Origin of the sequence: Kribbella sp. NPDC056861, assembly GCF_040687575.1 — a bacterium.
Lineage (GTDB): Bacteria > Actinomycetota > Actinomycetes > Propionibacteriales > Kribbellaceae > Kribbella.
This window is the reverse complement of record NZ_JBFBNQ010000008.1, coordinates 226,102-341,444: the sequence shown is the minus strand read 5'-3', so window position 1 is coordinate 341,444 and position 115,343 is coordinate 226,102. Positions and strand designations below refer to the sequence as shown.

Genomic DNA, 115,343 nt, shown 5'->3' with positions numbered 1-115,343 from the left:
GCCTTCACCGGTACTCCGGTGCGCCTGCTCCGCCTCGGCCAGCGCGTCCGCCTGATCACCACCGGCTCCGGCGCGGACCTGACGATCTCCGAGGTCCACTTCATCACCTTGCCCTAGGCAACCCGCCCCTGAGCAACGGCGAAGGCCGGTCGCCCCTGGAGTGGGGAGACCGGCCTTCGCGAGTACTGCGGTTACTGCGAAGCTGAGGAGATCAGCGTGCAGCGGCCTTCTTGGCCGGAGCCTTCTTGGCGGGGGCCTTCTTGGCCGGCGCCTTCTTGGCAACGGTCTTGACCGGAGCCGCCTTCTTGGCCGGGGCCTTCTTGGCTACGGTCTTGGTGGCGACGGCCTTGGCCGGGGCCTTCTTGGCCGGGGCCTTCTTCGCAACCGTCTTGGTGGCAGCGGCCTTGGCCGGCGCCTTCTTGGCGGCGGTCTTGGTCGCGGCGGCCTTGACCGGCGCGGCCTTCTTGGCCGGAGCTGCTGCCTTGGTGGCGGCGGCCGGCTTCGGCGCAACCAGCTTCGGCAGCTTCTTGGCGCCGGAGACGACGGCCTTCAGCTCCGCACCCGCGCGGAACTTCGGAACCACGGTCTTCTTGGCGCGCTTGGTCTCGCCGGTCCGCGGGTTGCGGACCATGCGGGCACCACGCTCGATGGCCTCGAAGGCACCGAACCCGGTGATGGCAACCTTGCCGCCCTTCTTGGTCAGCTCGCGCTGGACGGTGTCGATCACCGACTCCAGGGCGTGCTGGGCCGAACGGCGATTTCCGTCGAAGTGCACTGCGAGCGCTTCGACCAACTGGCTCTTGTTCACTGTCTTCCCTCCGTGAACTCCTGCGTCGAGCACAGCGCTCGATCTTCCGTGAACGTTATGGACTCTTCGGCGTGTTCACAAACACCAACGCGGCAATTCGCCCTTGTTTCAGGCGATTTGGGCGAAATTGACCCCGGTTTGGCCTCTGAACCGGTTCCTGAATCCCTTCAGAGCAACGAACCGGCGACCATCGGTGATGTCCGTCACCACCCCGAATCGACCTCCCGGAAGGGCTTCGGAGCCCCCTACAACCACCCGCGACGCTTGAAGATCAGGTGTAGACCACCACACACCATCGCCATCAGACCGATCGCGAACGGGTAGCCGAACTGCCAGTGCAACTCCGGCATCGAGTCGAAGTTCATCCCGTAGACGGTGCCGATCAGGGTCGGCGCGAACAGGATCGCCGCCCACGCGGAGATCCGCTTCACCTCTTCGTTCTGGTCGTTGCTGGCGACCGTGAGGCTCTTCATCTCCTCGTTCTGCTGCTGCGCCACCAGGGTCGCGTTCACCGTCAGGATGTCGCGCAGCAGTTCGCGGAACGCGTCCACCCGCTCGACCACCTGGGTGACGTGGTCGGCCACGTCGCGCAGCGAGCGCTGCAGTTCCTCGTCGACGCCGTACTTGTCGAAGCCCGCCCGCAACGAGTCGAGCATGCCGACCAGCGGCCGGGTCGCGCGCTGGAACTCGATCACCTCGCGGGACAGCTCGTAGATCCGTCGCGACACCTTCGGATCGCCGCGGAACACCTCGGTCTCGATCTCGTCGATGTCGTTCTCGAGCCCGGCAACGACCGGCGCATAGCCGTCGACGACCTTGTCCATGATCGCGTAGAGAACAGCCTCGGTACCGCGGCGCAGCAACTCGGGGTCGCGTTCGACCCGGCGCCGGACCGCGGCCAGGTTCGGCGCCTCGGCATGCCGGACCGTCACCACGAAGTCCGGGCCGACGAACAGGTGCACCTCGCCGAACTCGACCTCCTCGGTCGCGTCCCGGTAACGAGCGGCCTTCAGGACGACGAACAACGTGTCGCCGTAGCGCTCGAGCTTCGGCCGCTGATGGGCCTGGATGGCGTCCTCGATCGCCAGCTCGTGCAGGTCGAACTCCTGGGCCAGCGAGGTCAGTTCGCGCCGGTCAGGGCGGTACAGGCCGATCCAGGCCAGGCTTTTCGGCGACTCCCGCAGGACCTGGTAGGTGTCGGCCAGGGATTCCGGCGACGCGACCCGCGAACCGTCGCGGTAGATGGCGCTGTCGACAACGCTGTGGCCCTTGGGCTTGGCGGCGGTGGGCAGCGCGGTTTTCGGCTCGATCGGCAGCGGATCGGCGACGGCACCGGCGTACCGGCGGGCGGCGGCGCGAAGGGACGGAGTACGGCTGAACGCACGCAACGTGCGCAGGCGAAGGTCGGACATGACAAGTCCTCCAGCTACGAGGTGAGGGATCGGCGGACGACACCCCGCCCGGCCCCGCGCCGCAGCCCACCCCGCGCGGGCAGAGCCGCGCAGGGGTGAGCTGACCTAGTAGAGAAGACGCCTCAAGGCCGGACGAGATCCGTATGTCTGGAGGGTTCGCTGCTCATGGCGCCCCACCTCCAAGATCTCGTAGTGCCTCGTGCTGACAAACGTCATGAGGATAACACCGCAGTTATCGCTGCGGCTGTGCGATTCGTTACGCCCGGACCGGAAGCGTGGCCGGCTTGAAGGCCGGCCGGGTCGCCTCGTAGCTGGTGATGTCGGCCTCGTGGGACAAGGTGATGCCGACGTCGTCGAGGCCGTTCAGCAGCCGGTAGCGGGTGTAGTCGTCGATCTCGAACGGCGCGGACACGTCGCCGGCCGAGAGCGTCTTGTTCTCCAGGTCAACCGTCACCTTGGTGCCGGGATCCTGCTCGATCGCGGCCCACAGTTGGTCGACGACGTCCTGCTCGACCAGCGCCGCGAGCAGGCCCGCCTTGCCGGAGTTGCCGCGGAAGATGTCGCCGAACCGCGAGGCGACGACGACCCGGAACCCGTAGTCCATCAGGGCCCAGACGGCGTGCTCACGCGACGAGCCGGTGCCGAAGTCCGGTCCGGCGACGAGCACCGAGACGCCGTCGTACTCGGGCTGGTTGAGGACGAAGGCGGGATCGTTGCGCCAGGCAGCGAACAGCCCGTCCTCGAAGCCCGTGCGGGTGACCCGCTTCAGGTAGACGGCGGGGATGATCTGGTCGGTGTCGACGTTGCTGCGGCGCAACGGAGCCGCGGTGCCGATGTGCTGGGTGAAGGCTTCCATGATTCCTTTGTCCTCAGACGTTCTCGGGTACTGCGACTTCCAGCGGCTGCAGGTCTGCGGGCGCTGCGAGGGTTCCGGTGACGGCCGTGGCCGCGGCGACCAGCGGCGAGACCAGGTGCGTACGGCCACCCTTGCCCTGCCGGCCTTCGAAGTTGCGGTTCGAGGTGGAGGCGCTGCGCTCGCCCGGCGCCAGCTGGTCCGGGTTCATCCCCAGGCACATCGAGCAGCCCGCGCCACGCCACTCGGCGCCGGCGTCCTTGAAGATCTTGTCCAGACCCTCCGACTCGGCCTGCAGCCGGACCCGGCCGGAGCCCGGTACGACGAGCATCCGGGTGCCGTCGGCAACCTTCCGCCCGGCCAGCACACCGGCCGCGGCGCGCAGGTCCTCGATCCGGCCGTTGGTGCAGGAGCCGAGGAAGACGGTGTCGACCGACACCTCGCGCAGCGGCGTACCGGCGGTGAGGCCCATGTACTCCAGGGCGCGCTCGGCGGCGATCTTGTCGTTGGGCTCGTCGAAGTCGTCCGGTGACGGCACGTTCGCCGACAGCGGGGCGCCCTGGCCCGGGTTGGTTCCCCAGGTGACGAACGGCGCGATGTCCTCGGCCCGCAGTACGACCTCGCGGTCGAAGGCGGCGTCGTCGTCGGTGGACAGGCTGTTCCAGTACTCGACCGCGGCTTCCCAGTCGACGCCCTGCGGCGCGTGCGGCTTGTCCTTCAGGTACGCGTACGTCGTCTCGTCCGGCGCGATCATGCCGGCCTTCGCGCCCCACTCGATCGACATGTTGCAGATCGTCATCCGGGCTTCCATCGACAGCGCGCGGATCGCCTCGCCGCGGTACTCGACGATGTAGCCCTGGCCGCCGCCGGTACCGACCTGGGTGATCAGCGCGAGCACCAGGTCCTTGGCCGAGACGCCGTCGGGCAGCACACCGTCGACGGTGACCGCCATCGTCTTGGGCTTGGCCTGCATCAGCGTCTGGGTGGCCAGCACGTGCTCGACCTCGCTGGTGCCGATGCCGAAGGCAATCGCGCCGAACGCGCCGTGGGTGGAGGTGTGGCTGTCACCGCAGACCACGGTCATCCCGGGCTGGGTCAGGCCGAGCTGCGGGCCGATCACGTGCACGACACCCTGGTCGGGGTCGCCGAGGGTGTGGATCCGGACCCCGAACTCCGCCGCGTTCTTGCGCAGGGTGTCCACCTGGGTCCGCGAGGTCAGGTCGGCGATCGGCTTGTCCACGTCCAGCGTCGGGACGTTGTGGTCCTCGGTGGCGATGGTCAGATCCGGGCGGCGGACCGGCCGGCCCGCCAGCCGCAGACCGTCGAAGGCCTGCGGGCTGGTCACCTCGTGCACCAGGTGGAGGTCGATGTAAAGGAGGTCGGGCTCTCCGTCGGCATGGCGCACCACGTGCGCATCCCAGACCTTTTCCGACAACGTCCTACCCATCACACATCTCCCTCGAAGTTTGTGGTGTGCTGTTCTCTCGCTCACACTGCGCCGGAACCGGCTCCAGAAGCGACTTGCGTTCCACGATTCGAGACGGCAATATCGTCTCATGGACAACTCTAGCGGAGTCGGCGTTCTCGACAAAGCAGCTCTCGTTCTGTCCGCACTAGAGTCCGGACCGGCGACCCTGGCCGGACTCGTGGCGGCGACAGGACTGGCCCGACCGACGGCTCACCGGCTCGCCGTCGCGCTCGAGCACCACCGGCTGGTGGGGCGCGACATGCAGGGCCGCTTCGTGCTCGGGCCCCGGCTGAGCGAGTTGGCCTCCGCGGCCGGTGAGGACCGGCTGCTGGCGACCGCCGGTCCGGTGCTGGCGCGACTGCGCGACATCACCGGCGAATCGGCGCAGCTGTTCCGGCGCCAGGGCGAGTACCGCGTCTGCGTCGCGGCCGCCGAGCGCCCGTCCGGTCTGCGCGACACCGTGCCGGTTGGCAGCCAGCTGACGATGGCCGCCGGCTCGGCCGCTCAGATCCTGCTGGCCTGGGAGGACCCGGAGCGGATGCACCGCGGTCTCCACAACGCCACCTTCAACGCGGCTGCCCTGGCCGGCGTACGCCGCCGCGGCTGGGCCCACTCCGTCGGCGAACGCGAACAAGGCGTCGCCTCGGTCTCGGCCCCGGTCCGCTCCCCCTCCGGCAAGGTGATCGCCTCGGTCTCGGTCTCCGGCCCGATCGAGCGCCTCTCCCGCCAGCCCGGCCGGATGCACGCCCCCGCCGTGATGGCCGCCGCCGAGCGCCTCTCCGAAGCGCTCCGCAGAGCCTCCGAATAACCCCTGTACTACGAACAGCCCGTCGCACACCCAAGCGGCGGGCTGTTTCAGTTCTCCCGCAGTACCGCGACGGCGCTTGCCGGGCCCCGGTACCGCGCCCACGATGAGAGCCGGAGCTACTCACTGGGAGGTCTGCGATGGTGCGGGACTGGATGACCGTCGGCTGGAAGCTTCTGATCGTCCGTGGCGCGATCGGGATCGTGTTCGGGATCCTGGCGATCGTCTGGCCGATCTCGACGGCGATCGCGCTGGCTCTGCTGTGGGGCTTCTGGGCGTTGATGGACGGCATCGGCTCGTTGACTCAGGCGTTCCGGCCCGGCGCCCAGGGCCGGCTGTGGCTGATCGTGCTCGGCGTGATCGCGTTGATCGCTGCCTACTTCGCGATCTTCAGTCCGGCCGTCACCGCCGTGACGTTGACCTGGATCCTCGGCATCTGGCTGATCGTCCGTGGCGTCTTCGAGGCGGTCGGTGCCTTCACCACGGATCATCTGACGCCGCGGTGGTTCCTGGTGCTCAGCGCGGCGCTGTCGGTTCTGCTGGGCGTCCTGTTCGCGGCCAACCCCGGCAAGGCCGCGGTCGGCATTGCCGTCGTTCTCGGAGTGGTCGCCCTGCTGTGGGGCGCTGCTTTCCTGGTCGCGGGTCTCGCCGTACGACGACTGCTCGCGGATGCAGTCGGTACTTCGCAGATGCCCGCGCCACCCTCCGCCTCGCAGATGTGCCGCTCGCCTCACCACTCAGCACCGCTCATCCAACGCAACAAAAAGCGCCCCTCACCCGGAGGTGAGAGGCGCTTTACTCTGGTAGCCCCGACGGGATTCGAACCCGCGCTACCGCCTTGAGAGGGCGGCGTGCTAGGCCGCTACACAACGGGGCCAGAGTGCTGTTCCCCGGTCCTTGCGGGCCGGGCAACGAGGATGAACCTTACCGATTTTCACCGGTGAAATCCAATCGCTCGCTGGGGTACTAGGACTCGAACCTAGACTAACTGGACCAGAACCAGTCGGGCTGCCAATTACCCCATACCCCAAAGCTTTCTACTGCGATTGTGACTGCGTTTCCGCCCTCACAACCTGGCCCGCTGAGCCTATCGCAGCATGGCGTCAGAAACCAAAACGGGGTCCCTGTGCCCACCTGTCACTCGCGTCACAGCAGTCGCCGGCCCGGTCCACGGTCGGCCACCAGCAGCGTCGCGACCGGCAGTTCGCACCGCGTCGCCAGCCCCTGCTTGCGGGCCAGCAGCAACGCGATCGCCCCGAAGGCGGCGAACTTCACCACGTCGACCGCAACCAGCGACCAGGGCGCGTCAGAGGCTCCCAGGCTGTCGCCCACGGTGTTCGTCATCGCCGCATAGATGAAGGTGATCACGTTGTTCGCCGCATGCGCCGCGATCGACGCCTCCAGCCCGCCCGTCAGGATCACCAGCATCCCCGCGACCAGCCCGAACGCGAACCGGTCCAGGAACAACGCCGGGCTCTCCCACGGCCAGATCCCGTGCGCCATCGTGAACAGCACCGTCGTCACCAGTACTGCGACCAGCGAACTGCGCACCAGCGCACCGACCGCCTGCAGCAGATAGCCGCGGAAGAAGTACTCCTCCCCCGCCGCCTGGAACGTCGAGGTCAGCAACGTCACCGCGATCACCCCGGCCGCATCCGCCGCTCGACCACCAGGCCCATCGCCCAGTACGTCGACGCCGCCGAGCTGCACGATGCCCAGCATCAGCAGCTCGAGCACGACAGCTGCCGCGCCGAACACCGCGAGCGGCCGCCAGCGGATCTTGCCGATCACCGACGACAACAGTCCCGGCGTCTGCTTGTTCAGCAGCGTCGCGACGATCATCGTCAGCGGGATCAGCACGATCAGCGACAGGTTCGTGGCGAGCAGTCCGAGCCAGGAGACAGTGCCCTTGGGATCGGTCCGGATCGCCTGCTGCACCGACAGGATCAGCACGCTGAAGAACATCCACCCGACCAGTACGGCGAGCGCGCCGAGAAGCAGGAAGCCTCTCGGCGCCACGTCGTTGCGCAGCAGCCGGTGGTACGGCTGGGGGCCGGCGTCCCGGGGGTCGATCGCGCCCCCGGGGCCGGGCGTACCGGCGTACGACATCAGTCTGCCGCGAGGCCCGCGCGGGCCTGCTCGATCCGGTGCAGCGAGCGCTCCCGGCCGATCAGTTCCAGCGACTCGAACAGCGGCGGCGAGATCCGCCGGCCCGAGATCGCCACCCGGACCGGGCCGAACGCGTTCTTCGGCTTGAGTCCGAGACCCTCGATCAGCGAGGCACGCAACGCGGCCTCGATCGCCTCGGTGGTCCACTCGGTGACCTCGGTCAGCGCCTTGCCGGTCGCTTCCAGTACTGCGCCGGCGTCGCCGGTCAACACCTTGGCGGCCGAGTCGGGATCGATCGAGAACGCCGAGTCCGGGACGAACAGGAAGCTCAGCATGTCGACCGACTCGGACAGCGTGTTCATCCGCTCCTGGACCAGCGGCACGGCGGCGGCGAGCAACTCCAGCTGCTCCGCCGACGGCTCGGCCGGCAGCACGCCGGCCTTGGCCAGGAACGGCACCACCCGACGCCCGAACTCGGCGGCGTCCAGCATCCGCATGTGGGAGGCGTTGATCGCCTCGCACTTCTTCGGGTCGAAGCGGGCCGCGTTCGCGTTCACCTTGCGGATGTCGAACGCCTTGACCATCTCGTCCATGGTGAAGACGTCGCGGTCCTCGGCGATCGACCAGCCCAGCAGGGCCAGGTAGTTCAGCAGGCCCTCGGGCAGGAAGCCACGCTCCATGTACTCGCCCAGCCCGGCGCCCGGGTCGCGCTTGGACAGCTTCTTGTTGCCCTCGCCCATCACGAACGGCAGGTGCCCGAACCGCGGCGTCCGGCCGGAGCCGATGCCGATCTCGGCCAGCGCCTCGTAGAGCGCGATCTGCCGCGGCGTCGAGGAGAGCAGGTCCTCGCCACGCAGTACGTGGGAGATCTCCATCAGTGCGTCGTCGACCGGGTTCACCAGCGGGTAGAGCGGGTAGCCGTTGGCGCGGACCAGGACGTAGTCGCCCAGGTTCTCCGGCAGGAAGGTGATCTCGCCGCGAACCAGGTCGTCGAACGTGATCGGCCGGTCGGGCATCCGCAACCGGACGACCGGGCGGCGACCCTCGTCGAGGTACTCCTGGACCTGCTCGGGCGACAACGCCCGGCAGTGCCCGTCGTACCCGCTGTGCTGGCCGGCCGTACGAGCGGCCTCGCGGCGCTGGTCGAGCTCCTCCTGCGAGCAGTAGCAGTGGTACGCCTTGCCTGCGGCGAGCAGCTTCGCCACCACATCGGCGTACACGTCCATCCGCTCGGACTGCAGGTACGGGCCGAACTCGCCGCCGACCTCGGGGCCCTCGTCCCAGGTGAGGCCGAGCCAGCTGAGCGAGTCCAGCGTGTACTGCAGCGCCTCGGGGGTGTTGCGGGACTTGTCGGTGTCCTCGATCCGCAGGACCAGCTTGCCGCCGTAGTGGCGGGCGAAGGCCCAGTTGAACAAGGCGCTGCGGATGTTGCCGACCGTCAGCAGCCCGGTCGGCGACGGGGGGAACCGCACCCGTACCTGGTCGGGCTCCAAGCCACCGAGAACGCTGTCATCCGTCGGGGCGGGCTTGTCAGTCACGCACGATCACCTTGTTCGTCAGAGTTCCGAGTCCTTCGACGCTGACGGCGACCTCGTCACCGGGCAGCATCGGCCCGACACCCGCGGGGGTGCCGGTGAGTACCACGTCGCCGGGCAGCAGCGTGGTGAAAGAAGTGATGTAGGCCAGTACGTCGGGGATGTCGAAGATGAACTCCGAAGTCCGGCCGTCCTGCTTCGGCTCGCCGTTCAGCGTGGTGCTGACCCGCAGGTCGGAGACGTCCAGATCGGTCTGGATCCACGGGCCGAGCGGGCAGAAGGTGTCGTACCCCTTCGCCCGGGCCCACTGCCCGTCGGACTTCTGCAGGTCCCGCGCGGTCACGTCGTTGGCGATCGTGTAGCCGAAGATCACCTCTTCGGCCCGCTCCCTGGGCAGATCGCGGCAGATCCGGCCGATCACGATCGCCAGCTCGCCCTCGAAGTGCAGGTCGTTGGTCTGCTCGGGGTAGATGATGCCGTCCCGCGGGCCGACCACGCTGGTGTTCGGCTTCAGGAAGATCAGCGGCTCGACCGGCACCTCGTTGCCGAGCTCCTCGGCGTGCGCGCGGTAGTTGCGCCCGACGCAGACCACCTTGCTGCGCGGGATCACCGGGGCCAGCAGCCGGACGTCAGCCAGTTGCAGCTGCTCGCCGGTGAACTTGACCGGCATGTAGAGCGGGTCCGAGTCGAGCACCGCGACGGTGCCGACGAGCCCCTCGGGGTCATCGGTCTCGACAACGCCGTACTTCGGTTCGTCGTCGACGGAGAATCTGGCGATACGCACGTGCGGCCTTTGCTTCAGGTCGGAGATCAGGTCAGGGAATGGCCCCGAGCCTACCGCCGAGCCGGGGTGAGACAGTTACATGGTGACGACTGAGATCAGGCTGGCGCTGCCCTCGGAGTACGGCGAAGTGGGCGAGCTGACCGCCGAGGCCTACGCAGCGGACGGTTTCATCCCCGAAGGCTCCGACTACGGCCTGACGCTCCGCAACGCCGCGGACCGCGCCGCCAAGTCGGAGTTGTGGGTCGCCGTCGACGGTCCGCAGTTGCTCGGCACCGTGACTTTCTGTACCCCTGGCTCGGTCTACGCCGAGATCGGCCGGCCAGGTGAGGGCGAGTTCCGGATGCTCGGCGTCTCGGCCAAAGCCCGCGGCCTGGGCGTCGGTACCGCGCTCTCCCAGCACTGCATCGACCGCAGCCGCACCCTCGGCTACCACCGGGTCGTGCTGTCGAGCGCGTCCTACATGACCCCCGCCCACCGCATCTACGAGCGGCTCGGCTTCACCCGCCTGCCCGAACGCGACTGGTCTCCCCGCGCTGGTGTCGACCTGTACGCCTTCGCTCTCGACCTGTGACTGTCGTGCCGGAGCCCACGTCGCCGGTGCCTGCCTCTCCCGAGCCCGCCCCACCGGCGCAGCCTGCCTCCCCCGATCTCGTCTCGCCGGCGCAGCCTGCCTCCCCCGAGCCCGCCCCACCGGCGCAGCCTGCCTCCCCCGATCTCGTCGCACCGAACCCCGCGCCGCCGCGACCTGCCTTCCCCGCACTAGCCTCGCGGGCGCAGCCTGCCCTCCCCGGGTTCACCTCGCGGGCGCAGCCTGCCCTCCCCGGGTTCACCTCGCGGGCGCAGCCTGCCCTCCCCGGGTTCACCTCGCCGGAGCCTGTCTTTCTGGAGCCGGCCGACTGGCAGCCACTGCATGCGGCCCACGCACTCCGCGTGGACGCCCTCCTCGCCGACCACCTCGCCAGGCGCAGCCGCGGCGAGAAGCACCCCGTCGAGGACTTCCTCTTCACCTACTACCCAACCCGCCCGAAGCAACTACGCCTCTGGCACCCCGGCCCCGGCCTCGCACTCCGCGGCGCGACGCAGTACGAGGGAAAACGCGGCTACCTCTACTCCGAAGGCGCCGCCCGCCTCGACCCCACCGAGATCACCCGCCGCGCCGACTCCATCACCTGGATCGCCCAGTTGCTCAAGGCAACCTCCGGCAGGCAACCCCAGTTCGGCTGCTTCGGCCTGCACGAATGGGCGATGGTCTACCGCACCGAGGAGATCCGCCACGACTGGCCCCTCCGCCTAGGCTCCACCGGCACCGACCAGGTCGTCGAATCCCACAAAATCGCCTGCTCCCACTTCGACGCCTTCCGCTTCTTCACCACCCCCGCCCGCCCGCTCAACCTCCTCCAGCCAACCCGCGAATCCCAACCAGCACTGGAACAAGGCGGCTGCCTCCACGCCAACATGGACCTCTACAAATGGTCCACAAAGCTGATGCCGTTCACCCCCAGCTCCTTACTGTTGGACTGCTTCGAGCTGGCCCGCGACATCCGCACCCTCGACATGCGCGCTTCCCCATATGACTTCGCGGCCCTCGGCTACGAGCCGATCGAGATCGAAACGCCCACCGGCAAGGCCCAGTACGCCGCCGCGCAACGCACCTTCGCCGACCGCGCCCGACCACTCCGCCTTCAGTTGGCCGACCTCTGCGATCGCCTACTGCAAGAAGCCGCAGCACCTGTCACAAGCTGAACCCCGGTCCAGGTCGTCGGTGCCGTCCATCCCCCGCGATGACTGCCTGGGATCAGACCATGAAACGCATCGGTGCCGGCTCCGGCGTCGGGTTCCAGACCTCGTCGAGCGGGGTCGCGCGCCACTTCCAGGGCTGAACAGAAGGTCGCCCCGGCAGGTCGACTCGGCCGGTCACCCATTGCAGCGCCGTCCAGGAATCGGCACCTAGATCCGCCAGCTCGTCTGAACGATGGGCGAACATTCTGGTCAGGACCCTCAGGCACACCTCCGCCGAAGGCTCGTACCGCAAGGCCAAGCCGTCGGCGAGATCCTTGCCGTGCAGGAGCAGCTCGACACATCCCATCCCAGCGAAGCCGTCAGGATCGGCGATCCCCCAGGGATGGAACGCGCGAGTACCGGCCGGAGCGGCCTGCACGACCAGTCCGAGAATCCGGCCCGCCGCCTCGAGGAAGTCGATCATCCCGGCCGGCGGAGCGCCGTTCTGCACCTGGCTTCGCCACCGCACATACCCGGTCTCAGCATTGACGGCCAACTGTGTGGACCAGTGCAGCAACGCCTGTCCGACATGCTCGACGGTGAAGGCGCAAGACCACTCCAGATCTCCCGCGGGCACTGACCAGTCTCCGTCCACAGCCCCAGACAGCACCTCGGCGACATAACTGACGACGGAGTCCAACTCATCAACCATGGCCATCGACGAATCTCCTGGATGCAGAGTGGGGGAAGCAGCTTAGATCAGCGATATAGACTCGAGGCCTTGTTCAAGGTTAATCAATAAGCTTGAATATGAGAATGGCGCGCGTCGAGTTGAAGCGGTGGCCGGGGCACCCGGATGGGTTTACCCGGGCTGAGCGGCTGGGCGGATCGTACGATCTGTACTTTCCGGATCCGCTGGTGGGCCGGGAGTTCGATCTCAGCGATGAAGTGCTGGCTGCCTTAGAGGACGCTGCGGGGGATCTGGCTCGTCTTGATGCAACCGCCGCGGTGTTGACCAACAGCGAGGCGTTGGCCCGACTCTTGTTGCGGGCGGAGGCGGTTGGGTCTTCGCAGATCGAGGGGCTGGTGGTGGGAGCTCGGCGGTTGCTGAAGGCGGAGGCCTTGCGGGACGGGGGGCGGCACCATGACGTGACAGCCGAAGAGGTTCTCGGGGCGGTCGACGCGATGATGTGGGTGACGGAGTCCGTGCAGATCGGGGACAAGCTCGAGGTCGAGCATCTACTGGAGGCGCATCGACGACTGATGGCGCACTCCCCCACTCCGGAGTTCGGCGGCGAGGTTCGGTATCTGCAGAACTGGATCGGCGGACGATCCCCCGCCGAGGCGTACTACGTCCCGCCGCCGGCGCAAGTTGTGCCCGAGTTGCTCGCCGACCTGATGACCTTCATCCGCGAATCCCCACTCCCCGTGCTGGCCAAGGCCGGCATCGCGCATGCACAATTCGAGACCATCCATCCATTTGCCGACGGCAACGGTCGCACCGGGCGTGCGCTGATCCACCTCGTACTGCGAGCCGAGGGCCTCGTCGAGCGCAGCGTGCCGCCCGTCTCGCTCTCCCTTGCCACGCACGCGACGCAGTACGTCGAAGCGCTCACCGCTTTCCGGCATACCGGCAAGGCGACGAACCTGCGCGCTCGTCAGGCCGCCAACGAATGGCTGCTGATGTTTGCCACCGCTTGCAGCCATGCAACAGCCGAGGCTGCCCGATTCGAACGCACCGCCGCTGACCTCAAGGCTGCTTGGCGTGAGCGCGCGGCGCCCGTCCGCGCGGGCTCAGCCGTGGACCTCCTGATCGAGACCCTGCCGGCTGCACCCGTACTGACCCTGGCAGCGGCGGCCGAGTTGATCGGCAGATCGCAGCAGGCCGCCAACCAGGCCCTCACCCGCCTGACCGAGGCCGCCGTTCTCCGCGAGATCACGGACGGTCGCCGGAACCGTGTCTATGAAGCTCCTGAGCTGATCGATGCCTTCACCCTTCTCGAACGTCGGTTCGCCAGTCCGGCCGCCGATACGCGCGTCGAAGCGCCTAGCAGACCGGTTCCGTCAGTGCCGCGATCGACACGCTGAGCTGATTGACTTTCCTCGCTTTCTCGATGAACAATTCGAACATACGTTCGAGAGCTGGATCAAATCGGGGAGTGTGAGGATCTGTGATGCCGGAGCCGTTCGACTGGGAGATTTTGCAACGGCCATCAGCCATGGCGATGGTGCGCGGGCAGCTCGGCTTCAGCTGGATGGTGTTGTCGGGACGACTAGCTGCACTGACCGACGAGGAGTACTTCTGGCGCCCGAGCGCCGAGGCGCTGACCGTCGTCCGGCGGCAGTACGCGGGACGGTTCAGATCTTTGGGCTCGGGTGAGTGGGTGGCGCAATGGCCGGACGAGCCGGACCACCGCGGACCGCGCACGATCGCCTGGCTGATCGCGCACCTGACCGAGACGTTCTTCGAGCGCTGGGAGTGGACCTTCGGAGCCAGCCAACAGGGGCGCGCCGACATCACCCTGCACGGAAACGCTCAAGACGCAGTCGCCTGGCTGGCGCACTGGGTCGACGCCTGGCGAGAGTCGATCGCCGATCTCGACGAGGAGGAGGCGATGACGATCGGCTTGAGCCAAGCCACCGAGCTGGATGCGGCCGAGCCGTTCGGCCACGTGATCCTCCGACTCAACCGCGAACTCATCCACCACGGCTCGGAGATCATGACACTCCAAGACCTCCACGCCTTGGCGGCCTGACCCCATGCCGCCCCCACTCACTGGACAGCTGATCAGCAACCGACGGCAGGTCGCTGAACAGGCGACTGACAGCCTCCTGCGTGTCGCTGGACCCGTAGTTCGCAACCGCCTGCGTGTCGCTGAACCCGCGGTTCGCAACCGCCTGCAGGTCGGCGGACCAGCTGATCAGCAATCGACGGCAGGCCGCCAGACCGATTGCCGGCGGCAGGTCGCTTGACCAGTTGATCGCCGGCGAGCCCCAGATCGCCTGGCCGTCGAGGCGGAGGCCGTTCCCTCCACTGCGTAGGAGCGCGCCTCGGCGGCCAGGCCCACATCCAGTCCTACGCACGGAGCTTCAAGACCACCACGCATTGTCAGGCCTGACGTCGATGCAGCTCAGCTCGTAGGCCGGTTGATCCACAACTGAATGCAGACAACCGGACGACGGGCCGACGGCTGGCCACGTCGCTGGACCGGTCGATCGGAGCCAGTCGCGCCGTACCGGTCGATCGCGCCAGTCGCGCCGTACCGGTCGAACCACTGCGAACCCACATTCGCCTGGCCGCCAAGGCTATGCCTCCACCCGCCGCTCAGGAGAGGGCCTTGGCGGTCAGGTCTCACACTCGGTCGAGCGCGGAGGCCTCACAATCTCCGCTCACTGATGACTGACTCGACGACACAGAAGTCCCGGCCGAGGTGCAGCCCTGAGGTCGGCACGCACCCGGGGCGAGGCGGCGGCAGATGCTGATCGAGGCGTGCGAGCTCGAGGTCGCCTACGACCGCCTGGAGCTGCCGATCAAGCTCGCTCATACCAGCTCCACCCGGCAGACCAGCATCGCCTCGCTGGCCACCCTCAGTACTGGATTGGAGCCGCTGAGCCAAACTTGACATTGCGCCGAGATGCGTTTTTCACACAAGATGTGCGCCACTCGGCGAGTCGAGGCACTAGATGTGGGGGTTGGGGGGTTAAGGTCTCACCACTGGTCGTCAGGGGAATCCGGTGAGAATCCGGGGCTGCCCCGCAGCGGTAAGCGGACAAGTAAGCCCCGTGAGCCCGAATACCTGCGACCGGTGCGTGTGCCGCCGGCACGCGCTGTCCGAGACCTCGAGGGCGGGTCGCAGGGCGAGACAGCAGCAGACCGTCGGGTTGGCGCGCAGCAGCGTTGAACAGTGCTGCGTGGGCAGCCCACGGGTGGAGTCTGGGCTCCTCGACGATCTGCGTCGCGTGTCCCGTCATGCGCAACTCCCGGGGTCCCGGTCGTCAAAGACTCGCGTGGAGAGAGCGCTTGTGACCATCGTTTCTGCAGGTCAGTCGGCTACCGACCAGGCCGCACCCCCGAACCAGCTCACTGTCGTACGGCGTGATGGCAACAGCACCGCCTTCGACCCGAGCAAGATCTCGGTTGCCCTCAGCAAGGCGTTCCTCGCCGTCGAGGGCACCGACGCCGGCGGCAGCCACCGCGTGCGCGACCTGATCGCCGACCTCACGGCCAAGATCATCGAGGCGCTGACCAGCCGCGGTGACGCCCGCCGCAGCGTCCAGGTCGAGGACATCCAGGACCAGGTCGAGCTGGCCCTGATGCGCGCCGGTGAGCACCAGGTCGCCCGTGCCTACGTGCTGTACCGCGAAGAGCGCACCAAGGCCCGTACGCCGGAGAACGCCGCCGAGCTCAGCACCACCCCGGTCATCACCGTGAAGGCGGCCGACGGCAGCACCGCTCCCCTGGACGTCGACCGCCTGCGGGTCATCGTCGCCGAGGCAGCGGTGGGCCTCGACTCCGTCGACGCCGAGCTGATCCTCAACGAGACCCTCGGCTCCTGCTACGACGGCATCGCCCAGCACGAGGTCGAGCTGGCCCTGGTGATGGCTGCCCGTGGCTACGTGGAGACGGAGCCGGAGTACAGCTTCGCCGCCTCCCGCCTGCTGCTCGACCAGATCCGTCGCGAGACGCTCGGCCGGGTGCACGGGGAGCCGCGTCAGGCGAGTCAGGCCGACATGGCCACGGCGTACGTCGACTACTTCCCGCAGTACATCCAGACCGGGATCGAGGCCGGGCTGCTCGACCCCGAGCTGGCCACCTTCGACCTGGCCCGGCTGGCCGCGGCGATCAAGCCGGAGCGCGACCTGGACTTCGCGTTCCTCGGTCTGCAGACGCTCTACGACCGCTACCTGCTGCACATCGACAAGATCCGGTTCGAACTCCCCCAGGCCTTCTTCCTCCGGGTCGCGATGGGCATCTCGCTCCGTGAGGAGAACCGCGAAGAGCGCGCGATCGAGTTCTACGAGCTGCTCAGCTCGTTCCGGTTCATGTCCTCGACGCCGACCCTGTTCAACTCCGGTACGACGCGGCCGCAGCTGTCGTCCTGCTTCCTGACCACGGTCGACGACGACCTGTCCGGCATCTTCGCCGGCATCCGCAACAACGCGCTGCTGGCCAAGTACTCCGGTGGCCTCGGCAACGACTGGACTCCGGTCCGCGGGATCGGCGCCAAGATCCGTGGCACCAACGGCGAGTCGCAGGGCGTCGTGCCGTTCCTCAAGATCGCCAACGACACCGCCGTCGCGGTGAACCAGGGTGGCAAGCGCAAGGGCGCGGTCTGCGCGTACCTCGAGACCTGGCACATGGACATCGAGGAGTTCCTCGACCTGCGCAAGAACACCGGTGACGAGCGTCGCCGCACGCACGACATGAACACCGCCAACTGGGTGCCCGACCTGTTCCTGCAGCGGGTCGAGTCCGGTGGCGACTGGACGCTGTTCTCGCCCGACGAGGTCCCGGACCTGCACGACCTGTACGGCGCGGCCTTCAAGACGGCGTACGAGAACTACGAGCGCAAGGCCGACCAGGGCGAGATCCGGGTGTTCCGCCGGGTCAAGGCCGTCGACCTGTGGCGCCGGATGCTGACCGTGCTGTTCGAGACCGGTCACCCGTGGATCACCTTCAAGGACGCCTGCAACCTGCGTTCGCCGCAGCAGCACGACGGCGTCGTGCACTCGTCGAACCTGTGCACCGAGATCACCCTGAACACGACCGTCGACGAGACCGCGGTCTGCAACCTGGGCTCGGTCAACCTGGTCGCGCACCTGACCGAGACCGGTCTGGACGCCGAGCTGATCCGCGACACCGTCAAGACGGCCGTCCGGATGCTCGACAACGTGATCGACGTGAACTTCTACACCACGCCGGAGTCAGAGCGCGCCAACCAGCGGCACCGTCCGGTCGGCCTCGGCCTGATGGGCTTCGCGGACTCGCTGTTCAAGCTGCGGATCCCTTACTCCTCCGACGCCGCGGTCGCGTTCGCCGACAGCTCGATGGAGCAGATCAGCTACCACGCGATCGAGGCGTCCAGCGATCTGGCCGCCGAGCGCGGCCGCTACCAGACCTACGAGGGCTCGCTGTGGAGCCAGGGCATCCTGCCGATCGACTCGCTCGAGCTGCTCCGCGAGGCGCGCAACGGCGATCTGACCGTCGACACCGGCAAGCTGCTGGACTGGGACGCGCTGCGCGGCAAGGTCCTGCGCGACGGCATGCGCAACTCCAACGTGCTGGCGATCGCGCCGACCGCGACGATCTCCAACATCTGTGGCGTCAGCCAGTCGATCGAGCCGATCTACCGCAACCTGTTCGTCAAGTCGAACATGTCCGGTGAGTTCACCGTCGCCAACCCGTACCTGGTCGCCGACCTGAAGGCCCGCGGGTTGTGGGACCAGGTGATGGTCTCCGACCTGAAGTACCACGACGGCATCCTGTCCCAGATCGACCGGATCCCGGCCGACCTGCAGGAGCTGTACGCGACAGCGTTCGAGATGAACCCGCTGTGGCTGATCAAGGCCGCGTCGCGTCGGCAGAAGTGGCTCGACCAGGCGCAGTCGCTGAACCTCTACATGACGGCGCCGTCGGGCAAGGCGCTCGACGAGCTGTACCGGTCGGCTTGGCGCTACGGGCTGAAGACGACGTACTACCTGCGCTCGCAGTCGGCCACGCACGTGGAGAAGTCGACCATCCAGGGCACAGACGGCCGGCTCAACGCAGTACCGGTCGCGCCAGCTGCTGCTCCGGTTGCGCCTGCTGCCGCTCCGGTCGCGGCTGCTCCGGCTCCGGTGGCATCGCCGGTCGCGGCGGCGCCGGCGGCCGTGGTACCGGCTGTTGCTCCGGAGGTTCCGATGGACGACACGTTGCTCGACGCACCGAACGCCTGCCTGATCACCGACCCCGACTGCGAGGCCTGCCAGTGACCACCACCGATGCCAATGTGACCGGACTCGGGTCGATCGCCGTCGGCGCGTCCCGGATCCAGGTCGCCGACAAGGCGATGATCAACGCCCGCGCGGACGTGAACCAGCTGCTGCCGCTGAAGTACCAGTGGGCCTGGGACAAGTACCTTGCCGGGTGCAACAACCACTGGATGCCGACCGAGGTCTCGATGCAGGCCGACATCGCGTTGTGGAAGTCCAAGGACGGCCTGACCGATGACGAGCGGCTGATGCTGAAGCGCAACCTCGGCTTCTTCGCCACCGCGGAGTCGCTGGTCGCGAACAACATCGTGCTCGCGGTCTACCGCCAACTCACCAACCCCGAGTGCCGGCAGTACCTGCTCCGCCAGGCGTTCGAGGAGGCCGTGCACACGCACACCTTCCAGTACATCTGCACCTCGCTCGGGCTGGACGAGGGCGAGCTGTTCAACATGTACCGCGAGGTGCCGTCGATCTCCGACAAGGACGCCTGGGCGCTGAAGTACACCCAGCACCTGGAGGACCCGGACTTCAAGACCGGTACGCCGGAGACCGACACCGACTTCCTGCGCGACCTGATCGCGTTCTACGTGGTCTTCGAGGGGATGTGGTTCTACACCGGTTTCGCGCAGATCCTGTCGCTCGGCCGGCGCAACAAGATGGTCGGCATCGCCGAGCAGTACCAGTACATCCTGCGTGACGAGTCGATCCACCTGAACTTCGGCATCGACTGCATCAACCAGATCAAGCTGGAGAACCCGCACCTGTGGACCGAGAAGTTCCAGGCCGAGGTGCGGCAGATGCTGACCGAGGCGTGCGAACTCGAGGTCGCCTACAGCCGCGCGACGATGCCGAACGGCATGCTCGGCCTGACCGCCGAGCTGTGCGAGCAGTACATGCACTTCGTCACCGACCGGCGCGCGGAGCAGATCGGCATCAAGCCGATCTTCGGCGAGACCCGCAACCCGTTCGGCTGGATGTCGGAGCAGATGGACCTGCAGAAGGAGAAGAACTTCTTCGAGACCCGGGTGATCGAGTACCAGTCCGGCGGCGGCCTCAGCTGGGACTGATCAGTTCGTAACAACCGATGGCGTCGCTCCTCCACGGAGCGGCGCCATCGGCGCGTTCAGGCGTGCGTTTTAGCCAGCAGTTCCAGTACTTCGGCTGTGGTGCCGGATTCTCCGAGGCGGGGGAAGATCCAGTCCAGGCTGTTGTGGTGGGCGTCGGGGTTGAGGTCGGTCATCGCGTCGGTGGCGAGGGTTACGTGGTAGCCGTGCTCGTACGCCGCGCGGGCCGAGGACTCGACGCCGATGCTGGTGGCGACGCCGGTGAAGACGAGTTGGGTGATGCCGCGGCGGCGGAGGTGAAGGTCGAGGTCGGTGCCGTAGAAGGCGCCCCAGTTGCGTTTGACCACGACGATGTCTTCGGGGTGGCCGGCGAGTTCGTCGACGATGTCGGCGGCGCCCGGCGGGATTGTGCCGCCGGAGGGGCGGGGGCGTTCGGTGCGGCCGGGGAGGCTGTCGCCGGGGGTGGTGTCGACGCGGACCAGGATCACCGGGAGTTGGTGTTTGCGGAAGGCGTTGGCTAGCTCGACCGAGCGGGCGACTACGTCGGCGGTGGAGTACGGCGTACCGGGCAAGGCGACTACCGCGTTCTGCAGGTCGATGACGACCAGGGCGGTCTTGGGGTCGAGGGTGGTGAGTGCCACGAGGGGTGACCTTTCAGGTGGGTTGGGGTGAGCCGATGCGGCTCAGGGAGCGGTCGAGAAGTGTGATGATCAGCAGCAAGCTGGTGATGCCGATCAGAAACCAGGACAGGTGGTGGAGGCCGGTCGTGCTTGCCCCGGTCTTGAAGAAGGTCGCGTTGGCCGCGGCGGCGACGAGGGCACCGACGTACGTGGCGGTCCGGAGGAGACCGGCGGACGAACCCATTCGCGCCGGATCCGCCTGGTGGTACAGGGCGTTCTGATTGGCCAGGCCGTTGAGGCCTTGCGGGAAACCGGCGGCGATTCCGAGCGCGACCAGTAACCACAGGGCGCTGCCCTGCCCGGCCAGTTGGAGACCGGCGCCGGCGATCAGCAAGATGATGCCGCCAGCAACGAGTTTGGCGCGGACCTGGGCGCGCCGGCCGGTGATCACCGTGATGACGATCGCGGCGCCGGACATCGGCAGCAGCACCAAGCCGGCCACGGAGGCGCTCAGCGAGCGCGTCTCCTCCAGCCATTGGGCAAACCCGTAGAGGAACGAGTAGCTGACCACGAATGCGAGCACCTGCCGCGCATAGGTCGCGAGCAAAGGCGCATTGCCACCAAACACACGCAGATCGATGAACGGCTCCAAAGTACGAAGCTCCCGTACTGCGAAGGCCGCGCCGATCGCGACAGCCAGCACCGGCAGGTACAGCCGATCAACGGCCGGCCGCATCAGGAAAACCATCAGCGAAACCAGCGTCCCCGCGAACAACACGATCCCGGCATAGTCCAGCCGCCGAGCAGCAGTCCGTACGCCGGTCGCCCGGCGCGGCAGCCAGAACCAGCCGAGCAGCACACACGCGATCGACAGCGGCACGTTGATCGTGAAGATCAGGTGCCACCCGCCGAGCCCGATCAGCAGCCCGCCGAGGGTCGGGCCGATCACCGCGATCACCTGGTTGGCGATCGACAACGCACTGAGGATTCCGGCCGGACTCTGCTGACCGGTGCGGTCGGACTCGCTGCGGATCAACGACATCGACGCCGGGTACGCCGCTGAGGTCCCGAAGCCGAGCAGGACCCGGGAGGCGATCAGGAAGCCGAGACTCGGCGCGAGCGCACCCAGCAAGCCGGCGACTCCCACCAGGGCCGTGCCGATCAGGTAGAGCGGACGGGGGCCGTAGCTGTCGACCAGCTTGCCCATCACCGGCTGCCCGACGGCGGTCGCGAGGTACAGACCGGTCACCAGCCACGCGGTCTCGGACGGCGGGACGCCGAAGGCTGCGCCGATCGGGATCAGCGCGATCGCAAGCATGCTCGAGTTGATCGGGTTCAGGATCGAGCCGAGCATCATCGGCGCCACCAGCTTGCGATCGAAGGCGCTGGTCACGCCCGGGTCGCCTCCTCGAGCAACGCGAGCGCCTCGATGATGGTCTGCCGCTGGGCCTCGGTGCAGTTCTGTTGCAGCGCGTTGGCCAGCCACTCCTGCCGCACCTGCCGATCCCCCTGCAGCCGCTCCTGCCCTGCTGTGGTCAGCGAGATCAGCTGCCGACGACCGTCCGAGGGGTCCGGAGTCCGCTCGACGAATCCCAGCTCCGCCAGCGCCGCGACAGTGGCGGCCATCGACTGCGGCCGAACCCGCTCGGCGGCGGCGAGATCGCTCGCGGACGCGGCGCCGTCCTTGTCGAGCCGGCTCACCACCGACTGCTGCGACGGCGTGAGGTCGGCCGTCTCCGCCAGCTCACGGAGTCGCCGGCGCAGCCGGCTGACGACGACCCGGACTTCACTGGCCGCCTGCACCGCGGATTCGGAGATCTCCACCTCTTCACCGTACGACCGTCAGTCCAAACTGTCCAGTCCAGACTGTCTATCTTCGGAGGACCTCCCGTTTAGCATGCTGACGGTTTCATCGACCGCCCCGAGCGAGGACTTGAATGCGCAAGAGAACCGTGGCCCTCACCGCTCTCGTGGTGACTGTCGCCGTCGCCGCAGTCGGCGCTCTCGTTGTCCGCATCCCCCCGATCAGACCGTCCGGCTGGAAGGTCGGCGAAGGCACCTTGCTGATCGCCGCCAACAACAAGCTCGCAGTCACGCTCAACCAGGAAACCCATGCACTGCAAGGCCGCGCGATCACCGACGGCAGCGAAGCGTGGAAGAACAGCTTCGGCGACTCGGGCACGGTTCGGTCGCAACAACTGGGCGGAGACTCCGTCCTCCTCCATGGCGACTCGGGCAGTTCGCAACGGGAAAATCAGGCGGCGGTGGTCTCAATTGCCGACGGCACAACGCGTTGGAGCCAGAGCATCGGCCAGCAGGAGCCCTTCACCACCAACGGCGACGTCGTCGTGTTCAGCGGCAACGAGACGACGACGGGTATCGAGGTCCAGACCGGCAAGAAGCTGTGGACGCAGGCCGGTGAGGCGCAGGCCGGGTCCGGCGGGCAAAGCTCCTACAACCCACGCCGCTGGGTCCCCCGATCGGACTGGATCGCCATCCGCGGCAGCGACAAGTCGGCGCCGGTTGCCGTGCTCAACATACGAACAGGCAAGGCGGCGGCCATGGTGCAGGCCGCCGGCAACGACTTCGTTGTCGCGGGCAACACCTTCGTCGAGTTCGGCTTCGTCAAGAACGGCCGCCGGCTGGCCAAGGGCACTCCCCTGGCGGGCGGTCGTTCCTGGCAGGCGGAGTTCAGAGGATCCAACGGCCACGAGGTCCTGGATGTTGTCGACGGCAAGGCGCGGGCACTGTACGACGACAGGGCCATCCTCCTCGAGCCCGAGACCGGCGAGGTACGCGAGGTGCCGATCGAGGACCACTGGTCCGTGAACTGGTACGACGGCGGCGTCGGCGGGCGCTACCTCGCGGTCGAGAAGCGCGACCAGGACCGTAACGTCGTCGCGTGGGCCGTGACCGACACCGTCACCGGCAAGCTGGTGAACCTCGACGGACGCGGCCGGACGGTCGAGTTGACCATCGCGCAGTACTCCGGCGACGTGGCGATCTCACGCACCACCGTGGTCGACGCGGTGGGAGCCGAGAGCAACCGCTTCACCTGGATCGCCAACGGCGCGGGCCAGGGCGAACTCACCACCGCCGAGTCAGGACAACGCGTGGAATCCGCCGCTACCGCAGTTCAACTGGGTGACCGGATCGTCGAGCTGCACAAGAACTAATCGTTGGCACGGCCAATCATTCCGACGTATTGTTGGTTCAACCAACGAAGGAGTCGGTCATGATCGAGCCGTTCACCATCACCGTTCCGCAAACAGACCTGGACGATCTGGCCGATCGTCTCGCCCGTACGCGCTGGCCCGACGAACTGCCGGGAGTCGGCTGGGACCACGGCATCCCGCTCGCCCGGGTGCGGGAGCTGGCGGAGTACTGGGCGACGGGCTTCGACTGGCGCGAGCAGGAGGCGCGGCTCAACCAGCTTCCGCAGTACGTGACCGAGATCGACGGGCAGCGGGTGCATTTCGTGCATGTGCGCTCTGCCCGCGAGGATGCGCTGCCGTTGATTTTCACCCACGGATGGCCGGGGTCGTTTGCCGAATTTGTGGAGGTGGTCGAGCCGTTGTCGGCTCAATTCCACCTGGTGATTCCGTCGATCCCAGGATTCGGGTTCTCCGGGCCCACACACGAGACCGGCTGCGGCGTCGATCGGGTCGCCCGCGCCTGGGCCGAACTGATGAGCCGCCTCGGCTACGACCGGTACGGCGCTCACGGTGGCGACTTCGGGTCGGGGATCTCGCGAGCGCTCGCCGTCGCCGCTCCGAGCAACGTGGTCGGCCTGCATCTCACTTATCTGCCAGGTCCGCCGCCGCCAGGCGTGACGTTCGAACTCGACGAGGAGGACACCCGGCGCCTGGCACGCATCAAGGAATTGATGGCCAACCGGCCGGCGTACCAGGCACTGCAGGCGACCCGGCCGCAGACGATCGCGTACGCGCTGACCGACTCCCCCGTCGGCCAGCTCGCCTGGATCGCGGAGAAGTACACCGAGTGGACCGACCCGTCGTCGGACATCTCGATGGACGAGCTGCTGACGAACGTCTCGCTCTACTGGTTCACCGGTACGGCGGGGTCGTCGGCCCGTCTGACCAAGGAGACCGCGCGGCAAGCGTCACCACCCTGCCCGGTCCCGATCGGTGTCGCCGTCTTCCCGCACGACATCACCCTCGCCGTCCGGGCACACGTCGAGCACCTGTACGACGTACGCCGGTGGACCGAGTTCGAGCACGGCGGTCACTTCTCCGCGCTCGAGGTTCCGGCGCAGCTGGCCGCCGACATCACGGCGTTCTTCCAGCTGGTCAGGAGTAGCTGACCTCCAGTACGCCGATCACCTTGTCCAGCCGCGCAGCCACCCGGCCGGCGTCGAATCCGTTGCCTTCGACAACGATTCGGAGGGTGCAGCTCTCCAGGCACAGGGTCAGCTCGCGGACATCGTACGGGTTGAGCTGGACGGCGATCCGGGCCAGCAGGCCGCGGGTCTCGACGATGTCCGCGGTGAAGACGGTGAGCACGCGCTCCGGTACGACGTACGCCGGCGGCGTCGTCTTGACCGGGGCCAGGGTTGCCATGGCAGTCATCGCACGACCTCCTTGTGACGAAGCAGACCGTAGGTGACGCCGTCGACCAGCGCCTCCCAGGATGCCTCGACGATGTTGTGTCCGACCCCGACGGTGAGCCAGGATCCCTCGCCGTCGGCGGTCTCGATCAGGACTCTGATCACCGCGTCGGTGCCGTGTCCCTGGTCGAGGATCCGGACCTTGTAGTCGACCAGGTCGAACTTGTTCACCACCGGGTAGGCGCGCTCGATCGCGGTCCGCAGCGCGTGGTCGAGCGCGTTCACCGGGCCGTTGCCTTCGCCGGTGACGACCTCGCGGTCACCGCCGGCCACCAGCTTCACGGTCGCCTCGGAGACCGCCTCGCTGTCGGCGCGGGACTCGGTGATCACCCGCCAGGACTCGACGTCGAAGAAGCTCACCCGCCGGCCGTCGGCCTCCTCGCTCAGCAGCAGCTCGAACGACGCGTCGGCGGACTCGAAGGTGTAGCCGCGCGACTCCATCTCCTTGACCCGGTCCGTCACCCGGCTGACCAGGTCGCGGTCGTTGCCGAGGTCGAAGCCGAGCTCACGGCCTTTCAGCTCGACGCTGGCCCGGCCGGCCATCTCCGAGACGAGCATCCTCATGTCGTTGCCGACCAGGGCGGGATCCGTGTGCTGGTAGAGATCGGGATCCACCTTGATGGCGCTGGCGTGCAGTCCCGCCTTGTGGGCGAAAGCTGACACACCGACGTACGGCTGCCGGTTCGACGGCGGCACGTTCGTCACTTCGGCGATCGCGTGCGCGATCCGGTACGACTCGGCCAGCCGGCCGGGCGGGAGGAGTTGCATTCCCCGCTTGAGTTCGAGGTTCGCGACGACGGCGAGCAGGTCGGCGTTGCCGGTGCGTTCGCCGTACCCGTTGATGGTGCCCTGGACGTGGGTGGCGCCGGCCTCGACGGCGGCGATCGAGTTCGCCACCGCGCAGCCGCCGTCGTTGTGGGCGTGGATGCCGAGGCGCGCGCCGGTCGTGTCCAGTACGTCGCGGACGATCTCCTGCAGCTCGCGGGGCAGCGTGCCGCCGTTGGTGTCGCAGAGCGCGACCACGTCGGCGCCGGCCTCGACCGAGACCCGCACGACCTCCAGGGCGTAGGCGCGGTTGGCGCGGTAGCCGTCGAAGAAGTGCTCGGTGTCGAGGAAGACCCGCTGGCCGTGCTCGGTCAGGTGCCGCACGGTGTCGGCGATCATCCGCAGGTTCTCGTCCAGCGTGGTCCGCAGCGCCCGCTCGACGTGAGCATCGTGGCTCTTGGCAACCAACGTGACGACAGCGGCGCCGGAGTCGCGCAGCGCGGCGACCTGCTGGTCGTCGGCGGCCGGCGTACCGGGCTTGCAGGTGGCGCCGAACGCCGCGAAGGTCGCGTGCCGCAGATGCAGTTCGGTGCGGGCCCGCTGGAAGAACTCGGTGTCTTTCGGCACCGCGCCCGGCCAGCCGCCCTCGATGAAGCCCACACCCAAGTCGTCCAGGTGCTGCGCGATGGCGATCTTGTCGGCCACGGACAGCGCCAGACCCTCCTGCTGCGCGCCGTCGCGCAGAGTGGTGTCGTAGACGTGGAACTCGTCGGATGTACTCACGGGATCGCCTTCCGAATACGGGCTTCAGGCAAACAAAAAACCCCCCGCACAATGCGAGAGGTCTGCACGCTCAGGTACTGCCGGCTGAGCGCGCCTAGGTAATAATGATCGCGTAGGTCTTCATGACGTTTCGAAGTCTGCCATAGGAATTCCGTCAGGTGGCCGATTGTCTCGAAAAGCGAACATCCAGTACTTCAGTCAGTACTACGGAGCGTGGCGGAGTACTGGATCAGGCGCTGAGCGACCAGCCCGGGTCGTCCCAGGCGGTATAGAAGTCCTCCCGGCTGAGCGGGCGCAGACCCCACTCCTCGCGATTCAGGCCCTCCTCGGTGAGCCCGCCGTCCTCGTCCTCGAGGCGCTGCCACCAGTACCGCAGTACGGTGCCGTCCTCGCCGACCTGCAACTGCCGGACGATGACCCACTCGCGCTCGTGCCAGACCGCCTCGAACAGCCAGTCCGTCCCGTACTCGTCGGCGCGCGCCCCGAACGTCCGCGCACCGGTGCCCCGATCGAGGTCCCGGATCAGCTCGACCGACGCGCGATAGGCCCGCGCGGTGTCCGGCTGCCAACCACGCTGCTCGGCCAGCTTCGCGTAGTACGCCTCGACCTCGTCCGGAAAGCCACTCATCGCCCGACCCTATCCAAATCCCTGGCCCGTCCGGCTGAGAGGATCCTGTGAATGAGGTCCATTCCGTTCCGGCCGGCAGCGATCGCCTGCGCCGTCGTCGCGATCGTGCTGCTGGCACCGACCTGGTTCGTCTTCGACGGAACGCCTGAGCGCGAGGCCTTCACCGCCAGCGGCTTCGGCATGTCCGGCGTGGTTCCCGGCCAGGACCATTCGCCGATGGGCGCCCACGGCGTGCTGCTGTTGATGGTCTATCTGGTGGCGGCGATCACGGTGCTGACTCTCCCGGTGAGCGACAAAGCCACCCTGGTGATGGCCGGCGCCGGGCTGATCGCCACCGCGATCCTGCTCGTCGATCGGCCGCGGGGAATGGCTGGAGTCTCACTGAGCTGGGCGCCGTTCGCGGCCGTGGTCTGCTGGCTCGTCACCGTCGCTGTCGTTCGCGCCGCCCAACCGCACAGCAGAACGCCCCGGTAACCGCGAGGCGATTCCGGGGCGTTCGGCTCTGGTCTTCAGCAGACCTTGGTCATCCAGCCGTGGGTGTCGGTGGCGCGGCCGTACTGGAGGTCCAGCAGGGCCGAGCGGACGGCGGCGGTCACCTTGCCGCCCTCGCCGTCGGCGACCTGGACCTCGCCGCCGTTCCACTTGAGCGAGGCGACCGGGGTGATCACCGCGGCGGTGCCGCAGGCGAACACCTCCTGGATGCGCCCGGAGGCGGCGCCCTCGCGCCACTCGTCGATCGAGATCTTCCGCTCGGTGACGCTGTAGCCGAGATCGGTGACGAGCTTCAGGATCGAGTCGCGGGTGATGCCCTCGAGGATCGTGCCGGACAGTTCCGGGGTGACGACGGTGCTGTCGTCGAGGACGAAGTACAGGTTCATCCCGCCGAGCTCTTCGATCCATTTCTTCTCGACCGCGTCGAGGAAGGCGACCTGGTCACAACCCTGCTCGATGGCCTCGGCCTGGGCGAGCAGTGACGAGGCGTAGTTGCCGCCCGTCTTGGCCGCGCCGGTGCCGCCGGGGGCTGCCCGGGTGTACTCCTCGCTGAGCCAGATGCGGACCGGCTTGACGCCCTTGGCGAAGTACGAGCCGGCCGGCGAGGCGATCGCGCAGTACGTGACCTGGGCCGACGGCCGGACGCCGAGGAACGGGTCCGAGCCGAACATGAACGGCCGCAGGTACAGCGAGGTCTCGCCACCGGCGGGGACCCAGGCCTTGTCGATCTCGATCAGCTTGTGCAGCGAGTCCAGGAACGCGTCCTCGGGCAGCTCCGGCAGCGCGAGCCGCTGGGCCGACCGGTTGAACCGCGCCGCGTTGGCCTCGGGCCGGAACAGGTGGATCGAGTCGTCGAGGTGGCGGTAGGCCTTCATCCCCTCGAAAATCGTCTGGGCGTAATGGAACACCGAGGTCGCCGGAGACAGCTCCAGCGGCCCGAAGGCGGTGATCCTCGCGTCGTGCCAGCCGTTCTCCCGGGTCCAGGTGGCGATCGCCATGTGGTCGGAGAAGTGCTGCCCGAATCCTGGGTTCGCCAGGGTCTGGGCACGCTGGTCGTCGCTGGCCGGTTGGGTGTTGGGCTCAACGGTGAACTGCAAATCCGCGCTCATAGCCGCACCGTACCTGTTGTTGAACTGGTCAGGCGAGCATGCGCAAGGTGGCCCGCGCCACCTGGGCGGGTGTCGAGCGGTGGCACGTCATCACCCCGCAGCGCGCTTGGCGATCGCGTCACCGATCTCCGACGTGGTCCGCGGGGAGCCGGTGCGCTCCTCGATATCGGCCGTCACGGCTGCCTCGATCGCGGCCGCCGCCTCGCTCAGGCCGAGGTGGTCGCACAGCAGCGCGGTCGACAGGATCGCTGCCGTGGGGTCCGCCTTCTGCTGGCCGGCGATGTCCGGCGCGGAGCCGTGCACGGGCTCGAACATGCTCGGCACGGACCGGTCCGGGTTGATGTTCCCGCTCGCGGCCAGCCCGATTCCGCCGGTGATCGCCGCCGCCAGGTCGGTGAGGATGTCGCCGAACAGGTTGTCGGTGACGATCACGTCGAACCTGGCCGGGTCGGTGACCAGGAAGATGGTCGCCGCGTCCACGTGCAGGTAGTCGACCGCGATCTCGGGGAACTCCTGCTTGACCGCGTCGACGGTCCTGGTCCACAGGTGACCGGCGTGCACGAGCACGTTGTTCTTGTGCACCAGCGTCAGCTTCTTGCGCGGCCGCGCCTGGGCCCGGGCGAACGCGTCCCGGACGACCCGCTCCACACCGTACGCGGTGTTGACGGAGACCTCGGTGGCGATCTCGGCCGGCGTACCGACCCGGAGGGCGCCGCCGTTGCCGACGTACGGGCCTTCGGTGCCCTCGCGGACGACGACGAAGTCGACCACACCCGGGTCGGCCAGCGGCGAGCCGACGCTCGGGTAGACCTTCGACGGGCGCAGGTTCACGTAGTGGTCGAGGGCGAAGCGGAGCTTGAGCAGCAGGCCGCGCTCGAGCACGCCGGACGGCACGGTCGGGTCGCCGACGGCGCCGAGCAGGATCGCGTCGTGGCCGCGGATCTCCTCCAGCTCGGCGTCCGGCAGCGTCTCACCGGTCTCGTGCCAGCGCTTCGCGCCCAGGTCGTACTCCGTGCGCTCGAAGGTGACGCCGTAGTTCGCGCTGACCGCGTCGAGCACCTTGAGTGCCTCGGCGGTGACCTCGGGACCGATCCCGTCGCCACCGACAACGGCCAGCTTGAACGACTGTGTAGTGCTCACTTCTTGGGTTCTCCCCCGTTGTCGCGGCGGTTCATGGCCTCTTGGACTGGCTGGGTCTCGGTCTGGCGTGGAGCGGGCCGGCGACGGCGGGCGGCTTTGCGCTCGCGTCCGTCGACGACTTTCCAGTTGGCCGGATACATGTCGTACATGCTGGTCTCCCGTTTGGTCTGGTGCTTGTCACAAACGGCCGACGACTGGCACTACCGGGCGGGAGGTACGCCGAAACCCGCGCCGGGGAGGTCGGCCTCAGCGGACCCCGGCGCGGCAGCGAATAAGGCGTACCACGAACTGCATGATGGGTCCGAAGATACTCTGGCGTGCGACTAATTCGCCACAATGCGGGCACTCTGTCCCGAAATGTGAGATACCAGTGACACGACTGGCCCGATGCTGTGCAACTCTCAACCGGTGAGTGCTCCCCCAGAACTGCCCCCGCTGGTTTCCGCGGCCCTCAGCCTGTCCGGCCGGCGCGGATTCGTCAGCGCGACCCGCAACGAGACCGGCCGGCTGCTCGCCACCTTGGCGGCATCCCGCACCGGAACCCTCGGCGAGGTCGGCACCGGCTGCGGCGTCGGATCAGCCTGGCTGCGGCACGGCGCGACCGACGACACCAAGATCATCACCGCCGAGAGCGACCCCCAGCTGGCGCAGGTGGTGAAGGAACTCTTCGCCGACGACGGCCGGATCGAGGTGCTGTCCGCCGACTGGACCGCGCTGATCGAGCGTGGACCGTTCTCGCTGCTGTTCGTGGATGCTCGCGAGGCGAAGCTGTCGGCGCGCGATGTGATCGCGGAAGCTGTTGAGCCGGGTGGGTTTGTGGTGCTGGACGACTTCACCCCGTCTGGTGTGTGGCCGCCGATGTATGAGGGCCGGGTCGACACGCTGCGGCAGGAATGGCTGCAGGACAAGCGCTTCACGACCGTCGAGGTGATGGTTGCGTCGGACGCTGCTGTGCTGCTTGCGACCAAGCGGTAGGTACTTCGGGGGAGACCGCCCCGCGGGGCTCCTTCGTTGCCCTCCCGCCGCCTTGGGATGTGAAGGCTGACCGGCTTGCCCGAAGAGGGGTGTCGCGCGAGTTCGATCGCCCCGGCTCGCGCGAGTTCGATCGCCCCGGCTCGCGCGAGTTCGATCGCCCCGGCTCGCGCGAGTTCGATCGCCCCGGCTCGCGCGAGTTCGATCGCGCCGGCTCGCGTGAGTTCGATCGCGCCGGCTCGCGTGAGTTCGATCGCCCCGGCCCCGCGCGAGATCGATCGCCAATCCGGTGGGCGGCGGCAGGCACCACCCGCTGCCTGCCGCCGCCCACCCCTGAAACTCTCCCCCATCTCTGGCAACGCTTCGGCGGCCTGGGAGCGTCAAGGGGGCAACCGGTGCGCAGGGCATCGGGTGTTGAGAGGACACAGATGGCGATAGGGCGTGAATTCGAGGAGTTCACGATCAGCAGGCAGCGAGCGCTGTTCCGCTATGCGTATCTGCTGATCGGCGACCGGGGGCTCGCCGAGGACCTGCTCCAGAAGTCCCTCACCAAGACGTACGTGCGGTGGCACAAGCTGCGCGACTCGGCCAACGCCGAGGCGTACACCCGCAAGGTGATGACCAATACGGCGATCAGTTGGTTCCGGCGCAAGTCGTGGGGCGAACGGCCGCACGAGAGCCTGCCGTCCGGCGTACCGGCGCCTGCTGACGATGCCTCCGCCCGCATCTGGTTGTGGGGCGAAGTGCGCAAGCTCCCGCCGCAGCAGCGCGCAGTACTCGTGCTGCGGTACTACGAGGACCTGAGTCAGGCCGAGACCGCGCGGGTCCTCAGCTGCAGCGAAGGCACGGTGAAGAGCCAGAGCTCCCGTGCGCTGAAGAAACTGCGCGCCGGGCTCGGTCCGGACGCGCTCCTGCTGATGGAGAAGGTGGTGACCGCATGACCGGCCTGCTGAAGGACACGTTCACCGAAGAGGCCGAGGCGATCGGCGAGCCGGCCGTCGACCTGGCCGCGATCGTTGCTACCGGCAATCGCCGGATCAAGCGCCGCCGGCTGGGCTCCGTGCTGGTCGCGGTCGCCGCGAGTGCGGCCGTGATCGGCGGCGGACTGACCACCGTCCAGCACCTCACGACCGATCCGGAGGTCAAGGTCGCGGTCGGCGGACCGTTCGCCGAACGCCGGCCGACCTGGGCCGACGGCAAGGAGATCCACTTCGGGCCGCAGGTGATCCGGGTGCCTTCGGCCATCGCCTCGTTCGTCCAGACCAACGTCGCGTTCGTTTACACGACTGCCGACGGAGGCGTGTTCCGGGTGGCCGAAGGCGGCGCCACCACCCCGATCGGCAAGGTCGGCAAGAACCAACTGCTCGCCGCGGACCCAGATCGCGGGATGGTCGGCTGGGTCGACCCGACGCGCCCGGTCCCGGAGTTCGTCGTCTACAACCTGGTGGCCGCGCAGGAAGTGGCGCGCACCTCGACCGGCAACACGCGCGGCTCCGCAACCGCCGATCCGCCGGTCCGCGTCGCCGCGATCGACGATGGCATCGCGTACTTCGGTGCCTCCGACGGCCTGCGTCGCTGGGACATCGCCACCGGCGTCGGCGAACTGATCAAGCCCAAGGCGCCCACGACGTTCCTGGTCGCCGCCGAAGCCGGCCAGTTCCTCTGGGAGAACCCGGCGGGCGGCGACACCGACCTGGGTGTGGGCAAGGACGTCAACGCCGCCGACCCGACTCACTACGAGGGCTGGACCGGACACCTCTCCCCCCAGGCCCGCTACCTGATGACCGACAAGGCCGACGTCGTCAGTGTGGTCGACCTCCGCAGCGGCAAGTCGGCAGCCCTCACGGTCCCCGGCTACGTGCTGATCGTGCCCACCCAGTGGAAGGACGACCACACCTTCCACGCGATCGGCTTCGTCACCGAATCCTCCCGCCTGGATCTGCTCACCTGCACCATCAAGTCGGTCACCAAGACGACCTGCGACACCTCGGTCAAGTCCTTCGCCCCACCCGTGACCCCGAAGTCCACCGTCCAGTTCCCGATCGGCGCGCCCATCACCTCGTAGCCCCGCAGGCGGAGTACCCGGATCTCACAACCCGGGTACTCCGCCCAGGCGGTGGCACCCAAGCTCAACCCGGAGTAAACCCTTCGTCCGTACGGCGATGAGGCTGCCACCATGTGCGGATGGATCTGGTGATCGTCTTCGGCCCGGCCGCGGTCGGGAAAATGACCGTGGGGCACGCGTTGTGCGAGCTGACCGGGTTCAAGCTCTTCCACAACCACGCGACGATCGAGCCGGTGCTCGGGATCTTCCCGTTCGGCTCGCCGCCATTCGGGCGGCTGGTCTCGGAGTTCCGACGCCGGGTGATCGAGGAGGCCGCGACCTCGGACCTGCCCGGCCTGGTGTTCACCTTCGTGTGGGCGCTGGACAACGCCGAGGACAGGGACACGGTCGCGTCGTACGTCCAGATCGTCGAGCAAGCCGGCGGCCGGGCGCGATTCGTCGAGCTGTACGCCGAGCAGGACGAGCGGCTCGCGCGCAACAGCACCGAGTTCCGCCTCGCGCAGAAGGCCAGCAAGCGTGACCTGGAGGGCTCTCGGCGCAACCTGCTGGCGATGGATGTTGACTACACGCTGAACACCGGCGGCTCGCGGACCAAGGCCGAGGAGCTGATCGAGCAGCACGATCATGTCCGCATCGACAACACGAACCTCACCCCGGGACAGGTCGCCCAGCGGGTCGTCGAAGCTTTCGGGCTGCGGAACAACCTGCGGCACTGACCAACCGCGCCTACCGCAGTGGCACCTGACTCGCGGCACCTAACCCCGCGGCATCTGACCTCACGACCACTCCTCCTCGCCAAGCCGGTCAGCCTTCACATTCCAAGGCGGCGGGAGGGCGACGAAGGAGCCCGGAGCCGGGGGGTGGGGAGCGGCGCGACGAAGGAGCCCCGCGGGGCGGTCTCCCCACGGCACCTGACCCCCGCGGCACCTGACCTCGCGACCACTCCTCCTCGCCAAGCCGGTCAGCCCCCACAATCCAAGGCGGCGGGAGGGCGACGAAGGAGCCCGGAGCCGGGGGGTGGGGAGCGGCGCGACGAAGGAGCCCCGCGGGGCGGCTTCCCCCGAAGTACCCAACAAACAGACGGGCCCGAGCGCACTCCCAGGTAGGAGGGCTCGGGCCCTGGCCGGCCGCCATGCGCCTGCGGGCGGCAGGCCGGATCTGTTCGTCCAGTTTGCCCTGCCCCCAGGGCCGCAGGCGACCCCAGGGGTGTTTTAACTTCTCAGACTTCTCAGAGCTCTCAGACCTCGAGGTCGACCGCGCGCGCCGTGTCGGCCTGTACCGCGGTGGCGATCTCGTCCAGCACCGAGGTCGGGATGGTGGAGTCGACGCTCAGCGCGACCAGCGCCTTGCCGCCCTTGCGATCCCGGCTGACCTGCATGCCGGCGATGTTGATGTCGGACTTGCCGAGGATCCCACCGACCTGGCCGACGATGCCCGGCCGGTCCTCGTAGCTGAGGAACGCCAGGTGCGCGGCCAGCTCGACCTCCAGGTCGAAGCCGTCGATCTCGACCAGCCGCTCGGACTGCTTGACGCCGACCAGGGTGCCGGAGACCGAGACCTGGCCGCCGTCGGCGAGGGTGCCGCGCAGGGTGATCAGGTTGCGGTGCTCGGGGCTGTCGTGGTCGGTGACGAGGCGGACCTCGAGGCCACGCTCGGCGGCGAGCAGCGGCGCGTTCACGTAGGAGACGTTGTCCTCGACGACATCGGCGAACACGCCCTTGAGCGCGGCCAGCTCGAGCACCTTCACGTCGTACTGCGTGATCTCGCCGCGCACCTCGACGTCGAGCTGCTGGGCCACGCCGCCGGCCAGCGCGGTGAAGATCCGGCCGAGTTTCTCGGTCAGGGCGATGCCGGGCCGGACGTCCTCGGCGATCACGCCGCCCTGGACGTTGACCGCGTCGGGTACGAGCTCGCCGGACAGCGCGAGCCGGACGGACTTGGCGACGGCGATCCCGGCCTTCTCCTGGGCCTCTTCGGTGGAGGCGCCCAGGTGCGGGGTGGCGACGACGTTCTCGAACTCGAACAGCGGCGAGTCGGTGCACGGCTCCTTGGCGAAGACGTCCAGCCCGGCCGCGGCCACCCGGCCCTCCTTCAGCGCGGTGTAGAGCGCGGCCTCGTCGACGATGCCACCACGGGCGGCGTTGACGATGATCACCTCGGGCTTGACCTTGTGCAGCTGCTCGTCGCCGATCAGCCCGATCGTCTCGGGCGTCTTCGGCAGGTGCACGGAGATGAAGTCCGACGCGGCCAGCAGCTCGTCGAGGGTGGCGAGCCGGACACCCATCTGAGCGGCGCGCCCGGCCTGCACGTACGGGTCGTAGGCGATCACGTTCATGCCGAAGGCGGCCAGCCGCTGGGCGACCAGGACGCCGATCTTGCCCAGGCCGACGATGCCGACGGTCTTCTCGAACAGCTCGACGCCGCTGAACTTGCTGCGCTTCCACTCGCCGTTCTTCAGCGAGAGGTCGGCGGCCGGCACCCGGCGGGCCGCGGCCAGCAGCAGCGCGACGGCCAGCTCGGCGGCGCTGACGATGTTGGAGGTCGGCGCGTTGACGACCATCACGCCGGCCTGGGTGGCGGCCTTCACGTCGACGTTGTCGAGGCCGACGCCCGCGCGGGCGACCACCTTGAGCTTCTTGGCGGCAGCGAGCGCCTCGGCGTCCACCTTGGTGGCGCTGCGGATCAGGATGGCGTCGACATCGGCGATCGCCGGGATCAGCTCGGCGCGATCGGCGCCGTTGGCGTGCCGGATCTCGAAGTCGGGGCCGAGCGCCTCGACCGTGGCCGGGGAGAGTTCTTCGGCGATCAGGACGACAGGTCGGGTTGCGACAGTCATGGAGACATCTCCTGCAGAAGCGGTTGGGGGCTCGAAGAATCAGAGCACCGCGCTGTGCCCGCTGCGACCAACCTTACCTGGTCCGGGTCCCGGCCACCCGGAGGGTCTCATCTCAGTCGCAGCTAAGCGGGGCCAGTACTGCGGTCGCCGTGTCGACCACAAGCTTCCCGTTCTGCCGGACCAGCCGGTACCGGTTGTCGAGCCGGTTGCAGGTCTTCCCGTCGGCGCCGAGGCTGTTCGGCGAGAACAGCACGGTGAAGGTCATCCGGGCGTTCACAAACTCGCCCGTCTCCGTCACCTCGGTGATCCGCGCCCCGAACAGGTACGACGTCTGGTGGTGCTCGCGGTCCGTCGCCTCGGGGAGGTTCTTGGCCAGGTGGGCCGAGTAGAGCTCCCGGATCGCCGCGAAATCGTGCTTGTTCGTGGTGGTCAGGTAGTCGCCCAGCAGCTTCTGGACCTCGCCGGCCAGCGGCGTGTTGGCCACCGTCAGCTCCGGCACGATCGGCACCTGCGGTCCGCGCGAGCGCCCGCAGGACCCGCCGGGCTCAGGAGTGATGCCGGACAGCTGCGGACCGGAGTACTGGCGAAGGTTGCCGAGCGGGACGATCTTGGCGGTCGCCACCGTGTCGCCGGTGACCAGGCCGGCCACCCGGCCCTTGGTGTCCAGCACCGGTCCGCCGAGTTTGGTTGCGTTGAGCACCGAGCTGAGCGGCTTCGGGTCTTTCGCCGAGCCGAGCGGCTGGATGGTCTGCAGACCGTTCGCGATGAACGCGATCACGGCCTGCTCGGCCGCGCCGGGTGGGTTCTTCGGGGCAAGTTGCGCCTTGGGGTTGGTCAGCTGGCCGATCATCCGCAGTACTGCGACGCCGTCCGGGCTGCTGCCGAGCACGTTGGCCCGGCGTACCTCGCCGGTGGTGGTCGTCAGCGCGACGGACATCGGCTGCTTGATCGCGGAGGCCGCGGTCAGCACCAGGCCGTTGTCGAGCAGTACGCCGCTCGCGATCCCGGTGCCCTCACAGGTGGTCGCGAGGATCCGGACCACGCTCGGACCGGTCAGCTTCTGCACCTCGGCCGTGTCCATCGTCAGGCTGTCCTGCCGGATCAGCCAACCGGCGCCCGCCCCCAGCACGAGGACGAAAACGACCAGCGGCACCAGAAAACGGGGCCGGAACTTCGGTGGCAACGGCGGCTCGGGCGTCACGGCCGGGCGGCGCGGCGGCGCCTCGATCGAGGTCAGCGGCGCCAGCACTCCGGCCGGGATCCGCCGGGGCGGCCTCGGCAACTCCCGCCGACCGCTGTCCACCACTCGACTCCCCCTCATCACCCGCTTCGGCCTGCTGCGTGACTGATTGTGTCAAACAACAGGCCGACGCCCGGCCCACCACGAGGGGTGAGCCGGGCGTCGGCGTACTGCTCAGGGGTCAGCGCGCCGCGCTGCCCTCGACGTAGTCGTCGTCGTGCGACTTGACCCACGCCATCAGACCGCGCAGGTCCTTGCCCACGGCCTCGATCGGGTGCTCCTGGCTCTTCTTGCGGAACTCCGCGAACTCCGGCGCGCCGGCGTCCTGGTCGGCGATGAAGCGGGCCGCGAAGGTGCCGTCGACGATGTCGCCGAGGACGTCCTTCATCCGCTGCTTGACCGACTCGTCGATGATCCGCGGGCCGGAGACGTAGTCGCCGTACTCCGCGGTGTCGGAGACCGACCAGCGCTGCTTGGCGATCCCGCCTTCGTAGATCAGGTCGACGATCAGCTTGAGCTCGTGCAGGCACTCGAAGTACGCGACCTCGGGCTGGTAGCCGGCCTCGGTCAGCACCTCGAAGCCGGACTGGATCAGCTGCGAGACACCACCGCAGAGGACGGCCTGCTCACCGAACAGGTCGGTCTCGGTCTCCTCGGTGAAGGTGGTCTTGATGCCGCCGGCCCGCAGGCCGCCGATGCCCTTGGCGTAGGACAGCGCGAGGTCCCAGGCCTTGCCGGTCGGGTCCTGCTCGACAGCGACCAGCACGGGCACGCCGCGGCCTTCGCTGAACTCACGGCGGACCAGGTGGCCGGGGCCCTTCGGGGCGACCATGAAGACGTCCACGCCGGCCGGCGGCTTGATGTAGCCGAACCGGATGTTGAAGCCGTGACCGAAGACGAGCGCGTCGCCGTCCACCAGGTTCGGCTCGATGGCCTCCTTGTAGAGCGACCGCTGCGCCGGGTCCGGGGCGAGCACGACGATCACGTCGGCCTCCTCGCACGCCTCGAACGGGGTCAGCACCCGCAGGCCCTGGGCCTCGGCCTTGGCACGGCTCTTCGAGCCCTCCGGCAGGCCGACCCGGACGTCGACGCCGGAGTCGCGCAGGGACAGCGCGTGGGCGTGGCCCTGGCTGCCGAAGCCGAGCACGGCCACGTTACGGCCCTGGATCACCGACAGGTCGGCGTTGTCGTCGTAGAACATTTCTGCTGCCACTTGGAGCTCGTCTCCTTGATTACTTTTGTGAGAGGGGATTCAGCCCTGGCGGGCCGGGGCGGGACGGTGACCCGGCGGCGGCGCCGGAACCGGGTGGGACGGGTTGGGGCCGGGAGCGCCGGCGGGCGTCGCAGTACCGGCCGTGTTCGCAGCGCCTGCCGGGCGGGCCTGCAGCGCGGGTGCGCCGGTCGCCACGTGCGGCGGCGGGACCGGGACCGGGCGCAGGGTGCGGTCGGAGATGGAGCGGCTGCCCCGGCCGATCGCGACCATGCCGGACTGGACCAGCTCGCGGACGCCGAAGGGTTCCAGCACCCGGAGCATGGCCTCGAGCTTCTCGGGATTACCGGTCGCCTCGATGGTGATCGCGTCCGGGGTGACGTCCACGACCTTCGCCCGGAACAGCTGGACGGTCTCCAGCACCTGCCCGCGGCTGAGGGTGTCGGCCTTGACCTTCACCAGCAGCAGCTCGCGCTGCACGGTGGCGGTCGGCTCGAGCTCGACGATCTTGATCACGTTCACCAGCTTGTTCAGCTGCTTGGTGATCTGCTCCAGCGGCTGCTCGTCCACGCTGACCGCGATCGTCATCCGGGACACCTCGGGGTGCTCGGTCGGGCCGACGGCCAGTGAGTCGATGTTGAACCCGCGGCGCGAGATCAGCGCCGCCACCCGGGCCAGTACGCCGTGCTTGTTCTCCACCAGAATCGACAACGTGTGCTTGGACATTTACAACTCCTCCCCATCCCACTGCGGGGCCATGTCGCGGGCGAACTGGATGTCGTCGTTGCTGCTGCCGGCCGCGACCATCGGCCAGACCATCGCGTCGCGGTGGACGACGAAGTCGACCACCACCGGCTGGTCGGTGACCGACATCGCCTTGTCGATGGTGGCGTCGACCGACTCCTTGTCCGAGCAGCGCAGCCCGACGCAGCCCATCGCCTCGGCCAGCTTGGCGAAATCGGGGATCCGGGCCGAGTGCAGGTCGGTGTTGGAGTAGCGCTTGTCGTAGAACAGCGTCTGCCACTGCCGGACCATGCCCAGCGACTGGTTGTTGATCACCGCGACCTTGATCGGGATGCCCTCCAGCGCGCAGGTGACGAGCTCCTGGTTGGTCATCTGGAAGCAGCCGTCGCCGTCGATCGCCCAGACGGTCTTGTCGGGCCGCGCGGCCTTGGCCCCCATCGCGGCGGGCACGGAGTACCCCATGGTGCCGAGGCCGCCGGAGTTCAGCCAGTGCAGCGGCTTCTCGAACGGCAGGTAGTGCGCCGCCCACATCTGGTGCTGGCCGACGCCGCTGGTGTAGATCGCGTCCGGGCCGGCGATCTGGCCGATCCGCTGGATCACGTGCTGCGGGGACAGGCTGCCGTCCTCCGGCTCGTCGTACCCGACCGGGTACTTCGCCTTCACCGCGTCGAGCTGACCGCGCCAGGCCGAGTAGTCCGGGGTCCGGCCGTTGCTGGTGATCTCGCTGTTCAGCGCCGCGATCAGATCGACGATGACCTCCTTGCAGTCACCCACGATCGGCACGTCGGCGTGCCGGTTCTTGCCGATCTCCGCCGGGTCGATGTCGGCGTGGATGACCTTGGCCTCGGGCGCGAACGAGCTCAGCTTGCCGGTCACCCGGTCGTCAAAGCGGGCGCCCAGGCAGATCAGCAGATCGGACCGCTGCAGCGCGCCGACGGCCGAGACCGAGCCGTGCATGCCCGGCATCCCGAAGTGCAGTTCGTGCGTGTCGGGGAGCGCGCCGCGGGCCATCAGGGTGGTGACGACCGGGATGCCCCACTGCTCGGCGAGCTCCTTCAGCTCGGCGTGCGCCTTGGCTCGAATCACGCCGCCACCGACGTACAGGACGGGCTTCTCGGCCGCGGCGATCAGCCGGGCCGCCTCGCGCACCTGCTTGGGGTGCGGGCGGGTCACCGGGCGGTAGCCGGGCAGGGACAGCTCGGTCGGCCAGCGGAACTCGACCGTGGCCTGCATCGCGTCCTTGGTCACGTCGACCAGCACCGGGCCGGGGCGACCGGTCGAGGCGATGTGGAAGGCCTCGGCGATCGTGCTGGCGATGTCGTTCGGGTCGTTGACCAGGAAGTTGTGCTTGGTGATCGGCATCGTGATGCCGCGGATGTCGGCCTCCTGGAAGGCGTCCGTGCCGATCGACGCGCTGGCGACCTGGCCGGTGATCGCGACCAGCGGCACCGAGTCCATGTAGGCGTCGGCGATCGGCGTCACCAGGTTCGTCGCGCCGGGGCCGGAGGTCGCCATGCAGACGCCGGTCTTGCCGGTGGCCGAGGCGTAGCCCTGGGCGGCGTGGCCGGCGCCCTGCTCGTGACGTACCAGGATGTGGCGGATCTGGGTCGAGTCGAGCATCGGATCGTACGCCGGGAGGATCGCGCCGCCCGGGATGCCGAAGACGGTGTCCACTCCGGCATGTTCCAGTGCGCGGATCAGAGCCTGTGCCCCGGTCAACTGCTCACTCATGGTGCCTTCCCTTGGTCGTCACTGCTGTTGCTTCACAAAAGACTGCTGCTTTTTCCAAAGAAAAAGCCCCCTCTGCCGGGTGGGCTGAGGGGGCGCGCTCGACTCGAAGGTCGCGTCAGTCGGCGCGCCGCACAAGTACGAGAAGAATCGATCGCATGCAGTCACCTTCGCCGACTCCTCTCGATCCGGTCAAGCCTGACACAGTTCCATCTCATGGATTGAGATGACCGTCTTACGTTTAGGTCAGTCTAGGAGATGCAGACAGCGCCCTCGGAGGCGGAGGTGACCAGCCTGCGGTACTTGCCGAGCACGCCCCGGGTGATCGCGGGCTCCTTCGGCGTCCAGCCCTGGCTGCGTCGTTCGAGCTCGGCCGGCTCCACGTGCAGGTCCAGGGTGCGGTTCTTGACGTCCAGGGTGATCCGGTCGCCGTCGCGGACGAACGCGATCGGTCCGCCGTCCACGGCCTCGGGCGCGACGTGGCCGACGCACAGTCCCGTCGTACCGCCGGAGAAGCGGCCGTCGGTCAGCAGCAACACGTCCTTGCCGAGGCCGGCGCCCTTGATCGCACCGGTGACGGCGAGCATCTCGCGCATCCCCGGACCGCCCTTCGGGCCCTCGTAGCGGATCACCACGACGTCACCGGCCTTCAGCGAACCGTCCGCGACCGCGTCCATCGCGCCGCGCTCGCCGTCGAAGACGCGCGCGGTCCCTTCGAAGACGTCTTCGTCGAACCCGGCGCTCTTCACCACGGCGCCGTCCGGAGCCAGGCTGCCCTTGAGGATGGTGATGCCGCCGGTGCGGTGGATCGGCTTGTCCAGCGCGCGGATGATCGTGCCGTCGATGTCCGGCGGAGCGATCTCGGCCAGGTTCTCGGCCATCGTCTTGCCGGTCACCGTCAGGCAGTCGCCGTGCAGCAGTCCGGCGTCGAGCAGCGCGCGCATCACGACCGGGATGCCGCCGACGCGGTCGACGTCCGTCATCACGTAGCGGCCGAACGGCTTCAGGTCACCCAGGTGCGGGACCTTGTCGCCGACCCGGTTGAAGTCGTCGAGAGTGAGATCGACCTCGGCCTCGCGGGCGATCGCGAGCAGGTGCAGTACTGCGTTGGTCGAACCGCCGAGCGCCATCACCACGGCGATCGCGTTCTCGAACGCCTCCTTGGTGAGGATCTGCCGGGCCGTGATCCCCTTGGTGAGCAGGTTGACCACCGCTTCGCCGGACTTGCGCGCGAAACCGTCTCTTCTTCTGTCCACAGCAGGCGGCGCGGCCGAACCGGGCAGCGACATCCCGAGCGCCTCGGCGGCGGACGCCATCGTGTTCGCGGTGTACATGCCACCGCAGGCGCCCTCACCCGGGCAGATCGCCCGCTCGACGGCGTCGACCTCCTCACGGGTGATCAGCCCCCGCGCGCAGGCGCCGACAGCCTCGAAGGCGTCGATGATCGTGACGTCCTTGTCGCCCAGCTTGCCGGGCATGATCGAACCGGCGTACAGGAAGACGCTGGCCAGATCGAGGCGCGCGGCGGCCATCAACATGCCGGGCAGCGACTTGTCGCAGCCGGCCAGCAGCACCGAACCGTCGAGCCGCTCCGCCTCCATCACCGTCTCGACGGAGTCAGCGATGATCTCGCGGCTCACCAGCGAGTAGTGCATCCCGACATGGCCCATCGAGATGCCGTCGGAGACGCTGATCGTGCCGAACTCCAGCGGATATCCCTTGGCCGCGTGAACGCCGTCCTTGACCGCCTTCGCGAGCCGGTCGAGCGAGAGGTTGCAGGGGGTGATCTCGTTCCAGCTGGAGGCGACGCCGATCTGCGGCTTGACCCAGTCGTCGTCCCCCATCCCGACGGCGCGCAACATGCCCCGCGAGGCAGTCGCCTCCAGCCCATCGGTGACCGTGCGGCTCCGCGGCTTGATATCAGGCGTGTTCGACATACCGCTCACTGTAAGAGCGTCGGGCGAATGAGACTGGTGACCCCCTGTCCAGTACTGCGCTGAATCGCCGCTCACGCGCGCCGCGGGTGCTGCTGCGGGGTGCCGCTGCGGCGTGTTGCCATGGGGTGCTGCTGCGGCGTGCTGCTGCGGCGTGCTGCCGCGGGGTGCTGGCTGCGGCGTGCGGTCAGCTCATGTTGTTGGCGACGGCGGTCGCGAAGCCGACCAGCGGGTCACCGGTCGAGGTGGTCTGGGTATAGGCCCACGGCAGGGTTTCGATCCTGCCCCCGGTCAGCGCAGCATGCTCCATCGCGGCGCCACTGGCGCCGGTGACCTTGAGCGCGAACGCCATGGCTCCATGCGCCGCAACATCCGGAGCCTCAGCAACCCGATCGACGACCCACCACCTGTCCCGAGCGGCAAGGACGGCCTCCCGCTGGTTGCCGACCTCGCGAGTGAGACGCCGCACCTTGGCCGCGGAGCCGTCCGCCATCACGTCGAGATAGACCTCAGCAATCACATAAGCAAGAACAGCACCCAAAACCGAACCAGGCTTGGCCTTTCCAGCAACCAATTCACCAAACCCCACCAACTCACCCAGCTCAAGAACGGACCACTTCGGCGCCAGCACCTGCACCCGACCCACATGTGCCGCGAACGAATCCGGATTCCGCTCAACCGCACTGTCGAAGATGAACTCCTTCTCCAGCGACTCCTTCTGCATCCCCAACGCAGCCCACTGCAGAACCTCCCACGGCACCGCATCATCCGGCGCCGCGTCGATCGCCGCCCTCAAAGCGACGGACGCACGCTTGAGGATCTGCTGGAAAGTCGCCGCCCGCTGCCCAGACACATGTTCAGCCGCCGCACTCCTCCGCACCTCCCAAGCCTCAGCAACCAACGTCTGCCCGAGCCACAGCAACAGATCAGGATCACGCGGCCGCGCCGTAAGCCGCATCTCCAGCAACTCACTACGCCCGATCGCCGCCTGCCCCAGCCCGAACACCCGAATCGACCGAACGTCGAGACTCGCCGGCGTCTTCTTCAGCAGCACCATCCCACCGGCCAGATCCCCACGCCGAACCGCAGCGCAAGCAGCATCGAGATCCAGATCGCTCCACGCCTGATCAAGCCGCAGCTCATCGGTACTGATCACCGCTGCCGGCTTCCGTGGAGAGTGGTCCATCCCTGGATGCTAGGCGCGCTCCGTGCTCCTAAAGGCTTACGTCGACGGTCGTTGCACGTTGTTGCAGAACGCGCAGCAGCTAGGCTCGGATCAGCGTTCGCGACTGGCGAGGTGGAGCACCACCGGGGAGCGAACGTTCCGGCAAGTGAAGGCGTCGTCCGCCTGGGCGCCTCCGACTCACCCTCGGAGGCTCGCGATGCACCTGCGCTACGGAATGAACCCACATCAGCCCGCCCACGTCTCGGTGATCGGATCGCCACCCCGGTCCGGGCGACAGGCAAGCGCGTCAGAGGCAGGCCCTTTCACCGTCCGGCACGGATCGCCGTCGTACATCAACATCCTCGACGCCTTGAACGCGTGGCAACTCGTGCGAGAGGCGAGCCACGCTTTCGGCGTACCGGCTGCGGCTTCCTTCAAACACGTCTCCCCCGCAGGCGCCGCGCTGGCCGGCCCACTCGACGAGACCATCCGTACGACGTACGCGGTCGACACCGTCTCGCCGGTCACCAGCGCGTACCTCCGAGCCCGCGACGCCGACCCCAAATCGTCGTACGGAGACTTCGTCGCCGTCTCCCACCCAGTCGATCGCGACCTGGCGAATCTGCTGAAACGACTGACCTGCGACGGCATCATCGCGCCCGGCTACGACGACGGCGTGCTCGACATCCTGGCCGCGAAGAAGCGCGGCACCTTCCTGGTCCTCGAGGCCGACCCCGACTTCGAGCCTCCCGCCGAGGAGGTCCGCGAACTCTTCGGCCTCAAGCTCACCCAACACCGCGACACCGAACCCCTGACCCGCTCCCTACTCCTCCCCGACCTACCCGACTCAGCCGCGCGGGACCTCCTGCTGGGCTTGATCGTGCTCCGCTACACCCAGTCCAACTCGATCGCCTTCCTGAAAGACGGGATGACGATCGGCATCGGCGCAGGCCAGCAATCCCGCATCGACTGCACCCGCCTAGCCGGCCAGAAGGCGGATACCTGGTGGCTCCGCCGCGCAGTCACCGCAGCCGCCGCGCCCCCTGCAACCACCGCAGCCGCCGACTCCACCGAGCCCGCGTCGCCCGACTCGCACAAATCCGACCCACAGCACAACGCGGCCCCACAACTGACGACGAGCCTCCCGCTATCCGCTCGCATCAACCACCAACTGGCCGCGGTCGACCACCTCTCCGCCGACGACCGCACAACCTGGCTCGCTCAACTGACGAACGTCGCGATGGTCTCGGACGGCGCAATCCCATTCGCCGACAACGTCGAGGAAGCCCACCGCCACGGAGTACGCCACCTGGCCGAGCCCGGTGGCTCCATCCGCGCCCCCGAGGTCACCGCAGCCTGCGCAGCCCTCGGCATCACCCTCTCCCAAACCGGCATTCGCCTCTTCCACCACTAACGGACCAACACCGATTGGCAGCGAGAGCTCAAGGAAACACGATCATGAGCGCTTCGAAGCCGGTGCTTGTCCTACTGGCATGACCGATCCCGGTGGTGTCCTCGACCAACAGCAAGTCACCCGGACGGCCAACCACCGTCTCGCCACCGGTGATCACCTCGCACTCACCCGACAGCACCACGACCAGCCGCCGCCCAGCTTCCGGCTGCTCTGGATGCCCACCACCAGCGGGAGCCCGCACCACCATCGCCGTCACAGCCGGCAGCGGCGCCGAAACGCTCAACTCCCCCGGCCCAGGCACCTCAGGGCTCAACGCCGGCTCCCACGACTCGAACCGCGCTTTCCCCTCCTCATCCGCAAACAACCGTCGCAAAGTCATACCCACCCGTACGCAGCCGCCGCCCAGCCGGATCCCACCAGCCAGCCCCACATGTCCAACCCAGCCGGGCGAAAACACCCCCAGCACCACCGGCACCTGCCAGGTCAACCCATCCCAACACCACACGCCAGCAGCCCGCCATGCCGACCCACCTAGGCACCACGCCGCCGACACCCCGGCAGGTCAACCCGCCCCGGCATCACCGCCACCGAAACCCGAGCAGGACAGGCGATCCCGGCACCACCGCCCACACCCGCCCTCGACGACGCCTCCTCCCCCCTCCCCCTCAACCCCCAGCAACGCTGGGCAGGATCAGCAACTCATCGCCGTCAGCCAGCGGAGTATCAAGAGCCTTCAGATCTCGAACATTGTCATTGCCAAGAAACACATTCACATGCCGACGAAGCGCCCCCTGATCGTCAGTCAACCGCCGCCGCAACGCCGGATGCTCCACCTCCAATGCCGCGAACACCTTCCCCACAGTGACCTCGCCCGCCACCTCGACCTCCACCCGCTCCGCTCCCCCAGCGAACGGTCTGAGCACCGTCGGGAGCTTCACCGCCACGCCCATCAGTCGAGCACCGCCGCGCGCACCGTCAGTACGTCAGGAAGATGACGAGCGACCTCGGTCCAGGTGTCACCCGCATCGGCGCTCGCATAGACACACCCGTCCCGCGTGCCCACGTAGACGCCCGCCGGATCAGCTTGGTCCACGCACAGCGCGTCGCGGAGTACCGGCGCGTACGACGGAACGTCGGGCAACCCGTTCGTAAGGGCCTCCCAGGTGGAGCCCGCGTCGCGGGAACGGTAGACCCGGCACTTCGCGTCCGCGGGAATCCGGTTGCCATCGGCAATCAACGGGAAGACGTAGACCGTCTCCGGCTCGCGCGGATGCACCACGATCGGGAAGCCGAAGTCCGACGGCAGTCCGTCCGCGATCGACTTCCAGATCGCGCCGCCGTCATCGGAGCGGTAGACCCCGTGATGGTTCTGCGCGAACAGCCGCTCCGGCACGTCGGGATGCCCAGCGAGCTTGTGGACACACTGACCGAACTCGGGATCCGGGTCGGGCATGAAGTACGCCTTGATCCCGTGATTCGCCGGCTTCCACGTCTCGCCGCCGTCGACGGTCTGGTAGACCCCGCCAGTCGACATCGCCACCGACATCCGTTGCGGATCGCTGGGGTGTGGCAACACGGTGTGGATCGCCTGACCGCCGAATCCGGCGCCCCAGTCCTTGCGATGCGGGTGATCCCACAGTCCGCTCACCAGCTCGAATCGCACCCCGCCGTCGGTCGACCTCCACAGCGAGGACGGCTGCGCACCGGCGTACACGACTCCGGGTTGGTTCTCGGGCGCCGGCTGGATCTGCCAGACGCGCTCCATCGACGCGTCGGCCCCGGCCGGGAAGCCGATCGAGCCCTCCGGCGGCTCGTCCCAGGTCTGGCCGAGGTCGTCCGAGTGGAAGACAGCCGGCCCCCAGTGCTCGCTGGTGCCACCCGCGAACAGGCGTGGCCGCTCGCCACGGGTATCGATGCCGACCGAGTAGACGCCTTGCATCTCGAACGACGGCCCGTCGAGCGTCCACTTGCGGCGCTCGCTGTCACTGCGGCCGATCCAGAGCCCTTTCTTGGTCCCGATCAGCAGTACGGTCTCGGACATCTTTGTCCTCCTTCGAGCGCGGTGGGTCCACGCGCTGGATCCGGTTAGCGGGAAGGCCCCGCGACGACGTTGATCAGCGGTACGCCGGTGGCGTACCGCTCGAGTTGGGCGCGGACCAACCGGGCGACCCGCGGCGCGAACGCCGTCGACGCGCCCCCGCGGTGCGGGTTGATCAGCACATTCGGAGCCGACCACAGCGGATGCCCGGCAGGCAACGGCTCGGGGTCGGTGACATCGAGCGCGGCGCGGATCCGCTCGCTGGTCAGCTCGGCCAGCAGCGCGTCCGTGTCCACGATGACGCCGCGCGCGATGTTCACGAGCAGCGCGCCGTCCTTGAGTTGCGCCAGGAACTTCGCATCGACCATCCCCCGCGTCTCGTCGGTGGCCGGCGTCAGCAGCACGACCACGTCAGCACGTGGCAGCAGCTCGGGCAGCTCCGTGATCGGGTGCACCCCATCCCGCGCCCGCCGGGCCACTCGGATGATCTCGCACTCGAACCCGTCCAGCCGACGCTCCAGCGCCTCCCCGATCGAGCCGTAGCCGACGATCAGCACGGTCCGGTCGGCCAGCGAGTCATCGAATTCCTGGTAGGTCGACGGCCAGACCCCGCGTTCCTGGTTCTTCACCGCCTGTGGCAACCGCCGGTACGACGCCAGGATCAGCCCAACCGCCAGCTCAGCCGTCGACGCGTCGTGCACACCCCGCGCGTTGCACAAGGTGACTCCGTCGCGCAGATGCGGCAGCAGGTTCTCGAAGCCGGCCGTCTGGGTTTGCACGACCTTGAGCGCAGGCATCTCGGCGACCACCTCGATCGCCTCGGACGACCCCATGTAGTCCGGCACGTAGAACTCGACCGCGTCGAGCGCAGGACGCTCGCCACCGGCGTAGTACTGCGTCTCAACGCCCGCGGGCAGCCCACCGAGGTACCCCGCGGGGTCCTTCCACGGCAGCAAGGACTTCACCAGATCAGCCATGCACGGCAACTTACTCGCACCTCCGGACAGATTTCTCGGGTCGGCCGCTCGCCTGTGGATTACGGCTTTCGGCCGGCGATCCCGACCAGCCGATCCATCAACGGCGCCTCCGCCGGCACCTCGACGGGCGGCCCCCACAGCTCGGGAACCGGCGGCTCGCTGAGGAACCCGGAGACATGCTCGAAGCAGGCACGCACCGTCTCGTCGGGAAGTTCGAACGGCAGCCCGGTCGCCCTCGACAGGTCCCAGCCGTGCACCACGACCTCGGTCAGCGCGATCTTGCCCCACTCCTCGTTCGACAGCCCGAGGCCGGCCAGATCGGACTCGCCGACCCACGCCGCCGGATCGCTCCACGCCTTCCCGAGGAGCTCCAGCCGCCGCCCGAGCAACTGCTGCCAGCCGTCCCCGAAGTCCAGCGCGGTCTGATCCGCCTCCGCCCCTGCCGCTTGGGCGAACCCGCGGGCGCCCTCGTCGACGTGCGCCAGCAGACCACGCACGCTGTACTCCGGGCAGGGCGTGCTCCTGTCCAGCTGATCGTCGCTGATCCCTGCCACCAGTTCGGCGAGTTGCCGGCAGGCCGGTCGTAGGTCGATCATGCGGTATCTCCTCAGGTTCAGGCGCTCTTCCACCCGGTACGTCGGAGCGCTCGACGCCCGCTCGACATCCGGCCGGAAAGTTTTCTCAGCGTAGTAGAACCACTGGACCGAGTGGTCCTAAAGTGCACTGCAGGTGTCCGGAGAGTGCACGGAGAATTCCGTGCCGGGGGCGATTTCCCGTCGTACTCTGAAACGGTGCCTACGACATCTGATCTGGCCTCGACAATCGATCACGATCAGGCGGTGGGGCGACTCCGGTCGTCGTACCAGCGCATCCCGGCGGGGGCTCCGGTCCGCCTCGCGAAGCGCAGCTCCAACCTGTTCCGGCCGCGAGCAGCGGTCGACACCCCTGGCTTGGACGTCTCCGGACTGACCGGCGTGATCTCGGTCGACCCGGTCGGCCGTACCGCTGACGTCCAGGGCATGTGCACGTACGAGGACCTGGTCGCCGCGACCCTCCCGCACGGCCTGACGCCGATGGTGGTGCCGCAACTGCGCACCATCACCCTCGGCGGCGCGGTGACCGGCCTGGGGATCGAGTCGTCGTCGTTCCGGGCCGGTCTGCCGCACGAATCGGTACTGGAGATGGACATCCTGACCGGCGCCGGCGAGATCGTCACCGCGCGCCCGACCGGCGAGCACGCCGACCTGTTCCGGACCTTCCCCAACTCGTACGGCTCCCTCGGCTACGCGACCCGGTTGCGGATCGAGCTCGACCGGATCTCGCCGTACGTCGCGCTGCGGCACGTGCGGCTCGGTCTCGACGACCTCGGTCCGGCGATCGAGTCGATCGTTGCCGACGGCACGTATGGCGGCGAGCCGGTGCACTTCGTCGACGGCGTCGCCTTCAGCCCTGACGAGGCCTACCTGACGCTCGGCCGCAACAGCGACACCGCAGTACAGGTGAGCGACTACACCGGGCAGGAGATCTTCTACCGGTCGATCCAGCAACGATCGACCGACGCACTGACCGCCAACGACTACTTGTGGCGCTGGGACACCGACTGGTTCTGGTGCTCGGCGGCCTTCGGCGCCCAGAACCCTTATATTCGGCGGCTCTGGCCACGCCGGTTCCGGCGCAGCGACGTCTACCACAAGATCATCGGCCTGGAGAACCGTCACCAGGTAGCCGCGCGCATCAACCGGCGCCGCGGCAACCCGGATCGCGAGCGGGTCATCCAGGACGTCGAGATCCCGGCGTCCCAGCTGGCCGGCTTCCTGCGCTGGTTCGACGCCGAGGTGGGGATGCGGCCGGTCTGGCTGTGCCCGCTGCGGCTGCGGGGCGACGAAACCTGGCCGCTGTATTCGCTCAAGCCCGGCGAGACCTACGTCAACGTGGGCTTCTGGGGCACCGTCGCGATCGCCCCCGGTGCGGCCGACGGCGACGTGAACCGCCGGATCGAGGCGGCCGTCGCGGACTTCGACGGGCACAAATCGCTGTACTCCGACGCTTACTACGACCGTGAGACCTTCGACCGGCTCTACAACGTGCCGGCGCTGGCCACGGTGAAAGAACGCTACGACCCCGATGCCCGGCTCACCGGGCTCTACGAGAAGGCGGTGACGCGCCGATGACAGCAACGATCTCGACGCAGGTTTCGATCGCAGCAGCGCTGACCGCGGTGGCGCCGGAGGGCCTCCCCTTCCACTTCACCGCGTACGACGGCAGCGCGACCGGGCCCAAGGACTCTCCGATCCACATGCACCTGGCGACCGAGCGCGGCCTGTCGTACATCCTCACGGCCCCCGGCGACCTCGGGCTGGTGCGCGCCTACGTCTCAGGCGACCTGGAGATCAAGGGCATCCATCCGGGCAACCCGTACCCGCTAATGAAGATGATGCTCAACCAGGTCCACTTCCAGCGCCCGACCCCGTCCGAGGCGCTGCGCATCGTCCGCGGCCTCGGCTGGAGCCACCTGAAGCCGCCGCCTCCGCCACCCCAGGAGCACCTCCCCAAGTGGCGGCGCACCTTCGAGGGCCTGCGTCACTCCCGCAGTCGCGACAAGGCCGCGATCCACCACCACTACGACGTCTCGAACACCTTCTACGAGTACATTCTCGGCCCGTCGATGACGTACACCTGCGCCGTCTACCCGTCGCTGGATGCCACCCTCGAAGAGGCGCAGTACGAGAAGTACGACCTGGTCGCCCGCAAGCTGGACCTCAAGCCCGGCCAACGCCTGCTCGACGTCGGCTGCGGCTGGGGCGGCATGGTCCGCCACGCGGCCCGCGAGTACGGCGTCAAGACGATCGGCGTCACGCTCTCAGCCGCCCAAGCCGAGTGGGCCCAAGCCGCCATCAAGCGCGAAGGCCTCGAAGACCTGGCCGAGGTCCGCTTCTCCGACTACCGCGACGTGACCGAACGCGACTTCGACGCCATCAGCTCCATCGGCCTGACCGAACACATCGGAGTCCGCAACTACCCCTCGTACTTCGGCTTCCTCCTCGACCACCTGAAGCCCGGCGGCCGACTCCTCAACCACACCATCACCCGCCCCGACAACCGCTACCGCAGTACCGGCGCCTTCATCGACCGCTACATCTTCCCCGACGGCGAACTGATCGGCTCCGGCCGCATCATCGCCGACGCCCAGGACGCCGGCTTCGAGGTCCGCCACGAAGAAAACCTCCGCGAGCACTACGCCCTCACCCTCGCCGCCTGGGCCGACAACCTCGTCACCCACTGGGACGAAGCAGTAGCCGAAGTCGGCTACGCCACCGCCAAGGTCTGGGGCCTCTACCTGGCCGCCTGCCAAGTCGGCTTCGAACGCAACAACACCCAACTCCACCAGGTCCTGGCCGTGAAGCTGGACGACAACGCCAACGCCCACTTCCCCCTCCGCCCCACCTGGGGCAGCTGACTCCGTTTGGAAACACAGACGCGTTAACCCGCTCGGCTAGAGACCCGCTCGATGCCATCGAGCGGGTTAACAGCAAGCCCACCCAACTCAAGGTCTCGGAGCTCCATAGATGTAGGCCTCCGCTGCCACCCGATCTAACTCGTCGCTCCCCACAGCCGACTCAAGGAGCTCAGTCAACTGTTGCCGGCACCGGGCGATTCGGCGGAACACATCACGATCCGTCACGTAGTCAACCAAGATCGCCGGATCCCCACCAAAGTTCACGCGCGACAGAATGCGATCCAACGACACCACGTATTCCTCAAGATCTCTGAAGGCTCCCAGCAGATCATCAACTGGAACCGACACACTTGCTTCCCTGTTCATCGTGCCCCGTTCTCGATGGATCAGATCCAGCAGACATGGCGCCGCCCGTAGTACTAGCTGTTCGGCGAGGCTGGGTCTGGAAGTACGCTGCGGCGTTGCGGATCCCAACCCGGCGGCGCTTGCAGCGGCGGGGAGACTTGAGAGACCTGGATGCGCCAGCCCACCGAGTCGTCCGGCTCGAGCAGGGTCACCGAGAATTCTCGGTCCGGGTACGCCGCGGTGAGGCGGGCGCTCCAGACCGGGATCAGCCTGCTGCCGAGCTCGCGGTGAAGGTCGTCGTGGAGTTCATCAGTCAATCCGCTCCAACTGCGGAAGAGATATGACACCTCGAACCAGTTGAAGGAGTCGATGGCGTCGGCCCATGCGAGCGGTGCCCAGTCGGGGTGTTCGTCGCCAACCGATGCACCTAACCGTTCGGAGATGTATTCCTCATTGGCGTCACTCAACAGAAGGAACACCGCGCCGTACAACTCAACCAGATCCGGCCAGTACAGCCAGCTGTACATCAATGCCTCGGTGGCGGAACCGGCCTCACCGAAGTACTCAACTGGATCTGACGGTCCCACATGAGGGAAGGCAGTTCGCAGCACCTGTTCAACCACGAAGCGGTTCATCGGTCACTTCTACACCTGGACCTGTAGGTTATCCACCTAATTCCGCGCGTGGTCAAGCCCTAAGCCTGCCGCCTGCCACGTCAGCTTCGAACGCAACGACACCCAACTCCACCAAGTCCTCGCCGTAAAACTCGACGATCAGGCCAATGCCCCCTTCCCGCTCCGCCCCACGTGGGGCGGAGCGGAAGGGCCACTCACGCGGCTACGGCGGGGGTGATGAACTCAATCACCGATGAACCACAAGAACCGATGAGGCTTCGACAGACATTTGTCACACAGGCCGATCAAGTCTTCCGCGAAAGTTTTCGGAATCACGTCTCCATTGCCTCGTAAAGCATCGATCTCACCCAGCAAAGATTCAACCTGCAGCCGATTGAGGATCGTGTCGCCATACGGATCGACGTGCCCCAAAATGGGATAGGCACTGCGATCAACCTCGGACAGAACCGGATCGAAATCCGGGTGCGCCGCAGCCGACGCCAACACTTGCCCCGACTGCGATCTCACATCTATTCGCCTCATTCAGGATCAAGATCCCTCGGCAGCCCAGGGTGCATGGTCACCAGATCTCCGTCCCTTCCGTCACGAATAATTGTATACGTAGAGGTTGGCAAGCCACGCCGGTCAGTACCTACGACACCTCGCCCCTTGATGAAGTAGCGCACATTTCCAGTTTGCTTCTGAAAATGACCGATCTGACCTGCACTACCTGTAGCCAACTCCCCTAGATCAGCATCAGCCTTGAAGAGAGATGACGAAGAATCAGCCTCTGCACCGCCTGGCGTGTGACGTGGCGCAACATGGTTTTCCAAAGGGAAGACATCCTCTTCGCAACCACTATTGTGCACCAGAACCGGGACTGCACCTGCCAGCACGTAGTACGTGTGCAGCGTTCCGACGGTCAGGTTGTAGACCGTTGCCTGAACCGAGCGATGCAGAACTGACCGGACAGTGACCACGTCAGCCAGCTTCGCTCCAGCCAAGCGATCACCTGATCGCAGTTCTCCGGCATCGATCCAGCGCGCAGTACCGGGCAGATAGAACGGGTGTCCTGAGGTCGCCGTGACTCTGGCCGTCTTCTTGACGCCGTCGATCGAGGAGGCGCTCACGATGATATCTACCAGGTCTTTGGAGCCCTGACCGATGATCGTCCGTACGACCGGCTCCGCCGAGGTCTGACCAGTGGCCGGATCCGTTGCCAGAACACGGTCTTTGGTTTTTAACTTCTCGATCGATTTCCGTGTGCCGTCTGCGAGAAGTACCAGAGTTCCGGGCACGAACGAGTTGATCGAGCAGGTTTTGCCGACTACCTCTTCCGCCTTATGCAGTTCCTCCTCTGCCTTGCGGACGCCCTTGACGCCGTCGATCATTTCGTCGACCAGGCCTTTTATTCGGCCTATCAGCTTCCAGGCCTTCTTGGCGTGGAAGAGATACTTGCTGACCAGTTTGCCGGCTATGCCGCCGACGAAGGACGACAGGACCGTCACTCCGGTGGAGATGCAGGCGCCTACGTCGCCGTTGGTGAAGCAGTTGAGGGCGTCGGTGATGCCCAGTTCGTCGGCGACGATCTTGACGAGGTCCTTGACGACCTTCTTGATGCGTTGTTTGGCCTCTTCCTTGGCCTTCTTGTGGTGGCTGATCTGCTGGACGGCCTCGTGCCGGTTCTGCGCCTTGACCTGTTCGTAGGTCGGGGTTTTCGGCGGCTTGTAGTGCAGCCGGGGTGCGTGCACTCCGTCGTTGGCCGGGTCGTCGGGGAAGTACTCCTTGAGCCCGTCCGGGTCGCTGAAGGTGGCTGGGTTGTTGTTGCCGTACCGGTAGCCGTTCAGCGTGATCGGGTCGGTGACGTCGATCAAGGGGTCGACACTGATGAACCGGCCCAGCTTCGGGTCGTACTCCCGGGCGCCGAGGTGGGTGAGCCCGGTCGACGGATCATCCACCCCGTTGACGAAGCCATGGGCGTTCGGGTCCCAGGTAGGCGACGTCGTGCCGCGGGTGTTGCCGAACGGATCCATGTACCGTCGGGAGACCGCAGCGGTCAGCCCGTCTACCGAGACCGAGGCCGTTCCCTGTGGGTCTGACATCAGGTACTCGACCGACTGGCTGTTGCTACGCATCGCCACGGTCGAGCCGTTGAACTCGTAGTACCGCGTCGACGAGACCGTGTCAGCGGTCTTGTCCCAGCGGACCTCCGCGGACGGCAGGTACAGAGTGGCGCCCTTGGCGTCGTGCCGGATCAGACGGCTGCCCTCGGGGTCGTAGACGTAACTGGTATCCCCGCCAGGACCGGAGACAGAGGCGAGATGCCCCTCGAGGTCCCAGCCAAAGGTTTCGGTGTCGCCGCCGACATTCCGCGAGGACATGTTGCCCGACGCGTCGTAGCCATAGGTGTCGACCGACGTGCCGGTCGGCCCGGCTGAGGTCACCCCTGTGACCGCGTGCGGCCTGGCTGCGGTCGCGGCAGGGTAGGCGAACGTCGACGTCTTGTCGCCTGCTGCCGTGTGGTCCACCAGAGACGTGCGGTTGCCCGAGGCATCGAAACGGTAGGACTGCCAGTACGCCGCCGGTCCCCCCAACGAAGCGGCGGACCGGGGATCCGTGCAGCTACCAGCCGGCGTCCACGCTTCCGTAGTACGCCGGAGGTAGTCGTTCGTGAAGCACTGCCGATCCACATCGGTGCCCATGGTGTGGGTCACCGACGTCACGTTGGCCGCGTTGTCGTAGGTGTAGTCGAAGGTGTCGTCGGACGGGAGATGACCGCTGCGGTCCACCGACATCTTCTGCAGCCGGCGCGTTCCCTGCTCGTAGGCGAAGGACTGCCAGATCGACAACTCCGACTTCTGCCCCATCGTGTACTGCAGCGTGTCGCCGTACTCGCTGTACTTCGTCGCGGCGACGTACGACTGCCAGCCGCCCATCCCGCGCAGGTTACCGAACTCGTCGTACTTCATCTCGATCGTCTCGTCCGGCAGCCCTGGCATCGTCGGCAGCTTCGCCTTGTTGACGCTGCCGTCCGGGTTGAAGCTGGTGGTCGAGGCGTAGGTGCCGGCCAACTTGCCCTCGGACGCCGGGATGACGACCTGAGTCGCGGTCGGCCGGTCCAGCGAGTCGTACGCCGTCACTGCCGACACATAGTTGTTGCCGTTGATCGTCCGCGTCGACGAGGTCAGCAACCCCTTGCCCAGCGTGTCGTAGACCCACGACGCCAGCACCGGGCCGGTCGCCGAGCCACTCCGGACGGCGGTCTTGCGGTCCAGTTCGTCGTACGACATGAACAACTGCTGGCCACGCGCGTCCTTGGTCGACGTCACCCGGTCGGCAGCGTCGTACGCCGTAGTCGAGGCGCCCTTGTCCGGATCGACCGAACTGATCTGCCGTCCACGCAGGTCGTACCCGTACCGCCAGACGCTCCCCTCGGCGTTCGTCACAGTGTCGAGCTGCTGGTCCGGCGTGTAGGTGTACTTCGTGGAGTCGTAGTCACCGGTCGCCGCGACGCCCTTGTACTGCCGCAGCTCACTGAGCTTGCCGCGAGCATCCGTCACCTGCATGGTCGTGGTGCCACCCGTCGGCGGGATGACCGTGACGGTGTTGCCGCCGTAGCTCGTCTGGGTCTTCCAACGCTCGTGCCCCTGGACCTCGAAGCTCTGCACGACCGGCCGGCTCGCCCCGTCGTACGTGGTCACCGTCTGGGACGGCAGGTTCTCCTCGTTGACGTCGAACAACACGTCCGACGGTCCCGAGCTCGCGTCGTAGTACACGCCCGTCGTCGTCTTCGGATTGCCACGCCGATCGTAGGTCGTGTCGGCCAGTACTCGCCCGCTGCCGGTCGCCGCCGGGGTCTGGACCTGCCGCTGGCGCAGTTGCCCATCGAACAGCGCCTTGGTCGTCTTGTACGTCCCGTCCGGCTTCAGCTCCTGGGTAGTGATCACGTTCGGCGCGGTCTTCGACACCGAGTAGCCGAAGATCATCGAGGCCGTCGCGGTCCTCGACCGGTTGGGCAGCCAGACACCGGTCAGCCGGCCGAGAGCGTCGTACCCCAGATCGGTACGCCTTCCGTTCGGGTCGACCTCGGTGACCGTCGCGCCGAACGCAGGGTCGATCAGCGTCGAGCTGATGTACCCCTTCGCGTCCTCGATCGCGCGCGCCGTGACCGGTCCACCGGTGGCCGGCGTGAAGGTCACCTTGCTGGTGAGTCGGTCGAGTCCGTCGTACGTCTCCTTGACCCGCCCCAGCGTGTCGTACCCGGTCCGGGACCGCTGCTCGTACTGCGGCCCGTTCGACCAGCCGCTCATCGACTCGGTCTTGGTGACCAGCCCCTGGGTCGGGGCGGCGTTCAGATCGGTGTGACCGTCGTAGAACGTTCGCTCGTCGGAGATGACCTGGGCAGGCCGATTCGGGGTAGCCGTGCAGGCGACCGACACGGTCTCCTCCCGGCTGACCGTGGTCAGAATCTGCGCCGTGGTGTTGCGCGCATAGCTGAGCCGCGTGCAGCGGTCGTCGCTGCTCAGGGCGACGTCGCCGCGGTCGTTGATCTCGGTCGCCATCCCCAGGTCGTCGAACTCGGTGTCGAGTGCGGTGATCTGGTAGCTGCCGTTGCTCAGCCGGGTCCGGGTCGAGGTGGACTTGGTCTGCAGCATGGTCGCGGCCCCACCCAGCGGGGACGTGACCTGCTTGGTCCAGGGCGTGGTGATCGTCGCGCTGATCTCCGGACCGCTCACGCCGTTGTAGGTGATCTGCTCGCGGGTCATCCCGTTCAGCCGCGGTGAGTCGACCAGCGAGTTCCCCTGGCTGTCGGTGACGCTGACGTTCTTGCGGGTCGACCCGTCGGCCTTCGCGTAGTCGCCGTTCATGCCCCGGAAGAAGGTGTACCGCATCCGCGTCTGGTCGGCGGAGTCCAGACCGCCGGTCCTCACCTCGACCTTCGAGTACCCGCGCCAGTCACCCCAGCTCCGGTACGCCGGCAGAGTCAGCTCGTTGTCGTCGTAGTGCCAGGCCGGGGTGTCGAGATAGTCGTAGAACGTGCCCTGATCCGGGGCATCGGTGCTCATGTCGTCGACCGCGGTGCTGGTCACGACGTACTTGTTGAACCACTGCATCGTCGGCTTCTCACCGCCGTCGATCGTCCAGAAGACCGGGAAGCAGCGCGCGGAGTTGGTCGCCGGGTCCGGCTTGGCCGCCGGGGTGCATTCCTGGCCGGAGTAGTTCACGTTGGTGATCTGGCCCGACTCGGACTCGATCGCCGAGACCCGCCACTTGACCATCGCCGGGGCACCGTCGCCGATCGCGTCGACCCGGTTGGGCTTGTCGACACCGACGAAGGAGACCGACGGGTTGGTCAGCGTTCCCCCGGCCAGGCCCTGGTGGGTGATCGTGCGCAGGAACAGGGACCGGTTCTCGACGCTCGAGACCGGGTAGTCCTGGGTCAGGGTCCAGCTGTCGACCGGCGAGAACGTCGAGCCCTTCAGGATTCCGGTGGTGATCTTGCTCAACCGCTTACGGGTGAAGAACGACGGTGACGTCCGGTTCGGGCAGGTGGTCGCCGAGGTACAGATCTGGTCGAACGGCGTGTCCGGCCAGGCGTAGGCGTTCGCCGCGGTCAGCTGGTTCTCGGCGCAGGTGATCGCACCACCCGGCAGGCAGCGCTCGGCCACGTCGAACCAGACCCGGGCCGGCGCCACGGTCGTGGTCTCGGTCGCGCCGATCACCTTGCCGTAGTCGATGAACCAGGGGTAGCTGGCCCGCTGGTACTGCGAGACGCCGGTGTTGTTGTTGCGGCCGTAGTAGTTGTTCTCCTTGACGTACCGGTACCGCATCAGGTTGCCGTGGACATCGACCACCCGGTCGACGTTCCACCGCCACGCCTGCTGGCAGTACGACGCCGCGAAGGTCGCCGCATGACACGGCTCACCGTCCTGGTTGCCGAACACCGGCACCGTGTTCACCGAGTCGGCGCGGTCAGTCCCGGAGATGACCGGGTTGCTGCCGAAGTAGTACTTCGTACCGTCCGATGTGGTGACCAGCCAGTGCTCGCCACCCTTGGCGCCGCTGTTGTTGTTCGCGTCGTACAGGCGCTGGATTCGCGATCCGTCGTCCTTCTCGAGCCGGTACGTGTTCGCGTCCATCTTGACCAACTCGCCGGAGTGCCCACCGAGCGACAGCACGGCGTTGTCCGACTTCCAGCACTGGTCACCGGTCTTGGTGGTGGTGTTGCTGTCCTTCAGGTCATCGGCACAGGACACGTACTTGCGCTCGATGAAGCCGGTCTCGAGGCTGTGCCCCTCGCCGACCCAGGAGGTCTGGTTGTTGCTTGAGGCAATCTGCCCGTCGACCGAGCCGGAGCTGTAACCGATCGACAGGTCCGGGCGCGGACCGGCCGTACCCGGCGGGACGCGGAGCGGGTAGTTCCAGCTGAAGTCGCCGGTCTGCACGCTCACGTTCCAGCTCGAGGACGGCGCCAGCGGCGTGGCGGCGTACGAGCCCGTTGAACCAGAGGCACCGGCCGCGACAGCGAACGTACTGAACGATGTGCCGGCGCTCTTGGCCTGCCCGCTCGGCAGATTGACCTCGGCCGAGACGGTCTGTTTCTCGCCGTCGTTGGCCGAGCCTGGAACCACCCGACCTTGAACGCACGCTCCAGCAGTACTGCAGGTCAGCTCGACCAGCCTCAGGCGGTTCGACCAGCCGCCACCGAAGGCCGTAGCGAACTGCGAGTAGTCAACATTCACCTTCACCTTGGCCGACTGAGCCTGAGCATCGGTGCGGGCGAGCCGGATGACGACCCCGTCGACACCCAGCTTCGTGGTCGCTGCCTGATCCAGCACGTCGACCCGGACCGACGGCTGCGGCGCTACCGCAGTACCGGCTCTGGCTGACATGGTCGGCTCGGCCGCGACAGCGGTCACGGTGACAGGCGGGACAGCCACATCACCCGCGATCCGCGTCGCCGTCGTACCCACTGCAGCCGTCATCGTGGTCGCGCTCGGCCAAACCGGCGCTGCCTCTGCCTTCGAGGCGGCCTCGGCCTGCCGTGCGGACTTGTCGGCACCTGTTCGGTTCGGCTGAAAGTCCTTGCCGGGTACGGGTTTCTCGGACTGGACGGCCGGGGCCGGGCGCGACGGGGTCTTCGCCTCGGCCTCCGGCACGTACGACGCCACTCCCGCCACCAGGCTGACGCCTAGCAGAGTCACCAGGGCCGAATTGGCCCGTCTTCTGATGCGCATCGAATTCCTCAGCTATTCGGTGGGAGTGGAGTCTTCGTAGTTGATGCTGAGCGTTGCCTCGTCGATCGGCCCCGGATAGATCCGGACGTCGTCGACCTGTCCGTCGAGGAAGTGGTTCTGGACACCGGCGTCGAGCGCGGATCCGAGCCGAAGGACGCCGGTACCGTCGGGAGCGGTCGCGGTTCCGGGAACCTCGATGGTCGTCTGGTGCTGGTTGTCGCCGAGGACCAGGCTCAGCTCGCGGTCGGCCGAGTTGTAGCTACCGGTGAGGTAGACCCAGTCCCCCAGCTCGTAACTGATCGGCTCGCTCGCCACGGTGATCTGTCCGGTTCCGTCGGGATCCGGGATCGAGAAGCTCCAGACCGCCTTCCGCTCGTCGGGGTTGGTCAGGTCCCAGCGGAGGAAGCCGAGCATGAAGCCACCTGCTCCGGCGCGATCCTCGCTGACGGCCACCTGCCGAGTCGTCTTCGCGCCGACCCGGACCCTCGCACTGACGGTGAAGTTGCGGCTGGTGTCAACCACGTTGGACGCGGCGGTCGCGATCGAGGAGGTACCCGGCAGCTTGACCGACCAGTCGTTCGCGCCGGTCGAGGTCGAGTCCCACGAGTCACCCGCCGCCCAGCTCGCCGCAGTACCGAGGTTGAAGTCGTGAGCCTTGCCGCTGCTGTCCCTCGAGGTTGTGCCGGTTCCTTCGTCGAGGTACCACCGACCGGTGAACGGACCTGTCTCGATCCGGACCGTCAGTGCGTTGAAGTCGACACTTCGGTTGCCGGCCCGGTCGATGCTCCAGGATCTGATCACGAGCGGACCGGTCCGGACCGGGGTGAACCGGAACGTGCCGCTCTTCGTCGCGTCGATCGAGACCACCTCAGCGCCCGGCTCCAGGCTGTCGATCGAGTACTTGAAGTGGTTGGGATCGTTGGTCGTGACCTCGAGCTTCACATCGATCGGCTGGCGGAGCGGGTAGATGTCGCCAGGAGCCGTGGTCAGTACCGTGATTTTCGGCGGCGGCGGCTCGGACAAGTCGATGATGAACCAGCAGTAGCCCGACCAGGCCGAGTAGTCGATGCCGTCCCAGGCCCGGGCCCGCCAGCCGATCAGGACGTCTTCTTTCAACCCCGACACATTCGAGGCCGGCGTGTACTCCACCGTGCTGCTGCTGGCCTTGATCAGACTGCTGCCCGTCCACAGCGGCGTTGCGACCCCGCTCTGCCGAAACTCGTAGTCGACCCTGGACGGCTGACGATCGACGTCCAGGATCTTGACCGTCGGAACCGGGCTGTCCTGGCTCACCTTGAGCGGCGCGGTCGAGGTCGGGCACCCCATCGTCGGGCTGGTGGAATGCGCGTTGGACAGCACCGGGACGTGGTTGTAGATGATGTCGAGCCGGACCGCCTTGCCGAAGCGCTTCCACGCCATCGAGTCGGTCTCGCTGGCCGCACGCAGGCCGAGGTACGCGTACTGGCTACCGTCCGCGGCCTGCTCGGCGATGGCTGCGGTCGCGTCGAACTCGATCCACTTCCCGCCCGGCGTGCAGCCGTCCCGGCCGACGGCTTCGACAACCGAGTCGAGCTTCTTCAGCCAGGTGCCTGACCCGGAGCCACTGTTCCAGGTGATGCTCGGTGTGATCGCGGAGGTCTTCCACAGCTGCACCTCCTTCTTGGTGCAGCTGGCTGCCCAGGTCTCATAGCCGCTGAAGACGGCCTTCGTGATGTGGGTGTACTGCAAGCCGGCGATCCTCATGTGGTACATCAGCCGCTTGCGGCTCCAAGGCTCGAACTCCTGGTAGCCAACGCCCTCCGGTCCTTCCCACTGCCAGGTCGCGGTGGTCGGGTAGTGCTGGTTGATCATCGCGCGGCCGAACTGGGTCGAGTGGAAGGCCGGATCGATGTAGATCGGGTACTTGACCGCTGCGTCGTTCATCAGCGCGGCGGACGGGCTGACCCTCATCGACGACTTGCCGACCTCGAGCGGGATCGGTACGACCTTGTCGCCCTCGAGCGGACTCTCACTGCGGTCCTCGTCGGTGGGCGCCTGTCCGGTACCGCGGGAGTCCCACGCCACCGGCGCCGGGCTGGTGAAGATGACCTTGCCGAACTTGTCCTTGGCCAGCGTGACCCCGCCTGCCACCTTGGCGACAGCGAGAGTCGGAGCCTTCACAGCGAAGTCGAGCCGCTGCAACTGCGGCAACCGAGCAGCCTCAGGCGTTTTCACCACCAGCACTTCGCTGTACGAGCTGGTGCCGGCCGTGATCTTCAGATCGACGTCGGGGAAGACGTTCGGATACGTGACGCCGTCGCCGCTGATCGTCGGCTCAGGCAACGGCTCCGGCCAGCTGAGCGTCATCTCGTGGCCATCCGACTTCATCGTGATGAGTTCGCTGGTCCCGCCACCCGAGAAGCTCAGCTCCATCGCGGCTGCCTTCGGCCGCACCCGCCCGTCCGGGCTCTTGGCCAGCGTGGCATCCAGCTCCACCCACTGCCCGTCACGCTTGGTCCGGACCGGAACATTGCTCTGCTCCAAGGTGAAGCTGCCGTCCGGGTTGGCGAACGTCCGCGCCATCTCGGTCCGCTTCTCCACCACCTCGACACGCTGCTTGGACGCGACCGCCCGTTTGGAGGCCGACTGCGACTCCTGCGGCGTCCCCTGGACCCGAGTCTCACCACCCACAGGCGGTGCCGCTCGCCCGGTCTCAGGCGCGACCGTCACCCACCCCAACGCCCCAACAGCCGCGGCACAGACCCCTGCCACAGCACGCCGCTTGCTCGAATACCCCGACATTTGACCCCACCGCTCTCGACTCCCCCGAGCCACAGATGCGATGAAACGCTAAGTCAATGGACGAGCACGCAACACATGCAACCCATACAGTTCACCCATACACTTTGGCCGGCCCTAGCAGCGGGATCCTTGTACTGCAAGCCGAATCTGCCGTCAAAAGCTGCAAAAGGTCGCTGGGCAACTGGCCAACGCCCCGACCACAAGCCTCGCGATCAACCGTCGACGGCTGACAGCAGCGGGGCGAACTTCGATCCCACCGCGACGACAAGCTCTGATTGGATCGGAACCAGATGCGCCAAAACAGGTGGCAATCTACTGCCAGCGCTGATTCCGACTGGGCGGGAACGGACCGAACAGGCTGCCGTACTCTCCGGTGTCATCGGCAAACAAAAAGTCCTGCCCCGCATCCTTCACGACCGCATGTAGACGGGTAATCAATTCGAGCGGAGTGTCGAGATCGACACCAAGCATCCCGGCAACTCTCGACTGCTTGTCCACGATCTCCGGATGTTTGGCCAGCAGATCACGCCACAAGAAACCTGTCGCCACCTCCATACTCGCCAGGTCACCGTTCGCGGAGTACTTCAGGGCGTCCCTCCAGTACGGGAAGCCAATCATGAGGCGAAGAGCATCTCGCAGATCATCCGCAATGCGCCCCGCCTCTCCTTCTGAACTCGCACACAACACGGGCCGGCGGGTTCCTCGCATTCCACACAGATAGAATTCGCCACCGGAAAAAGCTCCCGCAATACTCTTGAGCTGCTGCCCTGAAATCAGTCTCGGAGAGTCAGCGCCCGCCTGACGCGAGACGTTGAAATCAAACAAATCCGCCAGGAGCGACGAAAGGTCTCGATCCTCGATGATCCGTGACGACAAATCACTGGAGCCGCGAATACCGCCACGATAGCAAACGCCCGGAAATCCAGCCGGCGTGGCGGTTGCCAACGGCATTGACAACCGCCACTCAAAAACACCAATCAGGACTCTAGTCAGGGCTTTCTGGTCACAAACGACTCGATGTCATCGAGCGCGTCTTCGGCCAGTCCGCCTAGGTCAGCATCCAGACGCAACTGTTGAAGGCGAACCACGACGTCAGGTCTGATAGCGCCATCAAGTCTCGCGATATGCCCCAGGCAGGTCAATGCCAACTGACGAAGCTGAAGGGGTCGCTCTGACCCACTGAGCTCGAGAAGGAAGGTCTGGACCCACTGACGGTCAGGTTCGTCGTACGCCAACGCTAACAATGCCTGCGCGGCGAGCTCCGGGTCATCGCCAGAGATATCTCTCAGAAGAACGCGACGACCGTCCAACTCACTTCGTTCAGACGTCATGGCTCCACCAGTCCAGACTTGATCGCTCTTCGTAGAACTGAACTTGCCTTGGACATCCCTGGATCCGTGCCAACGTCGGTACGGACATGCCCGTGGAACAGCTCATTCGTTCCTCCTTCCACCGTACACCCGCATGCTACCTCGCCATGCCTGTCCAGAATCACATCCTCACCATTGCTTCGACCTATACGACGAGGTGAAGTCGGCTTGATCTGAACCGAGTTGTCCAAGGCGGCCTGGCCATTACTCGGCAAAGCACTATTCGGACCACGAGAACTGGCGCGCGCGATGGGCCCATGTTTGCCATTTGCCTCGTAGATCAACTGCCCACAGTTATGGACAAGGACAGGCACACCACTAACAACTATATAATACGTGTGCACGTTGCTAACCGTCAGGTTGTATACACGCGCGACAGCCGCGTAGCTCTTCGTGGCGGTAACCGCGACCGGCTGGCCAAGAGAGGACAACTGGTTCCCGATCGTCAACTGGCCCGCGTCCAGCCAGCGCCCGGCTGCAGGGACATAGAACGGGTGACCTGCCGTTGCTGTAATGACGTCAGTAGATTTCTTGCCGTCAACTCCGGTAGTCGTTAGTTCGAGTTCCACCAGGTTCTTTGTGCCCTGACCTATGATCGTCCTGACCACGGGTTCAGCGGCAACTTTCCCGGTGGCTGGATCCGCAGCGACTACCTCGTCACCCACTTGAAGGTGCTCGATCGGTTTCTGGTGGCCATCTGCCAACAGGACCAGAGTGCCTGGCTCAAACGAGTTGAAAGAACACGACGAAGCCACCGCTTGTTCGGCCGCGCGGAGCTCGTCTTCGGCCTTACGGAAGCCCTTGATGCCCTCGATGGCTTCGCCGATCAGGTCTTTTATTCGGCCGACCAACTTCCAAGCCTTCTTGGCGTGGAAGAGGTACTTGCTGACCAGTTTGCCGGCGATTCCGCCGGCGAAGGAGGACAGGACGGTGACTCCGGTCGAGGCGCAAGCGCCGAGGTCGCCGTCGGTGAAGCAGTTGAGGGCGTCGGTGACGCCGATTTCGTCGGCGACGATCTTGACCAGGTCCTTGATGACGCGCTTGATGACGCGTTTGGCTTCTTCTTTTGCTTCGCGATGGTGGGTGACTTGGGCGACGGCCTGTTCGAGGGCTTCGCTCTGGCCTTCCTCGGTGGACGGCGGGGTGACCTTTTTCTTGACCTTGGTGGCGGTCGGTTTGGTGGGGGCGCCGCCGTCGTCCTTCAGTAGCAGGCCGTCGGGGTCGCTGAAGGTTGCCGGGTTGCCGTTGGAGTAGGAGTAGGCGTTGAGGGTCTGCGGGTTGGCGATGTCGACCAAGGGGTCGACGCTGATGAAGCGGCCCAGTTTGGCGTCGTATTCTCGGGCGCCCAGATGGGTCAGGCCGGTTGAGGGGTCGTCCACGCCGTTGACGAAGCCGTGGCTGTTCGGTTCCCAGGTTGGCGACGGGGCGCCGCGGCTGTTGCCGAACGGGTCCATGTAGCGGCGGGAGATGTCCGTGGTCGAGCCGTCCACCGAGACGGTGGAGGTTCCCTGGGGATCGGCCATCAGGTACTCGACCGTCAGGGCATCGTTGCGCATGGCGACTGTCTTGCCGTTGAAGTCGTAGTACCTGGTCGACTTCACCTTGTCGGTCACCTTGTCGAAGCGGACCTCGGCCGAGGCCAGGTAGAGCGTCGAACCCTTCGGGTCGTGACGGATCAGGCGACTGCCTTCGGCGTCGTAGACGAAGTCGGTGTCACCGGCAGGACCGGAGACCGACGAGAGGTGGCCCTCGGCATCCCAGGCAAGGGTGTCGGTGTCACCGCCGACTGTTCGGGAGGACAGGTTTCCGGTGGCGTCGTAGCCGTAGTTGTCGACCGACGTACCGCTCGGGCCCGTGCCGTTGACAGCGGTCACCGCGTGCGGCCGAACAGCGGTGGCGGCCGGATAGCTGTAGGTGGATGTCGTGTCGCCGGCGACCTTGTGGTCCACGACGCTCGTGCGGTTGCCGGACTTGTCGTAGTTGTAGGACTGCCAGTACGGCGCCGGTCCCCCGAGGGTGGCGGCGGAACGCGTTGCGGCACAGGTTCCCGCGGGCGTCCAGGCTTCCGTCGTACGACGGAGGTAGTCGTTCGCGTAGCACTGCCGGTCTACGGCGGCACCCATCGTGTGCGTCACCGAGGTGACGTTGGAAGCGTCGTCGTAGGTGTAGTTGAAGGTGTCATCGGCGGCGACGACGGTACTTCGGTCGACATCCATCTTGGCGAGCCGGCGGGTGCCCTGCTCGTACTCGAAGGACTGATAGATCGACTTCTCCGACGCCTGGCCCATCCGGTACTGCAGCGGATCGCCGTACTCGCCGTACTTCGTGCCGGCCACGTACGACTGCCAGCCGCCGATACCGTCCGCGTTGCCGAAGGCGTCGTACTCCATCGTGATCGTCTCATCGGGAAGACCTGGAGTAGTGGGCAACTTCGCCTTGTTGACGCTGCCGTCGGGGTTGTATGTCGTCGTCGCGCTGTAGGTCCCGGCGAGCTTTCCCTCGGAGGCCGGAATCGTGACGCTGGTCCCGATCGGACGATCGAGGAGGTCGTAGCCGGTCACCGCATTGACGTAGTTGTTGCCGTCGACCGTCCGGGTGGACGAAGTCAGCAGACCCTTGCCGAGGGTGTCGTAGATCCACGACGCGAGCACGGTGCCGTTCGCCGAACCGCTTCGGATCGCCGTCTTGCGGTCCAACTCGTCGTAGGAGTAGAAGATCGACTGATTCCGGGCATCCGTCGTGGAGACCAGCCGGTCCGCCTTGTCGTAGGTGGAGGTCGTGGTGCCCTTGTCCGGGTCCGCCGAGGAAATCTGCCGCCCCCGGATGTCGTAGCCGTACCGCCAGACGCTGCCCGCGGCGTTGGCGATCGTCTCAAGCTGACCGTCCGGCTTGTAGGTGTACTTCGTGGAGTCGTAATCTCCACCAGCGGCGGCACCGTGGTACTGCCGTAGCTCACTCACCTTCCCGCGGGCATCGAAGAGCTGCATGCTCGTCGTGCCACCGGACGGCGGGATGACAGCGGTCGCGTTGCCCCCGTAGATCGTCTGGGTCCGCCACTGCTCATGTCCCTGAACGTTGAAGACCGAGACCACCGGACGGTTCGCGCCGTCGTAGGTGTTCACCGTCTGACCCGGCAGGTTCGGCTCGTTGGCGTCGAACAAGGTGTTGGTCGGCGCCGACTTGTCGTCGTAGTACGCACCGGTCTGCGTCGCGACATTGCCGCGGTAGTCGTACGTCGTGTCCGAGATGACCCGGCCGACACCGGTGGCTGCCGGCGTCTGTACCTGGCGCTGTCGCAGAAGTCCGTCGAACAGCGTCCTGCTGGTCTTGTACGTGCCGTTCGGTAGAAGTTCCTGCGTGGCAACGACATTCGGAGCCGTCTTCGACAGGAGGTAGCTGAACAGCATCGACGCAGTCGCGCTACCGGCCTTCGAGCGGTTCGGCAGCCAGACTCCGGTCAGCCGCCCGAAGGCGTCGTACTCCAGGTCCGTGCGGCGACCGTTCGGGTCGACCTCCGCGACCGTCGCACCCCAGGCAGGGTTGATGATCGTCGAGCTGACATAGCCCTTCGCGTCCGAGACCGCGCGACCGGTGACCGGCCCGCCGGTAGCGGGCGTGTAGGTGACTCCACTCGTCTTGCGTCCCAGCCCGTCGTAGGTTTCCTTGACCCGGCCGAGGCTGTCGTATGTCGTCCGCGACCGCTCTTCGTACTGCGGTCCGTTGGACCAACCGCTCATCGTCTCGACCTTGGTGACGAGGCCGTCCACCGGTGCCGCGGTCAGATCCGTCTGTCCGTCGAAGTACGAGCGTTCGTCCGAGATCACCTGCGTCGGCCGGTTGGGGGTGACACCGCACCCGACCGACACCTTCTCCTCCCGGCTGACCGCACCGAGAATCTGCAGTACCTCGTTCCGGTTGTAGGTGAAGCGCGTACAACGATCGTCGTTGGCCACGGTGACGTCACCGAGGTCGTCGACCGAAACCGGCATCCCGAGGTCGTCGAACTCGGTCGTCGAGCCGACCGTCCGGTAGGCCCCGTTGCTCAGCCGGGTCCGGACGAAGGTCGACTTGGTCTGCAGCAGGGTCGAGACTGTGTCACCGCCGGCCCCGGTTTGCTTGGTCCAGGGAGTGCTGATCGTCCCGGTGACCTCTGGGCCGCCCGCACCGTCGTAGGTGATCTGCTCGCGGCCGAAGCCGTTCAGCCGCGGCGCGTCGAGGATGACCTCGCCCTGACTGTCGGTGACACCGACCGTCTTCTTGGCAGTGCCCTGCGGATTGAGGTAGTCACCGTGCATCCCGCGGAAGAAGGTGTACTGGGTTCGGGTCCGATCGCTGGGCGCGCCGGTCTCCACGTTGACCTTCGAGTAGCCGCGCCAGTCGCCCCAACTGCGGTACTTGAGCACAGTGAGTTCGTTGTCGTCGAAGTGCCAAGCGGGAGTGCCCAGGTACTCGTAGAACGTGCCCTGATCCAGGCCGTCCGTGCTGCTGTCAGCGACCACGACGCTGGTCACCACGTACTTGTTGAACCAGTGCAGCGTCGGCTCCACGCCCCCTTCGACAGTCCAGTAGACAGGGAAACATCGCTTGGTGTTCGTCGGCGCGTCCGCAAGGCCCGGCTTTGTCGTGGGTGTGCAGTCCGGAGCGCTGTAGTTGACGTTGGTGACCTGCCCGGACTCCGACGAGATCGAGGAGACCCGCCATTTGTTCATGGCCGGCGCAGCATCACCGATCGCGTCCACGCGGTTCGGCTTGTTGATCCCCACGAAGGAGACCGGCGGGTTGGTCAGGGTTCCACCGGCGCGCCCTTGGTGGGTGATGGTCCGCAAGAACAGCGAGCGGTCGGTGTCACCGGACGGCGGGTAGTCCTGGGTCAGGCTCCAGGTGTCGACCGAAAGCCAGCCGCTGCCGTTGAGCGTCTCGGTGTTCACCTTCGCCAGGCGCTTGCGGCTGAAGAAGGACGGCGAGGTGCGGTTGGGGCACGACGTCGCCGACGTACAGATCTGGTCGAACGGCACGTCCGGCCAGTAGGCGGCGTTCGCCGCCGTCAGCTGAGCTGGTGCGCAGGTGACCGCTCCGCCCGGGAGACAACGCTCCGCGACCTCGAACCAGGCCCGGGCCGGTGCGGCCTTCGTCGTCTCGGTCGCCGTCACCTTGCCGTAGTCGATGATCCAGGGGTAGCTGGCCCGCTGGTAGAGCGATACGCCGGTGTTGTTGTTGCGGCCGTAGTAGTTGTTCTCCTGAACGTACCGGTACGTCATCAGGTTGCCGTGGACGTCGACGACCCGGTCGACATTCCAACGCCAGGCCTGCTGACAGTACGATGCGGCGAAGGTCGCCGCGCGGCATGGCTCGCCGGTCTGGTTTCCGAAGACCGGCACGGTGTTGACCGAGTTGGCACGATCGGTCCCGGAGATGGTCGGGTTGCTGCCGAAGTAGTACTGCGTACCGTCGGAGGTGGTGACCAGCCAGTGCTCACCCTCGCGGGCGCCGTTGGCATTGCCCGCGGAGTACAGCCGCTGGATCCGTGATCCGTCGTCTTCGCGCAGCTTGAACGTGTCAGCCGCGATCTTGACGAGTTCACCGGAGTGGCCGCCGAGGGACAGCACCGCGTTGTCGGTCTTCCAGCACAGGTCGCCGGTTTTGACCGTCGTGTTGCTGTTGACCATGTCGTCGGCGCAGGACACGTATTTGCGCTCGATGAAACCCGGTTCGAGCGAGTGTCCCTGACCGACCCACGAGGTCTGGTTGTTGCTGGAGGCAACCTGACCGTCGATCGATCCGGAACTGTAGCCGATCGACAGCTCCGGTCGTGGTCCGGCAGTCCCCGGCGGTACCCGCAACGGGTAGTTCCAGGTGAAGTCTCCGGTCTGTACACCCACGTTCCAGCTCGACGACGCAGCCAACGGTGTCGCCGCGTACGAGCCGGCCGAACCGGAGGCGCCCGCTGCGACGGCCAGCGTGGTGAAGGAAGCGGAACCCGCTTTCGCGGTAGCTCCCTGAGCTGGCACGGCGGGTAGGTCGAGATCAGCCGACACGATCATCTTCCGGCTGTCGTTACCGGCGCCTGGCAGTACTCGCTTCTCACTGCAGGCCCCGCCTGCGACGCAAGCCAGCTCGACGATCCGCAGGCGGTTGGACCAGTTGCCGCCGAACGCCGACGCGAACTTCGAGTAGTCGACGCTCACCTTCGTCGTGGCAGCAGTCTTCTGTGTGTCGGTCCGAGTCAGTCGGATGGCGACGCCTTCGACTCCCAGGCGGGCGCCTTCGGCCTGACTCAACACGTCGACCTTGATCGAAGGTGCAGGAGTTGCCGCCTTCGCCGTACCGGCTGCCGCCGCCGTCACGGAGACCGGCGAGACAGTCTTCTGATCAGTCGCGGCCGACTTCCCGACCGCAGTACCGGCGACCGAGGTCGATGCCGCCGGCCACTCCGGCTGCGGCTGCGGCTTGGATGCCTCGGCCGACTGCTCGCCGGCACGATCTCGCGTCTGACCAGCCTGGAAGTCCTTGCCCGGTGTGGGTTTCTCCTGCTTGACGGGTGGAGCCGGCCGCGACGGTGTCTTCGCCTCGGCCTCTGGAACGTAGGTCCCCAGCCCGGCGATCAGGCTGACACCGAGCAGGGTGACCAGCGCGGCCCTGGCAGATCGGAACCTGTGTGTGTTCTTGCGTCCTCGGGCGGTCACGGAGTCTCCAGGGCATCTTGGTCGATAGTGTCCTCGTCGATCGGCCCGGGATAGATCCGGACGTCATCGACCTTCCCGTTCAGGAAGTAGTTCTGAGCACCGTTGACCATGGCCGATCCGACCCGGAACTGTCCGGTGCCGTCGGGAGCGGGCTTGATCCCCGGCAGAAGGGAGATCGGTACCTGGTCCGTTCCGATCTTCAGCGGTGGGGTCACGTCGTCGCCGTCGACGAGCAGGCTCAACTCGCGGCGGGTCGAGTCGTAGATGCCGGTGAGGTACACCCAGTCACCCGGGCTGTAGGCATCGGCCGCCGAGACGACCGTGACCTGTCCGGTTCCGTTCGGGTCCGGGATCGAGAACGACCAGCTTGCTTTCGGCTCGCCGGGATCCGTCAGATCCATACTCTGCAAGCCGAGAGTGAAGCCGCCGGACCCTGCCCGGTCCTCACTGACCGCGACCTGGCGAGTCGTCTTCGACCCGATCGCCACCCGCGCACTGACGGTGAAGCTCCTGCTGGTGTCGACGATGTCCGAATCGACCGAAGTCACCGCCGTGCTGCCGTTCAGCGCCACCGCGTGGTCGAGGACCGGCTTCTCTTCGTCCTCGAACCAACGATCACCCGTCGTCCACTGTCCCGTGCCCAGCTGGAGTGAGTGCCGCTTACCACTGCTGTCGCCCAAGACAGTTCCCGTCCCCTCGTTCATGAACCAGAGGCCGTTGGTGATCCCGGTCGCCACCTTGACACGTTCCTCGCCGTACTTCAGGCTGCGATTCCCTGCGCGGTCGAAGCTCCACGCGCGGATCACCAGCGGTCCCGGCTGCCTGGGGGTGAAGGTGAAGGTCCCCGGAGAGACCTGGACGACGTCACTGGTCGGCTCTTCGGAATCGATCGTGTACTTGAAGTAGTTGGTGTCCGCCCGGGTGCTCGACAGGCTGACGGTGATCGGCTGGTTGAGCGGAAAGATCGTCGTGTCCGAGCCCTGGACGGTGACGGTCGGGATCGGCGGCTCGGTGGTGTCGATGTAGAAGTAGCACATCTGCGACCAAGGCGAGTAGTCGTATCCGTCCCAGGCCCGCGCCCGCCAGCCGGTGAGGTTGTTCGGACTGAGCATGGTCACCTGGTCCTGCGGCATGAACAGGATGCCGGCGCCGTTCACCTTCGTCAGGCTCGTGCCTCGCCATCTGGCGGGCGTTTGGTTGTTGGTCCAGAACTCGAACCCGACCGAGGTCGGCTGCCGGTCCGTGTCCTGGACCACGACCTTGGGGATCGGATTGCGTGCGTTCACCCTCACCGGGGCCGTCGCAGGAGCGCAGCCCATGGTCGGATTGCTGGTTGCCATGCTCTTGATAGCTGGGATGTGGTTGTAGATGACGGAGATCTTCGCGTCTGTCCTGAACCGCTTCCAGGACAGGGCGTCCGTTTCGCTGGCGCGGAGGCCGAGGTGGAGCCAGCCGTTCGCCGCCGCGGCCTGTTCGGCCACAGCTGTCAGGACGTTGAACTCGAGCCACTTGCCGTTCGGCGAACACGCGCTGCTCCACCCGGCGGCATCGACCACGGAGTCGAGTTCCTTCAGCCAGACGTTCGAGCCGGAGCCGGTGTTCCAGTTGATCGTGGTGCCGATGGCGGCGGTCTTCCAGGCCTGGACCTCGCGCTTGTTGCAGCTCGCAGACCAGGTCTCGTAGGCGCTGAACTGGGCTCCGATGATGTGGGCATCCTGCAAGCCGGCAATCTTGAACTTGTAGATCAACCGCTTGCGGGTGGGCGGGCTGAAGTCCTGGTAGCCGACGCCCTCCGTGCCGGTCCAGTTCCAGTAGGAACTCGTCGGGTGTGCCCCGTCGATCATGGCCCGGCCTTGCTGCGTACCGAATCCTGGGTCGATGTGCAGCGGGTACTTCGCCGCGGTGTCGTTCAGCAGAGTGGCGGGCGGGCTGATCTTGAGCGAGTCGTTGTCGATCTCGAGTGGGATCTGGACGACCCTGTCGCCGTCGATCGGCGCCTCGGTACGGTCTTGGTCGGCCGGCGACTGGATCTTGCCGCGGGAGTCCCACATCGTCGGCGCGGGGCCGGTGAAGATGACCTTGCCCAGCATGTCCTTGGCGAGGATGGCGCCGCCGGGTGCCTCGGCGACGTTCAGGCCCGGTGCCTCCATCGCCAGGTCGAGGCTCTTCAGTTGCGGGAGGCGGGCGGCCTCGGGCGTTTTGACGACCAGTACTTCGCTGTAGGAACTCGTCGACGCGGTGATCTTCAGGTCGACGTCAGGGAAGACGTTCGGATAAGTGACCGCGTCGTCGGCGACGACCGGTTCGGGCAGGGAGCCTGGCCACTCGAGCTTCAGCTCATGGCCGTCGGACTTCATCGAGATGAGCGGGTCGGTGCCGCCGCCGGAGAAGCTCATCTCCAGTGAGGCTGCCTTCGGGCGGATGCGTCCGTCCTGTCCGGCCGACAGCGTCGCGTCCAGGTCGACCCACTGGCCGTCCTTCTTCGTACGAACCGGCTCGTTTGACTGTTCGAGCGTGAAGGTGCCGTCCGGGTTGGCGAACGTCTGATCGGTCGCGGTGCGTTTGCCCAACTGTTCGACCCGCTTGCCGGACGCCTTGGCGCGCGCCGGCGCGGTCTTGTCGTCGTCGACAATGGATGCCGCCTTGGACGCAGCGGCCGCCACCGGCGTCGCTTCCGCCGTCTGCTTCGCGCCGCCTGGGACGGCGTTGAGCCATCCGAGAACGCCAACTGACAGCGCGCAGACTGCTGCTACCGCACGCCGGGTTGTTGCTTTTCTGCCCGCGGGCAGACCTGTCTTGTACATCGCCCCACCGCTCTTCGACTCCCCCGAGCCACAGATGCGCTTCGGATCCTAGGAGTCGCAAACGGTGACGAACATGTACAACTCATACAGTTGACCCATACAAATCGCAGACCTGACGATCTGGTGCATGATCTGCGTCACACTGCCCGATCGTCGTACCAGGGAGCTCAGTCGAGGTGGAAGCGGAGCGCTTGGGCAGCCCGGGTGGGGATTGGGTCGTTCCAGTTGTCGAGGTAGTTCTCGGTGGTGGACAACGAGCGGGGTTCTAGTTTGTCGACGTAGACGGTGCCGCGGAGGTGGTCTGTTTCGTGTTGGACGATGCGGGCCTGCCAGCCGGTGAAGGTTTTGTGGTGGGGGTGGCCGGTGGGGTCGGTGTAGGTGGCGTGGACCGAGTACGGGCGGTTCACTACGCCGGTGTAGCCGGGCATGCTCAGGCAGCCTTCGTAGAAGCCTCGGCGTTTGTGGCCGTTGGGGCGGTAGTCGGGGTTGATGGCGGCGAAGAATTCGAGCGGGTAGCGGTGGCGGGCTTCGGCTACCTCGTCGGAGACAGTTGCCGGGTCTTCCAGTACTGCGATGCGCACCGGTACGCCGATCTGCGGGGCTGCCAGGCCGACGCCGGGGGCGGCTCGCATCGTGCGCTGCATCAGTTCGATGAACTCGGCGAGGAGTTTGTCGTCGACCTGGCCGTCGAACGGGTCGGCCGGCTGGCGTAGTACCGGATCACCCAGGGAGACGATCGGGGCGACGCCGTCGCGGTGCTGGTCGACCAGTCGGGTGATGTGGTCCTTGACGTGGTTCATGGTTCGGCGGCCAACTCCTGAGGCTGTCTGGGCAGAGGCAACCAGCGGCAAGGCCGCAGTACCGGCCAGCAACGCACGCCTGGTGATGTTCACAGCACTAATTGTGGCCGATGACAGATCCGGTGGGCGGGTACAGGGGTGCATGGCCATAACGCGGTGGGCGTTCGGGCGTTGGAGTGGTCGGTAGCTTGGGGAGCCTGGGGGTTGGGTCACAGAGACGGATGGGTGCTCATGGGTAAGGGACTGCAGGCTGGCGTGCTGGTGGCTGTGGTGGCGTTGGTCGGTGGGTGTGGTGGCGGTGGCGGGGATGCGCAGCCGTCGGTGTCCACGTCTTCGCCCGACGGGCGGCCGAGCAGTACTGCGTCCACTCCGGCGGTGAAGCTTGCCGTGGCGGGGACGGTCGCGACGGGGATCGAGGTGCCGTGGGGGTTGGCGTTCCTGCCGGACAAGAGTGCGCTGGTGACCGAGCGGGACAGTGGGAAGATCAAGCGGGTCGTAGCCGGGGCACAGGTCACCGAGGTCGGGACGGTCGAGGGGGTTGATCCGTCGTCCGAGGGTGGGTTGCTCGGGATCGCGGTTGATCCGCAGTACCCGAAGAGGCCGTATGTGTATGTCTACTACTCCAGCAGTGAGGACAACCGGATCGCGCGGTTGACCTATGCGAACGGCGCGATCAGCGAGCCGACGGTGATCGTCGAGGGGATTCCGAAGGCGGCCATCCACAACGGTGGGCGGCTCAGGTTCGGGGCGGACGGGTTCCTGTACGCCGGGACGGGCGACGGCGGCGATCGGCCGAATTCGCAGGACGACGGTTCGCTGGGCGGCAAGGTCCTCAAGGTCACGACGGACGGCAAGGCCGCGCCGGGCAACCCGGACAACCGGTTGTGGATCACCAAGGGGCATCGCAACGTGCAGGGGCTCGCGTTCGGCGGGAGTCAGCTGTACTCCGCGGAGTTCGGGCAGAACACGTGGGACGAGCTGAACGCCATCACGCCGGGATCCAACTACGGCTGGCCGGCCGCTGAGGGCGTGAGCCGGCTGGACGGGATGGTCGATCCGATCGGGCAGTGGGCCACCAAGGACGCCTCCCCCAGCGGGATCACGTTTGCTCAGGGCCACATCTTCATGGCGGGCCTGCGGGGTGAACGGCTCTGGGCGATCCCGGTCGCCAACGGCAAGAGCGCCGGTACGCCGGTCGCCTTCTTCGCCGGTCAGTACGGCCGGCTTCGCACGGTGGAAGCGGCGCCGGACGGCTCACTGTGGCTGACCACCTCGAACACCGACGGCCGCGGCGGCGCCAAGTCGGGCGACGACCGGATCCTCCGGGTCACCATCTCCAAGTAGGCGAAAGCGGGCCGTCAGCGAGATGTCATCGGGCGGTGTCACGGTCGAGGCAACCGCCCCGAAAGGACCCGTCTGATGTCTCGCCAACTCATCGCTGTCGCATTCGCCGTTGTCGCCACCTCGTTCGCCGGTACTACGGTCGCCAGCGCGCGCCCGGCCGACCCGGCGCCAACGCAAACCCCAGCACCCCAAACTCAGGCCCAACCCCAGGCTCAAGCCCCAGCCGCCACCTGCGCATACGGCCACTTCTGCGTCACCCACAACGGCCGCACCGACGACTTCTACCGCTGCGGCACCTACCCGGTCACCGGCTGGACCGGCACCGGTTACGTCTACAACAACCAGACCCCTGGAACCTGGGCCCAGCTCCTGACCCGCACCAAGGAGGTCTGGCGCTACGTCCCCAACCAGGTCGGCGGCTACGAAGACCTCAACCCGGTCTGGTACGTCAAGCCCTGCTAGCAAAGAGGGCCCGGCGCAACAAAGCGCCGGGCCCTCCGCAACGAGAAGCTGAGCTCAGATCCCCAGCCGCGTGTTCAGCAGCTCGCGCACCTTGGCCGCATCGGCCTGGCCACGCATGTCCTTCATCACCGCGCCGATCAGCGCCCCGGCCGCGGCCGGCTTGCCGGAGTTGACCTTCTCGACAACGCCCGGGGTGGCAGCGATCGCCCGGTCGATGGCCTCGAGCAGCGCCGAATCGTCCGAGACCAACGCCAGGCCGCGAGAAGCCATGATCTCGGCCGGCGTGCCCTCGCCCTTGACCAGACCGTCGAAGACCTCACGGGCGAGCTTGTCGTTGAGCGCACCGGAGTCGACCAGCTTCTGCACCTCGGCGATCTCCGCCGGGCCGACGCCCAGAGTGTCGACGTCCTTGCCGGCTTCGTTGGCCGCGCGGGCCAGCTCGCCCAGCCACCACTTCTTCGCGGCGGCAGCGGCGACGCCAAGGGCGACGGTCTGCTCGATCAGGGTCTGCACGCCGCCGTTGACGACGTCGCGCATCTCCAGGTCGGTGAAGCCCCACTCCTTCTGCAGCCGGGCGCGCTTCAGCGGCGGCGCCTCAGGCAGCGTCGCGCGGATCTCCTCGACCCACTCCCGCGCCGGTGCGACCGGTACCAGGTCCGGCTCCGGGAAGTACCGGTAGTCGTCGGCGTCCGACTTCTCCCGGCCCGAGGTGGTGATGCCGGTGTCTTCGTGCCAGTGCCGGGTCTCCTGCAGAATCGAGCCGCCGGCTACCAGCACTGCGGCCTGCCGGGTGATCTCGTAGGTGATGGCCCGCTCGACCGAGCGGAACGAGTTCACGTTCTTGGTCTCGGTCCTGGTGCCCAGCGTGGTGGTGCCCGAGCGCTTCAGCGACACGTTCGCGTCGCAGCGCAGCGAGCCCTGGTCCATCCGGACGTCGGAGACGTCCAGCGCGAGCAGCAGATCGCGCAGCTGGCTGACGAACTCGCGGGCGACCGCGGCGGCCTTGGCCGGCGGCACCTCGATCGTCTTGGTGACGATCTCGATCAGCGGGATACCGGCCCGGTTGTAGTCGACCAGCGAGTGCGACGCCCCGTGGATGCGGCCGGTCGCGCCCCCCACGTGGGTGGACTTGCCGGTGTCCTCCTCCATGTGGGCGCGCTCGATCTCGATCCGGTAGGTCTCGCCGTCGACGACCACCTCGGTCCAGCCGTTGAAGGCGATCGGCTCGTCGTACTGCGAGGTCTGGAAGTTCTTCGGCATGTCCGGGTAGAAGTAGTTCTTCCGGGCGAACCGGCACCACTCGGCGATCTCGCAGTTCAGCGCCAGGCCGATCTTGATCGCGGACTCGATCGCGCGGGCGTTCACCACCGGCAGCGCGCCCGGCAGACCGAGGCAAACCGGACAGGTCTGCGTGTTCGGCGGGGCGCCGAACACGGTCGGGCAGCCGCAGAACATCTTCGACCGCGTGTTCAGCTCGACGTGGACCTCCAGGCCCATCACCGGGTCGAACTGGCCCAGAGCGTCATCGATGGACAGCACATCAGCAACCACAGTCATCGGGTGACCTCCAGCTCCGGAGCCTTCGACATCAGCACGCCACCCCACTGGTCGGCGTACGCCGACTCGAGCGCCGAACCGACCAGGTAGCACAGGTCGTCGCGCATCACCGGGGCCATCACGTGGAAGCCGACCGGCAGGCCGTCCTCCTCCGCCAGACCGATCGGGAACGACGCGGCGGCGTTGCCGGCCAGGTTCGACGGGATGGTGCAGAGGTCGTTCTTGTACATCGCGATCGGGTCGTTGACCCGGGCGCCGATCTCGAACGCGGTGGTCGGCGTCGAGGGCGAGACCAGCACGTCGACCTGCTCGTAGGCGGCGGTGAAGTCGCGGGCGATCAGCGTCCGCACCTTCTGCGCCTGGCCGTAGTACGCGTCGTAGTAGCCGCTGGACAGCGCGTGCGTGCCGAGCATGATCCGGCGCTTGACCTCGGGACCGAACCCGGCCTCGCGGGTCAGGCTCATCACCTTCTCGGCGTCGTTCTCACCGTCGTCGCCGACCCGCAGGCCGAACCGCATCGCGTCGAACTTGGCCAGGTTGGAGGAGGCCTCGCTCGGCAGGATCAGATAGTAGGCCGGCAGCGCGTACTGGAAGTGCGGGCAGGACACCTCGACGACCTCGGCGCCCAGCTTGGTGAGCAGCTCGACGGCTTCGTGGAAGCGCGCCTCGACGCCCGGCTGGTAGCCCTCGCCGCCGAGCTCCTTGACGACGCCGATCCGCAGACCGGTGACGTCACCGCTGCGAGCCGCGTCGACGACCGCGGGCACCGGCTGGTTGATCGAGGTGGAGTCCATCGGGTCGTAGCCGGCGATCACCTCGTGCAGCAGCGCCGCGTCGAGCGTCGTCCGCGCGCACGGGCCTGGCGTGTCCAGGCTGGAGGCGAGCGCGATCAGCCCGTACCGCGAGGTGCCGCCGTACGTCGGCTTGACGCCCACGGTGCCGGTGAACGCGGCGGGCTGACGGATCGAGCCACCGGTGTCGGTGCCGATCGCCAGCGGCGCCTGGTACGCCGAGATCGCGGCCGACGAGCCGCCACCCGAGCCACCGGGGATCCGGTTCAGGTCCCACGGGTTGTGGGTGGTCCCGTACGCCGAGTTCTCGGTCGACGAGCCCATCGCGAACTCGTCCATGTTGGTCTTGCCGAGGATCACGATGCCGGCCGCCTTCAGCCGCTTCACCACGGTCGAGTCGTACGGCGGCTTCCAGCCCTCGAGGATCTTCGAGCCGGCGGTGGTCGGCACGCCGTCCTGGGTCAGCACGTCCTTCAGGGCCAGCGGCACGCCGGCCAGCGGGCCGAGCTCGTCACCGGCCGCGCGCCGCCTGTCGACGTCGGCAGCCTGGGCCAGTGCGCCCTCGGTGTCGACGTGCAGGAACGCGTGCACGGCGCCGTCGGTGCCGCCGATCCGGTCCAGGTGGGCCTGGGTGACCTCCACCGAGGAGGTCTGGCCCGAGCTCATCAGCTCGGACAGCTCGACTGCGGTCTTCCGTGTCAGGTCCGTCATCACGCCTCCTCACTGAGAATCCGCGGTACCCGGAAACGCTGCTCCTCGGCCGCCGGGGCGCCGGACAGCGCCTGCTCCGGGGTCAGGCAGGCAACGACGACGTCCGGGCGCATCACGTTGGTGATCGGCAGGGCGTGCGACGTCGGCGGGATGTCCTCGGCAGCCACTTCACTGACCTGGGCGACCAGGCCGATGATCTGCTCGAGCTGCGGAGCGAGGTGGTCGAGCTCGTCTTCGGTGAGCTCGATCCGCGCCAGTCGCGCCAGATGCGCGACCTCATCGCGGGTAATCGATGGCATGAAGGATTCCAATGGTCTACAGCGAGTTGCCGGCAGGGTGCGCACTCGACGTGCTGGCACCTACCTACGGACCGGCCCATCCTAGTGGGCCGTTGTGACACTTGTATTTCCGGTTTGCCGCCCGGAAAGTGTTCACCAGTTGGGAGGCCCCGGCGTGTCACTTTGTTCCGCTCTGTAACATTGGCCGCGACAGGGCGTAACTTGCGTGGTATTCGGCTGGGAGATGATCGTTCGGTGTTCCTGCTGCGATTGATCATCCCGGACCGTCCCGGTTCGCTGGGCACCGTCGCAACGGCCCTCGGTGAGGTGAGTGCCGACATCCACGCGATCGAGATCGTGGAGCACCGTCGTGAGAACGGCACCGCCGTCGACGACATCGTGGTCGACCTGCCGCCGGGTGTGCTGCCCGACCGGCTCGTCTCGGCCTGCAACGGTGTCCCCGACGTCGAGGTGATCTGGTTCTCCCGGTACGGCGCCGGCGGCGGCCTGCACATGGACCTCGAGGCCGTCGAGCAGATGACGTCGGCCCCGGCCGAGGCGATCGACATCCTGGTCGAGCAGGCGCCCGCTGTCCTGCATGCCGACTGGGCCGCCTTGCTCGACGGCACCGGCAGCGCGATCAAGGTCGCGCTGGAGACCAGTGCCACACCAGAGTTCGGCGACCTGGGTGAGCAGTGGCTGCCGCTGGCGAAGGCGACGACGCTGACCGCGCCGGACCACAAGGGTCTGTCCGAGTCGGTGCTGGTCGCAGCGCCGCTGGAGTCGGACCGCCGGGTGCTGGTGATCGGCCGCCGCGGCGGGCCCGAGTTCCTCGGCTCCGAAGTGGCCCGGCTGAGCTACCTGGCCAGCCTCGCGGTCACCATCCGCGCCACTGCCTGACCCAAAGCAAGCAGCACAACGAGGAAGGCGTCTCCCGCATGCGGGAGACGCCTTCTTCTAATTACGTACGGTGTTCAGTTGTACCGGAAGTACAGCAAGGCCCACAGCCCCGCGATCACCAGCAGCACGACCACCCCGACCACGGCGACGACCACCACCGCCTGGGTGTTGCTGCCGTCACGCTCCGGGAGGTCGAACTGGGTCGGCCCCCACGGGCCGCCCCCGTCCACCCGGGGCAGTGACTCCGGCGGCGGCTTGGCCACCGGAGTCTGCTCCCGCTTAGCCGGGCTGAACTTCATCACACCTCACACGTAGTACGACTCGTACTTGATCTCGATCGACTGCGACTGGTAGTCGTCGCTGCCGTTGCCGCGCTGCTCCACCCGCCAGCCGGACACATAAGCAATGTACGGCTTGCCGTCCTTGTGCGAGTCGAGGAAGGCCTTCAGCGCCGCGGTGTCCGGGCCCTTGAGCACACCGAACCCGTCCGCGATGGCCGCCGGCAGCGCCGCCTTGACCTCTTCGGGCTTACCGGAGGCACTGAACTCGAGCACCCGGATGCCGGTCTTGCCGCCGATCGCGAAGATCCGCTGCGAGCCGGCCCGGCCGAGATCCTTCCGGCAGGACGAGGTGCAGGTGTACTGCTTGGACTTCAGCACCGTGTTCAGCTGGTCCTCGGTGGTCTGGAACTCCTTGCGCGGCAGGTCGTACGAGTCCGAGCCGGACTTGCCACCGGAGATCTGCAGGGTGCCGCCGAGGTTCATCAGGCTGAACTCGCCCCAGGTGCTGCCGACCTTGGCGTTCTTCTGCCCGGTCTTCACCGCCGCCTGGATCTTGGCCACCTCGCTACCGCCGAAGGTGTCGTTGCCGATCGCCTGCAGCGCCGCGTCGAAGGCGACGGTGGCGTTGTTGACGTTCTCGGAGTTCCGCGACCGGATCAGGGTCCCGATGATGGTGCCGTCGGGCTGGAACTGGAACAGGATCTCGGTCTGGCTGATCTCGTCGACCTTGAAGCAGCCGCGGTGCGCGCCCTGGGCTCCGTTGAACAGATCGGAGCACTGGAACCCGGCCGCCTGCACCTTGTCGGTGGCTGCCTTCGCCTGGCCCTTGGACTCGCCCACCGTGCCGTTGTTGCTCGGCCCGCCGGTCGGCTGCTCCGTCGGTTCACCGGTCGGCTCGCCCGTGGGCTCACCAGTGGGCTCGCCCGTCGGGTTACCGGTCGGCTGGGTGGAGGTCGGTTGCGTGACCGGCTTGTCGTCGCCACCCAGCGCGCGGACACCGAGGAAGACCAGCAGGCCGATCAGCACGACGCCGACCACACCGCCGCCGATCACCAGCGGCAGCTTGTCCTTGGGGATGCCACCCTTCTTCGGCCCACCGGGTCCACCCGGTCCGGCCTGCCAGGGCTGTTGCTGCTGCTGGTGCCAGCCACCCTGCTGCGGCTGCTGGCCCCACGGCTGCTGCTGGTAGCCGGGCTGACCGGGCTGAGGCGCCGGAGGCTGACCCCAACCACCAGCCGGCGGCTGTCCACCCTGCGGAGGCTGACCAGGCTGCTGGCCCCAGCCACCCTGCTGCGGGGGCTGACCCTGACCGGGCTGACCATGACCGGGCTGCTGACCGGGCTGAGGTTGTCCGGGCTGCGCCGGCGGCTGACCCCAGCCACCACCGCCCTGGCCGGGCTGCTGTCCCCAGCCACCCTGGCCTGGCTGTCCACCCGGCTGACCCCCTTGTTGCCCGCCCGGCTGGCCCCCCGGCTGCCCAGGACCCCACGGTCCTTGTGGCGGCGTAGTCATATGCGCTCCTTAGAAACCCACGTGTAGATGGTGCAAACTAACAGTCCGACGGATCAGAGGCCCGGTCGGATCCCTTGAGTGTCAGGCATCTTCGGGATCGGGGTTGGTGGCCACTCGCGCAGCCGCCTCCGGCCCATCCGTCAGCAGTACTTCGAACCCGGCCGCGTCCAGCACCGGTACCCCGAGCTGAACCGCCTTGTCGTACTTGGATCCCGGCGAATCGCCGACCACCACGAACGAGGTCTTCTTGGAGACCGAGCCGGCCACCTTGCCGCCGCGCGAGACGATCGCCTCGGTGGCTTCGTCCCTGCTGTACCCCTCGACCGTTCCGGTCACCACCACAGACTGTCCCACCAAGGTCTGTTCGACTGTTGGTCCAGACCGGATCTGCCGCAGTTCGACGCCGGCATCCTTCCACTTACGGACGATCTCCTGGTGCCAGTCGATCTCGAACCACTCGATCACCGCGTGCGCGATCGTCGGCCCGACGCCCTCGATCTGCGACAGCTCCTCCTCGGACGCCGCCTCGATCGCGTCGATGTCGTCGTACGCCGCCGCCAGCGCGGCCGCCGCGGTCGGGCCGACGTGCCGGATGGAGAGCGCGACCAGGCCCCGGGACAGCTGTTGCTTCTTGGCCTGGTCGAGGTTGGTCAGCAACTTGGTGGCGTTGGCCGACAGCGCGCCGGCCTTGGTGGTGAAGAAGGAACTGTTGATCAGGTCATCCGCGGTGAGCGAGAAGATGTCGCCCTCGTCGGTGATCAGCTCGCTGCTGATCAGCGCGTCGGCCGCCTTGAAGCCGAGCACCTCGATGTCGAACGCGGATCGGCCGGCCAGGTGGAACAACCGCTCCCGCAACTGGGCCGGACACGATCGGGAGTTGGGGCAACGGATGTCGATGTCCCCCTCCTTCATCGGCCGCAGCTCGGTCCGGCAGGACGGACAGTGGGTCGGCATCCGGAACGGGTGCGCGTCGTCGGGCCGCAGCTCCATCACCGGGCCGAGGATCTCGGGGATCACGTCGCCGGCCTTGCGCAGTACGACGGTGTCGCCGATCCAGACGCCCTTGCGCTCGACCTCCTGGCCGTTGTGCAGGGTCGCGAACTCGACCGTCGAGCCGGCCACCCGGACCGGCTCCATCACCCCGTACGGGGTGACCCGGCCGGTGCGGCCGACGTTCACCTCGATCGAGAGCAGCTTGGTGGTGACCTCTTCGGGCGGGTACTTGAAGGCGATCGCCCAGCGCGGCGCGCTCGAGGTCGAGCCGAGCGCGCGTTGCAGGTCGACCTCGTCCACCTTGACCACGACGCCGTCGATCTCGTGGTCGACCGAGTGCCGGTTCTCGCCGTAGTACTCGATGAACTTGTTGACCTCGGCAAGGGTCTCGACCCGGCGGGCCCGGTCGCTGACCGGCAGGCCCCACTCCTTCAGCAGCTGGTAGGCCTCGGAGAGCCGGCCGATCTGCAGCCCCTCGACCTTGCCGATGCCGTGCACGACGAAGCGCAGCGGCCGGCTGGCGGAGACCCGCGGGTCCTTCTGCCGCAGCGAACCGGCGGCGCTGTTGCGCGGGTTGGAGAACGGGTCCTTGCCTGCCTCGACGAGCTGCGCGTTCAGCGCGGTGAAGTCCTCGACCCGGAAGTAGACCTCGCCGCGGACCTCCAGGAACGCGGGCGGGTCGGCGACGGCCAGCTCGTTGGGGATGGAGTCGATGGTGCGGGCGTTCAGCGTGATGTCCTCGCCGGTGCGGCCGTCGCCGCGGGTGGCGCCGCTGACCAGCCGGCCGTGCTCGTAGACCAGGTCGAGGGCCAGGCCGTCCACCTTGAGCTCGCAGAGGAAACCCGAGTCGTGGATCTGCTGGACGGTGACCTCGCGCTCCAGCCGCTTCGCCCAGGCCTCCATCTGCTCGGCGGAGAAGGCGTTGCCCAGGCTCTCCATCCGCTGCGGGTGCTCGACCGCGGTGAACAGCGTCGAGATCGGGACGCCGACCTTCTGGGTCGGCGAGTCGGGCGTGCGCAGCTCGGCGTACTGCTCCTCGATCGCCTGCAGTTCGTGCATGAGCGCGTCGAAGTCGGCGTCGGAGATGGTCGAGGTGGCCATGTAGTACCGGAACCGGTGCTCCTCGATCTCCCGGCTCAGCGCGGCATGGCGCTCCCGCGCCTCCGGCGGCGCGGCGGGCTGATCGGCGGCGCTGGTCTCAGGAATCTCCGTGCTCATGACCAGAACCTACCGGCCGCCATCGACATTTCTAGGCTTCTGCGGTGTCTCCGACCACTTCAGCTGTGCGTCGAAGAAGTTCCAAGCGGGTGCGGGCGTCGGTCGGTGACGGGGAGCCCGCGAGACCACACGCTGGGGTGATCACGACGTCGACGAGATCCTTCTGGGTCAGGCCGATCTCGTGCCAGCGGCGGGTCAACAGCTCCGCCGCCTGCTCTGCCTTGGGCACAGCACCAGTCGTCGGTACTACGCCCGCGTACAACGTGATGTTGTCCTCCACGGCAAAGGCGATCTGCTCCCAAGCGGCCTCGGTGAGCAGTGCCATGTCCACCGCCACTCCCCCGGCCCCTGCCTTCCGGAAGACCTCGATAGGCGGCCGGGCCGCGCAGCAGTGCACCACTGTGATCGCGGGCGCCGCAGCTTCGATCACTCGGCTCAGCAGGTCAACAGACCCAGGCCCGTCGACAGAGCGGTGCTTGCCCCACCCACTGGCAGTAGGCACAGCCCCTGCCAGTACTGCGGGCAGCCCCGGCTCATCGATCTGTACTACGAGCTCCGCCCCCGGTACGCGCTTCCGCAGGTCCGCGATGTGCCCCTGCAGCCCATAAGCCAACGCCTCGGCCAGGTCCCGCCTGGCGCCGTGATCGGCCAGCACCTTGTCGCCCCGAGGCAACTCGACTGTCGCGGCGAGTGTCCACGGCCCAGTCACCTGCAGCTTCAGTGGACCGGTGTAGCCCTCGGCCAACTCCTCCAGGACGTCCAGGTCCTGCAGCAGCAGTGACCGGGCTCGACGCTGGTCCAGGCTCGCCCGCGTGTCGTTGCCGCCCGTGAGCCGCCATCCGGCCGGCTGCAGGTCCATCGCCAGGGAGGTGATGACACCGGAGGAGCGGCTGAGCATGTCGCCGTACGGGCGGGCGGGGAGCTCCGGCAGGAAGGGGATGGTGACCGCTTCCAGCAGGTACTTCGTCCACTCGCGCAGATCCTCGCCAGGCAGCGAGCCGATCGCAGTAGTTGCCGCCGGACCAAACGGAGTGCTGCTCAAGGAGTCACACCTTCTGAGTTGCGCGCTCGACTGTGTCGATGGTGGCCGACCCGATCACCCGGGTGCCGTCGTACAGGACCACTGCCTGGCCGGGAGCGACCGCATCCGCAGGCTCGTCGAAGCTGACCAGCACCTGGTCGCCCTCGAGCCGCGCGGTGACCGCGATCTCCTCGCCGTGCGCGCGCAGCTGGGCCTTCACGTGCAGCGTCTCGGTCGGAACCGGGCCGCACCAGCGCGGCTTGGACGCGGTCAGCGACTCGACTGCCAACTCCGCGCGGGAACCCACCGTGACAGTGCGATCGACCGGGCTGATGTCGAGCACGAAGCGCGGCTTGCCATCGGCGGCCGGAGTACCGATCTTCAGGCCCTTGCGCTGACCGACGGTGAACCCGTGGGTGCCCTTGTGCTCACCCAGCTTGTTGCCCTCGGCGTCGACGATGTCGCCGGGCGACTCCCCCAGATGCTTGCTGAGGAAGCCCTCGGTGTTGCCATCGGCAATGAAGCAGATGTCGTGACTGTCGGGCTTGGCCGCCACCGACAGCCCACGGCGCTCGGCCTCGGCCCGGATCTCCGTCTTGGGGGTGTCGCCGAGCGGGAAGAAGGCGTGCTTCAACTGCTCCTGCGTGAGCACTCCGAGCACGTACGACTGGTCCTTCGCCGGATCCACCGCACGGTGCAGCTCGCGACCCTCCGGGGTCTCGATGATCTGCGCGTAGTGCCCGGTGACGACGGCGTCGAAGTCGAGCGCCAGCGCCCGCTCCAGCACCGCGCTGAACTTGACCTTCTCGTTGCACCGCAGGCAAGGATTCGGCGTCCGGCCGGCCGCGTACTCCGCGACGAAGGGCTCGACCACGTCGGCGTGGAACCGCTCAGCCAGGTCCCAGATGTAGAACGGAATCCCGATCACGTCGGCCGCGCGCCGGGCGTCGCGGGAGTCCTCGACCGTGCAGCAACCCCGGGCGCCGGTGCGGTACGACTGCGGGTTGCGGCTCAGCGCCAGGTGCACCCCGACCACGTCGTGACCGGCCTCGGCCATCCGCGCCGCCGCGACGGCGGAGTCGACCCCGCCGGACATGGCTGCGAGTACCCGCATCAGTTGTTCCTTCCCACGTTCTGCAATCCGGCGGACATCGCCCGCTCGACGACGGGCCCGATGTTGTCCAGTACGGCGTCCACGTCGGCCCGGGTGGACGTGTGACCCAAGGTGAAGCGCAGCGACCCGCGAGCGCGCTGGTCGGGGTAGCCCATCGCCAGCAGCACGTGGCTCGGCTCGGCCACCCCGGCATTGCAGGCGGACCCCGTGGAGACCTCGATCCCCCGCGCGTCGAGCAGCAGGAGCAACGAGTCGCCCTCGCAGTCCTTGAACGACAAGTGTGCGTTACCGGGCAACCGGCCGACCGGGTCGCCGGACAGCAGGGCGCCGGGGATCGTGCTCGTGATGCCCTCGACCAGCGCGTCGCGCAGCTCCGTCAGCCGCTGCCCGTGCTCGGCCTGGTGCTTGATCGCGTGCTCGACCGCCACCGCGAAACCAGCCGTCGCCGGGGTGTCCAGCGTGCCGGACCGAACGTCACGCTCCTGGCCACCGCCGTGCACGATCGGCACCAGCTTGGTCTCCTTGCGGACCAGCAATGCACCGATCCCGTACGGGCCGCCGAGCTTGTGGCCGGTCACCGTCATCGCGTCAACACCCAGCTCGGCGAAGTCCACCGGCACCTGCCCGACCGCCTGGACAGCGTCGGTGTGCACGGGGATCGCGAACTCCTTGGCCAGCGCCGCGATCTCCTGCACCGGCTGCAGCGTGCCGACCTCGTTGTTGGCCAGCATCACCGTGATGAACGACACAATCGCCGGGTCGGCCTCGATGGCTCGCCGTACGTCGTCCGGCCGGACCCGGCCCAGCTCGTCGACCGGCAGCCACTCCAGCTCAGCACCCTCGTGGGACGCGAGCCACACCGCCGAATCCAGTACTGCGTGATGCTCGATCCCGCTCAGCAGGATCCGGCGCCGCCGCGGATCCTCGGCCAGCCGCGCCCACCACAGCCCCTTCAGCGCGAGGTTGTCCGCCTCCGTGCCGCCCGAGGTGAACACCACCTCACTCGGCTGGGCGCCCAGCGCCTCGGCAATGGTCTCCCGCGACTCCTCGACGGTGCGCCTGGCCGCGCGGCCGGAACCGTGCAGCGAGGAGGCGTTGCCGGTCCGTCCGAGGTGAGCGGCCATCGCCTCGATCGCCACGGACAGCATCGGTGTCGTCGCGGCGTGATCGAGGTAGACCGTCCGACGGCCAGAAGAGGTCATAACACCCTCAAGAGTAAGTCCTCGGCAGATGTTCCCGTTCAGCCACCGTTGATTTGAGCAAGCCAGGCGTGATCCGGGTGCAGGTGGTGAACCATGTCGGCGAGCCAGGCCCGTTTGGCCGGCGGGAGCAGCGGGAGGACGGCGGCGAGGTCCTGCCGGTCCTTGGGGCGATCGAGACGAGCCTTGTAGGCGACGGCCAGCTCGGGATTCAGGTACCGGATGCCGTCGTCGGCGACCCAGGTGACCTCGTCGAGCGCGTAGTCGAGCGACGGGTCGCGGCGGAACACCCAGCGCCCGTCGCGATCGGGGTTGAGCACCACGTCGTACTTCCAGGGCGCCAGCGCGTGTTCGCGCAGCCAGACCTGATCCGCGGTCTCGGGCATCACCGGGTCATCCACCGACAGCGGACCGATCGACCCGCTGCCCGCTGACCACACGTGGTACCGGCCGTCGGCGTACCGGACCAGGTCGGGCACGTTCTTCCGCCAGAACGACACATCGAGGTCGTCGTGCGGTCGCGAGACTCCCGTGAAGGCCTCCACGGCCCAGCCACCCGCGACCCACCAGTCCAGCCCGAGACCACCGAAGAACTCCGCAGCCTCAGCGCGGGTGGCCGGTTCGACCGGGCCGTAGAGGCGTTGGAAGGCGAGCTCCTCGGGGTCGAGTCCGTCGGCGTACCAGTGCCTCTGCTCCATCCCCCGATCCTGACACCTCGTCGGGCCGGACGAAAACGGCCTCGGCAGTTGTCGTCGGCGACGAATACGGGGCGTCCCAGCGGTCCTAGCGTCGGGACATGGCGACCCTGAGCGAAATCGAGACGTGGCTACAAGACCGGCTGCCGGCGTTGCTCGCCGAGCACCAGGTCCCCGGGACGGCGGTCGGCGTACTGTTCGGCGGCGAGGTGATCGACCACTCGGCCGGGGTGCTGAGCACCGCGACCGGTGTCGAGACGACCACCGACACGATCTTCCAGATCGGCTCCATCACCAAGGTCTGGACCGCGACCCTGGTCCTGCAACTCGTCGACGAGGGCAAGGTCGACCTGGACCGGCCGGTGCGCGACTACCTGCCCGAGTTCGCGATCCGCGACGACGCGGCGGCCGCTGTGATCACCGTGCGCCAACTGCTCAGCCACACCTCGGGGTTCGAGGGCGACATCTTCAACGAGACCGGCAAGGGCGACGACGCGGTCGAGAAGTTCGTCGCCACCCTGACCGAGGTCGGCCAGCTCTTCCCGCCGGGTGAGCGGTTCTCCTACAACAACGCGGCCTTCGCGGCCCTCGGCCGGCTGATCGAGGTACTGCGGGAGAAGCCGTTCGACGCCGCGCTGCGGGAGCACCTGCTGACGCCACTCGGGCTGACCCACTCGGCCACCGACCCGTACGAGGCGATCCTGCACCGCGCCGCGGTCGGCCACCTTCGCCCCTCTCCCGACGCGGCTCCCGTCCCGGCGCCGATCTGGGCGATGACCCGAGGCATGGCGCCCGCCGGAGCCATGCTCGCTATGCGCCCGCGTGACTTGCTCGCCTTCGCCAAGCTGCACCTCGACTCAGGCACAGCAGCCGACAGTACTGCGGTACTGAGTCCCGCCAGCGTCAAGGCGATGCAGGAGCCACAGGTCAAGCTCCCCGCGATCGGCCTGATGGGTGACGCGTGGGGACTCGGCTGGGAGCTGTTCGACTGGGACGGCACCACCGTGATCGGCCATGACGGCGGCACCATCGGCCAGAACGCCTTCCTGCGGATCGTCCCCGAGCACGGTCTCGCGGTCACCGTGCTGACCAACGGCGGCGACACGATCGAGCTGTACCAGGCTGTCGCCGGCCACGTGGTCAAGGAGCTGGCCGCACTCGACCTCCCTCCGATGCCCACTCCCCCGGCCACCCCGGTGCCGATCGACACGGACCGGTTCCTCGGCACGTACAGCTGCGAGGTCGCCGACTTCACCGTCCGGCAGGACGACGACGGCAAGGTCTGGCTGGACCAGACACCGAAGGGGATCTTCGCCGAGCTCGGCCCCGCTCCCGATCCGGTCGAGCTGGTCGGCCGCGACCAGGACAGCCTGATCGCCGTGGTGGCGCAGAACGGCGTGAACATGCCGCAGGTCTTCCTCGGTGACGACGGCCAGGGCCGAGCGCTCTACCTGTTCAACGGCCGGGCCATCCGCCGCGCCTCCGCCTGATCTCGTTCTCAATCCTCTGGAGACACCATGAGATTCACCGTTGCGGTCGCCGGTGCCTTGGTCGCCGGGCTGGTCCTGTCCGCCTGCGACTCGGGCGGTGGGACCACCACGGCCGGCAAGCCGCTCGAAGGCCAGACCCTGACGATGGCACTGGGCGGCGACCCGGGCAACCTGGACCCGCAGTTCACCTCGCTGTCGCTCACCATGCAGGTCGACAAGTTCCTCTACGACTCACTGCTCAACGTCGATGCCAAGGGCCAGCAGGTGGCGGGTCTCGCGGAGAAGTGGGAAGGCACGACCACCACCGCGAAGTACACGCTGCGCAAGGGCATCACCTGCCTGGACGGTACGGCGCTGACGGCGAGCACGATCGCGGAGAACATCAACTTCGTCGGCAACCCGGCCAGCAAGTCGACCCGGATCGGTGTCTTCGTGCCGCCGGGCGCCAAGGCCGTCGGCGACGACGCGGCCGGCACCGTGACGGTCACGGCCGCCGCGCCCGACGCCTTCCTGGTGCGCAACGTCGGCGGGCTGCACATCGTCTGTGCCAAGGGCATGAAGGACCGCAACCTGCTGAAGCAGGGGTCCGAAGGCACCGGCATGTACAAGGTCGCCGAGGCTGTTCCCGGCGACCACTACACGCTGACCCGCCGCAAGGAGTACGCGTGGGGGCCGGGCGACTTCAAGGCCGACCAGGCCGGGCTGCCGGACAAGGTGGTCCTTAAGGTCGTGGCCAACGAGACCACCACGGCCAACCTGCTGATCTCCGGCCAGGTCAACATCGCCGCCATCGCCGGACCTGATCGGCAGCGGCTGGAGGCGCAGAAGCTCTACTCCCGCAGCCTCGGTTCGCCGCTGGGTGAGCTCTGGTTCAACCAGAAGGCAGGCCTGCCGACCGCAGACCTCGCCGTACGCCGGGCGCTGACGCAAGGCCTCGACCTGACTCAGCTCGGCAAGGTGATCACCGGCGGCGCCGGTTCGCCGACCACCAGCCTGGTAGCCCCCGGCACCGGACCGTGCGACATCGACACGGTCACCGGCAACCTGCCTGGCCATGACCTGGCGGCAGCCAAGGCAGGTCTCGACGCAGCGGGCTGGAAGGCCGGTGCAGGTGGAATCCGGGAGAAGGGTGGCGCCAAGCTCTCCCTCGTCTTCTACTACCCGACCACCCTCGGCCCGACGATGCAGTCCGCCGGAGAGCTGCTGCAGAAGGCCTGGACCGAGCTGGGCGTAGAGGTGTCGCTCAAGGCCGTCTCCACCGCCGAGGTCAGCACCGTGATCCTCGCGGGCCAAGGCACCTGGCACGCCGGCCTGATCCCGCTGACGGTGAGCCTGCCCAGCCAGTTGGTCAGCTTCCTGTCCGGGACCGGCCCGCCCAACGGCAGCAACTTCTCCTCGATCAAGAACCCCGAGTACGACGCCGCGATCAAGAAGGCGGCGGCAATCGCCGGAGCGGACGGCTGCGACGACTGGGCGGCCGGCGAGCGGGCGCTGCTCAAGCAGGTCAACGTGGTGCCGTTCGCGAACTCGACCGTGCCGGTCTTCGCCAAGGGCGCGACCTTCGAGCTGAGCGACGGCGTCTCGCCGGCCTCCATCCGGATGCTGGGGTGAGCAGATGACCGCGACGATCAGCCCTCCGGCGGGGTTCACCACCCACCCGTGGGTGCGGTTCGCGGCTCGCCGGTTCGCGCGGCTGGTCGGCTCTGTGCTGGTGCTGGTCAGCGCTGCCTTCCTGATGATCCACCTGATCCCGGGTGACCCGGTCCGAGGAGCACTCGGACCGGTGGCGGCCCAGAGCGTCGTCGACGCCCAACGCGAGTCGCTGGGCCTCAACGACCCGCTGTGGGTGCAGTACCTGCACTTCCTGCAGAACCTGATCACCGGCAACCTCGGTACGTCGATCACCACCGGCCTCCCGGTGTCCGACGTGATCCGGGATCGCCTGCCCGCCACACTCCAGCTGGCCGTCGGCGCCTTCGTGCTGGCGGTACTGATCGCACTGCCGGTCGGCCTGGTCCTGGGTGTCCTCACCCGGGCCGGCCGTCGGCCGCGCACCGAACTGACCTTCACCTCGTCCTCGATCATCCTGGCGGCGATCCCGGAGTTCCTGCTGGCAGTGGGGCTCGTCTACGTCTTCGCAGTGAAGCTCCAGTGGTTCCCGGTCGCAGGGCGCGGCGCTGTCTCGTCGTACGTGCTGCCGATGACCTCGCTGGCTCTCGGCCCAGCAGCAGTACTGGCACGCATCTGCCGGGTCGAACTGCTCGCAGTACTGCAGACCGACTACCTGCGCACTGCCCGAGCCAAGCGCCTCCCTGCAGCGGCTATATACCTCCGTCACGCGCTGCCGAACGCAGTGACGGCCACGATCACCCTGGGCGGTCTGCTGCTTGGTGGCATGGTCGCCGGGACCGTGCTGGTCGAGAACGTCTTCGGCTGGCCAGGGCTCGGCAGCACGATCGTCTCCTCGATCCTGGCCAAGGACTACCCGCTGGTGCAGGGCGTAGTGCTCGTGTACGGCGCGGGCGTCCTGCTGGTGAACCTGGCCGTCGACGTGATCCTCGCCCTGCTGGACCCGCGCTCCACGATCAGGGACAACTGATGCGGGCCCGCTGGCACGCAGTACTCCGTACGCCGGTCGGCGCCGGCGCGGGTGTCCTCCTGTTCGCCATACTGCTGCTTGCTGTCCTTGCGCCCGTCCTCTGGTCCGATCAGGCCAACGCGATCGACACCGAGCACCTGCTCGAAGGCTCGACCGCACAGCACCTGCTCGGCACCGACAACCTCGGCCGCGACATCTTCTACCGAGTGCTCGTCGCCTCTCGTTCATCGATCCTGCTGGCCCTGATCGCGACCTCGATCGCGGTGTTCACCGGACTCGCCTTGGGATGCGCGCCGATGTTGCTCGGCCGCAGGGCCGGCCGGTTGACGACCTCGGTGGTGAACATCGCCGTCGCGTTCCCCGGCCTGCTGCTCGCCCTCTTCTTCGCGGTCATCTTCGGAGTGGGCGCGAAGGGCGCGGTGCTGGCGATCGGCTTCGCCGGCGCGCCGTCGTTCGCGCGGCTGGCGCAGACGCTGGTGGCCGGGATCTCGGAGCGAGACTTCGTCGCCGCCGCGCGGATCGCCGGGGTCGGCCGGTTCCGGATCCTGCTGCGGCACGTGCTGCCCAACATCGCCGAACCGCTCGTGGTGAACGCGACGATCGGCGCCGGCGGCGCGCTACTGGCTTTTGCCGGCTTGTCGTTCCTCGGCCTGGGCGTGCAGCCACCGGCGTACGACTGGGGGCGGTTGATGGGCGAGAGCCTGAACAGCATCTACGTGCATCCCGCTGCGGCACTCGCGCCCGGTGTCGCCGTGGTGATCGCCGGACTGGCCTTCAACCTCTTCGGTGAAGCCGTGGCGAAGGGGTTCGGCGTACCGGTTCTCAAAGGCGCGCGAGTCGTGCCGCAGCCCGAAACGATGCCGGCAGCACCTGTCGACGACGATGCGGTGCTGGTCGTCAGAGAGCTGCGAGTCACCTTCCCCGGCCCGGTCACGCCCGTCCGCGGGATCAGCTTCACCATCCACAAGGGCGAGATCGTCGGCGTGGTCGGCGAATCGGGCTCCGGCAAGAGCCTGACCGCACTCGCCGTTGCCCAGTTGATCGAATCGCCCGGCCAGGTGCACGCCTCCGAACTGTCCTTCCTCGGTGCACCGCTGCTCGGACGAGTCCCAAGCCGCAGTACTGCGGACGCGCGGCGACGCCTGCTTGGTACGTCGTTCGCGATGGTCTTCCAGGACCCGATGACCTCGTTCAACCCGACGAAGCGGATCGGCGTCCAGCTTGCCGAAGGCGCTCGCGAGCACCAGGGGATGTCGCGGCGCCAGGCGATGGCCCGGGCGGTCGACCGGTTGCGGGCGGTCCGGATCCCCACGCCTGAGCGGCGGGCGCGGCAGTACCCGCATGAGTTCTCGGGCGGGATGCGTCAGCGGGCGATGATCGGCATGGGGCTGATGGGCTCGCCGGCGCTGATCGTCGCCGATGAGCCGACCACCGCGCTCGACGTCACGGTGCAACAGCAGGTGCTGAACCTGCTGGAGGCGATCCGGACCGAGGACGAGGTCGCCGTGCTGTTGATCAGCCACGACATCACCGTGGTCGCGCAGGTCTGCGATCGCGTCCTGGTGATGTACGCCGGACGCATCGTGGAGGACCTGCCGGCGGACGAGCTCGCGAGCGGGGCGCGTCATCCCTACACGCGGGCGTTGCTGGCCGCAGTACCGGATCTGGAGACGCCGCTGGAGGAGCCGTTGGCTGTGATCCCGGGGCGGCCGGTGGATCCGTCGCAGTTCCCCGCGGGGTGTGCTTTCGCGGCCCGCTGCGAGTTCGCGGAGGACCGGTGCAAGACGGATGATCCGACGCTGACCAGCCATGGGCCGGCGCACGAGGTGGCCTGCTGGAACCCACAGGGCGCACCGGCCTGGCAAGCTCGGTATCTGGGCCACGAGTCGATTCGGACGGGACGGGCATGAGCGAACTGCGCTTCGATCAGGTGACGGTCCGGTACGGCGTGGGCCGGCACGCGATGACCGCGGTCGACACGGTCGACCTGACGGTGCCCTCCGGCCAGGTGGTCGGACTGGTCGGCGAATCGGGGTCGGGCAAGTCGACGCTGGCCCGGGCCGCGGTCGGGCTGACCGAGCCGTCCGCCGGGCAGATCCTGCTGAACGGCAAGCCGCTGAAGTACCGGACCGGGCAGAGGCGGCCCTTGCAAATGGTGTTCCAAGACCCTTATTCATCACTCGATCCACGCATGACGATCGGCAGCACGATCGCGGAAGCGTTGTCCGGCTTCCCCGGCAACAGGGCTGAGGAGGTCGTCCGGCTGCTCGGTCTCGTCGGGCTCGAGGCCGAGCGAGCGCGTTCGTACCCCGGCGCGTTGTCCGGCGGGCAGCGGCAGCGGGTCGCGATCGCACGAGCGCTGGCGGGCCGGCCCGACGTGATCATCGCCGACGAGATCACCTCGGCCCTCGACGTCTCGATCCAGGGCTCGGTGCTCAACCTGGTCCGTTCACTGCAACGCGAGCTCCAACTCTCGATGCTGTTCATCTCGCACAACCTGGCGGTCGTCCGGTACATGAGCGACCTGATCGCCGTGATGTACCTCGGGCGGATCGTCGAGTTCGGGCCGGCCGAGCAGATCCTCGGCGACCCGCAACACACCTACACCCAGGAACTTCTCGCCGCCGTACCCCGGCGCAGCCAATGACCCACTCAAGGAGGATCTCCGCCGTGACCCGACGTCTGCGCATCGATGACCTGACCGAGCTCGCCGTCCCGGAGCAGCCCGCGCTGTCGCCGGACGGCACCCAGATCGCGTACGTCCTGCGGACCATGGACCTGGACGGCGACCGCACCCTGCGGAGCCTGTGGCGGGTGCCGGTGTCCGGTGGCGAGCCGCAGCGACTCACTCGCGGCGACGCCGACACCTCCCCCGTGTGGTCGCCCGATGGGACCCGGTTGGCGTTCCTGCGCGCCAAGGACGGGCCGGCCCAGCTGTGGGTGCTTCCGATCGGTGGGGGTGAGCCGGAGCAGCTGACCACCCTGAAGCTAGGCGCTGGTACGCCGCGGTGGAGTCCTGACGGGCGCCGCATCGCCTTCAGCGCGCCAGTAGACCTCGCTGGTGACTCCGAGGGGCACGAGCCGATCGTCACCGAGCGGCTCGACTACCAGTCCGATGGCGCGGGCTGGCTGCGCACACTGCGCAACCACGTTCACCTGCTGGAGGTTGGCTCGCAGGAGTGTCGGCAGGCCACTGAGGGCGACTGGCACGCGGGTGACCCTGCCTGGTCACCAGACGGCACCAAGCTTGCCTTTGCAGCTGCTACTGCGGCTGACGCCGACCTCAAGCCGGCAGCACCGGCGTACGTGCTCGATGCGACCGACCCGAAGGCCAAGCCCCAACTAGCTGGACTGGCTGAGGGGCTGGCTGGTCCGATGCTGTGGACGGCTGACAGCGAGGCACTGCTGACCGTTGGCAACCCGACCGGTCCGGTGGGACATGCCGGCTTGCTGCGTCTCTGGCTGGGTAATGGCGACGTGCTGAACTTGGCCAAGCCTCTCGATCGCAACGTGATGCCCGGCGGATCGGCGTACCCGGGAGCCCTTCCTGCATTGGTCGATGGCGGCAGCACGGTCCTCTTCGCCGCTCGCGACCGCGGCTGCAGTCACCTGTACTCCGTACCCGTCGCCGGTGGCGCACCGAAGAAGGTGCTCGGCGAGCCGGGGCAGAACGTCTCCGGCCTCACGGTCGCCGGTGACGCCGTGGCACTCGTGCTGACCACGCAGACGTCGTACGGGGAGATCGCCACGCTGGACCTGGCGACCGGCGTGGCCACCCCGCTCACGACGTACGGCGAGAGCCTGGACGAGGTGGAGCTGTTCCCGCGGGAGGAGCGCGAGTTCACCATCTCCGACGGGACTGTGGTGCCGGGGTACGTGATCCGCGATCCGTCGGCGACCGGGCCGGGGCCGCTGCTGCTGGATGTCCACGGCGGCCCGCACAACGCCTGGAACGCGGTGGCCGACGAGGTGCACTTCTACCACCAGGAGCTTGCCGCCCGCGGCTGGATCGTGCTGCTGATGAACCCGCGCGGCAGCGACGGCTACGGCGAGAAGTTCTTCAACGCGGCGCTCGGTGGCTGGGGTACGGCGGACGCGAAGGACTTCCTCGAGCCGCTCGACCAACTGGTTGCCGAGGGCATCGCCGATCCGAAGCGGCTCGCCGTCGCGGGCTACAGCTACGGCGGCTTCATGACCTGCTACCTGACCAGCCGCGACAACCGGTTCGCCGCGGCCGTCACCGGTGGCGTGGTCAGCGACCTGACCAGCATGGCCGGTACTTCGGACAGCGGGCACTTCCTGACCGCCTACGAGCTGAACGGGCCTGGCGACTTCAGTGCCATGTCGCCGTTCAGCCAGGTCGACAAGGTCACCACCCCGACCCTCGTCCTGCACGGCGACGCGGATGTCCGCTGCCCGGTCGGCCAGGCCCAGCAGTGGCACACCGCGCTGCGCGAGCAGGGGGTGCCGACGCAACTGGTGCTCTACCCGGAGGCCAGTCACCTGTTCATCGTCGAGGGCAGGCCGTCGCACCGCCTCGACTTCAACCGGCGCATCCTCGACTGGGTCGAGCAGTACGCCGGTGACGCGGCCGGCCCGCGCCGGGCCCGGATCGACGCGGCGCACTGGCAGCGCAGGCTCACCACGCTCGCGGCCAAGCACGGCGTACCGGGGGCGACGCTGGGCATCCTGCGTGTGCGGGACGGTGTCGACGACGAACTGGTGGAGGCGGCGACCGGCGTACTGCTCAAGGAGAGCGGTGTCGAGGTGACCACCGACTCGCTCTTCCAGATCGGTTCGATGTCGAAGGTCTGGACCGCAACGCTGGCGATGCAACTGGTCGACGAGGGGCTGCTCGACCTCGACAAGCCGCTGATCGAGGTGCTGCCGGAGCTGCGGCTGGGTGATCCCGATGTCGCCAAGCAGGTGACGATGCGGCACCTGCTCACCCACACCAGCGGGATCGACGGCGACGTCTTCACCGACACCGGGCGGGGTGACGACTGCCTGGAGAAATACGTCGACGGGCTGGCCGAGGTCGGGCAGAACCATCCGCTCGGAGTCACCTGGTCGTACTGCAACTCCGGCTACTCGCTGATCGGCCGGGTGATCGAGAAGCTCACCGGCAAGACCTGGGACGAGGCGCTGCGCGAGCGGCTGATCGTGCCGCTCGAGTTGGAGCACACGGTCACATTGCCGGAGGAGGCGCTGCTGCACCGTGCCGCGGTCGGGCATGTCGGTACTGGCGACGAGCTGGCCAAGGCGGCCGTTTGGGGCTTGCCGCGGTCGCTCGGCCCGGCAGGGTTGATCGTGTCGACGGCCGCTGACGCGCTGGCTTTCGCTCGCCTGCATCTGAACGGCGGAGCGGCGCCTGATGGCACCCAGGTGCTGCGCGAGGCGACCGTGAAGTTGATGGCGGAGAAGCACGTGGAGCTGCCGGACAAGTACTCCCTCGGCGACTCGTGGGGGCTCGGCTGGATCCGGTTCGACTGGAACGGCGAGCGGCTGATCGGGCACGACGGCAACACGATCGGCCAGGCGGCCTTCCTGCGGGTGCTGCCTTCCGAGGGGCTGGCGGTGACGCTGTTGACCAACGGCGGCAACACGCGTGATCTGTACGAGGAGCTTTACCGCGAGATCTTCAGCGAGTTGGCCGACGTCACGATGCCTTCGCAGCTGACCGCGCCGGCCGAGCCGCCTGCTGTTGATTTGGGCAAGCATGTTGGTCGGTACGAGCGGGCGGCCACTCTCCAGGAGGTCTTCCTCCGCGATGGCCAGGCCGTACTGCGAACGACGGTGACCGGGCCGCTGGCCGCGCTGATGCCGGAGGAGTCGCAGGAGTGGAGCATGACTCCGGTCGACGCGACCGGCGACCTCTTCGTCATGCAGCCGCCGGGGGTGCAGACGTTGATCCCACTGACGTTCTACTCGCTGCCCACGGGTGAGAAATACCTGCACTGTGGGGTCCGAGCCACGCCGAAGGTGAGCTGATGACTGCGCTGATCTCGCAACTGACGGCTTCGCTGCCGCTGATGCTGGCCGATCTGGAGACGCTGGTGACGTGCGAGTCGCCGTCGTCGGATCTCGCCGCAGTGGCGGCCAGCGCCGACGTGGTTGCCGCGGTCGGGACGGAGCGGCTCGGCCGCGCACCGGAGTACGTGGTGATCGATGGGCGGACGCATCTGCGCTGGCGGCTCGGCGACGGGCCGTCGCGGGTGCTGGTGGTCGGGCATCACGACACGGTCTGGCCGATCGGCTCGTTGGCCACCCATCCGTTCGTGATCGAGGACGGCGTACTGCGGGGGCCTGGGTGCTTCGACATGAAGACCGGGCTGGTGATGGCCTTCCACGCTCTGGCTGCGCTGCCTTCTGCTGCGGGGGTCGCGGTGCTGGTGACCGGTGATGAGGAGCTGGGGTCGCCGTCGTCTCGGGCGCTGATCGAGGAGGAGGCTGTGGGGTGTTCGGCGGCGCTGGTGTTGGAGGCGTCTGCGGAAGGTGCGTTGAAGCTCGAGCGCAAGGGGGTGTCCAACTACGAAGTACGGATCGTCGGACGCGCTTCGCATGCTGGGCTCGAGCCTGAGCTCGGGGTGAACGCCAGCATCGAGGCCGCGCACCAGATCCTCGCGGTCAGCCAGTTGGGTGATGCCTCTGTCGGGACGAGTGTCACGCCTACTGCCCTGACCTCCGGTACGACGCGGAACACTGTGCCGGCCGCGGCGAGTTTCTTGGTGGACGCGCGGGCTCGGTCGGTCGCGGAGCAGCTTCGGGTGGATGACGCGATGAGGGCTCTGCGGCCGGTGCTCGCCGAGGCTTCGCTGGAGATTCTCGGTGGGCCGAACCGGCCGCCGTTGGAGCGGAAGATGTCCGAGGATCTGTATGCGCGGGCTGGTGTGCTGGCTGCTTCGCTGGGGCTCGCGCCGTTGCGTGAGATCTCGGTCGGAGGTGGCTCGGACGGGAACTTCACCGCAGGCGTCGGTACTCCGACCCTGGACGGCTTGGGTGCCGTCGGTGGCGGTGCTCACGCTGACGACGAGCATGTCGTGGTGGCGGAGATCGCGCCGCGAACCGCTTTGCTGGCCGCGCTGATCGCCGATCTGCTGGACAGACCATGAGCATCGCCTTCGGTACTTCGGCCGCTCAGGACGGTTTGATGGCGGCGGTGGCGGCCGGCGTACAGATCCGGGAGCTTCGGGAGTTGTCGGAACTCGACGAGGTCTACCGGTTGTACAACGCGATCTGGCGGCCTGACCCGAAGAACCCGCCGGTGACTACTGAGCTGCTGCGTGCTCTGACGAAAGCGGGCAACTATGTCGCCGGCGCGTACGACGGGGACCAGTTGGTCGGTGCCTGTATGGGCTTCTTCGCCGCGCCCGCCGAGGTGGCGATGCACAGCCACGTGGCGGGTGTCTCTTCTGCTGCGCAAGGCCGGAGCGTCGGGTTCGCGCTCAAGCTGCACCAACGCGCGTGGGCGCTGGAACGCGGGGTCACGGCGATCTCGTGGACCTTCGACCCGCTGATCCGCCGCAACGCGTATTTCAACGTGACGAAGCTGGCCGCGGTGCCGACGGAGTACCTGACCAACTTCTATGGGCTGATGCAGGACGGGATCAACACTGGCGATGATTCGGACCGGCTGCTGGTCCGCTGGCAGTTGGACGCGCCGGAGGTCGCTGCAGCCGCTCAGCGGCCGACCGCCTGGGTTGGCGGCTCCGCCTCCGCCACGCCGGCGCGACAGTTGCCGCAGGCAACTGTTGCGCTGGCGTGTGGCGAGGACGGGTGGCCAGTGCGTGGCTCGGCAGCTGGCAATGGGCTGGTGCTTGTTGGTGTGCCGCCTGACGTGGAGGGTCTGCGCGGTGCCGACCCGGCGGCTGCCAAGGAGTGGCGACTCGCCCTGCGCGAAGTACTGGGCGGCTTGCTGGCGGACGGCGCCCGGGTGACCGGCTTCGACAAATCCGGCTGGTACGTGCTCGACCAATCAGGCTCTGGCGACCAGAGGAGAGGACTGCTGTGATGAAGCTGACCGGAGTCGAGCTGCGGCGGATCTCGCTGCCGTTGGTGTCGCCGTTCCGGACCTCGTTCGGAACCGAGACGACCCGGGACGCCCTGCTGGTCCGCGTCGTCAGCAGCGAGGCAGAGGGCTGGGGCGAGTGCGTCGCGATGAGCGGCCCGCTCTACTCATCGGAGTACGTCGACGGAGCGGTCGACGTACTGCGGCGATTCTTCGTCCCCGCGTTGGCTGCGGCGGACCAGCTCTCGGCCGTGAAGGTCGCCCCGGTGCTCGCCAAGTTCCATGGGCATCGGATGGCGAAGGCGGCGTTGGAGACCGCATTATTGGATGCCGAACTGCGAGCCGAGGGGCGGCCGTTGGCGCGCGAGCTCGGGGCTGTGCACGACCGGGTTCCGTGTGGCGTCTCGGTCGGCATCATGGACTCGATCGGCGAACTGCTGGACGCGGTCGACGGCTATCTCGCCGAGGGCTATCTGCGGATCAAGCTGAAGATCCAGCCGGGTTGGGATATCGAACCGGTGGCGGCGGTGCGGGAGCGCTTCGGCGATGTGCTGCTGCAGGTCGACGCCAATACGGCGTACTCGGTGTCGGACGCGCGGCACCTCGCCCGGCTCGACCCGTTCGACCTGCTGCTGATCGAGCAACCGCTGGACGAGGAGGACGTGCTCGGCCACGCGGAGCTGGCTCGGCAGCTCAAGACTCCGATCTGCCTGGACGAGTCGATCACCTCGGCCCGCGCCGCCGCCGCTGCGATCTCCCTGGGCGCGTGCTCGATCGTCAATGTGAAACCCGGCCGGGTCGGCGGCTATCTGGAGTCGGTCCGGATCCACGACGTCTGCGTCGCGCACGGCATCCCCGTCTGGTGCGGCGGCATGCTCGAGACCGGTCTCGGCCGAGCCGCCAACGTCGCCCTCGCGGCCCTGCCCGGCTTCACCCTCCCCGGCGACACCTCCGGCTCGAGCCGGTACTACGCAACCGACATCACCGCCCCCTTCACACTGGACGACGGCCACCTGCCGGTCCCCACCGGTCCAGGCATCGGCGTCGAGCCTCTGCCCGATCAGCTGGCCGCCGTCACCACCTCCACCGAATGGATCCCGCTGTAGCGGCCGAACACAGCGACAGGCAGTAGTCGCCTCCGACCAGGAGCTCTCCGCCTGAGCCCGCTGGCCACTCACTCCGATTGACCACTACTGCCTGTCACTCTGCTCGCACTCGATCCTGCTTGTCGGACTGGACGAATTCGGAGGATGATCCTGTGCGTTTGGACGAACTAGGCTGGGAACCCGGCTTCTAGCGTCGGAAAGGTGCTGCCTTCCGTGACGAATCGACCCCGCGCCAGCCTCGGCCGCGTGCTGGACGACCTGGGCGCCACCCTGCTCGAACTCGTCCACGGCGACCCCGACCAGCCGCTGGAGCTCGGCGGCGTCGTCACCCATGACCCCCTCGACGAGCCGGTGCTCCCCCGGCACGCGCTCGTCCTGGGCGTCGGCCTCCAGGAACCCACACTGATCGCCTGGGTACTGCGTGACCTCGGCCGCCAGCAAGCCGCCGGCCTGGTCGTCCGCTCCCCGATCGCTCCCGACCCGGCGATCACCGAGGCGGTGGCCGAGTCCGGCGTGGCCCTGCTCGGCCTGACCCGAGGCGCGTCGTGGGACCAACTCGCAGTACTGCTCCGCTCTCTCCTCGCCGAGGGAGACGTAGGAGTCGCGGAGCCCGAAACCCTTGGCGGCATGCCCTCCGGCGACCTCTTCGCCCTGGCCAACGCGGCCGCCGCCCTGCTCGATGCACCCATCACGATCGAGGACCGCAGCTCCCGCGTACTCGCCTTCTCCGGCCGGCAGGACGAAGCCGACATCGCCCGCGTCGAGACCGTCCTCGGCCGTCAGGTGCCGGAGCGCTACTCCCGTTTGCTGCATGAGCGCGGTGTGTTCCGCGATCTGTATCGCAGCGACCGGCCGGTCCACATCCCGCCACTGCCGATCACCTCGAAGGAGTTCACCCTTCCCCGCGTCGCGGTCGCGGTCCGCGCGGGCGACGAGATCCTCGGCTCGATCTGGGCCGCGGTCCGCGACCCACTCAGCGAGGAACGCACCCAGGCCCTCTGCGACGCCGCCAAACTCGTTGCCCTGCACATGCTTCGCATCCGGGCCGGCGCAGACGTCGAACGCCGCCTCCGCGCCGACCTGGTCAGTACTGCGCTCGAAGGCGGCGCCGGAGCCCGCGACGCACTCGACCGCCTCGGCCTAGCCGACCAGCCAGTCGTAGTACTCGCACTAGCTGTCCCAGTCTCCGACTCTCTAACCGGCGAGGCCGGCCTAGCCACCGAACGCCAGCGCCTCGCCGACGCCTTCGCCATGCACCTCGGCGCCGTCCACCCACGCTCAGCCGCCGCCTTGGTCGGCGACGTCGCCTACGGCCTGATCCCGGTGCGACCCGACCGCTCCTCCGACGGCGAGGAGAGCGCAGTACGGATCGCGAAGGACTTCCTCGACCGCATCGGCGATCGCGTCACCGCGACGATCGGCGTCGGTCCCGTAGTACTGGAAACCGCCCGGCTCCCCCACGCCCGAGCCGGCGCCGACCGAGCCCTCCGAGTACTCCGAACCAACCGCGGCACCCAACGCATCGCCCGCCTCGCCGACGTCCACGTCGAATCCCTCCTCCTCGAACTCCGAGACCTGATCGAAGCCCGCGGCGACCAACCCACCGGCCCGATCGCCCGCCTGATCGCCTACGACCACGAACACAATTCCAACCTCGTCGAAACCCTCCGAGCCTGGCTGGACGCCTTCGGCGACGTCATCGCCGCCGCGGCCGCTGTGTACGTGCACCCCAACACCTTCCGCTACCGCCTCCGCCGCCTCGCCGAGGTAGGCGCGCTGGACCTGGACGACCCGGAAGCGCGCTTCGCCGCGATGCTTCAGCTGCGGGTGGTCACCCCAGCCCGTCGCCCGGCCGCCGGCTCCGACCGGGCTTAGCTGGCTGGCTGGCTGGCTACCTGTGTCTGCATGACCAAGCTCGCAGTACTGACGCAGGTAAAGGCCGCAGTACCGGCACAGGTGCAGGTCCGTAGTACTAACGCGGGGTACAGACCCGGACTACTGGCACGGGGTGCAGGCCCGGAGTACCGGAGCTGGTGCAGCTTCGCAGTACAAGCGCAGATTCAATTGCCGAGGTCACGGGTGTAGGTGCGGAAGGCAAGTACGCAGTACCGGCGTGTGTGCAGGTCCGGAGTACAGGCCCGGGTGCATGGGCACAGTACATGGACGGGTGGAGCGCAGATGTAGAACTGCGGCTGTGGGAAATGGCCGACCCGACCTACTCATAGGAGCAGGCCGGGCCGGATGGTGCTAAGCAACGCGAGGTAGTGCAGGTGAACTACGACTTGCGCTTGGTTACTTCTTCCGTGCTGGTCGGCAGGACCTTGTGCAGGTCGCCGACCACGCCGAAGTCGACGAGCTCGAAGATCGGGGCTTCTTCGTCCTTGTTGATCGCGATGATCGTCTTGGAGGTCTGCATGCCGGCTCGGTGCTGGATGGCGCCGGAGATGCCTGCCGCGATGTAGAGCTGCGGGGAGACGGTCTTGCCGGTTTGGCCTACCTGGTAGGCGTGCGGGTACCAGCCTGAGTCGACGGCGGCGCGGGAGGCGCCTACTGCTGCGCCGAGGGAGTCGGCGAAGGCTTCGATCGGGGCGAAGTCGCCGCCGGTGCCGCGGCCGCCGGAGACGATGATCGCAGCCTCGGTGAGCTCCGGGCGGCCGGTGGCCTCGCGGGGCTTGGAGTCGGTGATCTTGGCGGTCTTGGCGCCGTCGGAGATCGTCACGTCGAACTCCTCCACCTCCGGCGACGTCTCCGCGGCCTCGGGGGTCGCGGCATTCGGCTTGACGGTGATGATCGGGGTGCCGTGGGTGACCTTGGCCTGGACCGAGAAGTTGCCGGCGAACACCGACTGGGTGGTGACCGGGCCTTCCTGGACGTCGACGGCGTCGGTGATCAGGCCGGAGTCGAGCTTGACGGCCAGCCGGGCGGCGATCTCCTTGCCCTCGGCGTTCGACGAGATCAGGATCGCGCTGGGCTCGATCTTGGCCGCGACCTGCGCCAGCGCCTCGGCCTTGGGGGCCACCAGGTACTGCGTGAGCTCGGGGTCGGTCAGTGCGATCACCTTGGTCGCGCCGTACTGCCCGAGTGCGGGCAGTGCGTCCTGGACGCCGTCGCCGATGTAGACGGCGACGGGCTCGCCGAGGCGGCGCGCGATGGTGAGGAGCTCCGCGGTCGTCTTGCGGACCTTGCCACCGGTGTGGTCGACGAGAACGAGAACGTTAGCCATGAGTTTGCTCGCCCCTCAGAGGAACTTGTTGGTGGACAGGAACTCGACGAGCTGGGCAGCACCGCTGCCGTCCTCGTCGGTGACGATCGTGCCGGCGGTACGGGCCGGACGCTCGGTCACCTGGGTGACCTCGGTCCAGGCCGACGCGGCACCGACCTGGTCGGGCGAGATCTCCAGGTCGGCCAGCGACCAGGTCTCGACCGGCTTCTTCTTCGCGGCCATGATGCCCTTGAACGACGGGTACCGCGGCTCGTTGGCCTGGTCCGACACCGACAGCACCAGCGGCAGCGTGCCTTCGATGGTGTCGCTAGCGGTGTCACCGTCGCGGCGGATGGTGACGGTGTTGCCGTCGACGGTGACCGAGGAGCCCAGCGTGACGCCCGGCAGGCCGAGCCGCTCCGACACCATCGCGGGCACGACGCCCATCGAGCCGTCGGTGGAGGCCATCCCGAACACGATCAGGTCGGCCTCGAGCTTGCTCAGCGCCTTGGCCAGGATCAGCGAGGTCGCCACGGAGTCGGAGCCGTGGATCCCGTCGTCGTTCACGTGGACACCGGCGTCGGCGCCCATCTGCAGGCCCTTCTTGATGGCGTCGGCGGCTTGCTCCGGCCCGACCGTGAGGATGGTCACCTCACCGTCGCCGGATTCCTTCACGGTGAGCGCGGTCTCGACGGCGTACTCGTCCAGTTCGGACAGCAACCCGTCGACCCCGGCGCGATCCACCGTGTTGTCCTCGGAGCGGAACCGGCGGTCAGCCGTGGCATCCGGCACGAACTTCGCGCAGACGACGATCTTCATAGCGTGTGGGACCCCTTCTGGTTAACGGTCTCTCCCAGCCTGCCACGGATGTTACTCGCGAGAAACATAAGACGCGTGCGAGTCCCATCACAGTCGCGCGGGCACGAACAGCACGTACCCACCGCAACACCTAGTCTGACCGGGTGACCGAGACGTTACCGCTGACCGGTGAGAGAACAGCCCCCGGGATCTGGCATGAGAACTACTGGTTCGCACGCCACGAGGCTGCCTATCGCTGGATCACGGCGAATTGGCTCGATTCCGAGACCGGCCGCGTCCTCGACGCCGGCTGCGGCGAGGGGTACGGCGCGGACCTGTTGCACCGGGCCGGGGCTCGGCAGGTCTTCGGCCTCGACTATGAAGGTACGACGCTTCGGCACGTGGCGAAGGCTTATCCACAGGTCAGTCTGGTGCAGGGGAATCTCGTCCAGACCGGGTTCGCCGACGACAGCTTCGGGCTGCTCGTCTCGCTGCAGACGATCGAGCACCTGTGGGAGCAGCCGCGGTTCGTCGCGGAGTGTGCCCGGATCGTCCGGCCGGGCGCGACCGTCGTGCTGTCCACGCCCAACCGGCTGACCTTCCCGAGCGGCAACTGGTACCACACGAAGGAACTCACCGGCCCGGAGTTCACCGAACTGGTCGCGGCCGACCTCGAGATCGTCGAGACACTCGGGCTCTGGCACGGCGAGAAGCTGACCGCCTGGGAGCAGGCCAACGGCTCCTGCGTGGACGCGCAACTGGCGTCGGATCACGCGGAGTGGTCGCCGGAACTGGTCGAGCTGGTGACCGAGACCCGGCATGAGGACTTCGTGATCCGGGCGGGCGATCTGGAGGACAGTCTCGACCTCGTCGTCGTCGCCCGGCTCACGTAGTACCCCGGAAAGCTACGGGCGGATGAACCGCTCCGCGATCTTGCCGATGATCAGGTAGACCAGGGCCGCGATCCCCCAGTTGACCAGCAGGGTGTTCTTCGCCGTCTCCAGCCGGAACAGGTCCTTGAACGGGCCCACCAGGTCGTGCCCGCGCTCCAGCACCCACTTGACGATCTCGTTGCTCTGGTTCGCCTGGTCGAGCGCCGTGAAGAGCGCGCCGAGGGCAAGCAGTGCGGCGGCGATGACGGCAACCAGCCAGATCAGCGAGGCCGCCAGGTTGCGGAAGCGCTTGACGCCGGACCCGACCGCGGACAGCGCGGCCTTGCCCTTCTCTGTGCCCGAGGACGAAGCCGTCTTCTTGGTCGCAGCGGAAGTGGCCGGCTTGGCCACCGGCTGCTTCGGGGCGGTCGCGCCGGCCTTGGCCGCGGCGCTGGGCGCGGCGGGCTGGCGGGCGACCGGCTTGGTCACCGCGGTCTCGTCCTGCTTCGCCTCGGCCGCCGCCTTCTCGCGGGCCTTCTGCTCGGCGACGATCTCGGCCGCGGTCTTGGGCTTGGCTGGCTTGGTCGCGGTTGCCGTCGTACTGCGGGCGCCGGTGCTCGCCTCGGGCGTCGAAGTCTCCTCAGCCTTCACGTCCTGCGGTGTCACCGCCTTCTCCGCATCGGCGGTCTCGGCCGCCTTGTCGGGTTGAGTACCCACGTCGTCCATCTCCTCAGCCAGGGTCGGTTCCTCGTCCGTCGCCGGTGCCTGCGCCGGCGGTTTCCTGCGTCGGTTGCCCGGGACCGGGCGGGGCGACAACTTGCGTCGCACCCTCCAGATCGGCGCGGGCGGTACTCCGTCCGTCGTGTCCAACGTAGCCAGATCCGCACCGTCCGTCACATCCGCCACCACGATCGGGACCGGATCGACCGTCCGGTGCCGGGCGTCGGTAATGGAGCCGTCGGCGGCCGCCTGGTCCAGCATGGACCGGGCCGCGCCGGTCTGGTCAGCCACGCTGCGTCTCCTCTTCGACGGCTTCGGGGACATAGTGCCCGACTGGTGAGTAACTTGAGAACCCTCTGGTGACATCTGCTTTATCACCAGTTGTTCCCGTGGTGTTACCCGCCGAAGCGGTTGTTGCTGTTTCTTGTGGTGAAAAAGACGAGGTTGTGGTGGGCGGGGTTTGCTCGATGGCGGCGGGGAGCGCCGCGGTGGTTGACGTGCGCTGCGCCGCAGAAGTGCCAGTAAGCAGCGCGTCAGGGTGGGTGAGGGCTGCGGCTGCGGCTGCGGCTGCCGCTGGGGCTGGGGCTGGCGCGGGTGGCTGGCCGGCTTTGAGGCGGGCGGTGGTTGCCTCGTTGCTTGCTGCCAACTCCGCCAGGTAGCTGCGGCGTTCCTCGTCGGCGTTGTAGCGGTCGACGCGGTTGCGGACCACCACCGCGGGGATGCCGACGGCCACGGAGTACGGGGGGATGTTGCCTCGGGCAACGCTGTTGGCGCCGATCACCACGCCGCGGCCGATGTCGGTGCCGCGGGTGATGGTGACCTTGGTGGCCAGCCAGCAGTCGGGGCCGATCCGGACCGGGGACTTGACCAGGCCCTGGTCCTTGATCGGGAGGTCGAGGTCCTCGGTCTTGTGGTCGAAGTCGCAGATGTACGTCGTGTCGGCGATCAGGGTGGAGGCGCCGATCTCGATGTCCAGGTAGCAGTTCACCGTGACGTCGCGGGCGAAAACCACCTTGTCGCCGATCCGGAGGGTGCCTTCGTGGGCGCGCAGGCGGGTCTCGTCGCCGAGGTGCACCCACTTGCCCAGGATCAGCCGGCCGTGGCCGGGGCGCGCGACGATCTCCAACTTCTTGCCGAGGAAGACGAATCCCTCGGTGACCACCTGCGGGTGCCGCAGCCTGAACCAGGCGAACCGCCAGTACCGCTTGAGGTAGTACGGCGTCCACGCCCGGTGGCGCACCACCCAGCGCAGATTCGCCGCCGTCAGCAACCGCATCCGTCCAGTATGTACACCGCTACTCGGCGACACCTGTGATGGACACGTTGTAGTAGAGCTCGTCGGGCACGACCTGAGCCAGGACCTTGTCGACCTTGGACAGCTGCAGCCACGACTTGTAGGCGAACATCCGCCAGCCGAAGCCGAGCTTCTCCTCCGGCACGGCCGCCTCGAAGGTGCGGATCGGCCAGCCGACCCAGGCCGCCAGCAGCTCCTCGGTGACAGTCCGTACGTCGACAGCGCCCGCCCGCGTGGCCATCCGGGCCAGTGTGTCCGGGTCGAAGGTGTGCAGATCGACCACGGCCTCCAGCGCAGCGGCCCGCGACGACTCGTCGAGCTCCGACTGCGGTCGCCGCCAGTTCGACAGGGCCGGGAGCTTGGTCACGTTGGTGGTCGCCCACCAGGTCAGCCGGGACAGCCGGCGCGCCACGAAGTCGCCGTACCGGGTCGGCTCGCCGCAGATGACGAAGCGGCCGCCGGGCTTGAGCACCCGCAGCATCTCTCGGAACGCCAGCTCGACGTCCGGGATGTGGTGGATCACCGCGTGCCCGATCACCAGGTCGAAGGTATCGTCGTCGTACGGCAGCTTCTCCGCGTCGGCGACCTTGCCCTCGATCGCGAAGCCGAGGGTGTCCGCGTTGCGCTTGGCCGCCTCGACCATGCCCGGGGACAGGTCGGTGACGTGCGCCTCGGCCAGCACGCCGGCCAGCTTCAGGTTCAGCGTGAAGAAGCCGGTGCCGGCGCCGATCTCGAGCGACTTGCCGTACGGCCAGCCCTCGGTGCCGGCCACGTCGGTGAACCGGTCGCGGGCGTACTCGACGCAGCGTTCGTCGTACGAGATCGACCACTTCTCGTCATAGGTGGAGGCTTCCCAGTCGTGGTAGAGCACCTGGGCGAGCTTGTTGTCGTTCCACGCCGCCTCGACCTCTTCGGCGGTGGCGGACGGCTTCGATGCAGACGTGGTCATCAGATTCCCTTGAATTCGGCCTTGCCGGGGCCGTTCTCGACAAACGACTTCATTCCGATGGAGCGGTCTTCGGTGGCGAAGAGCGCGGCGAACTGCTGCCGCTCGATCTCCAGCCCGGTGTGCAGGTCGACGCCGAGCCCGGCGTCGATGGCTTCCTTCGCCGCCCGCAGCGCCAGGGCGGCGCCCCGGGAGAACTGCCCGGCCCAGGCGACAGCGGCCTCGTAGACCTCGGCAGCGGGAACGACCTTGTCGACAAGGCCGATCTGCAGCGACTCGGCCGCGTCGACAAAGCGACCGGTGTAGATCAGGTCCTTGGCCTTGGACGGCCCGACCAGGCGGGACAGCCGCTGGGTGCCGCCGGCGCCGGGGATGACGCCGAGCAGGATCTCGGGCTGGCCGAGCTTCGCGTCGTCGGCGGCGATCCGGTAGTCGGCGCAGAGCGCGAGCTCGCAGCCTCCACCCAGCGCGTAGCCGGTGATGGCGGCAACGGTCGGCTTCGGGATCGCGGCGACCGCGGTCAGCGCGGCCTGCAGCGGACCCGAGCGGCGGACCATGTCGGCGTACGACATGTCCGCCATCTCCTTGATGTCCGCGCCGGCCGCGAACACCCGCTCGCCGCCATAGATGACAACGGCCCGTACTGCGTCGTCCGCGGTCGCCGCCAGCGCGGCTGCGTGGATCTCGTCCTGCACCTGGACGTTGAGCGCGTTCATCTTCGGCCGGTCCAGCCGGATCGTGCCGACCCCGTCGGCCACGGTCAGGTTGACGAACTCGCCCATCTCCAGCTCCTCAAGTCGTAGTACTACCCGCCGGTCACATCCCCGGCACGGTACCGGACCACCCCCGCCAACCGGTACTTCGGGCGGCTACAGGTCAACGGGCTGCCCCGAGGCGACGGACCGGCGCGCCGCGTCGACGATGCGCAGCGTGCGCAGCCCGACCGCGCCGTCCGGCTGCGGGACCACAGCGGGCGCAGTACCGGGGACGGGTCGGCCAGATGCTCGTACTGCGGTCAGGAACTCCGCGAGCATCATCGAGTCGAGATCGCCGCCGACCGGCAGGAAGACCTCCCCGGACGCATCGGTGCCGCCGACATGCGACTGGAACGGCGCGATCTCCACCGATCCGTTCGTGCCGGTCACCTGCAGCGTCACGCCACCCCAGGTCGGCCCGTTGTCAGGCACGCTCCAGGAGCAGTCGATGGTTGCCAGCAGCCCGTTCGCATAGGTAATCGTGACCAGACCGCCCGTCTCCACCGACACACCCTTGTCCTGGTGCAGCACGTGGTTGGCCACCGCATGCACCCGAGCAGCCTCGACGCCACCGGTCAACCCATCGATGAGATCGGCGCAGTGCACGGTGTGATCGACCAGCGCTCCCCCACCGGCCAGCTCCGCATCGGTGAACCACTGCCGCTGGGCATACGGGATCTTCCCGTTGTTGGTCCCCAGCACCGCGAAGACCTCGCCCAGCCGCCCGGCCTCGACCGACGCCCGCAACCGCCCGTACGACGGCGCGAACCGCACCGGGTACGCCGTCATCAGGATCACCCCGGCCGCCTCGCACGCGGCCACCATCGCCTCGCCGTCAGCCACCTCGGTCGCCAGCGGCTTCTCGCACAGCACGTGTGCGCCGGCAGCGGCCGCGCGCTCGACCAGCCCGCGATGCAAGGCGTTCTCCGAGGTCACCACCACCGCATCGGGGCCCCAGGCAAACAACTCGTCATAGGAGTCGACGTACGGCACGCCGACCTTGTCAGCAAAGGCAGCGCCTCGCGGACCGGCATCGGGAGCAGCGGCACCAGATGGATCAGCCGACAGCACCTCAATGTCGGGCAAGGAGCCGAGCAGCCGCGCGTACGACGAAGCATGCGTGTGCGCGAAGGACGCGATCGCAACCTTCAGGGTCATCAGGCGACTCCCGCCGGGTCGAAGGTGGTCATGTCGACAGAGCGACCAGTCGCCATCGACTCGCGCGCCGCCTCGGCCAGATAGACAGCAGCGGCGCCGTCAGCGGCAACCACCCGCGGCTCGATCCCGCTCTTCAGAGCAGCAGCGAGCTCCCGCAACTGGGTCAGATATGGACTCTCGTACAAGGTCGACGAGGGGATCAGCAGATCTGCCTTGCTGCCCTCGCCCTGCAACTTCTCGGCATACCCGATGCCCTGGTCCGACGTGTACTCGAGCACACCCGACGAGCCGGCGATCGAGAAGCCGGTCTTGAACGGCGTACCGGTCGCTCCCCAGGTCGCCCGCAGATGGCTGATCGCGCCGCCTTCGTGCGTCAGCGTGACGTGCGCGGCCACGTTGACCGGGCTGATCCCGTCCACGGTCGGCGGACTCTGTACGGCGTACACGCTGGTCACTTCGCCGCAGATCCAGCGTGCCTGATCGAGGTCGTGCACCATCAGATCCATGATCACGCCGCCCGAGCGCGCGACCTCGCGGTACCAACCGGCACCGGCCGGTGACGACGCCTGACGGAAGAAACGCGCGACGGCGACCTTGCCGATCTTCCCCGCGACCACGGCGGTGTGCGCGGCGACGTACTCCGGGAAGTACCGCACCACATGCGCCGGATAAACCCGTACGCCGGCAGCGGCCGCCGCCTCGGCGAGTTCATGCGCCTCGCTGGCCCGCAGGGTGAGCGGCTTCTCGCAGATCACGTCCTTGCCGGCCCTGATCGCCGCCAGCGCGATCTCCTGGTGCGTCGCGGACGGGGTGACGATGTCGACGAAGTCCACTGCGGCGAGCAGGCCGTCGAGAGTCGGGGCGACCTCCAGCCCGTACTTCGCCGCGAGCTCCTCGGCGCCGGCGGCCGAGTGCACCAGCACCCGGGCCCCGAGCGCCTGCCAGGCCGCGACGTGAACGGTCGCGATGTTGCCCGCGCCGATCAGCCCGACCGTCAGGTCAGAGTCAGACATGGAGTTCCTTCACTCGATCCGGATCACCGCGGGTAACTTAGTAACACTTGTTCCGTTTGTATCAGGTTTCGCCGCCCGAGAGGCGAGCTTTGACCTGTCATGGGCACAATGTGCCGGTGACCGAAGCCACCGCCGCCCCGAATGCGCTCGGCCCATCCTCCGATCCGGACCTCCGGTTAGGCGCGGTGGTCCAGCCCGACGGCACCACGTTCACCGTCTGGGCGCCCGCCGCCGAGCGGGTGGAGCTGACGCTGCTCGACGGCGCCGGGGGCCAGCGCAACCTGGACCTCGCGCACACCGGTGAGTACTGGACCGGATTCGTCGGCGGGGTCGGGCACGGGCAGCGCTACGGGTATCGGGTGCACGGTCCGTTCGACCCGACGCACGGGCTGCGGTTCAACCCGGCGAAGCTGCTGCTCGATCCGTACGCGCGTGCCGTCGACGGCTCGCTCGACTTCGCCAGTCCGCTGATCTACGACTCCTCCGAGGGCGACTCGGCCGGCCACGTGCCAGTCGGGGTGGTGGTCGCCCCGTCGGAGCCGCCGCCGCCGATCAGCCGGCCGGTCCCCTGGACCGAGACGGTGATCTACGAGCTGCACACGAAGGGCTTCACCAAACTGCACCCCGACGTACCGGAGCACCAGCGCGGCACGTACGCCGGGCTGGCGCACCCGTCGGTGATCAACTACCTGGTCGATCTCGGTGTGACCTCGGTCGAGTTGCTGCCGATCCACCACTTCCTGACCGAGCCCGCGATCGCTGCCCGCGGAGTCCCCAACTACTGGGGCTACAACTCGCTCAACTACTTCGCGCCGCACGCGCCGTTCTCGTCGTCGGGCTCGCTCGGTGAGCAGGTGGCGGAGTTCAAGGCGATGGTGGCGGCGTTCCATGCCGCGGGCATCGAGGTGATCCTCGACGTGGTCTACAACCACACCGCCGAGGGTGGTTTCGACGGGCCGACGCTGAGCTTCCGCGGGCTCGACAACCGCGCGTACTACCGGCTGACGCAGGGCGGCGCCATGTACGACGTCACCGGGACGGGCAACTCGGTCGACACGTCGCATCCGCAGGTCCGCCGGCTGGTGATGGACTCGCTGCGGTACTGGGTCGAGGAGATGGGCGTCGACGGGTTCCGGTTCGACCTGGCGGTGACGCTGATCCGCAACGAGCGGCACGAGGTCGACACGGTCAACCACCCGTTCCTCGCCGAGGTGGCCGCTGATCCGGTGCTCGGCCGGGTCAAGCTGATCTCCGAGCCGTGGGACGTTGGCAACTTCGGCTATCAGGTGGGCAACTTCGGCACACCGTGGTCGGAGTGGAACGGCAAGTACCGCGACAGCGTGCGAGACATCTGGCGCACCTCGTCGTACGGCGTACAGGATCTCGCGTATCGGCTGTCCGGCTCGAGCGACCTGTACGGCGACGACGGCCGCTACCCGTACGCGTCGATCAACTTCGTCACCGCGCACGACGGGTTCACCCTGCGCGACCTGGTCTCCTACGACCACAAGCACAACGAGCAGAACCGCGAGGACAACCGGGACGGGACCGACGACAACCGGTCCTGGAACTGCGGGGTCGAGGGCGAGACCGACGATCCGAATGTGATCGCGTTGCGCAAGCGGCAGATGGCGAACCTGATGTCCACGCTGGTGCTGTCGACCGGCGTGCCGATGATCACCGCGGGCGACGAGTGCGGACGCACGCAGCACGGCAACAACAACCCGTACTGCCAGGACAACGAGACGTCCTGGTTCGACTGGTCGCTGCCGTCGGAGTGGTCGGATCACTTCGCGCTGACGAAGAAGCTGCTGGCGTTGCGGGCAGCGCACCCGACCTTGCGGCAGTGGCACTACTTCTCCGGTCAGCCGGTGGTGCCCGGCGGCCGCAAGGACCTGTCCTGGATCGCGCCGCACGGAGGCGAGATGACGCAGGCCGACTGGCACGACGGGAACCTGCGCACGATCGGCATGTTCCTGGCCGGTGACGCGCTGCGCGGAACTGATGCCGAGGGCAACGTTCCGGTGGACGCGTCGTTCCTGCTCGCGCTGAACGCGACGGCCGAGACCCGCGACGTCGTCGTACCGGACGCGTCCTGGGCACCGGCCTACGAGGTGGTGCTGGACACCAGCAGCAGCGGCGCGACCGAGGTCGAGGCCAATGCCGTCGTCCCGCTCGCGCCGCGCTGTCTGGTGCTGCTCCGCGCACTCTGATTCTGTTCATCTTTGTCGGGTACCTTCGCTGGTCACCAGCTGTTCACGTCCGGGACACCGGCCGTTGGGGTGATCTGCGGAGGGGGCCTTGATGGCTTTACTGGGAACGGCCGAGCGGCACTACGAACGCAGCGCGCACGACCACACCACGCCGATCGGCGTCCTGCATCAGCTGGTGGTCCGCTGGGGCGACGCCGACCGTACGACGTCGCGCAGCGGCTTCCGTCGCTGGTGCGACGGGGTCGCCTCCGTGGATGTCCAGGCCCGGACCTTCGCCGATTTCTGGACTCGCCAGAACGCGACTGCCTTGGCGGGCGAGGGTCCGTTGTGGGTGGTGCTCGGCGACTCGACTGCCCAGGGACTGGGCGCCAGTTCGCCGATGCACGGGTATGTCGGTCAGGTGGTGCAGCAGCTGAACGACCAGAGCGGTCGCCCGTGGCGGATTCTGAACCTCTCCCGGGCCGGTGCCCAGGCAGCTCATGTGCTGCATGACCAACTAGCTTTGCTCGATCAACTGGACGTCGAGCCGGAGCTGGTGACCTGCGGGATCGGCAGCAACGACATCCTCGGGACTGCGCCGAAGAACGTGCACAGCAACCTGACTCAGCTGATCCGGCGGTTGCCGTCGGCTTCCGTCGTACTGGATCTGCTGTTGCCGGACAGGTTCTGGCTGGTGGGCGGTCTTTGCAGCCCGTACGTCGCCGGCATCAACCGGACGATCCACACTGCGGCCGCTGAGCGCGGCCTGCCAGTGGCCGAGGTCTCCCGGCACGCTCGCCCGCCGTGGCGGGGGAAGCTTGCGCCTGACCTGTTCCATCCGAACGACCGTGGTTATCAGCACCTCACTGATGCACTGATGGCGGCGCTTCCGGCGAAGCTGTTGCGGAGTACGAGCTCGGCCTGACTGTCAGGCTTCGGGGGTCTGCTGCGGGCCGTCGGCCAGCAGGAGGTACAGCGAGCGGCGGGCGTCCGCCAGGATCTTGGC

General features: G+C 67.5%; 92 protein-coding genes, 2 tRNA genes, 1 pseudogene and 2 riboswitches (2 of these 97 only partly in view). Of the genes and pseudogenes, 37 read left to right on the top strand and 58 right to left on the bottom strand.

What is annotated here, in order from left to right:
• On the top strand, window positions 1–117 hold the 3' portion of the coding sequence (locus tag AB0P21_RS35890) for a hypothetical protein (RefSeq protein ID WP_363702917.1). 90 nt of this gene lie to the left of the window's left edge; the window shows 117 of its 207 coding nt (coding positions 91–207); its start codon lies beyond the left edge, outside the window; its stop codon occupies window positions 115–117.
• 94 nt (window positions 118–211) lie between these two features.
• Here the strand turns inward: AB0P21_RS35890 and AB0P21_RS35885 are convergent, their stop codons facing one another.
• The 4 genes from AB0P21_RS35885 to leuC form a co-directional block, all read right to left on the bottom strand.
• Window positions 212–808 (bottom strand): HU family DNA-binding protein, encoded by a 597-nt coding sequence (locus tag AB0P21_RS35885; protein WP_363702915.1) that lies wholly within the window; start codon window positions 806–808, stop codon window positions 212–214.
• A gap of 245 nt (window positions 809–1,053) precedes the next feature.
• Window positions 1,054–2,220: a magnesium/cobalt transporter CorA gene (gene corA, locus AB0P21_RS35880; RefSeq protein WP_363702913.1), complete on the bottom strand. Its 1,167-nt coding sequence runs from the start codon at window positions 2,218–2,220 to the stop codon at window positions 1,054–1,056.
• Between the two features lie 256 nt (window positions 2,221–2,476).
• A complete protein-coding gene (gene leuD / locus AB0P21_RS35875; RefSeq protein ID WP_363702911.1) occupies window positions 2,477–3,076 on the bottom strand; it encodes a 3-isopropylmalate dehydratase small subunit in 600 nt (199 codons plus the stop codon).
• Window positions 3,077–3,089: 13 nt separating this feature from the next.
• Entirely contained in the window at window positions 3,090–4,520 is a 1,431-nt protein-coding gene (gene leuC, locus AB0P21_RS35870; protein WP_363702909.1) for a 3-isopropylmalate dehydratase large subunit, read from the bottom strand.
• Between the two features lie 109 nt (window positions 4,521–4,629).
• Here leuC and AB0P21_RS35865 point away from each other — a divergent pair, with 109 nt between their 5' ends.
• Window positions 4,630–5,349, top strand: a complete 720-nt coding sequence (locus AB0P21_RS35865; RefSeq protein WP_132176781.1) for an IclR family transcriptional regulator — start codon at window positions 4,630–4,632, stop codon at window positions 5,347–5,349.
• Window positions 5,350–5,486: 137 nt separating this feature from the next.
• Window positions 5,487–6,188 (top strand): HdeD family acid-resistance protein, encoded by a 702-nt coding sequence (locus AB0P21_RS35860; RefSeq protein ID WP_363703303.1) that lies wholly within the window; start codon window positions 5,487–5,489, stop codon window positions 6,186–6,188.
• Here the strand turns inward: AB0P21_RS35860 and AB0P21_RS35855 are convergent.
• The 5 genes from AB0P21_RS35855 to AB0P21_RS35835 all read right to left on the bottom strand — a co-directional run bounded on the left by AB0P21_RS35855 (window position 6,148) and on the right by AB0P21_RS35835 (window position 9,774).
• Window positions 6,148–6,223 (bottom strand) — tRNA-Glu (locus tag AB0P21_RS35855). The genes AB0P21_RS35860 and AB0P21_RS35855 overlap by 41 nt on opposite strands.
• Window positions 6,224–6,304: 81 nt before the next feature.
• Window positions 6,305–6,376: transfer RNA gene (locus AB0P21_RS35850), tRNA-Gln, on the bottom strand.
• A 116-nt stretch (window positions 6,377–6,492) separates the two neighbouring features.
• Entirely contained in the window at window positions 6,493–7,455 is a 963-nt protein-coding gene (locus AB0P21_RS35845; RefSeq protein ID WP_363702907.1) for a CPBP family intramembrane glutamic endopeptidase, read from the bottom strand.
• A complete protein-coding gene (gene gltX, locus AB0P21_RS35840) occupies window positions 7,455–8,993 on the bottom strand; it encodes a glutamate--tRNA ligase (RefSeq protein WP_363702905.1) in 1,539 nt (512 codons plus the stop codon). Before gltX ends, AB0P21_RS35845 begins: the two co-directional genes overlap by 1 nt.
• Window positions 8,986–9,774: a fumarylacetoacetate hydrolase family protein gene (locus AB0P21_RS35835; protein WP_363702904.1), complete on the bottom strand. Its 789-nt coding sequence runs from the start codon at window positions 9,772–9,774 to the stop codon at window positions 8,986–8,988. Before AB0P21_RS35835 ends, gltX begins: the two co-directional genes overlap by 8 nt.
• Window positions 9,775–9,853: 79 nt before the next feature.
• Between AB0P21_RS35835 and AB0P21_RS35830 the strand changes: the two genes are divergently transcribed.
• Window positions 9,854–10,345, top strand: coding sequence for a GNAT family N-acetyltransferase (locus tag AB0P21_RS35830; protein WP_363702902.1), 492 nt, complete (start codon window positions 9,854–9,856; stop codon window positions 10,343–10,345).
• On the top strand, window positions 10,342–11,517 hold the full coding sequence (locus AB0P21_RS35825) for a 3-methyladenine DNA glycosylase (protein WP_363702900.1): 1,176 nt from the start codon (window positions 10,342–10,344) through the stop codon (window positions 11,515–11,517). Before AB0P21_RS35830 ends, AB0P21_RS35825 begins: the two co-directional genes overlap by 4 nt.
• A 52-nt stretch (window positions 11,518–11,569) precedes the next feature.
• On the opposite strand, the gene AB0P21_RS35820 is transcribed toward AB0P21_RS35825, so the two are convergent.
• Complete coding sequence (locus tag AB0P21_RS35820; RefSeq protein WP_363702898.1) at window positions 11,570–12,211, bottom strand: hypothetical protein; 642 nt, start codon at window positions 12,209–12,211, stop codon at window positions 11,570–11,572.
• A gap of 98 nt (window positions 12,212–12,309) precedes the next feature.
• Here AB0P21_RS35820 and AB0P21_RS35815 point away from each other — a divergent pair, with 98 nt between their 5' ends.
• The 5 genes from AB0P21_RS35815 (at window position 12,310) to AB0P21_RS35795 (ending at window position 19,532) form a co-directional block, all read left to right on the top strand.
• Window positions 12,310–13,581 (top strand): Fic family protein, encoded by a 1,272-nt coding sequence (locus AB0P21_RS35815; RefSeq protein WP_363702896.1) that lies wholly within the window; start codon window positions 12,310–12,312, stop codon window positions 13,579–13,581.
• 86 nt (window positions 13,582–13,667) lie between these two features.
• The gene (locus AB0P21_RS35810) at window positions 13,668–14,249 is read left to right on the top strand and encodes a DinB family protein (protein ID WP_363702893.1); all 582 of its coding nucleotides are present in this window, start codon (window positions 13,668–13,670) and stop codon (window positions 14,247–14,249) included.
• 720 nt (window positions 14,250–14,969) lie between these two features.
• Complete coding sequence (locus AB0P21_RS35805; RefSeq protein WP_363702891.1) at window positions 14,970–15,116, top strand: hypothetical protein; 147 nt, start codon at window positions 14,970–14,972, stop codon at window positions 15,114–15,116.
• Window positions 15,117–15,195: 79 nt separating this feature from the next.
• Window positions 15,196–15,313: riboswitch (cobalamin riboswitch) on the top strand.
• Between the two features lie 203 nt (window positions 15,314–15,516).
• Entirely contained in the window at window positions 15,517–18,465 is a 2,949-nt protein-coding gene (locus AB0P21_RS35800) for a ribonucleoside-diphosphate reductase subunit alpha (RefSeq protein WP_363702889.1), read from the top strand.
• Window positions 18,462–19,532, top strand: a complete 1,071-nt coding sequence (locus tag AB0P21_RS35795) for a ribonucleotide-diphosphate reductase subunit beta (RefSeq protein WP_363702887.1) — start codon at window positions 18,462–18,464, stop codon at window positions 19,530–19,532. Before AB0P21_RS35800 ends, AB0P21_RS35795 begins: the two co-directional genes overlap by 4 nt.
• A 56-nt stretch (window positions 19,533–19,588) precedes the next feature.
• Here the strand turns inward: AB0P21_RS35795 and AB0P21_RS35790 are convergent, their stop codons facing one another.
• Genes AB0P21_RS35790 through AB0P21_RS35780 form a run of 3 tightly spaced genes read right to left on the bottom strand, consistent with a single transcriptional unit; the run spans window position 19,589 to window position 21,973 of the window.
• Window positions 19,589–20,170 carry an isochorismatase family protein gene (locus tag AB0P21_RS35790; protein WP_363702885.1) on the bottom strand — a complete coding sequence of 194 codons (582 nt, stop codon included), beginning with the start codon at window positions 20,168–20,170 and terminating at the stop codon, window positions 19,589–19,591.
• 13 nt (window positions 20,171–20,183) lie between these two features.
• Window positions 20,184–21,542: an MFS transporter gene (locus AB0P21_RS35785; protein WP_363702883.1), complete on the bottom strand. Its 1,359-nt coding sequence runs from the start codon at window positions 21,540–21,542 to the stop codon at window positions 20,184–20,186.
• A complete protein-coding gene (locus tag AB0P21_RS35780) occupies window positions 21,539–21,973 on the bottom strand; it encodes a MarR family transcriptional regulator (protein ID WP_363702881.1) in 435 nt (144 codons plus the stop codon). Before AB0P21_RS35780 ends, AB0P21_RS35785 begins: the two co-directional genes overlap by 4 nt.
• 113 nt (window positions 21,974–22,086) lie before the next feature.
• On the opposite strand from AB0P21_RS35780, the gene AB0P21_RS35775 reads away from it, so the two are divergent.
• Both AB0P21_RS35775 and AB0P21_RS35770 read left to right on the top strand, forming a co-directional pair.
• Window positions 22,087–23,325 carry a PQQ-binding-like beta-propeller repeat protein gene (locus tag AB0P21_RS35775; RefSeq protein WP_363702879.1) on the top strand — a complete coding sequence of 413 codons (1,239 nt, stop codon included), beginning with the start codon at window positions 22,087–22,089 and terminating at the stop codon, window positions 23,323–23,325.
• A 59-nt stretch (window positions 23,326–23,384) separates the two neighbouring features.
• Complete coding sequence (locus tag AB0P21_RS35770; protein ID WP_363702877.1) at window positions 23,385–24,473, top strand: epoxide hydrolase family protein; 1,089 nt, start codon at window positions 23,385–23,387, stop codon at window positions 24,471–24,473.
• Here the strand turns inward: AB0P21_RS35770 and AB0P21_RS35765 are convergent.
• From AB0P21_RS35765 to AB0P21_RS35755, 3 genes are all read right to left on the bottom strand, one after another.
• Window positions 24,460–24,738, bottom strand: coding sequence for a hypothetical protein (locus tag AB0P21_RS35765; RefSeq protein WP_363702875.1), 279 nt, complete (start codon window positions 24,736–24,738; stop codon window positions 24,460–24,462). The two genes, AB0P21_RS35770 and AB0P21_RS35765, sit on opposite strands and share 14 nt — an antisense overlap.
• On the bottom strand, window positions 24,735–26,324 hold the full coding sequence (gene cimA / locus AB0P21_RS35760; RefSeq protein WP_363702873.1) for a citramalate synthase: 1,590 nt from the start codon (window positions 26,322–26,324) through the stop codon (window positions 24,735–24,737). The genes AB0P21_RS35765 and cimA overlap by 4 nt, the downstream gene beginning before the upstream one ends.
• Before the next feature lie 229 nt (window positions 26,325–26,553).
• Window positions 26,554–26,952 (bottom strand): hypothetical protein, encoded by a 399-nt coding sequence (locus AB0P21_RS35755; protein WP_363702871.1) that lies wholly within the window; start codon window positions 26,950–26,952, stop codon window positions 26,554–26,556.
• 51 nt (window positions 26,953–27,003) lie between these two features.
• Between AB0P21_RS35755 and AB0P21_RS35750 the strand changes: the two genes are divergently transcribed.
• A complete protein-coding gene (locus AB0P21_RS35750; protein WP_363702869.1) occupies window positions 27,004–27,426 on the top strand; it encodes a hypothetical protein in 423 nt (140 codons plus the stop codon).
• Window positions 27,427–27,461: 35 nt separating this feature from the next.
• Here AB0P21_RS35750 and AB0P21_RS35745 read toward each other — a convergent pair whose 3' ends face one another.
• From AB0P21_RS35745 to AB0P21_RS35735, 3 genes are all read right to left on the bottom strand, one after another.
• A complete protein-coding gene (locus AB0P21_RS35745; protein ID WP_363702867.1) occupies window positions 27,462–28,553 on the bottom strand; it encodes a branched-chain amino acid aminotransferase in 1,092 nt (363 codons plus the stop codon).
• A 90-nt stretch (window positions 28,554–28,643) separates the two neighbouring features.
• The gene (locus AB0P21_RS35740) at window positions 28,644–29,693 is read right to left on the bottom strand and encodes a 3-isopropylmalate dehydrogenase (protein ID WP_363702865.1); all 1,050 of its coding nucleotides are present in this window, start codon (window positions 29,691–29,693) and stop codon (window positions 28,644–28,646) included.
• The gene (locus AB0P21_RS35735) at window positions 29,690–29,842 is read right to left on the bottom strand and encodes a hypothetical protein (RefSeq protein ID WP_363702863.1); all 153 of its coding nucleotides are present in this window, start codon (window positions 29,840–29,842) and stop codon (window positions 29,690–29,692) included. Before AB0P21_RS35735 ends, AB0P21_RS35740 begins: the two co-directional genes overlap by 4 nt.
• Window positions 29,843–30,101: 259 nt before the next feature.
• Between AB0P21_RS35735 and AB0P21_RS35730 the strand changes: the two genes are divergently transcribed.
• The 4 genes from AB0P21_RS35730 (at window position 30,102) to AB0P21_RS35715 (ending at window position 33,446) form a co-directional block, all read left to right on the top strand.
• Window positions 30,102–30,668, top strand: coding sequence for a class I SAM-dependent methyltransferase (locus AB0P21_RS35730; protein WP_363702861.1), 567 nt, complete (start codon window positions 30,102–30,104; stop codon window positions 30,666–30,668).
• Between the two features lie 425 nt (window positions 30,669–31,093).
• Window positions 31,094–31,606, top strand: coding sequence for a SigE family RNA polymerase sigma factor (locus tag AB0P21_RS35725; protein WP_363702859.1), 513 nt, complete (start codon window positions 31,094–31,096; stop codon window positions 31,604–31,606).
• Entirely contained in the window at window positions 31,603–32,730 is a 1,128-nt protein-coding gene (locus tag AB0P21_RS35720; RefSeq protein ID WP_363702857.1) for a hypothetical protein, read from the top strand. Before AB0P21_RS35725 ends, AB0P21_RS35720 begins: the two co-directional genes overlap by 4 nt.
• Before the next feature lie 119 nt (window positions 32,731–32,849).
• On the top strand, window positions 32,850–33,446 hold the full coding sequence (locus tag AB0P21_RS35715) for a hypothetical protein (RefSeq protein ID WP_363702855.1): 597 nt from the start codon (window positions 32,850–32,852) through the stop codon (window positions 33,444–33,446).
• Between the two features lie 521 nt (window positions 33,447–33,967).
• Here the strand turns inward: AB0P21_RS35715 and serA are convergent.
• The 7 genes and pseudogenes from serA to AB0P21_RS35680 form a co-directional block, all read right to left on the bottom strand.
• Window positions 33,968–35,566 (bottom strand): phosphoglycerate dehydrogenase, encoded by a 1,599-nt coding sequence (serA, locus tag AB0P21_RS35710; protein WP_363702854.1) that lies wholly within the window; start codon window positions 35,564–35,566, stop codon window positions 33,968–33,970.
• Between the two features lie 112 nt (window positions 35,567–35,678).
• The gene (locus AB0P21_RS35705) at window positions 35,679–36,869 is read right to left on the bottom strand and encodes a trypsin-like peptidase domain-containing protein (protein ID WP_363702852.1); all 1,191 of its coding nucleotides are present in this window, start codon (window positions 36,867–36,869) and stop codon (window positions 35,679–35,681) included.
• A gap of 118 nt (window positions 36,870–36,987) precedes the next feature.
• A complete protein-coding gene (gene ilvC / locus AB0P21_RS35700; protein ID WP_363703301.1) occupies window positions 36,988–38,007 on the bottom strand; it encodes a ketol-acid reductoisomerase in 1,020 nt (339 codons plus the stop codon).
• Window positions 38,008–38,238: 231 nt separating this feature from the next.
• A pseudogene (ilvN, locus tag AB0P21_RS35695) lies at window positions 38,239–38,742 on the bottom strand (acetolactate synthase small subunit); the annotation flags it as partial.
• Window positions 38,743–40,491 carry an acetolactate synthase large subunit gene (locus AB0P21_RS35690; RefSeq protein WP_363702850.1) on the bottom strand — a complete coding sequence of 583 codons (1,749 nt, stop codon included), beginning with the start codon at window positions 40,489–40,491 and terminating at the stop codon, window positions 38,743–38,745.
• Between the two features lie 248 nt (window positions 40,492–40,739).
• Window positions 40,740–42,425 carry a dihydroxy-acid dehydratase gene (gene ilvD, locus AB0P21_RS35685; protein ID WP_363702848.1) on the bottom strand — a complete coding sequence of 562 codons (1,686 nt, stop codon included), beginning with the start codon at window positions 42,423–42,425 and terminating at the stop codon, window positions 40,740–40,742.
• Between the two features lie 184 nt (window positions 42,426–42,609).
• Window positions 42,610–43,608, bottom strand: coding sequence for a hypothetical protein (locus tag AB0P21_RS35680; protein WP_363702846.1), 999 nt, complete (start codon window positions 43,606–43,608; stop codon window positions 42,610–42,612).
• 89 nt (window positions 43,609–43,697) lie between these two features.
• Window positions 43,698–43,783, top strand: a riboswitch (ZMP/ZTP riboswitch).
• A gap of 21 nt (window positions 43,784–43,804) precedes the next feature.
• Here AB0P21_RS35680 and AB0P21_RS35675 point away from each other — a divergent pair.
• On the top strand, window positions 43,805–45,001 hold the full coding sequence (locus AB0P21_RS35675) for a phosphoribosylaminoimidazolecarboxamide formyltransferase (protein ID WP_363702844.1): 1,197 nt from the start codon (window positions 43,805–43,807) through the stop codon (window positions 44,999–45,001).
• Between the two features lie 28 nt (window positions 45,002–45,029).
• Here AB0P21_RS35675 and AB0P21_RS35670 read toward each other — a convergent pair whose 3' ends face one another.
• From AB0P21_RS35670 to AB0P21_RS35650, 5 genes are all read right to left on the bottom strand, one after another.
• The gene (locus AB0P21_RS35670) at window positions 45,030–45,314 is read right to left on the bottom strand and encodes a cupin domain-containing protein (RefSeq protein WP_363702842.1); all 285 of its coding nucleotides are present in this window, start codon (window positions 45,312–45,314) and stop codon (window positions 45,030–45,032) included.
• A gap of 352 nt (window positions 45,315–45,666) precedes the next feature.
• A complete protein-coding gene (locus tag AB0P21_RS35665) occupies window positions 45,667–45,951 on the bottom strand; it encodes a ubiquitin-like small modifier protein 1 (protein ID WP_363702840.1) in 285 nt (94 codons plus the stop codon).
• Window positions 45,951–47,042, bottom strand: a complete 1,092-nt coding sequence (locus tag AB0P21_RS35660; protein WP_363702838.1) for an exo-alpha-sialidase — start codon at window positions 47,040–47,042, stop codon at window positions 45,951–45,953. The genes AB0P21_RS35665 and AB0P21_RS35660 overlap by 1 nt, the downstream gene beginning before the upstream one ends.
• Before the next feature lie 44 nt (window positions 47,043–47,086).
• Complete coding sequence (locus tag AB0P21_RS35655; RefSeq protein ID WP_363702836.1) at window positions 47,087–48,016, bottom strand: 2-hydroxyacid dehydrogenase; 930 nt, start codon at window positions 48,014–48,016, stop codon at window positions 47,087–47,089.
• 59 nt (window positions 48,017–48,075) lie between these two features.
• Window positions 48,076–48,612, bottom strand: coding sequence for a TIGR03086 family metal-binding protein (locus tag AB0P21_RS35650; RefSeq protein WP_363702834.1), 537 nt, complete (start codon window positions 48,610–48,612; stop codon window positions 48,076–48,078).
• Between the two features lie 195 nt (window positions 48,613–48,807).
• Here AB0P21_RS35650 and AB0P21_RS35645 point away from each other — a divergent pair, with 195 nt between their 5' ends.
• Both AB0P21_RS35645 and AB0P21_RS35640 read left to right on the top strand, forming a co-directional pair.
• Window positions 48,808–50,187, top strand: a complete 1,380-nt coding sequence (locus AB0P21_RS35645) for an FAD-binding oxidoreductase (RefSeq protein WP_363702832.1) — start codon at window positions 48,808–48,810, stop codon at window positions 50,185–50,187.
• Window positions 50,184–51,473: a cyclopropane-fatty-acyl-phospholipid synthase family protein gene (locus tag AB0P21_RS35640; RefSeq protein ID WP_363702830.1), complete on the top strand. Its 1,290-nt coding sequence runs from the start codon at window positions 50,184–50,186 to the stop codon at window positions 51,471–51,473. Before AB0P21_RS35645 ends, AB0P21_RS35640 begins: the two co-directional genes overlap by 4 nt.
• 419 nt (window positions 51,474–51,892) lie before the next feature.
• On the opposite strand, the gene AB0P21_RS35635 is transcribed toward AB0P21_RS35640, so the two are convergent.
• The 8 genes from AB0P21_RS35635 to AB0P21_RS35600 all read right to left on the bottom strand — a co-directional run bounded on the left by AB0P21_RS35635 (window position 51,893) and on the right by AB0P21_RS35600 (window position 74,201).
• Window positions 51,893–52,453 (bottom strand): hypothetical protein, encoded by a 561-nt coding sequence (locus AB0P21_RS35635; protein ID WP_363702828.1) that lies wholly within the window; start codon window positions 52,451–52,453, stop codon window positions 51,893–51,895.
• 222 nt (window positions 52,454–52,675) lie between these two features.
• On the bottom strand, window positions 52,676–52,960 hold the full coding sequence (locus AB0P21_RS35630) for a hypothetical protein (RefSeq protein WP_363702826.1): 285 nt from the start codon (window positions 52,958–52,960) through the stop codon (window positions 52,676–52,678).
• 11 nt (window positions 52,961–52,971) lie between these two features.
• Complete coding sequence (locus AB0P21_RS35625) at window positions 52,972–59,670, bottom strand: polymorphic toxin-type HINT domain-containing protein (protein WP_363702824.1); 6,699 nt, start codon at window positions 59,668–59,670, stop codon at window positions 52,972–52,974.
• 12 nt (window positions 59,671–59,682) lie between these two features.
• Entirely contained in the window at window positions 59,683–62,340 is a 2,658-nt protein-coding gene (locus tag AB0P21_RS35620) for a LamG-like jellyroll fold domain-containing protein (RefSeq protein WP_363702822.1), read from the bottom strand.
• 423 nt (window positions 62,341–62,763) lie between these two features.
• Complete coding sequence (locus AB0P21_RS35615) at window positions 62,764–63,402, bottom strand: hypothetical protein (RefSeq protein ID WP_363702820.1); 639 nt, start codon at window positions 63,400–63,402, stop codon at window positions 62,764–62,766.
• A 376-nt stretch (window positions 63,403–63,778) separates the two neighbouring features.
• On the bottom strand, window positions 63,779–70,504 hold the full coding sequence (locus AB0P21_RS35610) for a polymorphic toxin-type HINT domain-containing protein (protein WP_363702818.1): 6,726 nt from the start codon (window positions 70,502–70,504) through the stop codon (window positions 63,779–63,781).
• Window positions 70,501–73,308, bottom strand: coding sequence for a LamG-like jellyroll fold domain-containing protein (locus AB0P21_RS35605; protein ID WP_363702816.1), 2,808 nt, complete (start codon window positions 73,306–73,308; stop codon window positions 70,501–70,503). The genes AB0P21_RS35610 and AB0P21_RS35605 overlap by 4 nt, the downstream gene beginning before the upstream one ends.
• A 167-nt stretch (window positions 73,309–73,475) precedes the next feature.
• The gene (locus AB0P21_RS35600) at window positions 73,476–74,201 is read right to left on the bottom strand and encodes a peptide deformylase (protein ID WP_363702814.1); all 726 of its coding nucleotides are present in this window, start codon (window positions 74,199–74,201) and stop codon (window positions 73,476–73,478) included.
• A gap of 138 nt (window positions 74,202–74,339) precedes the next feature.
• On the opposite strand from AB0P21_RS35600, the gene AB0P21_RS35595 reads away from it, so the two are divergent.
• The gene (locus AB0P21_RS35595; protein WP_363702812.1) at window positions 74,340–75,452 is read left to right on the top strand and encodes a PQQ-dependent sugar dehydrogenase; all 1,113 of its coding nucleotides are present in this window, start codon (window positions 74,340–74,342) and stop codon (window positions 75,450–75,452) included.
• A gap of 75 nt (window positions 75,453–75,527) precedes the next feature.
• Window positions 75,528–75,914, top strand: a complete 387-nt coding sequence (locus AB0P21_RS35590) for a hypothetical protein (RefSeq protein WP_363702810.1) — start codon at window positions 75,528–75,530, stop codon at window positions 75,912–75,914.
• A 54-nt stretch (window positions 75,915–75,968) separates the two neighbouring features.
• Here AB0P21_RS35590 and gatB read toward each other — a convergent pair whose 3' ends face one another.
• The 3 genes from gatB to gatC are packed head-to-tail and all read right to left on the bottom strand — an operon-like array spanning window position 75,969 to window position 79,272.
• Window positions 75,969–77,471 carry an Asp-tRNA(Asn)/Glu-tRNA(Gln) amidotransferase subunit GatB gene (gatB, locus tag AB0P21_RS35585; protein WP_363702808.1) on the bottom strand — a complete coding sequence of 501 codons (1,503 nt, stop codon included), beginning with the start codon at window positions 77,469–77,471 and terminating at the stop codon, window positions 75,969–75,971.
• Window positions 77,468–78,973: an Asp-tRNA(Asn)/Glu-tRNA(Gln) amidotransferase subunit GatA gene (gatA, locus tag AB0P21_RS35580; RefSeq protein WP_363702806.1), complete on the bottom strand. Its 1,506-nt coding sequence runs from the start codon at window positions 78,971–78,973 to the stop codon at window positions 77,468–77,470. The genes gatB and gatA overlap by 4 nt, the downstream gene beginning before the upstream one ends.
• A complete protein-coding gene (gene gatC / locus AB0P21_RS35575) occupies window positions 78,973–79,272 on the bottom strand; it encodes an Asp-tRNA(Asn)/Glu-tRNA(Gln) amidotransferase subunit GatC (protein WP_363702804.1) in 300 nt (99 codons plus the stop codon). Before gatC ends, gatA begins: the two co-directional genes overlap by 1 nt.
• Before the next feature lie 234 nt (window positions 79,273–79,506).
• Between gatC and AB0P21_RS35570 the strand changes: the two genes are divergently transcribed.
• Complete coding sequence (locus tag AB0P21_RS35570; protein WP_363702802.1) at window positions 79,507–80,151, top strand: amino acid-binding protein; 645 nt, start codon at window positions 79,507–79,509, stop codon at window positions 80,149–80,151.
• Between the two features lie 74 nt (window positions 80,152–80,225).
• Here the strand turns inward: AB0P21_RS35570 and AB0P21_RS35565 are convergent, their stop codons facing one another.
• Window positions 80,226–80,450: a hypothetical protein gene (locus tag AB0P21_RS35565; RefSeq protein WP_363702800.1), complete on the bottom strand. Its 225-nt coding sequence runs from the start codon at window positions 80,448–80,450 to the stop codon at window positions 80,226–80,228.
• A 6-nt stretch (window positions 80,451–80,456) separates the two neighbouring features.
• A complete protein-coding gene (locus tag AB0P21_RS35560) occupies window positions 80,457–81,485 on the bottom strand; it encodes a PT domain-containing protein (RefSeq protein WP_363702798.1) in 1,029 nt (342 codons plus the stop codon).
• A gap of 87 nt (window positions 81,486–81,572) precedes the next feature.
• Here AB0P21_RS35560 and AB0P21_RS35555 point away from each other — a divergent pair, with 87 nt between their 5' ends.
• Window positions 81,573–81,971, top strand: coding sequence for a hypothetical protein (locus tag AB0P21_RS35555; RefSeq protein WP_363702796.1), 399 nt, complete (start codon window positions 81,573–81,575; stop codon window positions 81,969–81,971).
• 54 nt (window positions 81,972–82,025) lie between these two features.
• On the opposite strand, the gene ligA is transcribed toward AB0P21_RS35555, so the two are convergent.
• Genes ligA through AB0P21_RS35530 form a run of 5 tightly spaced genes read right to left on the bottom strand, consistent with a single transcriptional unit; the run spans window position 82,026 to window position 88,187 of the window.
• Window positions 82,026–84,155 carry an NAD-dependent DNA ligase LigA gene (gene ligA, locus AB0P21_RS35550; RefSeq protein ID WP_363702794.1) on the bottom strand — a complete coding sequence of 710 codons (2,130 nt, stop codon included), beginning with the start codon at window positions 84,153–84,155 and terminating at the stop codon, window positions 82,026–82,028.
• Between the two features lie 31 nt (window positions 84,156–84,186).
• Window positions 84,187–85,197 carry a methionine synthase vitamin-B12 independent gene (locus AB0P21_RS35545; protein WP_363702792.1) on the bottom strand — a complete coding sequence of 337 codons (1,011 nt, stop codon included), beginning with the start codon at window positions 85,195–85,197 and terminating at the stop codon, window positions 84,187–84,189.
• A gap of 4 nt (window positions 85,198–85,201) precedes the next feature.
• Window positions 85,202–86,290: a tRNA 2-thiouridine(34) synthase MnmA gene (gene mnmA / locus AB0P21_RS35540; RefSeq protein ID WP_363702790.1), complete on the bottom strand. Its 1,089-nt coding sequence runs from the start codon at window positions 86,288–86,290 to the stop codon at window positions 85,202–85,204.
• Entirely contained in the window at window positions 86,290–87,492 is a 1,203-nt protein-coding gene (locus AB0P21_RS35535) for a cysteine desulfurase family protein (protein WP_363702788.1), read from the bottom strand. Before AB0P21_RS35535 ends, mnmA begins: the two co-directional genes overlap by 1 nt.
• Before the next feature lie 38 nt (window positions 87,493–87,530).
• Complete coding sequence (locus tag AB0P21_RS35530) at window positions 87,531–88,187, bottom strand: hypothetical protein (protein WP_363702786.1); 657 nt, start codon at window positions 88,185–88,187, stop codon at window positions 87,531–87,533.
• 98 nt (window positions 88,188–88,285) lie between these two features.
• Between AB0P21_RS35530 and AB0P21_RS35525 the strand changes: the two genes are divergently transcribed.
• From AB0P21_RS35525 to AB0P21_RS35480, 10 genes are all read left to right on the top strand, one after another.
• Window positions 88,286–89,674, top strand: coding sequence for a serine hydrolase domain-containing protein (locus AB0P21_RS35525; protein ID WP_363702784.1), 1,389 nt, complete (start codon window positions 88,286–88,288; stop codon window positions 89,672–89,674).
• Window positions 89,675–89,701: 27 nt separating this feature from the next.
• A complete protein-coding gene (locus tag AB0P21_RS35520) occupies window positions 89,702–91,285 on the top strand; it encodes an ABC transporter substrate-binding protein (RefSeq protein ID WP_363702782.1) in 1,584 nt (527 codons plus the stop codon).
• 4 nt (window positions 91,286–91,289) lie between these two features.
• Window positions 91,290–92,273, top strand: coding sequence for an ABC transporter permease (locus AB0P21_RS35515; RefSeq protein WP_363702780.1), 984 nt, complete (start codon window positions 91,290–91,292; stop codon window positions 92,271–92,273).
• A complete protein-coding gene (locus AB0P21_RS35510) occupies window positions 92,273–94,183 on the top strand; it encodes a dipeptide/oligopeptide/nickel ABC transporter permease/ATP-binding protein (protein WP_363702778.1) in 1,911 nt (636 codons plus the stop codon). Before AB0P21_RS35515 ends, AB0P21_RS35510 begins: the two co-directional genes overlap by 1 nt.
• The gene (locus tag AB0P21_RS35505; RefSeq protein WP_363702776.1) at window positions 94,180–94,920 is read left to right on the top strand and encodes an ATP-binding cassette domain-containing protein; all 741 of its coding nucleotides are present in this window, start codon (window positions 94,180–94,182) and stop codon (window positions 94,918–94,920) included. Before AB0P21_RS35510 ends, AB0P21_RS35505 begins: the two co-directional genes overlap by 4 nt.
• Window positions 94,921–94,943: 23 nt before the next feature.
• Complete coding sequence (locus AB0P21_RS35500) at window positions 94,944–98,264, top strand: serine hydrolase (protein ID WP_363702774.1); 3,321 nt, start codon at window positions 94,944–94,946, stop codon at window positions 98,262–98,264.
• Window positions 98,264–99,385, top strand: coding sequence for a M20/M25/M40 family metallo-hydrolase (locus AB0P21_RS35495; protein ID WP_363702773.1), 1,122 nt, complete (start codon window positions 98,264–98,266; stop codon window positions 99,383–99,385). Before AB0P21_RS35500 ends, AB0P21_RS35495 begins: the two co-directional genes overlap by 1 nt.
• Window positions 99,382–100,284, top strand: coding sequence for a GNAT family N-acetyltransferase (locus AB0P21_RS35490; RefSeq protein ID WP_363702771.1), 903 nt, complete (start codon window positions 99,382–99,384; stop codon window positions 100,282–100,284). Before AB0P21_RS35495 ends, AB0P21_RS35490 begins: the two co-directional genes overlap by 4 nt.
• Window positions 100,284–101,387, top strand: coding sequence for an o-succinylbenzoate synthase (gene menC, locus AB0P21_RS35485; RefSeq protein WP_363702769.1), 1,104 nt, complete (start codon window positions 100,284–100,286; stop codon window positions 101,385–101,387). Before AB0P21_RS35490 ends, menC begins: the two co-directional genes overlap by 1 nt.
• A gap of 213 nt (window positions 101,388–101,600) precedes the next feature.
• The gene (locus tag AB0P21_RS35480) at window positions 101,601–103,262 is read left to right on the top strand and encodes a helix-turn-helix domain-containing protein (protein WP_363702767.1); all 1,662 of its coding nucleotides are present in this window, start codon (window positions 101,601–101,603) and stop codon (window positions 103,260–103,262) included.
• 400 nt (window positions 103,263–103,662) lie between these two features.
• Here AB0P21_RS35480 and AB0P21_RS35475 read toward each other — a convergent pair whose 3' ends face one another.
• Both AB0P21_RS35475 and AB0P21_RS35470 read right to left on the bottom strand, forming a co-directional pair.
• Window positions 103,663–104,610, bottom strand: a complete 948-nt coding sequence (locus AB0P21_RS35475) for an electron transfer flavoprotein subunit alpha/FixB family protein (protein ID WP_363702765.1) — start codon at window positions 104,608–104,610, stop codon at window positions 103,663–103,665.
• Window positions 104,611–104,625: 15 nt separating this feature from the next.
• The gene (locus AB0P21_RS35470; protein ID WP_363702763.1) at window positions 104,626–105,408 is read right to left on the bottom strand and encodes an electron transfer flavoprotein subunit beta/FixA family protein; all 783 of its coding nucleotides are present in this window, start codon (window positions 105,406–105,408) and stop codon (window positions 104,626–104,628) included.
• 143 nt (window positions 105,409–105,551) lie between these two features.
• Here AB0P21_RS35470 and AB0P21_RS35465 point away from each other — a divergent pair, with 143 nt between their 5' ends.
• Window positions 105,552–106,280, top strand: a complete 729-nt coding sequence (locus AB0P21_RS35465) for a class I SAM-dependent methyltransferase (RefSeq protein WP_363702762.1) — start codon at window positions 105,552–105,554, stop codon at window positions 106,278–106,280.
• Between the two features lie 12 nt (window positions 106,281–106,292).
• On the opposite strand, the gene AB0P21_RS35460 is transcribed toward AB0P21_RS35465, so the two are convergent.
• The 6 genes from AB0P21_RS35460 to AB0P21_RS35435 all read right to left on the bottom strand — a co-directional run bounded on the left by AB0P21_RS35460 (window position 106,293) and on the right by AB0P21_RS35435 (window position 112,145).
• Window positions 106,293–107,270, bottom strand: a complete 978-nt coding sequence (locus tag AB0P21_RS35460) for a hypothetical protein (protein WP_363702760.1) — start codon at window positions 107,268–107,270, stop codon at window positions 106,293–106,295.
• Window positions 107,263–108,255, bottom strand: a complete 993-nt coding sequence (locus AB0P21_RS35455; RefSeq protein WP_363702758.1) for an acyltransferase — start codon at window positions 108,253–108,255, stop codon at window positions 107,263–107,265. The genes AB0P21_RS35460 and AB0P21_RS35455 overlap by 8 nt, the downstream gene beginning before the upstream one ends.
• Before the next feature lie 19 nt (window positions 108,256–108,274).
• Window positions 108,275–109,222 (bottom strand): methyltransferase domain-containing protein, encoded by a 948-nt coding sequence (locus AB0P21_RS35450; RefSeq protein ID WP_363702757.1) that lies wholly within the window; start codon window positions 109,220–109,222, stop codon window positions 108,275–108,277.
• On the bottom strand, window positions 109,222–110,001 hold the full coding sequence (locus AB0P21_RS35445; protein WP_363702755.1) for an enoyl-CoA hydratase-related protein: 780 nt from the start codon (window positions 109,999–110,001) through the stop codon (window positions 109,222–109,224). Before AB0P21_RS35445 ends, AB0P21_RS35450 begins: the two co-directional genes overlap by 1 nt.
• A gap of 87 nt (window positions 110,002–110,088) precedes the next feature.
• The gene (locus AB0P21_RS35440; protein ID WP_363702753.1) at window positions 110,089–111,132 is read right to left on the bottom strand and encodes a Gfo/Idh/MocA family oxidoreductase; all 1,044 of its coding nucleotides are present in this window, start codon (window positions 111,130–111,132) and stop codon (window positions 110,089–110,091) included.
• Entirely contained in the window at window positions 111,132–112,145 is a 1,014-nt protein-coding gene (locus AB0P21_RS35435; RefSeq protein WP_363702751.1) for a Gfo/Idh/MocA family oxidoreductase, read from the bottom strand. Before AB0P21_RS35435 ends, AB0P21_RS35440 begins: the two co-directional genes overlap by 1 nt.
• Before the next feature lie 116 nt (window positions 112,146–112,261).
• On the opposite strand from AB0P21_RS35435, the gene glgX reads away from it, so the two are divergent.
• Both glgX and AB0P21_RS35425 read left to right on the top strand, forming a co-directional pair.
• A complete protein-coding gene (gene glgX, locus AB0P21_RS35430; protein ID WP_363702749.1) occupies window positions 112,262–114,358 on the top strand; it encodes a glycogen debranching protein GlgX in 2,097 nt (698 codons plus the stop codon).
• A 91-nt stretch (window positions 114,359–114,449) separates the two neighbouring features.
• Window positions 114,450–115,262 (top strand): SGNH/GDSL hydrolase family protein, encoded by an 813-nt coding sequence (locus AB0P21_RS35425; protein ID WP_363702747.1) that lies wholly within the window; start codon window positions 114,450–114,452, stop codon window positions 115,260–115,262.
• A 3-nt stretch (window positions 115,263–115,265) separates the two neighbouring features.
• Here the strand turns inward: AB0P21_RS35425 and AB0P21_RS35420 are convergent, their stop codons facing one another.
• Window positions 115,266–115,343, bottom strand: partial view of a PadR family transcriptional regulator gene (locus AB0P21_RS35420; RefSeq protein WP_363702745.1) — the 3' portion only. It continues 345 nt past the right edge of the window; 78 of the gene's 423 nt are visible here — the last part of the coding sequence; its start codon lies beyond the right edge, outside the window — the gene reads right to left on this strand; it ends in the stop codon at window positions 115,266–115,268.

What these genes read in the sequence shown, in the direction of transcription:
- corA (WP_363702913.1), bottom strand. Translation starts at nt 2,220, where the DNA reads ATGTCCGACCTTCGCCTGCGCACGTTGCGTGCGTTCAGCCGTACTCCG.
- leuD (WP_363702911.1), bottom strand. Translation starts at nt 3,076, where the DNA reads ATGGAAGCCTTCACCCAGCACATCGGCACCGCGGCTCCGTTGCGCCGC.
- leuC (WP_363702909.1), bottom strand. Translation starts at nt 4,520, where the DNA reads ATGGGTAGGACGTTGTCGGAAAAGGTCTGGGATGCGCACGTGGTGCGC.
- AB0P21_RS35865 (WP_132176781.1), top strand. Translation starts at nt 4,630, where the DNA reads ATGGACAACTCTAGCGGAGTCGGCGTTCTCGACAAAGCAGCTCTCGTT.
- AB0P21_RS35860 (WP_363703303.1), top strand. Translation starts at nt 5,487, where the DNA reads ATGGTGCGGGACTGGATGACCGTCGGCTGGAAGCTTCTGATCGTCCGT.
- AB0P21_RS35845 (WP_363702907.1), bottom strand. Translation starts at nt 7,455, where the DNA reads ATGTCGTACGCCGGTACGCCCGGCCCCGGGGGCGCGATCGACCCCCGG.
- AB0P21_RS35830 (WP_363702902.1), top strand. Translation starts at nt 9,854, where the DNA reads ATGGTGACGACTGAGATCAGGCTGGCGCTGCCCTCGGAGTACGGCGAA.
- AB0P21_RS35820 (WP_363702898.1), bottom strand. Translation starts at nt 12,211, where the DNA reads ATGGCCATGGTTGATGAGTTGGACTCCGTCGTCAGTTATGTCGCCGAG.
- AB0P21_RS35815 (WP_363702896.1), top strand. Translation starts at nt 12,310, where the DNA reads ATGGCGCGCGTCGAGTTGAAGCGGTGGCCGGGGCACCCGGATGGGTTT.
- AB0P21_RS35810 (WP_363702893.1), top strand. Translation starts at nt 13,668, where the DNA reads ATGCCGGAGCCGTTCGACTGGGAGATTTTGCAACGGCCATCAGCCATG.
- AB0P21_RS35805 (WP_363702891.1), top strand. Translation starts at nt 14,970, where the DNA reads ATGCTGATCGAGGCGTGCGAGCTCGAGGTCGCCTACGACCGCCTGGAG.
- AB0P21_RS35775 (WP_363702879.1), top strand. Translation starts at nt 22,087, where the DNA reads ATGCGCAAGAGAACCGTGGCCCTCACCGCTCTCGTGGTGACTGTCGCC.
- AB0P21_RS35770 (WP_363702877.1), top strand. Translation starts at nt 23,385, where the DNA reads ATGATCGAGCCGTTCACCATCACCGTTCCGCAAACAGACCTGGACGAT.
- AB0P21_RS35765 (WP_363702875.1), bottom strand. Translation starts at nt 24,738, where the DNA reads ATGACTGCCATGGCAACCCTGGCCCCGGTCAAGACGACGCCGCCGGCG.
- AB0P21_RS35755 (WP_363702871.1), bottom strand. Translation starts at nt 26,952, where the DNA reads ATGAGTGGCTTTCCGGACGAGGTCGAGGCGTACTACGCGAAGCTGGCC.
- AB0P21_RS35750 (WP_363702869.1), top strand. Translation starts at nt 27,004, where the DNA reads ATGAGGTCCATTCCGTTCCGGCCGGCAGCGATCGCCTGCGCCGTCGTC.
- AB0P21_RS35745 (WP_363702867.1), bottom strand. Translation starts at nt 28,553, where the DNA reads ATGAGCGCGGATTTGCAGTTCACCGTTGAGCCCAACACCCAACCGGCC.
- AB0P21_RS35735 (WP_363702863.1), bottom strand. Translation starts at nt 29,842, where the DNA reads ATGTACGACATGTATCCGGCCAACTGGAAAGTCGTCGACGGACGCGAG.
- AB0P21_RS35725 (WP_363702859.1), top strand. Translation starts at nt 31,094, where the DNA reads ATGGCGATAGGGCGTGAATTCGAGGAGTTCACGATCAGCAGGCAGCGA.
- AB0P21_RS35720 (WP_363702857.1), top strand. Translation starts at nt 31,603, where the DNA reads ATGACCGGCCTGCTGAAGGACACGTTCACCGAAGAGGCCGAGGCGATC.
- AB0P21_RS35715 (WP_363702855.1), top strand. Translation starts at nt 32,850, where the DNA reads ATGGATCTGGTGATCGTCTTCGGCCCGGCCGCGGTCGGGAAAATGACC.
- serA (WP_363702854.1), bottom strand. Translation starts at nt 35,566, where the DNA reads ATGACTGTCGCAACCCGACCTGTCGTCCTGATCGCCGAAGAACTCTCC.
- ilvC (WP_363703301.1), bottom strand. Translation starts at nt 38,007, where the DNA reads ATGTTCTACGACGACAACGCCGACCTGTCGGTGATCCAGGGCCGTAAC.
- AB0P21_RS35690 (WP_363702850.1), bottom strand. Translation starts at nt 40,491, where the DNA reads ATGAGTGAGCAGTTGACCGGGGCACAGGCTCTGATCCGCGCACTGGAA.
- ilvD (WP_363702848.1), bottom strand. Translation starts at nt 42,425, where the DNA reads ATGTCGAACACGCCTGATATCAAGCCGCGGAGCCGCACGGTCACCGAT.
- AB0P21_RS35680 (WP_363702846.1), bottom strand. Translation starts at nt 43,608, where the DNA reads ATGGACCACTCTCCACGGAAGCCGGCAGCGGTGATCAGTACCGATGAG.
- AB0P21_RS35675 (WP_363702844.1), top strand. Translation starts at nt 43,805, where the DNA reads ATGCACCTGCGCTACGGAATGAACCCACATCAGCCCGCCCACGTCTCG.
- AB0P21_RS35665 (WP_363702840.1), bottom strand. Translation starts at nt 45,951, where the DNA reads ATGGGCGTGGCGGTGAAGCTCCCGACGGTGCTCAGACCGTTCGCTGGG.
- AB0P21_RS35660 (WP_363702838.1), bottom strand. Translation starts at nt 47,042, where the DNA reads ATGTCCGAGACCGTACTGCTGATCGGGACCAAGAAAGGGCTCTGGATC.
- AB0P21_RS35655 (WP_363702836.1), bottom strand. Translation starts at nt 48,016, where the DNA reads ATGGCTGATCTGGTGAAGTCCTTGCTGCCGTGGAAGGACCCCGCGGGG.
- AB0P21_RS35650 (WP_363702834.1), bottom strand. Translation starts at nt 48,612, where the DNA reads ATGATCGACCTACGACCGGCCTGCCGGCAACTCGCCGAACTGGTGGCA.
- AB0P21_RS35640 (WP_363702830.1), top strand. Translation starts at nt 50,184, where the DNA reads ATGACAGCAACGATCTCGACGCAGGTTTCGATCGCAGCAGCGCTGACC.
- AB0P21_RS35635 (WP_363702828.1), bottom strand. Translation starts at nt 52,453, where the DNA reads ATGAACCGCTTCGTGGTTGAACAGGTGCTGCGAACTGCCTTCCCTCAT.
- AB0P21_RS35625 (WP_363702824.1), bottom strand. Translation starts at nt 59,670, where the DNA reads ATGCGCATCAGAAGACGGGCCAATTCGGCCCTGGTGACTCTGCTAGGC.
- AB0P21_RS35615 (WP_363702820.1), bottom strand. Translation starts at nt 63,402, where the DNA reads ATGCCGTTGGCAACCGCCACGCCGGCTGGATTTCCGGGCGTTTGCTAT.
- AB0P21_RS35605 (WP_363702816.1), bottom strand. Translation starts at nt 73,308, where the DNA reads ATGTACAAGACAGGTCTGCCCGCGGGCAGAAAAGCAACAACCCGGCGT.
- AB0P21_RS35595 (WP_363702812.1), top strand. Translation starts at nt 74,340, where the DNA reads ATGGGTAAGGGACTGCAGGCTGGCGTGCTGGTGGCTGTGGTGGCGTTG.
- AB0P21_RS35590 (WP_363702810.1), top strand. Translation starts at nt 75,528, where the DNA reads ATGTCTCGCCAACTCATCGCTGTCGCATTCGCCGTTGTCGCCACCTCG.
- gatB (WP_363702808.1), bottom strand. Translation starts at nt 77,471, where the DNA reads ATGACTGTGGTTGCTGATGTGCTGTCCATCGATGACGCTCTGGGCCAG.
- gatA (WP_363702806.1), bottom strand. Translation starts at nt 78,973, where the DNA reads ATGACGGACCTGACACGGAAGACCGCAGTCGAGCTGTCCGAGCTGATG.
- gatC (WP_363702804.1), bottom strand. Translation starts at nt 79,272, where the DNA reads ATGCCATCGATTACCCGCGATGAGGTCGCGCATCTGGCGCGACTGGCG.
- AB0P21_RS35565 (WP_363702800.1), bottom strand. Translation starts at nt 80,450, where the DNA reads ATGAAGTTCAGCCCGGCTAAGCGGGAGCAGACTCCGGTGGCCAAGCCG.
- ligA (WP_363702794.1), bottom strand. Translation starts at nt 84,155, where the DNA reads ATGAGCACGGAGATTCCTGAGACCAGCGCCGCCGATCAGCCCGCCGCG.
- mnmA (WP_363702790.1), bottom strand. Translation starts at nt 86,290, where the DNA reads ATGCGGGTACTCGCAGCCATGTCCGGCGGGGTCGACTCCGCCGTCGCG.
- AB0P21_RS35535 (WP_363702788.1), bottom strand. Translation starts at nt 87,492, where the DNA reads ATGACCTCTTCTGGCCGTCGGACGGTCTACCTCGATCACGCCGCGACG.
- AB0P21_RS35530 (WP_363702786.1), bottom strand. Translation starts at nt 88,187, where the DNA reads ATGGAGCAGAGGCACTGGTACGCCGACGGACTCGACCCCGAGGAGCTC.
- AB0P21_RS35525 (WP_363702784.1), top strand. Translation starts at nt 88,286, where the DNA reads ATGGCGACCCTGAGCGAAATCGAGACGTGGCTACAAGACCGGCTGCCG.
- AB0P21_RS35520 (WP_363702782.1), top strand. Translation starts at nt 89,702, where the DNA reads ATGAGATTCACCGTTGCGGTCGCCGGTGCCTTGGTCGCCGGGCTGGTC.
- AB0P21_RS35515 (WP_363702780.1), top strand. Translation starts at nt 91,290, where the DNA reads ATGACCGCGACGATCAGCCCTCCGGCGGGGTTCACCACCCACCCGTGG.
- AB0P21_RS35510 (WP_363702778.1), top strand. Translation starts at nt 92,273, where the DNA reads ATGCGGGCCCGCTGGCACGCAGTACTCCGTACGCCGGTCGGCGCCGGC.
- AB0P21_RS35505 (WP_363702776.1), top strand. Translation starts at nt 94,180, where the DNA reads ATGAGCGAACTGCGCTTCGATCAGGTGACGGTCCGGTACGGCGTGGGC.
- AB0P21_RS35495 (WP_363702773.1), top strand. Translation starts at nt 98,264, where the DNA reads ATGACTGCGCTGATCTCGCAACTGACGGCTTCGCTGCCGCTGATGCTG.
- AB0P21_RS35490 (WP_363702771.1), top strand. Translation starts at nt 99,382, where the DNA reads ATGAGCATCGCCTTCGGTACTTCGGCCGCTCAGGACGGTTTGATGGCG.
- menC (WP_363702769.1), top strand. Translation starts at nt 100,284, where the DNA reads ATGAAGCTGACCGGAGTCGAGCTGCGGCGGATCTCGCTGCCGTTGGTG.
- AB0P21_RS35475 (WP_363702765.1), bottom strand. Translation starts at nt 104,610, where the DNA reads ATGGCTAACGTTCTCGTTCTCGTCGACCACACCGGTGGCAAGGTCCGC.
- AB0P21_RS35470 (WP_363702763.1), bottom strand. Translation starts at nt 105,408, where the DNA reads ATGAAGATCGTCGTCTGCGCGAAGTTCGTGCCGGATGCCACGGCTGAC.
- AB0P21_RS35455 (WP_363702758.1), bottom strand. Translation starts at nt 108,255, where the DNA reads ATGCGGTTGCTGACGGCGGCGAATCTGCGCTGGGTGGTGCGCCACCGG.
- AB0P21_RS35450 (WP_363702757.1), bottom strand. Translation starts at nt 109,222, where the DNA reads ATGACCACGTCTGCATCGAAGCCGTCCGCCACCGCCGAAGAGGTCGAG.
- AB0P21_RS35445 (WP_363702755.1), bottom strand. Translation starts at nt 110,001, where the DNA reads ATGGGCGAGTTCGTCAACCTGACCGTGGCCGACGGGGTCGGCACGATC.
- AB0P21_RS35440 (WP_363702753.1), bottom strand. Translation starts at nt 111,132, where the DNA reads ATGACCCTGAAGGTTGCGATCGCGTCCTTCGCGCACACGCATGCTTCG.
- AB0P21_RS35435 (WP_363702751.1), bottom strand. Translation starts at nt 112,145, where the DNA reads ATGTCTGACTCTGACCTGACGGTCGGGCTGATCGGCGCGGGCAACATC.
- AB0P21_RS35425 (WP_363702747.1), top strand. Translation starts at nt 114,450, where the DNA reads ATGGCTTTACTGGGAACGGCCGAGCGGCACTACGAACGCAGCGCGCAC.